Source organism: Anaerocolumna sp. AGMB13020 (assembly GCF_033100115.1).
In the GTDB taxonomy this organism is placed as follows: Bacteria; Bacillota; Clostridia; order Lachnospirales; family Lachnospiraceae; genus Anaerocolumna.
The window spans coordinates 3,692,057-3,780,000 of record NZ_CP136910.1; the positions used below are offsets into that span (position 1 = coordinate 3,692,057).

Genomic DNA, 87,944 nt, shown 5'->3' on the forward strand with positions numbered 1-87,944 from the left:
TTGTCATCGTGATAGAAGCGATTCTTGATTTCGTTTGTAATATGAGGGATTACCTGTACGGTTCCTCCGCCGAAGTCACCTCTGCGCTCTTTGGAAAGAACGGACCAATATATTTTACCGGTGGTTACATTTGATTTTTTTGTAAGACTTTCATCAATGAAGCGTTCATAATGTCCTAAATCCAAATCTGTTTCTGCACCGTCATCAGTTACAAATACTTCTCCATGCTGAATGGGGTTCATGGTTCCTGGGTCGATATTTATATAAGGATCGAATTTCTGCATTGTCACCTTATAACCCCGCTCTTTTAATAATCGTCCCAAGGAAGCAGCGGTTATACCCTTGCCTAATCCTGAAACAACACCACCGGTAACAAAAACATATTTGACACCCATTACATGAATCCTCCTTTGATCTTTCTATATGGTATAATGAAAAACGCCTTAAACATTCGATGTACCTGCTAGTCATCGTTTTAAGGCATTGTCCTAATTTTAAACAATCAACAGCTATTATACTATCTTTGATTCAAGAAATCTAGTATAAATTTTAAAAAAGTAAAAAAACTTCATAGATTTTTAATTTCCACAATAAAAATTTCATGACATATGTATTGATTTATAAGTAAACTCACATTATAATGAATTGTAGCTTTTTAAACACTTCCTTATATTATAATTGTTCTTTATTTTCTGAAAATCCTTCAGAAGACATATAAATGGAAATAGATTGGTGAAAATAAATCGGTTTTTGACACCAGGCATATAGAGACTGAGTTTAACGTGTTTTTGAAAATCTTGGGCGTAGCTGTTAAGAACTGTGGTATAAATGGTTATCCTATAAAGTAGTCTAGATAAATATTAGTTTAGAGAATAACGTGAGGGAGCAATTGAAGCTTTTGTATTCTCCATTTTCCTAAACTGATTACGCAAAACAAACAGACAGAATGTACTGTATTACCGATAATTTGAATTTGATATGATATGCCTGAAAGGCAAGGAATATTCAAGCAAGAAGCACTGAAATAGAGAAGCTTTACTAAACAGAAGTGCTTTTAATAAGGAATAAAATAGGAAGATATAGCTATATAATGAAATAAAATAGTACCATTCGTATATGCCGGGTGGTAAATTAACGGCAGGAAATGAGTTGACCTGTCGCAGAAGACCATGGGAATGAATGGTCGAAATAAAAGCATACGAAGGAGGTTGAGTATGGACAATAAAAATAGAAATAATAACAAACCCGGTAATGGGAATAATGATAACAGCAATAACAGGAAATCTCTGCTGTATATATTGATTGCAGCGGTTATTGTATTGATTTTTTTCTCCATTGTAGTGAAACAGCTACAGGATGGTACTCGTGTAGAAGTAACCTATAACAAGTTTTTAAGTATGTTAGACGAAGGTAAGCTAAAGGAAGTATTGATACAATCTGACAAGATCTTGTTTGAACCCAAGGAACAACCAAGTGATGTATATGCAATAACCTATTATACCGGAGCTATAAACGACGAGCAATTGGTTAGCAGGCTGGAAAAGGCTGTTCAAGATAAGAAGATAGAAAATTTTAAGCGGGATAATTCTGATACCAGAAGTTCCATCCTGGATATTATCTTAGCCTGGGTGCTGCCTTTCGTACTTATATATGTAGTAATGTATTTCTTGTTCCGTATGATTTCAAAGAGTAGCGGCGGTATGATGGGCGGAGTAGGTAAGAGCAATGCCAAAGTATATGTAGAAAAAGAAACCGGTGTTAACTTTAAGGATGTTGCGGGGCAGGAAGAAGCCAAGGAATCCTTGAAAGAGCTGGTTGATTTCCTTCATAATCCTGGGAAGTACACCCGCATAGGTGCCAAGCTTCCTAAAGGTGCCTTATTAGTAGGACCTCCCGGAACCGGTAAGACACTTCTTGCCAAGGCAGTCGCTGGAGAAGCCAAAGTACCCTTCTTCTCCTTATCGGGCTCTGATTTCGTTGAAATGTTCGTTGGTGTTGGTGCTTCCAGGGTTAGGGATTTATTCAAGCAGGCTCAGCAGATGGCACCCTGTATTATCTTTATCGATGAGGTGGATGCTATTGGTAAGAGCAGAGATAACCACTATGGCGGCGGCAATGATGAAAGGGAACAAACCCTGAACCAGCTCTTGTCCGAGATGGATGGTTTTGATTCCTCAAAGGGTCTGGTTATTCTGGCGGCGACGAACCGTCCGGAGGTATTGGATAAAGCACTCCTTCGTCCGGGACGTTTCGACAGACGAGTTATTGTGGATAAACCCGACTTAAAGGGAAGAGTTGATATCTTAAAAGTCCATGCAAAAGACGTACTGATGCATGATTCCGTAGATTTGGAAGCCATTGCATTGGCAACTTCCGGAGCAGTTGGTTCCGATCTTGCTAATATGATAAACGAAGCAGCCATCCTTGCCGTAAAGCAGGGAAGAAATGTAGTAACCCAGGAGGATTTATTTGAATCCGTGGAAGTGGTTATTGCAGGTAAAGAGAAGAAAGACAGAATCCTCAGCAAGGAAGAGAAAAAGATTGTTGCCTACCATGAGGTTGGTCACGCACTTGTAACGGCCCTTGAAAAAAATGCCGAACCAGTTCAGAAGATAACCATTGTTCCCAGAACCATGGGCTCCTTAGGATATGTAATGCAAGTACCCGAGGAAGAAAAATACTTAATGAGCAAAGAAGAGCTCATTGCCAGAATTGTTACGCTATACGGCGGACGTGCGGCTGAAGAACTGGTGTTTAATTCAATTACCACCGGAGCCTCCAATGATATTGAGAAAGCAACCCAGCTTGCAAGATCTATGGTAACCCAGTATGGTATGAGTGAGAAGTTCGGTCTTATGGGACTTGAATCGATAGAAAATCGTTATCTTGATGGAAGAGCCGTACTTAATTGCGGTGATGCCACAGCAGCAGAAATAGACCATGAAGTAATGGAAATATTAAAAAGATGCTACACCAAAGCGCAGGAGCTGTTAGCAGGAAACCGAATTATACTGGACAGAATTACAGAATTCCTCATTGAGAAAGAAACCATAACCGGAAAAGAATTTATGGAGATTCTGAACAAAGCGAGAGAAGAACAAGGTCTGCCTCCTCTTGGAAAGAAAGAGAGCACAGATAAAATTGCTGAAGTGACAGGTGAATCCGTTGGCAGTATCCTTATTGATGGGGATAGCTTAAAGAAAGCTGGCATTGATGACAAAGTCAACAACAATGACCAGGCTGACAAGAAAGACAACGCTGATAAAGAGGAGAAGAATACCCCCCAGGACCCTTTCAGCAGCCATGTAATTGATATTGATATAAATAAAGAAACAACCGATTAATAATAGAAGCTGGCAGTGTTCTGAAAACATTCTACCATATTGAATAACCCGGTTTTTTGAAATGCGGGAGCTGTAATTGGAGTTAGGTATTCTAGAGCCCCAATTTACAGCAGGCATTCATAAAATCAGAATATAGTTATGGTATAAAACGTCTACAGACACATGCTGAAGTAAAATTAGATTCGGTGTATGGTGCTATGTCTTACCGCAGGTATGCTTAACAGGAAGCATAGTGTTCGGATGCAGCCATACACCGAATTATTTTGCTTTAAGATAAAAGGCAGAAAGGAGCAGGTAGTATGTATTTTAACATAGAAGAAGAGTTGAAGAAACTGCCGGCAAAACCTGGCGTATATATCATGCATGATAAACATGATACGATTATATACATCGGAAAGGCTATCAGTCTTAAGAACAGAGTAAGACAGTATTTTCAAAGCAGCAGGAATCTCACATCTAAAATTCAGCAGATGGTTACAAGAATTCAGTATTTTGAATATATTATTACGGATTCGGAACTGGAAGCTCTGGTACTGGAATGTAACCTGATCAAAGAACACAGACCCAAATATAATACCATGTTAAAAGACGACAAAAGTTATCCTTATATCAAGGTAACCGTTCAAGAGGATTTTCCGAGAGTCTTGTTCGCCAGAGAAAGAGGAAAGGATAAAGCGAAATATTTTGGACCCTATACCAGTGCAAAGGCTGTAAAGGATACAATTGAGCTGATACAGAAGCTTTATCTGACAAGAACCTGTAACCGTAATCTGCCAAGGGATATCGGGAAAGAAAGACCCTGTCTCTATTACCACATAAAACAATGTAAAGCACCCTGCCAGGGATATATATCCAAAGAAGAATACAGGCTTTCGGTTAACCAGGCATTGGAGTTTCTAAATGGTAACTTTGCGCCGGTATTAAAGCAGCTGGAAGGCAAGATGCTGGAGGCCTCTGAGAAGATGGAGTTTGAAGAAGCAGCCGGCTACAGAGACCTGTTAGGCAGTGTGAAGCAGATATCTGAGAAGCAGAAGATTACCGGTCAGGAACAGGAGGACCGGGACGTGGTGGCCCTTGCTACGGCTGGAGACGAAGCGGTGGTACAGGTATTCTTTATAAGGTCCGGAAAGCTAATCGGCAGAGAGCATCATTATCTTACCAATGTGACCAATGAAACGAAGAGCAGCCTGATGTCGAGCTTTATCAAACAGTTCTATGCAGGAACACCTTATATACCAAGAGAGCTTTATGTCAGTGACAATGTGGATGAGCAGGAAATCATCGAAGAATGGCTGACAGTCAAAAGAGGGCAGAAGGTTCACATCAAGCTGCCTGTAAAGGGTGAGAAAGAAAGGCTTGTTGAGCTGGCAAGAAAGAATGCCTCCCTTGTACTGCAGCAGGATTCAGAGAAGATAAAAAGAGAAGAAGCCAAAACCACAGGAGCCTTATCGGTACTGGGAGAAATGCTTCATATACCGGGACTTAAACGTATTGAAGCCTTTGATATTTCCAATATCAGCGGCTTTGAATCAGTAGGTTCCATGGTAGTATATGAAAATGGCAAACCAAAGCGGAATGACTACCGTAAATTTAAGATAAAATCTGTTCAGGGCCCTGATGACTATGCCTCCATGTATGAGGTCTTAACCAGAAGATTTACCCACGGAATCAGGGAGAACGAAGAGCTGAAGGAAAAAATGCTGGATGCAGAGTACGGAAGCTTTAACCGTTACCCGGATCTTATTCTCATGGATGGTGGTAAAGGACAGGTACATATCGCTTTAAAAGTACTGGAGGAATTAAAGCTTGCGATTCCGGTATGCGGTATGGTAAAGGATGATAATCACCGTACCAGAGGTCTTTTGTACAAAGATGCAGAACTTCCTCTCTCTGCTTCTTCCGAAACCTTTAAACTTGTAACCAGAATTCAGGATGAAACCCATCGTTTTGCCATAGAATATCACAGAAGCTTACGAGGAAAGAAGCAGGTACACTCAATATTGGATGATATTGATGGTATTGGTGCGACCAGGCGAAGGGCTCTGATGAAGCATTATCAGTCTCTGGAGGCTGTGAAGTCAGCCACGGTTGAAGAACTGGCAGCCCTTGAAACCATGAACACAAGAGCAGCGAAGCAGGTATATGATTTCTTTCATGGAAATGACACGAAAACAGCACCGGCAGACTGACCATACGTTTATGTTTGCATGATAGCTGTGGCTGTGATAAAATAACAGGGATGAAACAGCCCTAGAGCCTGTTTGAAGAAGTATTGTGCTATTTGAAACCGTCCCATTTTGGAGGATGCTTCCAGGCACCGGCATTTTTAAACACACTCATGCGGAAGGGCGTTTGCAGAAAGGGAGAGCCATGTATACGGTACAATTATCAAAACTGATTGAAAAGATGAACCTTGAAAATCTCACCCCGGACTTAGAAATCAGACATATCAAGCTGTCACAGCCGGATGTTAACAGACCGGCCTTACAGCTGGCAGGATTTTTTGATTATTTTGATTCCGAACGGGTGCAGGTAATCGGACATGTAGAAAATGCATATCTGCAGAAGATTACTGAAGATGAAGTAGTGATACTCTCAAAGCTTATGGATTATAAGGTGCCCTGTATTGTATTTTGCAGGAATATAGAAGTAAAAGATGCTATTATAAAGCTTGCTTACGAGAAAGGTGTACCCATCTTAAGGAGTGCCAAGACCACCTCATCTTTTATGGCGGAGGTAATTCGTTGGCTGAATGTTGAACTCGCACCCCGTATATCCATCCATGGTGTATTGGTAGATGTATATGGTGAAGGAATCCTGATTACCGGTGAGAGTGGAATCGGTAAAAGTGAAGCTGCCCTGGAGCTGATCAAAAGAGGACATCGTCTTGTAACCGACGATGTTGTAGAGATCAAAAAGGTCAGTGATGACACGTTAATTGGAACAGCACCTGATATCACAAGACATTTTATTGAGCTTCGCGGTATCGGTATCATAAATGTAAAAACACTATTTGGTGTGGAAAGTGTAAAGAATACACAGTCAATCGACCTTGTAATAAAGTTGGAGGAATGGAACAGAGATAAAGAATATGACCGTTTAGGACTGGAAGAACAGTATACGGAATTCTTAGGAAACAAAGTAGTATGCCATTCCATTCCCATAAGACCGGGCCGTAATCTCGCCATTATCGTAGAATCAGCCGCAGTTAACTACAGACAGAAGAAGATGGGTTATAATGCCGCTCAAGAACTCTATAATAAGGTGACCAACAACTTAATGAAGAAACAAAGACCCGATGAGGAAGAGTATTAATCCTTCGGAGCGATTAAAGAGGTTCGAAGGCCTTTGAGATAATCAGAGCAAAATACGTTGTATTCAACATATTTTGTGTAGCCGGTTCTCCCGGAACCGTTGTGACCAGGTAGTCACTAGCATTAGAAGAAAGAAGAGGATATCGTATGGGAAGCATTTGCTTTGGTATTGACATCGGAGGAACCTCCGTAAAACTTGGTCTGTTTACACAGGAGGGAGAACTTCTGGATAACTGGGAGATACCTACCAGAAAAGAGGACAAGGGAAGTTTTATTTTACAGGATGTTGCGGCATCTGTTGAAGCTAAGATCAAAGAGAAATCTTTAAATAAAGAAGATATTGTAGGAATTGGTATTGGTGTACCGGGACCAGTTACAGAAGACGGAACTGTAGTACAATGCGTAAATTTAGGATGGGGAACTTTTAATGTTGCCAATGAAATGAAGGCATTAACCGGTTTTGAGACAAAAGTCGGAAATGATGCGAATGTTGCAGCTTTAGGTGAGATGTGGCAGGGCGGCGGAAAAGGATACAAGAATATAATAATGGTAACCCTTGGAACCGGCGTTGGCGGCGGTGTAATCCTGGACGGAAATATCCTGACAGGAAGTAACGGAGCAGCAGGAGAAATTGGGCATATCACCGTAAGTTATGATGAAACAGAAAGCTGTAACTGCACCAAACACGGCTGTTTGGAGCAGTTCGCCTCTGCAACCGGCATCGTAAAAGAAGCCAAGAGAATCCTTGAGAAGTCAGAGGAAGCTTCTGTGTTAAGAAATATTCCAGCTCTCTCTGCAAAAGCAATTTTTGATGCAGCAAAAGAAGGAGATGCTTTAGCGCTCCGTTCCGTTGACCAGTTAGGAAGATATCTGGGAATTGCACTATCCCATGTTTCGGCGGTGGTAGATCCTCAGGCCTTTGTTATCGGAGGCGGCGTTTCCAAAGCCGGTGACATGCTTACAGAAGTGATCAGGAAGCACTATGAGCAGAATGTTATGCTTGCCCTTAAGGGAAAAGAATTTAAGCTGGCGCTGCTTGGAAATGATGCCGGAATATACGGAAGTGCCAAGCTGATTCTTGGAAAATAACAGGGATAAATAGTATTGCGAAACCCTGCAGCATAAGGTATGATAAAGAAGTATGGCAGTGGCTGTCCATTTGCCGATGAAAGAATAAGGTATATCAAATGGATTAAGTACATATATTAATTCAGATGACAGCCCTTAACATGGAGTGAATATGAGTGAGGTACTTTATCAGAAATTACAGAACCTATTGAAGCGGGAGCAGATAAGGATAAATGAACCTCTTGCAAAACATACAACCTTTCAAATTGGCGGCCCGGCAGATTATCTGTTATTACCGGAGAAGGATACTCAGGTAGCAGAAGCTGTGGTGCTGTGTAAAGAAGAAGGAATTCCTTTTTTCATTCTTGGAAAAGGAAGTAATCTTTTAGTCAGCGATGAAGGTTACCGGGGAGTGATTATAAAGCTTGCGGAGAACTTCAGTCATATAGATATCAAAGGTAACAAAGTTACAGCACAATCTGGAGCTTCTCTTTATGATATGGCAGACAGTATAGCGGAGCATGGGCTCTGCGGCTTTGAATTTGCAAGCGGCATACCTGGAACCTTAGGAGGCGCTGTTACTATGAATGCAGGTGCCTATGGCGGTGAAATGAAAGATATAATAACAGATGCCGTAGTCATGGACCTTAATGGAAACAAGCATTACCTTAAGAAAGAAGAACTGCGATTAGGGTACCGCAAGAGTGTTGTACAGGAGGAACATATGGTAGTGTTAGAAGCCTCCTTTCTTCTGGAAGCCGGAAGAGAAGAAGACATTCGTGCCGGTATTGCAGAGCTTACCAGAAAAAGAGAAGAAAAGCAGCCTTTAGAGTATGCAAGTGCAGGCAGTACCTTTAAGAGACCGGAGGGTTATTTTGCCGGTAAGCTTATTATGGATTCAGAGCTAAGAGGCTATCAGGTCGGTAATGCACAGGTATCTGAAAAACACTGTGGTTTTGTAATTAACAAAGGCGGAGCCACAGCCCAGGAGGTCTATACCCTGATTCAGGATGTGATCCGTATTGTCTATGAGAAACAGGGCGTCAGACTGGAACCGGAAGTTAGGTTACTTGGAGATTTCGGTAATAAGAAAGGCAAGGCCAGCAAATGAGACTAGTTATCGTAACTGGAATGTCAGGGGCGGGTAAGAGTTCGGCCCTTAAGATGTTAGAGGATGCAGGCTATTTCTGTGTTGACAACCTGCCCATCCAATTAATATTTAAGTTCGTCCAGATTACATTTAACGGCAGTGAGAAATTCGATAAGGTTGCTCTGGGAGTTGACATTCGAAGCGGACAAGCTCTGGAAGAACTGGATGACGTATTAAATGAGATACAAAAAGCAAACTACCCTTATGAGATCCTCTTCCTGGATGCAGGGGACGAGGTTCTGGTTAAGCGTTATAAGGAGACCAGAAGAATTCATCCATTATCCGGCGGCGGAAGAGTTGAACAGGGTATTGAAACCGAGAGGAAGAAGCTTGAATTCATAAAAAAGAAAGCTGACATTATCATCGATACCAGCCAGCTCCTGATAAGAGAACTTAAGAGCCAGATTGATAAGATCTATACTCTCAATGAGCAATATCATAATTTTTATGTGACCATACTATCCTTTGGCTTTAAGTATGGAATACCAATGGATTCGGATCTGGTGTTTGATGTAAGGTTTCTGCCGAATCCCTTTTATGATGCTGTGTTGAAACCTCAGACAGGCAACGATAAACCGGTCAGGGATTATGTTATGAGTTCACCTCAGGCAATAGAATTTCTTGACAAATTAAATGATATGATTGCCTTTTTGATACCCAACTACATTATTGAAGGAAAGAACCAGCTGGTAATCAGTATAGGCTGTACAGGCGGAAAACACCGTTCAGTTACCCTGGCCAATGAACTGTATGCGAGACTGTCAGAGCTGCAATATGGTCTGAAGGTTGAGCACAGGGACATTGAGAAGGATGCAAGGAGATAAGTCATGTCATTTTCAAAAGATGTGAAGGATGAACTGTCGAGGCAGTTAAATCCTGCCAGACATTGTATGATTGCTGAGATTGCAGCAGTTATCAGCCTGTGCGGACGGGTGCTTATCAGTGATAAGGATTGCATTACACTTAAAATTCATACGGAAAACATAACCGTAGCAAGAAAATACTTTACATTAATTAAGAAAACCTTTAATATAAATACAGAAATTTCAATCAGGCAGAATGCTTATCTTAAGATGAGCAAGATGTATACCTTAAGTATTGCTGATCATAATAATGCGGTTAAGATTTTAAAGGCCACAAAATTAATGAATGATTCCCTGGAAATTTATGAGAACCTGTCTGCGGTCAGCAATCTGGTAATACAGAATGCCTGCTGTAAAAGAGCTTTTATCAGAGGGGCCTTTTTGGCAGCCGGTTCAATGAGCGATCCGGAAAAGACCTATCATTTTGAAATTGTTGCGCCAAATGAGGATAAAGCAGTACAAATTAGGGATATTATAAATACCTTTGATATAGACGCCAAAATCGTAACCCGTAAAAAGTATTATGTAGTATATGTAAAAGAAGGCTCACAAATAGTGGATCTTTTAAATATTATGGAAGCCCATGTGGCACTCATGAATCTTGAAAATGTACGTATACTAAAAGAGATGCGAAACTCAATAAACCGACAGGTCAATTGTGAGGCGGCCAATATAAACAAAACTGTTATGGCAGCGTCCAAACAGCTGGAAGATATCAGGTATCTTAAAGATACCATAGGATTAGGGGAGTTGACGGAAGGGCTGGAGGAGATAGCATTACTCCGGTTGGAATACCCGGAAGTCTCCTTAAAAGAACTGGGAGCGTTGCTTAATCCGCCTATAGGTAAGTCAGGTGTGAACCATAGATTGAGGAAACTAAGTATTTTAGCTGATAACTTAAGGGAACAAAAGGAGGAAGTAAATTATGGTATCGAAGAAAATATTGATTAAGATTCCAACAGGGTTGGAGGCTAGACCGGTTGCATTATTAGTGCAGGTAGCCAGTCAATATGAGAGCAGTATCTATGTGGAATGTGAGGAGAAAAAGGTTAATGCCAAGAGCATCATGGGGATGATGAGTCTTGGACTTGCTGCAGGGGAAGAGGTTACCGTTACAGCTGAAGGTACTGACGAAGAAGTGGCGATGGAGAATATTGAAAAATACTTAAGCAGTAAGTAAGAATGTTTATTTTCAGGTGAAAGAAGACAGCAAAAACTGTTATCTATAATGGGTAATGCAAAAAGAGGGATAACACCTTGTTTTAAATAAGGTGTTATCCCTCTTTTTGACAATACGTAAGGTTTATTGATATGTAAAAAACTAGGAAAAAACATAGTGTTGTAATATATTAACGGGAAATCGAACGAAAATGTGAGAAAAATATCATATTAACTTAATAAAACCGTAAACACTTTAAAAATATCATATGATATAATGGTAGAGATGTATGGATAATAAAGTAAAATATAGTAAGCTTGAACATTTTCAGAAAAAAACATATGGCAAATACCAATAATGATTATAACTTATACATAAAGAGAGATACTAAGATAAGAAACAAAATAAAAGACATTAGTTTTACATTTCGTTCTGAAAGGCTAAAAGCGTTAATGATAAGATTTTGTATCTGTAAGGAGATGTCTTTTAATTATAATAATAATAAATATTAGCGAAAGATAGAAAGGGAGTAATTGCAATGAAGGGGCAAAAAAGGAGATATAATAAAGCAGTCTTGCTTACGGTGGAAGCAGTATTGATTTGTATTATTGTGATTGGTTATTTTGTATTTATAAATAATCGTAACGATACCAAAAATAATACAGGCAATAACGTAAATACCGGACAGAACTCATCGGGAAACGAAAAACCCTCCGCTACAAAAGATCCAAGCCCTACTGCAGAACCTGTAAAAACAGAAGAGGAAAAACTGGAGGAACAGGCAAAGCAGATACTTGAGCAGGCTGATTTATATGCCCTGCAATATGATTATGATAAAGCTATCAAATTAATCCAGGACTTTGATAATTATAGCCAGGTGAAGATATTAACGGATGCAATTGCAGGTTATGAGAATACCAAAAGTACTCTGAAACCACTTGGAGCATACGATTCTGCTGATCAGATCAGTCATATCTTTGTTCATATCCTGGTTGCTGATACAAGCAAGGCATTTGATGGTGATTATAAGCAAAAAGGTTATAATTATTATATGACCACCATAGCAGAATTTAATGAGATGCTGCAGCAGCTGTATGACCAGGGGTATGTGCTGGTCAAGATTCATGACGTGGCTTCCAAAGTGAAAAAGGATGACGGTACAGAAACCTTTGAAGTGGGAGATATTATGCTTCCGCCGGATAAGAAGCCTATTGTCATATCCCAGGATGATGTGAACTATTACGAATACATGACCGGTGACGGTTTTGCAAGAAGGATAGTACTGGATAAAGAGAATAATCCTACTACAGAAATGGTAATGGAGGACGGCAGTGTTCGTATCGGTGATTATGATATGGTACCTCTTATTGAGAAATTCGTAAAAGAACATCCGGACTTTTCTTACAGAGGTGCAAAAGGTATCGTTGCCCTGACAGGATATGAAGGTGCCTTGGGTTATCGTACCAATGATGCTTCTTCACCAACTTATGAAGAGGATAAAGAGACTGTTAAGAATATTGTAAAGGTTATGAAGGAAAAGGGCTGGGAGTTTGCTTCCCATAGCTATGGACACAGGGATATGGGAAAAGCCACTTATAATTTTACAGTGAAAGATACCGACCGCTGGGAGAAAGAAGTTGGCAGTCTTATAGGACCGACAGATATCTATATATTCCCTTACGGCATAGACATCGAAACCACCATGGGGCATTACAGCAGTGATAAATTTGAATATCTAAAGAAATCCGGGTTCGACTATTTCTGCGGAGTATTCAAATCACCCTGGATTCAGGTTCAAAAAGATTATGTAAGAATGACCAGAAGACCTGTGGATGGGCAGGCTATGTTAGAATTTCCAGACAGGTTAAAAGATTTATTTGATTTAAGTACCATTATAGACGCAGCAAGACCTGAATGGGAAAAATAAGAATTCTGATAATATAGTGATTATATCAAACAGGCTGGGCCTATACCCAGCCTGAATTTTTTGTGACGGCAAGCGTATTGGTATGCAATTGCAGTAAAATATGTTATGATATAGGAGTTAGAAAGAAACCAGGGATGATATGTTACCAATGAAAGCATTAACGGTTTCAAGGAACATTTAATATTTTAATTCAGGCAGCATCGCTGGTGAGCTTACGATTTGCATGAATGTTATTGTACAGGTTTAGAAGGGAAGGGTATTTATGAGCTTTACCCATTTACATTTACATACAGAATACAGTCTTCTGGATGGCTCGGGCAAGATAAAAGAAATGGTTGCCAGAGTGAAGGAGCTGGGCATGGACAGTATGGCAATTACTGACCACGGTGTTATGTATGGAGTCATTGATTTTTATAAAGCCTGCCTGGCGGAAGGAATAAAGCCGATTATCGGTTGTGAGGTCTATGTAGCTCCCGGTTCCCGCTTGGACAGGGAAGCAGGTGCATCTGACGAAAGATATTATCATTTGATCCTGCTGGCAGAAAACAATACAGGTTACCAGAACCTTATGAAAATAGTATCTACCGGTTTTTTGGAAGGCTTTTATTACAGGCCCAGGGTAGATCATGAAATATTAAAACAACACAGTGAAGGACTGATTGCCCTTAGTGCCTGTTTGGCCGGAGAAGTGGCTAATTATATCCGTAAGGGTTTCTATGAAGAAGGAAAAAGGGCAGCCCTTGATTATCAGGAAATCTTTGGGGAAGGAAACTTCTTTTTGGAACTTCAGGATCATGGAATAACAGAACAGGCGGATGTGAACCAGGGTTTACTGCGTATGAACAAAGAGACCGGGATACCCCTGGTTGCTACCAACGATGTTCATTATACCATGGAAAGTGATGCCCAGGCACATGATATCCTCTTGTGTATTCAGACACAGAAGAAAGTATCTGATGAAAATCGTATGAGGTATGAAGGCGGACAATACTTTATCAAATCAGAAGATGAGATGAAACGCCTTTTTCCTTATGCACTGGAAGCTCTTGAGAACACCTACAAAATTGGACAAAGATGTAATGTAAACATAGAATTCGGTGAATACAAGCTTCCTAAATTCGATGTTCCTGCAGGCTATACGGCTCTGGAATATTTAAAGAAGCTCTGTTATGAGGGATTGGTGGAGAGATATCCAACCAATTATGAAGAACTTCTGGAAAGATTGAATTATGAGATAGACACCATTGAAAACATGGGTTTTGTGGACTACTTCCTTATCGTTGGAGATTTTATCAAATATGCAAGAGATAATGACATTAGTGTAGGACCCGGCAGAGGAAGTGCCGCCGGCAGTATTGTATCCTATTCTCTTGGTATAACCAATATCGATCCGATTAAGTACAGCCTACTTTTTGAGCGGTTCTTAAATCCTGAAAGACTTACCATGCCTGATATCGATATTGACTTCTGTTATGAACGCCGGCAGGAGGTAATCGACTATGTTGTCAGAAAATACGGTAAAGACAGGGTAGTGCAGATTGTTACCTTTGGAACCATGGCGGCCAGAGCGGTAATTCGTGATGTTGGACGTGCAATGGACCTGGGTTATGCCAGAGTAGATACCGTTGCCAAGATGATTCCTATGGAGCTTGGGATAACCATAGGAAGGGCATTGGAAATCAACAGAGAGCTTAAGAACTTATATGATTCAGATGAGGAAATCAGATATCTTCTTGATATGTCCCTGCGTTTGGAAGGACTTCCAAGACACACCTCCATGCATGCAGCAGGAGTAGTAATCAGTAAGGCTCCGGTGGTGGAATATGTTCCGGTTTCCAGAGCCTCTGATGAATCCGTAACCACGCAGTTTACCATGACGACCCTTGAGGAGCTGGGACTGCTAAAGATGGATTTCCTTGGGCTACGTACCCTTACGGTAATACAGAATGCAGTCAGGCTTATTAATAAAAAACGCAAAAACGGAGAAATCCTGGATATTGAAAAAGTAGATTACGATGATTCGGCTGTATATGCCATGATAGCTTCCGGAAAGACAGACGGAGTATTCCAGTTGGAAAGTTCGGGCATGAAGAGCTTTATGAAGGAACTTAAGCCAAGAAACATGGAGGATATCATAGCCGGAATCTCCCTTTACCGCCCGGGACCAATGGACTTCATCCCGAAATACATTAAAGGAAAGAATAATGAGGACAACATCTCCTATGAATGCTCCCAGCTGGAATCAATTCTTTCACCTACCTATGGCTGTATCGTATACCAGGAGCAGGTAATGCAGATTGTACGTGAGCTGGCAGGTTATAGCTTTGGACGAAGCGATCTGGTACGCCGAGCCATGTCTAAGAAAAAGGCCTCTGTAATGGAGAAGGAAAGGAAGAACTTCGTTTACGGTAATGAAGAAGAGGGTGTACCCGGCTGTATTAGCAATGGGATTGCAGAAGAGGTAGCAAATCATATCTTTGATGAAATGACCGACTTTGCGAAATACGCCTTTAATAAGTCACATGCAGCAGCTTATGCAGTAGTATCTTATCAGACTGCTTACCTTAAATGCTATTATCCCGTGGAATTTATGGCTGCCTTATTAACCTCCGTTATGGACAATGCGGGAAAGGTCTCCGAGTATATCTTTACCTGCAGGCAGATGGGGATAAAGATACTTCCTCCGGATATCAATGAAGGCGATGCAGCTTTTTCTGTATCAGACGGTTCCATACGATATGGTCTGTCCGCTATAAAGGGCCTTGGAAGACCCGTAATTGACAGTGTAGTTAAGATAAGGGAGCAGGGAGGAGCCTTTACCTCCTTAAAAGACTTTGCAGAGAGGTTATCAGGCAAGGAAGTGAACAAAAGAACAGTAGAAAGCTTTATCAAATCCGGTGCTTTTGACAGCCTTCCCGGAACCAGGAAGCAGCAGATGATGATGTATGTACAGATTCTGGATGAAGTAGCACAGAGTAAGAAGAGGAACCTGACCGGTCAGTTAAGCCTCTTTGATTTTGCTGATGAAGAGGATAAACAGGAAATGGAGATTAGCTTTCCTAATATTGGTGAATACTCAAAAGAACAGCTGCTTGCCTTGGAGAAAGAGGTCATGGGAATCTACGTAAGCGGTCATCCCCTCGAAAGTTATGAGGAGCTGCTTAAGAAGAATGTTACCCATAACACCCTGGATTTTGCATTGGATGAAGAAACGGGAGAGACCAAAGTAAACGATGGTGAGATGGCAGTGGTTGGTGGTATCATATCCGTTAAGACTGTAAAAACCACCAGAAATAATTCCATGATGGCTTTTATAACCTTGGAGGATATGGCAGGAGCCGTGGAAGTAATCCTGTTTCCCAAGGATTATGAGAAGTATAAAGCTTATTTGTCTGAAGACAGCAAAATCCTTGTAAAAGGAAAAATTACCGTGGAAGAGGAGAAAGCGGCAAAGATAATCTGCCAGGAAGTAATCCCTTTTGATCATAACCCCAAGGAGGTCTGGATAAAGTATAAAGATAAAGAAAGTTTTGTACAAGATGAACAAAGTCTGTATGAAATTTTAAGACAATATGATGGTAACGATCAAGTAAAGATTTATCTGGAATGTGAAAAAGCAATAAAACAGTTACCAAAATCAAAAAGTATTAAGGCAGAAAATGTGCTGCTGACAAAATTGCGGGAAATCTACGGAGAACCCAATGTTAAAGTAGTAGAAATGAGTATTGAAAAAGCCAGAAAAAAGGGTTAAAATAAGAGCGATTGAAGTTTCTTGGAGGTGAACGATAATGGCAAAAGAAATTAAAACAATAGGTATACTGACAAGTGGTGGTGATGCCCCCGGAATGAACGCAGCTATCAGAGCTGTTGTCAGAACTGCATTGGCAAATGGATTAAATGTTAAAGGAATCCGTAGAGGTTTCAGCGGTTTATTAGAAGAAGATATTATAGATATGGACGGAAGAAGTGTATCTGATATCATTCAGCGCGGCGGTACCGTTCTTTATACTGCCAGAAGTAAGGAGTTCATGACTTCTGAAGGCCAGGATAAAGGTGCAGAGATCTGCAGAAAACATGGTATTGACGGAGTAGTTGTAATCGGCGGAGACGGATCTTTCCAGGGTGCAGGCAAGCTTGCTGCAAGAGGCATTAATACCATTGGACTTCCTGGAACCATTGATCTTGATATTTCATGTACAGATTACACCATTGGTTTTGATACAGCTGTTAATACAGCGATGGAAGCAATTGATAAGGTCAGGGATACTTCCACTTCCCACGAAAGATGCAGCATTATTGAAGTAATGGGAAGAAATGCAGGTTATATCGCTTTATGGTGCGGTATTGCAAACGGAGCAGAGGATATCCTTATAACAGAGAGATATGATCATAACGAACAGCATATTATAGATAATATCATTCATAGGAAGCAGGCAGGCAAGAAGCATCATATTATTGTTAATGCTGAAGGAATCGGCGATTCTTACGGCATGGCAAAAAGAATTGAAGCAGCTACCGGAATAGAGACCAGAGCAACTATCATCGGACATATACAAAGAGGCGGAAGTCCTACATGTATGGACAGGGTATATGCATCTACTATGGGCTCTATTGCTGTTGATCTTCTTTGTCAGGGTGCAACCAACCGTGTCGTTGGATACAGAAACGGACAATACGTAAATTACGATATTGAGGAAGCACTTGCTATGACAAAGGATATTGACCAGTATATGTACGACATGGCACAAAAATTATCTCAATAAATCCTGTTTTAGGCAGAAACAAGCCTGACCAATCTTACACTTGCGATAAAACCCAAAGTGTTTCCAGCGGTCAGGCTTTTCCATTTATAAAAGCTGAACACGATTACGGGTTCGGCACAAAGTGTAATCTGTGCAAGGCTGTACTGGTTCAATTATATTAACTAAGTCTGCCATGGCAGACTTTTTTCTGTAAATAAGTAGGATAGAGAAAATTGTTCAGCGGTTAGGATCTCATAAATTGCTCAGTTAAGATTCTGGCAGCACAAGATATGAAAAGTCTGTATTTATGGCATTTTCATAGCTGGAAGAGAAAAAGAACAAAATTTAGCATTAAATACAAAGCTTTATTAAAGAGCAAAATGAATTTCAAAAAATCATATTTCATGTATAATGAGTACATAAGCTTAAACAATGAGTTTTGTAAAAGGAAAGGCACAGGTAAAAAAATGAATTCCCGATTTAAAAAATTCCTATCATATTACAAACCCTATAAAGGGTTATTCTTCTCAGATATGTTCTTTGCACTTTTAGCGGCGGCCATATCCTTGGTCTACCCTCTGATCGTACGCTACATAACCAATGACCTGCTAGGAAAATACGAGATATCCGATGTGTTCTCTACAATCATTAAACTGGCATTTCTTATGATTGGTCTTGCGATACTTGAGTTTTTTGCAAATTTCTATATCTCTTACCAGGGGCATATCATGGGAGCAAAGATGGAATACGATATGAGAAATGACATCTTTGAACATTATCAGAAATTATCCTTTAATTTTTATGATAACCAGAAGACCGGACAGCTAATGTCCAGAATAACCAATGACTTATTTGATATAACAGAATTATGTCACCATGGTCCGGAGGATATCGTAATCTCCATTATAAAATTCGTAGGTGCTTTTGTTATTCTTATTAATATCAATCTTCCCATAACCCTGATCGTCTTTGCCTTTATACCCATCATGTTTCTTTTCGCATATCAAATGAAAAATCGCATGAACAGTGCTTTTCGAAGAAACAGGGATAGAATTTCAGAAATCAATGCACAGATAGAAGATAATTTATCCGGTATCCGGGTAGTAAAATCCTTTGCAAATGAGAAACAGGAAATCGATAAGTTCCATGACGGAAACAGAAGATTTGTTGAAAGCAAAAGAAATAGTTACTGGCAGATGGCGACCTTCCATTCCGGTCTTGGAATGTTTACTACCTTTATCAACATAGCCGTAATTGTTGGAGGAGCTGTTTTTATAGCAAAAGATGTTATAGCCTTAACCGACCTGCTGACCTTCTTACTTTATATTAATAACATTATTGAACCGGTAAGAAAGCTGATTAACTTTACGGAACAGTTCCAGAACGGTATTACAGGCTTTGACCGTTTTATGGAAATCATGGAGATTCAGCCGGATATCGTAGACCGGAAAGATGCAGTTGCCCTTAAGGAAGTAAAAGGTGAGATTGAATTCAAGAACGTTTCCTTTAAGTATAACGATACCAAATCAGATGTATTTCATAATATTAACTTAAAGGTCGGAGCGGGTGAATATGTCGCCCTGGTTGGGCCTTCCGGTGTAGGAAAGACAACATTGTGCAGCCTTATTCCGAGATTCTATGAAGCTGCAGACGGCGATATTCTCTTAGACGGAAAGGATATCAGAGATATCAAGCTTCGTTCCCTGCGTAAGAACATTGGAATCGTTCAGCAGGATGTCTACCTGTTTGCAGGAAGCGTAATGGATAATATCCGTTACGGAAGACTGGAAGCAACGGATGAAGAAATTATAGAAGCTGCTAAAAATGCCAATGCCCATGAGTTTATAATGGAGCTGCCAGACGGTTACAATACTTATATCGGGCAGAGAGGTGTTAAACTATCCGGTGGTCAGAAACAGCGTATCAGTATCGCCAGAGTATTCCTTAAGAACCCTCCGGTACTAATCTTTGACGAAGCTACCTCTGCTCTTGATAATGAAAGCGAGAAGATCGTTCAGGAATCTTTGGAGAAGTTGGCAAAGAACAGAACTACCTTTGTTATTGCTCATAGACTTACGACTATACGTAATGCGGAAAATATTATTGTACTTACAGAAGACGGTATTGCTGAGCGCGGAAGTCATCATGAACTGTTAAACAATAATGGAATCTACGCAGGACTTTATAAACTGACACAGAACACAGAACAGGCATATATAAGCTGACATACGAATGTCCATGGCAGATGGGATATTCACGAAAGAGGTTATTATGAACAAAAAGATCATATTTTTTGATATTGATGGAACATTGTACGATCCTGAATTAGGGGTTACCGATCTGACGAAGCAGGCAATTAAGAACCTTTTAGAAAAGGGACATATACCCGTAATATGTACCGGAAGAACGAAAGCCATGGTACCTGACTATCTTACCGAGATGGGGTTCCTTGGAGTACTTGCAGGAGCGGGAACCTATGTGGAATATGACGGCAAGGTAATCCATAATAAAACAATGGGACCGGAAACCGGGGATTCTACCATAGCGCTGCTGAAGGAAAACGGAATCCATTATATCCTGGAAGGACCGGAGAATATTTATGTTGACGGTGAAAATAATGCAGAGGAATACCAAAGAGTAATAGAATTTGCAAAAAAATATGCCGGAGACAGATTACGTACCATACAAGAAGGGGATTATATAATAAACAAGTTCACCTGTGCACCAGGTACTGCAGGCAGTTTTGAGAAAGCAGAGAAAAAGCTAAGAGATGAATATCATTTTACGCTGCATATAGACGGTAATTTTGAAATGACGCCAAAGGGTTATGATAAATCTACCGGAATACGCCTGCTCCTGGAATATCTCAAGGCTGACAGAAAGGATACCTATGCTTTTGGTGACAGCACCAATGATCTGGAAATGCTCCAATACGTAGAGTATGGCATTGCTATGGGAAACAGTTATCCGCAGGTATTAGAAGCAGCCAGATATAAGACTTTGACCATTCAAGAAGATGGAATCTATTACGGTTTAAAGGAATTTGGATTAATATAAAAAAATATGGAACCAAAATATGATTTATTTCGTCTAATCTTTGATAGTATACGGTGACTGTCGGGATTGGACAGGGGGGAGCCATAACCTATAATGGTTCTGTATTTATACAATCGTATATTAGGGGGATACTTAAATGCACCAGGAAAATAGGGAGGTCCATGATATCGAAACCTTGATCAGAGAATATGGTAACGATGTATTACGGACCGCTTATATGTATGTAAAGGACAGTCATCTGGCAGAAGATATTTTTCAGGATGTATTCATCAAGGTAAACCAGAAACTTCATACCTTCCAGGGAGACAGCAATATAAAGACATGGATAATCCGTATAACTATCAATACGTGCAAGGACTATATGAAAAGTGCATGGAACCAGAAGGTCATGCAGTTTACAGAAGTTCACGAGAATACACTGACAGGTAAGGATGAATTCGTGGCAGTGGAACAGGAAGATGAAAACAGGCTGGTCAGAGATGCAGTAATACAGTTGCCTCAGAAATATAAGGATGTACTGCTGTGTGTTTATTTTCAGGATATGTCTGTTGCAGAGACAGCAAAGCTTTTAGGAATAGCGGAGGGGACGGCCAAAAGCCGCCTTTCCCGGGCAAAAGACAAACTAAAGCTTAGCCTTGAAGGGAGGATATAACAATGGATAAGAATAAGACTGGAAAAAATCCTTCACCTGTCAGGGATGACATGGAATTAAAAGCACTGCTGAATGCCTCCTTTGATAAGGATGATTTAACCGTATCCGAGGATCTGATACAAAGAACCCTTCTAAAAATCAAGGAAGCCGAAGCAGAAGATAAAAAGAATGCTGATAATACAGCAGCAGAAATACCGGTTGGAGGCGAAGCTGACACAGAACAGGAACGCAATGGAGATAAAAAGCCTGTTATAAAATTCCCTGTAAGACGTTTTGCAGGTGCGGCAGCGGCAGTACTGCTTTTGGTATCGGCTGTATGGCTTTATCAGAACAGTATTACCGGAACCAAACAGGATAATTCGGTGAATGAAAAGTCAGAGCAGCAGCTGCTTGGTATAGCTGACGCTGGAAAGGCAGAAAATTACACAATGACTGCACCGGAAACCTCAGCAGTACAGGGGATTGAAGAGGATGAAGCGGCAAGCACTGCAAAAGAAGCGCCGTCAGAGGGAGATGCCTCCGTTGATATCACAGCATCATCTGGTAGTGGTGTTGACACAACAGCGGCAGCGGATGCGAAAAGCAGTATGGTAACCCTGGTTGCTCCGGAGGTACTTTCAGAACTTTATCCCATAAATACAGACGAGGTAGTAACCTTTCAAGTAAATAAAGCGAAAGGAAAACAAACCGGAACAGAAGAAAAGTCACTGGAGGAACCGTCTGAGAAAGCTGCTGAACTATATGCTCTGCTGGCAGTTTATACGGTACAGGTATCAGAAACGGAAGAAACAGATCTACTTTACAGCATTGATATCACTACACAAGATAAAAATATCATTACCTACGACTTCTATCCGGAAACAGTAAAAGTAACCGATGGACGCCTGGCAGGGAAGAGTGTCATATATACAGTGAAGGAGCAGGCGGATTTATTAAAGAAGCTTGCGGAATTTAAAACGAATTAATCACAAAGAAAAAAGCAGTTGCTTAAATTAGGTTTTAGGCAGCTGCTTTCTATTTTTATTCTTCTGAAGATTATTTCTCTTCAGCTTCTTCAGAGGTTTCTTCCTCTTTGGCAGCATCCTGCGCATCAGAGGTAATATTTATAGATACATATTCTCTGGTTTCTTTTTTGTCAGAAGCGGGAGTATCTTCTTCCGTATCAAAGTCCTCAAAATCGTCTTCGAAATCATCAAAATCGTCTGCCGTGTCTTTGTTCAATACGTTCTTGTAAAGGTAATAAGCACCGCCGGCCAAGGTAGCAATGGAGATAGTACCGAATAAAAATTTTCCGAATTTCTTCATAATGAACATACTTCCTTTCGTTTAACAGTATATGCATTTTGCGATTGAAATTATACACATTAAAGGATAAATTTTGCATCGTAAGCTTGCATATTTACCGCTTTTATTATCCCGGTTCTCAGCAGGATATCTTTCGTAATACTAATTCTTCTTGGTTCATAATAGCTGATCGATAAGCTGATAAAGTCTTAGTGAGAATGACATACCATCAGCATAGCTTTCAATATTTGGGAAATACAGAAGCTTATGTCAACTATGATTATCTATTATTATAAGACAATAAAGGCTAAAAGGAAAGAAAAATTTACTGGCCGAAATTAGATATTGCTGAGAATTTACAGAAATGCTATAATGAAATGACATAACAGAATAATAAGCCCCAAAAGATACTATGCTAATTGACCGGTTGTTTGACAATGCATAGAAAAGAGGAACAAAAATGTTATACAACAGCGTTATAAAAGGTACCTTCCTATCAAGGCCAAATCGTTTTATTGCCTATGTAGAGGTAGAAGGTACAATACATAAATGTCATGTTAAGAATACAGGACGCTGTAAAGAACTTCTGATACCAGGTGCAACAGTCTACCTGGAGGAATCAGATAATAGTAAGCGCAGTACCAAATATTCATTGATTGCAGTTGAAAAAGGCACCCGTTTAATAAATATGGATTCCCAGGCACCCAATAAAGCAGTGCATGAATGGCTGGCAAATGGGAACCTTATGAAAGACACGGTTAAGATAAAGCCCGAGCAGGTATATGAGAACTCCAGATTTGATTTTTATGTGGAGACTCCTGAAAGAAAAGCATTTATTGAAGTGAAAGGAGTGACACTGGAAGAGGAAGGAACAGTACTTTTCCCTGATGCCCCTACGGAAAGGGGAGTTAAGCATATAAACGAACTGTGTAAGTGCCTGCAGGAAGGATATGAGGCATATATTCTTTTTGTGATACAGATGGAGGGAGTGGAATACTTTACACCAAATGACAGAACACACAAGGAATTTGGAGATGCCTTACGTCAGGCAAGCAGCCAGGGGGTTCAAATTTTAGCAATGGATTGTCAGGTAGAACCTAATAGCCTAAAACTGAAATCTGCCGTACCGGTTAAGCTGGTACAAGGGCGCGCCTGAACACACGGTACCCTTCTGAATGCCCCGCACAAGCAGTTTTAAAAGACTCTGGAAATTTTATAGAAAAACACTATAACTGTGATAAAGGGAGAAATCAAAATGTACGAAATGAAGGATGAATATTATACCGGTATAGAGCTTATTGATACACAGCATAAAGAACTGTTTCGCATAGCTGACGAAGCATATATGCTATTAAAAGACGAATTTGTAGTGGATAAATTCGATGATATTGTAGCAATCATACTAAGACTAAAAGATTATGCAACCAAACATTTTTCAGATGAAGAAGCGTATATGATGAGCATCGGACATAAAAAATTATTTTCTCAAAAAACAGAACATGAGGATTTTCTGGAAAAAATAAATGATGTAAACTTTGCGGACATGGATCATAATCAAACAGAGACACTATTGGATATTTTGGAATTCTTAAATGACTGGCTGGTACATCACATTCTTGAAAAGGATATGCTAATTGGAAAGCTATAAATAAAATTCTAATATAAGCTAAATTTTAAATATAAGTTAAACTTTAATTTTTTCCTTTTGTATTCGAACAAAGGTTTAAATAGGCTGTATTTTCAAAAATGCCGTAGGTTAAATAACCTAATTTAGCTTATATAATACATATGAAAAGGCAGAATGCCTTAATTTAACTGTATTTCGCATGGAGAAGTCAGCATACTAATAGTAGTACTAATATTAGTATTTTAGCTATTCATGCCGAAACCATACAGCCTCCAAATTGAAGCTTTTTTCATGTTTGTGAGCCATTGTAAGAAACTCCAATAAAAGGAGAGATGTCGTGAATATAGGATTATTTACGGAAACCTACTACCCCGAGATAAACGGGGTTGCTAATTCGGTATATATATTAAAGAAAGAACTGGAAGCTCTGGGACACACGGTATATGTGTTTACAACAACGACTCCGGGAGCACCGGAATATGAATACAATGTCTTCCGTGTTCCAAGCTTGCCCTTTATTCTGATTACGGAGAGGCGTATCGGAATGTTCTACTTGCCGAAACTAGCAGGAATCATAAAAAAATTGAATCTGGATATCATCCATACCCATACGGAATTTTCCTTAGGAATATTCGGGAGGATTATGGCAAAAGAGTTAAAGATACCAATGATTCACACCTACCACACAATATACGAAGACTACACCCATTATCTTCCCCATTTCAAAGCACTGGATGCAAGAGCCAAGGCCTTTGTACGAATATTTACAAAAGTATGCTGTAACTCAGTAGCCAGAGTAATCGTACCTACAGAAAAGGTAAAAGAACTGCTGCAAAAATACAGCGTATACAGAGAAATATCCGTCATACCAACAGGTGTAGATCTTAAAAAGTTCAATCCCGCTTTATATAAACAAGAAGATATCGATCAAATCAAGACCGAGTACGGCATTTTAAAAGAAGAAAAAGTCATACTCTATATAGGCAGGGTATCCAGAGAAAAGAATATCATAGAAACCATCAATGCCATGGAGTACTATATGAAAGACGGCAAACCGGTCAAATTCCTGATTGTAGGAAGCGGACCGGAAATGGATGAACTAAAGGACAGGGTAGCAGAACTTGACCTGCAGCAGAAAATAATATTTGCAGGCTCCAAACCTTGGGATACTATCGGTCTCTATTATCAACTAGGAGACGTATTCGTCAGTGCCTCACAAAGTGAGACACAGGGCTTAACCTATATAGAAGCCATGGCCGCAGGAATACCGGCAGTAGCCAGAGAAGACAGATGCCTGGACGGCATCCTCTTTGATGGAATAAACGGCTATAAATTCACCGATCAAAAAGGATTGATAGAAAGCCTGGATAAAGTCCTCTTTACAGACAAAGAAACACCTTACGGAGAAAATGCCAGAGAACTCATGCAGAAATTCTCAACAGAGACCTTTGGAAAAAGCGTTGAAGACGTCTATGAGGACGTTCTTGGAAATGAACGCTATTCTGAACAGACCGGCATCTCTGAAGCAAAAAAAATAAATTATCTGAAAATGCCATTTTAACCACAGCTTCCATACGGATATCATTATAAAATCCATATGGAAGCTGTATTATATTTTCGAAAATTTTTAAAAGCTAAATGAGCGATATGCTGTTATAGGATATTATTAATCCGTATATCCCAAATAATAAATACAAGAAAAGTTTAATTCAACTTCATCTTATTAATGGATTTTATTATTAAAACGCTGTATGTAAACCATCATTCTTCAGTGTTAACCTTAAAATAAACGAAAGAATCTAAAATGTGAAAATTGTGAATAGAAAAAATAAATTAAAGCTATCCTAATTTCTTAGCATAAATAAACACACCCACACAGAAATAAACACATCTATATAGTAATCATAAAAAAAGAAATACTTAATAACTATATCTGCAAAGCATGCCAGTAACGGAGAAAACCCACCTTGCTATTTGGTAGATTAGGTCTCGGAAAGGTTCCTTATGACACTTAAACTTCAGTAGTTGCGCTAAGTATTGAATAAGCCACTGTTTGAGCATATAAGAAACCAGCATAGTTCTGCTGGTTTCTTCGCGAGTTTGGCTTATTCAATACTGTCCTAAGCAATTACTGAAGTTTTAGTGGAATAAGGGTTCTTCTCCGAACCAAAACGTACAAATAGCAAGGCGGGTTTTCGTACCACTGCCACAACCTGCCTTTATACAACTGCTTAACAAGGTGCAAAATACCACTTGACAAAAATTGCTGAAATGCTATAATGAGGTTTATCAATAAGAAAACGCGTTGAAGAGACGAGTAAGATGTGAAATGACACAGAGAGGGATATGAGGTGCTGAGAATATCCCGCCAGGAAACATCCGAAAACTACCTCTGAGTGGTCCTAATCCGATCCGGTGATTCCGTTATCATCTAATGAAGTGGGAATTTAACAATCCAATGAGGGTGGAACCGCGAGATATATGCTCGTCCCTTTCGAGCTGCTATAAGGCAGGCGAAAGTGATGAGCTTTTTTGATGCCTTTTTATCAGCAGGATGTAATATAAACTGTCCCCATAACGGGAACGGCAGAAACAGGGAATATACAATCAAAGATTGGATATTCAGGAATGAAAATTCAAACAAAAAGAAGCATGTATTCAAAAGAATGCAGCTATGGGAAAGGAATGGTTACTTGTATGAAGATAACATTAAAAGACGGATCAGTAAAAGAATACGAAAATCAAATGGCAATCATAGATATTGCAAAGGATATTAGTGAAGGACTTGCCAGAAATGCCTGTGCAGCAGAGCTTAACGGAAAGGTAGTGGACCTTAGAACCGTTGTAGCAGAGGACAGCAGCTTAAGCATCCTTACCTTTGACAGCGAGGGCGGAAAAGCAGCATACAGACACACTACCTCTCATGTACTTGCAGAAGCAGTAAAAAGACTGTATCCAGCTGCAAAGCTTGCAATAGGTCCTTCCATTGATACTGGTTTTTATTATGACTTTGATGTAGAGCCATTTGACAGAGCAGCGCTGGATGAGTTAGAGAAGGAAATGAAGAAGATTATAAAGGAAGGTGCGGAGATCAAGCGCTTTACCCTTCCAAGAGAAGAAGCTATCCGCTTTATGGAAGAAAAAAATGAGCCATATAAGGTTGAACTGATTCAAGACCTGCCCGAAGGAGAAGAAATTTCCTTCTACAGTCAGGGAGAATTTACCGATCTTTGTGCAGGACCACACTTGATGAGCACAAAAGGTATTAAGGCTATCAAATTAATTTCCTCCTCCGGTGCTTACTGGAGAGGTTCTGAAAAAAACAAGATGTTAACCAGAGTGTATGGTACTGCTTATACAAAGAATGCAGACCTGGATGCTTATCTTGTTCATTTGGAAGATATCAAGAAACGTGATCACAACAAGCTAGGCCGTGAAATGGGATTATTTACAACGGTTGATGTAATCGGACAGGGACTTCCTCTTATTATGCCAAACGGTGTTAAGATCATGCAGACAATGCAGAGATGGATCGAAGACGAAGAGGAAAAAAGAGGTTATGTCAGAACAAAGACTCCATTTATGGCAAAAAGCGACCTGTATAAAATCTCCGGTCACTGGGACCATTACAAAGAGGGAATGTTTGTTTTAGGAGATGAAGAAAAAGATAAAGAAGTATATGCACTACGTCCTATGACTTGCCCCTTCCAGTATTATGTATACAAATCCGAACAGAGATCTTACCGTGATCTTCCTATCCGTTTAGGTGAGACTTCAACTCTGTTTCGTAACGAGGATTCCGGTGAGATGCACGGCTTAACCCGTGTACGCCAGTTCACTATATCAGAAGGTCATTTAGTAGTAAGACCGGATCAGATGGACGAAGAATTCAAGGGTTGTCTTGATCTTGCAAGATATTGTCTGAGCACACTCGGACTTGCGGAGGATGTAACATATCGTCTTTCCAAATGGGATCCCAACAACAAGGAGAAATACATTGGAACAGCAGATGTCTGGGAGGAAACACAGGGAAGAATCCGTAAGGTTTTAAATGACCTTGAGATACCTTTTACGGAAGAAGAAGGAGAAGCTGCTTTCTATGGTCCTAAGGTAGATATACAGGCTAAAAACGTATATGGCAAAGAAGACACTATGATTACCATTCAGTGGGATGCATTAATTGCAGAACAGTTTGATATGTACTATATCGACCAGAACGGTGAGAAGAAACGTCCTTATATCATTCACAGAACCAGCATTGGCTGCTATGAAAGAACGCTGGCATGGTTGATTGAGAAATATGCAGGTCAGTTCCCTACCTGGCTGTGTCCTGAGCAGGTGAGAGTACTTCCAATCTCCGAGAAATATCATGATTATGCCAAAAAAGTAGAGTCAGAGCTGAAAGAAAATGATATCCGCTGCAGTGTAGACGAACGCGCCGAGAAAATCGGTTACAAGATTCGTGAAGCAAGACTGGAACGTGTTCCTTATCTATTGGTGGTAGGACAGAAGGAAGAAGAGGAAGGTCTTGTATCCGTAAGAAGCCGTTACCTGGGGGACGAAGGTCAGAAAGAGCTTTCTGTGTTTGTAGATGCTATCTGCAAGGAAATCAGAAGAAAAGAAATCAGAAAAATTGAAGTAGAGCAGCAGGCTTAATTTCATATAATCCTTAAGATGTCAGGTGAACAGAAGTTTACCTGACATCTTGCTATACATTAAGCTTCATCCCCTTTGTTTTGAAACATATGATACAGAGGCAGACATGCATGCAAGACATTTTTCCTCTCCGTATTCCGGTACCGTGGAAGATCCGGTAACAGGGACAGCGTCAGGAGTTATGGGGGTATTTTATGCTACATACATAAACAAAGACTTTGATAAACCCCTTACTCTAAATATAGAACAAGGGCAGGAAATTGGAAAAGATGGCAGGGTAATTGTTCGGGTCAGGAAATCGCTTGCAGATTATGAAGTCGAGATTCTTGGCACAGCGGTGTATGTGAAAGAATTCGAGATACAGGTATAAAGTTATAATGAACTTGATATTATTCATTACTAAAACACCAGTTAAAGCTATCTGTTAAGGAATAGCGAACAGCTGGAATAGCAGAGGATATACGCATCAATAAATAAGGTTAGAATAATGGAAAAACGGATATTCTATGAAGAAAACAGTTACTAATTATTTATATATTTGATATACAAGGAAAGGATATCGTTATACGGTATGTTATGGTACTCAAATGCTTAATATCGGTACACACTTATCTGTAGCCAAAGGTTACGAACGAATGGGAAAGGATGCTCTATTAATAGGTGCCAATACCTTGCAGTTCTTTGCCAGAAATCCAAGGGGAGCCAAAGCGAAGGCGGCAGATTATAAGGACATGAATAAATTCAGAGAGCTGCTTCAGGAAAATGATTTTGCCAGGATAATGGCACATGCGCCTTATACCCTCAATGCCTGCTCCAAAGATGCCCATTTAAGAGAATTGTCAGCGCAGATGTTTGAAGAAGATGTCAACAGGATGGAATTCTTTCCGGGAAACTTTTATAATCTGCATCCGGGAAGCTGCCTGGGGCAGGAGAGCAGTATTGCTATAGAACAGATTGCACTTATGCTAAATAAGGTAATGTATGAAGGAATGCATACAACAGTTCTACTGGAAACCATGTCCGGTAAGGGCAGTGAAATGGGAAGGACCTTTGAAGAAATCAAAGCAGTGATAGAGCTTGTAGAGGTGAAGAAAAGTATTGGTGTCTGCATGGATGCCTGTCATCTATGGAATGCAGGATACGACCTGGTAAATAACCTGGAAGGGGTTCTTCAGGAATTTGACCGGATAATTGGACTTAAGTACCTGAGGGCATTCCACTTAAATGATACCATGGATGCCCTGGGAAGTCACAAGGACAGGCATGTGACCATCGGTGACGGAATTCTTGGAGTTGAAACCATTACCTCTATTATTAACCATCCAAAGCTGAGAGACTTGATATTTATCCTCGAAACACCAACAGAACTGGAAGGGCACAGAAAAGAAATAGAAATGTTAAAGAAGGCAAGAAAGGATTAGGTAATCTTTTGATGAAGCTCTTTTTCTATTCAGCTTGTCTACTGTATAAGTGAAAAGAAGTATCAGATAAAATCTGTAATTATGCAGTGGGAAGCACCGTTAATACCTCCCCATCCCATTATATAAGAAGTCCTGATTCTCTGGATATTTTGCTCATGGAATTGCACAACAGACAACTTGCTTAAATAATCAGAGAAGAGGACTTTTGGTACTTTTCAAATAAGAGCATTTATTCAATTTTTGTAAACTACCTGTACTCTGTACTAATAAATCATTTATATTTGAATCTAATCTATTATTCTATAAAGGAATTTTCCACCAGGAAATCATGAGCAACTGTGGCCGGTTCCATTTGCAGTTCATCTACTTTATAATTCAGTTCAGCCATAACAGCATCTGTAAGAACATCACCCAACTCTTCAATAACAGGTATTATTTCCGGATATTTATTAGCTATTTCTTCCCGCATTAAAGGGATGGCATAATAAGGCGGAAAGAAGTTCTTATCATCTTCTAAGGTAACCAGTTCGAATTTCTTCAGTAATCCGTCTGTTGAAAAAGCATCCACAACATCTGTTTCCTGATTCATTAAGGCTACATATCTGGGAGAACCGTCTAAGCCAACAGTATTCTTGAAGTTAAAATTATAAAACGCAGTAAGCCCAGGTATTCCGTCTATACGATTCAAGAATTCGAGGGTTGTACCGGCCCTTAAGTTTCTGCCGATCTTAGCCAGGTCGCTGATACTGTTTAAACCATAAGCAGCGGCAGTCTCTTGTGTAACGGCTAATACATAAGTGTTATTAAAGGCAAATTGCTTAAGAACGTCAATACCATATAGGTTTTTGAAATCATTTTTCACGGTAGTGTATACTTCCTCCATATCGGAGATGGGAGGATAATTAAGCGTATCTCCATAAGCAGTACCGCTGTAATCAAAGTAAAGATCGATATCACCGGATTTTAAGGCAGAGAAACAAACCTGAGTGCCACCTAAATTGATTTTTCTATCTACCGTTATATCTGTTCTGGCTTCAATCAAATCGGAAAACATATGAGCCAATATATGCTGCTCTGTAAAGTCCTTGCTGCCTATTCGAATGACTTTATCAGAGGAGATATGATTTACTATTCCGTTATAACCTAGAACCAATACCAGAATAAGACTTGTGGCAGCAATAATTCTTTTCTGGAACTTCTTTGATTTTACCTGCTTTTCCTTTGAGGCACCGGTTATTTGAAGGCTGACAGGCGTAACCAGCTTTTCTACGATACCGATAAGAAAGTCAACCAGAAGAGCCAATATACATGCGGGAACAGCACCTGCTAAGATCTGAAAATTGTTAACAGTACGTATTCCTGAGAAAACCAGAAAGCCTAAGCCTCCGGCGCCGATAAAAGCAGCCATGGTCATAAGGCCTACGGCAGTAACGGCTGAAATTCTGACACCGGTCATGATAACAGGCAGTGCAAGAGGAATCTGAATTTTAAACAGTATCTGGATCTTTGTAAGCCCTATGCCTCTGGCAGCTTCAATCGTCTGAGGATTGATGTTCTTTATACCAGTAAAGGTATTTTTAATAATAGGAAGCAGCGAATAGAGTATGACCATTACAACAGCTGGCAAGGTTCCGATTCCTAAGAAGGGAATGGCGAATCCAAGCAATGCCATACTGGGAACAGCCTGAATGATATTAGCAATTGCAAGCACCGGTTTATTGAGCTTATTCACATAGCTGATCAGAATACCCAGAGGAACGCCAAGGAGGATAGCCAGGCCTACCGCGATAGCTGTTAATTGTATATGTTCCAGAGTCAAAGAAAGAATCTGAGCTTTGTTTTGAAAAATATAATTAAAAAAATCTATCATGAGAACATCACCTCCTGGGTATCAATATATTGCTGGCTGAGAGTGGTAACAAGACTGCTCTTGGTTATAAGACCCAATAAGATGTTGTCATCACTTGTTACCGGAATACCGGATACCTGGTTTTCCTCAATGATTTTTAAGATATCGATAATGTTGTTGTCAGGAGATACTTTTAAGACATCCGTACCCATAATAGAGCGGGCTTCAAGGCTTAGATCGGAAAGGGGCTGAACCTGTTTGGCACTTATGATTCCCAGGAGCCTGCGGCTTTTATCAGTAACCATAAGGCTATCAACATTGGAAGTTCTCATTTTTTCCCTGCAACGCAGCAGTGGAAGTGTTTCAGAACAGGTAACCGGAGTTGTGATCATGATATCGGAAGCTTTTATATATTCAGGAGAAGTCCATATACGGTTCTTGCCCACAAACTCCTGGACAAAAGCATTGGCGGGATTTTTAAGTATATTTTCAGGAGTATCATATTGCAGAATAACCCCATCCTTCATGATGCAGATTTTATCGGCAATCTTAATCGCTTCATCCATATCATGGGTAACAAATACGATGGTTTTTTTAAATTGCGACTGTAAATTAAGAACCTCATCCTGAAGACCTGACCTTGTAATAGGATCCAATGCAGAAAAGGGTTCATCCATTAGAATTATCTCAGGATCTATGGCAAATGCTCGTGCAACTCCGACTCTTTGCTGCTGACCGCCGCTTAGTTCTGTTGGATAGCGGTCAGAGAATTCTTCCGGATCCAAGCCTACCATTTCCATTAATTCAAGTGTCTTCTTGTGAATTTCTTCCAGATCTCTTTTCTCAGAACGGGGAATGATTTCTATATTTTCTTCCACTGTCATATGGGGGAACAAACCGGTCTGCTGGATTACATAACCCATACTCCTTCTTAATTTTATGATATCTTTGGTTTCTATACTGTCTCCATTAATAAGGATACGTCCGCTTGTAGGCTTTACTAAACGATTGATCATCTTTAAAGTAGTAGTTTTCCCGCAGCCGCTTTCCCCGATAAAGGCAACCAGATCGCCTTTTTTGATCTGAAAGCTTATGTTGCTTAAAACCTGGTGATCTTTAAAACTTTTTGTAACATTTTCAAATACTATCACTTCTAAACCTCCCTTTTACGACAAGTGACAACACAACGATGATTACAAGTTGTTACTATAGTGACAATCCAATTATAAAGATAAGTTGTCACTTTGTCAAATTTAATCTATGCCACTCGTTAACAGAATAGTACAAAGCCTTTTCTCTCTCAGACGAAAATAACTGTCTGATATAAGAAGTTTGCAAGTACCTCAGCAGCAGGAAATACAAATTATGAGGAAGGAAAATTACTTAAAAAAAAGACTGCAATAGCAGTCTTTCAGAAATTATATAGAAAGTAAACGTTATTGCAGTTCTGGGTACATAAAAGATTTAACACGCTGCAGACTATTCTCATCGCCTACAAAATACAGGATATCTCCTTCCAGGAAAGAGACATAAGGTCCCGGGGAAAGAACAAGGGCCTCATTTCTCTTAATCGCTATAATAGTAGCGCTGGTGTTGTGCCAGAAGTTAACATCCTGTACAGACTGATTAAGATATGGTGTTTTGTCATTGATATCAATTTCAAAAGGAATAAAGGGGTTTGTGGAACGAAAGCGGTCGGTATAATCAATGAGTTTTGTCAGACATTCATTGAAATAGTTAAGTTCCGCGGATTGCCTTTGAACGCTGTCCATAATCTCATTTTTTAAGGTTTGAATGGTCTCTATTTCCGAATACTGCTTCACAAATTTTAAAGCATTTTCAAAGGACTTAATGAAAACACCGCTTCCTTTTGTAGCATCAACAATATTCAGGTCAGAGAGGATTAAAATTGCTCTTCTTGCGGTTTCGGAGGAAACGCCATATTGGCTTGCAAGAGAGGATCTTGCATATATTTTATCACCCACTTTATACTGCCCGTCTGCTATTTTAGATGCAATATCCATGGCAATCTGCTGGTATCTGGGATTGGTTATCTTTGTCTTTTTATCCATTTTCGATAAGTATACTCCTTTGAAATTAATCAAAAATTTAAAAGTATTCAAAACTAAGTATATGCTTTTATAGGAATAAATCCTTTTGTAGTACATAAACAAAAGTATATATAAGTACTGCCTTTTCTGCAGTTCACTTATTACTGAGTGCTATAATTTAAAATTAGTAATAATGCTACATTCTGTCTTTCTATTATAACAAGCTTTCCTTGTTAATAAAAGGAGAAGAAAGACTTCATCGAAAGAAGTATACCACAACAGCAATTATAATACTACTGAAAAGACAGCAATCGTATTGCAAAAGATAAGAGGTATAAAGGCTGAAAATCATGCTGGTACCGGTAAAACTATTCGGCGTTTCTCTGAATCTCACAAAGCCGACAGATTAAATTTGCCTTTTATTCCTCTAAATAGAATAACCTTGACAAGCAATGGAAAAATATTATATGATTAAGTAGTTTTGAGGCAGTTTCAGATTGGAAGCTGCCCGTTTACATGGAAAGCTGGAGGAATTGTTTTGGAAGACTATACCAAGGAAATAAACAGAAGACGGACCTTTGCCATCATATCCCATCCCGATGCCGGTAAGACCACATTGACAGAAAAACTTCTGCTCTATGGAGGTGCCATTAATCTGGCTGGTTCTGTTAAGGGAAAGAAGACGGACAGGCATGCAGTATCCGACTGGATGGAAATAGAAAAGCAGCGTGGTATCTCCGTAACATCATCGGTTATGCAGTTTAATTATGGCGATTTCTGCATTAATATTCTGGATACACCGGGACATCAGGACTTCTCGGAGGATACTTACCGTACCCTTATGGCAGCAGATTCCGCTGTCATGGTAATTGATGCTTCAAAAGGTGTTGAGAACCAGACAAAGAAGCTGTTTAAGGTTTGTGTAATGAGAGGAATCCCAATCTTTACCTTTATCAATAAAATGGATAGAGAAGCAAGGGATACCTTTGAATTGTTAGATGATATTGAAACAGTATTAGGAATTAAGACCTGCCCCATAAACTGGCCTATCGGCTCCGGCAAGAATTTCAAAGGAGTATATGACAGGGAAACCAAGCATATTATGCGCTTTTATGCCGCAAACAGCGGACAGAAGGAAGTGGATAAGGTAGAGGTGACCTTAGGTGATGAGAGCCTGGATGAATTGATTGGCAAGGAAAATCACAATGTTTTAAATGACGAAATCGAACTTTTAGAAGGTGCCGGAAGCGAATTTAATATAGAAGAGGTAAGGAACGGACAGTTAACACCAGTATTTTTTGGTTCTGCTCTTACAAACTTTGGCGTTCAGACTTTCCTGGAGCACTTTTTGAATATGACAACCACACCGCTTCCCAGAAAAGCGACAGAGGGTCTTGTAGATCCCGTTGAAAATGACTTCTCAGCATTTGTCTTTAAAATCCAGGCAAATATGAATAAAGCACACAGAGACAGAATAGCTTTTATGAGAATCTGCTCCGGCAAATTCGATGCAGGAATGGAAGTCAATCATGTGCAGGGAGGTCGAAAGATAAGACTGTCTCAGCCTCAGCAGTTAATGGCACAGGAGAGAAAAATAATTGAAGAAGCTTACGCCGGTGATATTATCGGTGTATTTGACCCCGGTATCTTTGCTATCGGTGATACCCTGTGTGCCTCTGATAAGAAATTTCAATATGAAGGCATACCGACCTTCTCACCGGAGCATTTTGCCAAGGTAAGACAGGTAGACACCATGAAGAGAAAGCAATTCTTAAAAGGTGTAACCCAGATAGCCCAGGAAGGTGCCATACAGATATTCCAGGAGTACAATACCGGTATGGAAGAAATCATTGTCGGTGTAGTAGGAGTCCTGCAGTTTGATGTATTGAAATTCCGTCTGGAATCCGAATACGGCGTGGAAATAAGACTTGAGCCGTTGGCTTATGAGCATATACGTTGGATAGAGAATAAAGGACTGGATGCAAGTAAATTAAATGTTACATCGGATACCAAGAGAGTAAAAGACCTAAAGGGTAATCCCCTGTTACTCTTCATACACAGCTGGAGTATTCAGACTGTTCTGGACCGTAACAAAGAACTCAAGCTTTCGGAATTCGGAAGAGATTAAAATAAGATATGGAGCCTGGTGCCAGTCATTAAATAAGGTATCAGGCTTCAAATATAGATATCTACAATAACTTATATTCATAATAGTAAGAATTAAATAAAAAAAAGAAGCACAAAATCATCCTATTATCTTAGAATGACTTTAATAATGCTGACTCCAGAAAGTATAGTTTGACTATCAGAAGCCTGTATCCCATCTGAGTTCAGGCAAAATGTATAAACCGGAAAGAACGAATGCGCCTATGGAAAGGTATTAGAAGTCCTTTTCTCTGGAGATTTTGTGCTATATTATAAAATAGATTGTCTGAGCGCAGCGAGTTATCTATTTTATAATATGTCCAGCACAAAATCTCCAGAGAATTAGGACTTCTTATACCTTGTAATCGAAGCATGAGTTTTTCCGGTTTATACATTTTGCCGTCCCCTTGCCAGAAACATACAAGCAGTTACTCCCCCCAGAAGCTTAAAAGTAGCTAGAAATCTTAACCTATTAATAGCTTTAAAAAGTATTAGAAGCTGAAACGCATTAAAAGTTGAAACGTTAAAAGCTAAAACGTATTAGAAGCTAAAACGTATTAGAAGCTAAAACGTATTAGAAGTTAAAAAATATTAGCAGAATGCAGTTGACATGATGCCATATATATGTTATAGTAATATAGCTTATGAATTATCTTTGTGGTAATTCAACGATAACAACAAAGCAGAGTATCCACTCTCACCTTAGCACCGGTTTGTGACTTGGGTTTATATTTTCGGTTCCGTGAATAGCGGATAAGAGGTTTGATTTGTAAAAATACAAATGTGATCTCATAGACGAATAGTATGGTGGATAGTCTTTGCTATCCATTTTTTTAATGCCTATAAACTTATTATGTAAACTAACCTATGGAGGTGCAGTACTATTAGTGAATTAATGATTAACGAGCAGATTAGAGACAAAGAAATCCGTTTAGTCGGAGAAGACGGCGAGCAGTTAGGTATAATGTCTGCCAAAGAAGCTATGCAAATGGCAAAGGATGCCAATCTTGACTTGGTAAAGATTGCTCCCACAGCAAAGCCACCTGTATGCAAGATTATCGACTATGGAAAATACAGATACGACCTTGCAAGAAAAGAAAAAGAAGCGAAGAAGAAACAGAAAGTAACCGAAGTAAAAGAAATCCGTTTATCACCCAATATCGATGATAACGATTTGAACACTAAGGCAGGCCAGGCTAGAAAGTTTATCACAAAAGGTGATAAAGTAAAGGTTGCCCTTCGTTTCCGAGGCAGAGAGATGGCTCATATTTCTTCCAGTAGACAGATTTTAGACAATTTCTACTCTAAGCTTGAGGATATTGCAATCGTTGAAAAACCGGCAAAACTTGAGGGTAGGAACATGATAATGTTCTTAACTGAGAAACGTTAGTTACACTTGGTAAATAATCGTGATGAGGGATTAGGGCTAACCCTTCGTTAGCCTGTATTTCTTAATGCTTAAAAAGGCCATGATGGGTTTGGCAGGTGTCATAATAATAAAAATAAAACAATAGGACAACCTTTTGGAAGTGTTATTGTACCATAATGAAGGAGGAAATATCATGCCTAAGATTAAAACCAACAGATCAGCAGCAAAGCGCTTTAAAAAGACAGGTACAGGAAAGTTAAAGAGAATGAAGGCATATAAGAGCCATATCTTAACAAAGAAGAGCACTAAGAGAAAGAGAAATCTTAGAAAAGCAACAATAACTGGTGCAACTAAAGTTAAAAATATGAAGAAGATTATGCCTTATCTATAAGATTAGGTGCGAAGGAGGGAAATAGAACATGGCTAGAATTAAAGGCGGCTTAAACGCTAAAAAAAGACATAAGAGAGTATTAAAACTGGCAAAGGGTTACAGAGGAGCCAGATCCAAACAATATAGAGTAGCAAAACAATCCGTAATGAGAGCTTTAACATCTTCATTTGCAGGAAGAAAGCAGAGAAAGAGACAGTTCAGACAGTTATGGATCGTAAGAATCAATGCAGCAGCTAGATTAAACGGAATTTCTTACAGCAAATTAATGCACGGATTAAAAGTTGCCGGTGTTGAAGTTAACAGAAAGATGTTATCTGACATGGCTATTAACGATCCTGCAGGCTTCACAGCTTTAACTGATCTTGCAAAGTCTAAAATTGCTTAAGTAGAAAAGTTAAACATAAAGAATGCCAAATAAATAATTTGGTGTCTGCATAGAAGTTAATCAGATAAGTTGAACAAACTTTATACCTGGTCAAGTGTAAAAGTACTTATAGTATTTTTACACTTGGGTAGGAAGAAAAGTAGATTCAACTACATATAAATTCAGCTTACTTTAAGTATCGACTGAATGGGAAAGAGCTTTTATAAACAGCTATACAGGGATTATACCTTGTGGTGCTATTTGTAGAAGCTCTTTTTGATATTTTTTTCGGGATAGTTATATTATCTTAATTATCGCTTTCTTCTGCCTCCAGCTCGCTTTCAATAACCAATTATTGTTTTTCACTAGAGAATCGCCGGTAGCGGCGGGAGTATAGTCTGGATAGGGTAATAGTCTTACTGGTAAGAAATCTCTTTAAACAAGGGTTATAGCCATAGAAATGGTAAAATAAGGTATGTTATAAATATAATTTCTAGCCATAGGGATATAAGATTCTCCATATGCTGTAAGAGAAAATACATTGTTGTAGCAGTGAAACTGTCTTAGAATCAGACTATAAGTAGAATTTCACTTTTTCTTTTTCAGATGTAAAAGGTTAATACATAGGGCAATTTTATATTTGGAATAGGTTAAAATGCTCAGTTCAGCTTATACAGAGAATGTAAGTATTTCGTTAGGATAAAACATTTTACATTCTTCACTGAAGTAAGGTAATGAATACACTGATTCAGGAACAAGAGAGGAGTAATTATGAGGTATAATAATTTTAACGCCAGTATTTATTGTCCGGTAGGAAATCTGATTTCTGTAACAGATTTTGAGGAGTTTGACAGGAAATTTCAGCTAATTGAGAAGAATATGAAAGTAGGTAAAGTATATCTGGAAACTTACCGTGGCGGCAGGATGATAAGCCATGAACAAATGACCTTGGTGAAAAATTTCTTCTTAAAGAAAGGCATTGAAGTTGCCGGAGGTATTACAACGGACGGAGAGCACGACCCGCTGGAGGGCGGCTTTAGTCCTCAATGCTACACCTCTGAAGAGGTAGCTGAAAGGATGAAGAAGGTGGTAACACTTACCAGTGAACTGTTTGATGAGTTTATACTGGATGATTTCTATTTTACCAATTGCAGATGTGATAGCTGCATAGAGGCAAAAGGAGATAGATCCTGGTCAGACTTTAGAATATCACTTCTGCAGGATTTTTCTGAAAATGTAATCTTAAAAACAGCCAGGGAGGTAAATCCCAAAGTAAAAGTTATAATAAAATTTCCCAACTGGTATGAGCATTTTCAGGATGCAGGTTACAATTTAGAAGAGGAACCAAAGGTTTTTGATTATATTTATACGGGAACAGAAACCCGTAATCCTACGTATACCCAGCAACACTTACCGAAATATTTAAGCTACTTTATTATGCGCTATTTTGAGAATGTTGCACCTGATCGCAATCTTGGCGGTTGGTTTGACCCTTATGAATGCTCTTATAACTTAACTTCGTATATAGATCAGGGATATCTCACCTTATTTGGTAAAGCAAAAGAGGCAATGCTTTTCTGTCTTGGTTCTCTGATGGATGACAAGTCTTACACAACCTTTCCGCCTGCGATCGGTCAGGTATTTCAGGATACGGACCGTTACCTGGGAGAGCTTGGTAATCCAGTGGGAGTTGCTACGTATATACCGTATCATAGCTTCGGGGAAGATTTTCTTCATAACTATATTGGGATGTGCGGCGTTCCGTTGGAACCTTATCCAGAATATCCTTACGAAGCGAAAACGGTCTTGCTCACCGCAAATGCAGCAAAGGATGATCATATAGTTGAAAAGATAAAGGAAAGCTTAAAGGCAGGTGCAGATGTTATGGTGACCTCCGGCCTTGTAAGAAAGCTAGGAGAGGCTTTTCACGAATTAGCCCATATATCCTATACAGATAATAAGGTACTGGCGAATCGTTATATGTGTTCAGAAGACGGTGGTATAACGCTTGGAGGTAATCTGGAAGCCTCCAAGGAAATCCTCTTAACACAGCCACAGTTTTTTACCAACGATGTATGGCAGATTGCAGGTGCTTACGGTGAGGATAATAACACACCCGTTATATTAAAAACGAAATATTCCAAGGGAAGATTATTTGTCCTGACAATTCCGGATGATCAGGGAAATATCTATCATTTTCCTAATTTGATATTAAATACGGTAAGAAAAATCTTAAGCAAGGATTTACCGGTGGTGTTAGAGGGGGATTCAAAAATAACCTTATTTGTATATGATAATGATACCTTCATCCTTCGTTCTTTCCTTCCGTATTATACGAAAGTATCTGTGGTTGTTAAGAAGGAGCAGGCAGTTCTGAAAGACCTGGAAAATAACAGGACATTGCCTGGAGAACCGGTAGAGGGTGGAACGAGGTTTACGCTTTCCTTATCACCTGGTGTTAATAATGTAATGAAGTATTGATATAAATTCAAGTTATCTCTTGGGATACTCAGTTTTTACAGGTGCTTAAGCTGCTTGTTGTAATTACAGTACCCGATTTTTTTAGATTCAAAAGAAGCAATTAACAGCTGTGATAACGAAACAGGTTATTTGCTAACGAGTTATGAACAGGGATGATTAGTAGAAAGGGATAAGGAGGCGCTAATCACAAATCACATATTTACTAAGAGACAAGGAAAAGGTCTGGCATCTGCAAATGAGACACCAGACCTTTAAACTTATTTTAGAAGCAGGCTGCTAACATCTTGCCGCATACTTAAAGGAGCGGATTGCTTTGGGTATCCTACTCTGAGAAGCATCTGAATAGTATCGCCGTTACCGTATTGCGAATGTATTTTTTCATAGACGGAGATCATTTCCGTATATTCTTCCAGTGCCTGGCTCAGAGGCTGCATGGCAAGCCCAAGATTATGTGCCTTCAGTATACAGGAACTATAGAGCATGCCGGCTTCTACCTGACTTATTCTGCTGTTGTCTTTGGTTGTAAGGAGTAGATATGACGGTGTATTCTCTATGGAAGTACGGGTAGAGTTCATGAAATTATCTGTCTGAGCTTTTCCACTATTCATGGAGGGGAAGAGTGTTACTGCGGCTTGCAGGAAATGTTTCATAATACCTTTGGAGCCTTGCCCTTCAACAGAGAAACCATATCTGTATTTATTCTTTTGGTATTCATTCGCTCGAAAGATTTCCTCTGTTTCCTTCATGACTCTCTTGGTATTTCCCTCGATTACAGCCGCATCCATAGCAATTTGTCCGATGGACTGAACCTGGTCAGGGGCCTGATAAAGGTAAGCGCTTATACCTGAATACTCCTGCGTATCTGTTAAGAGACTTACGGCAGCTGCAGACGGGAGAGTTGGCGAGTATATGCCCCGATTGGTATCGGGGAGAAAGATACCGTCATACAAAGGGGTATTCTTAGGAGCAGCTTTACCCAAGGTTATTGAGGCTACCGGATAGGTGTCCATACTTGCAGAAAGATTATTTTCATCATAAACTCCTTCTGGAAAAAGTGTGATAGTAACCGGGGTTCCGAGCTTTTCACCAGCAATCTTTAAGTACTCCAGAAAGCTTCCTTGTGTAATCATCATTTGTCTGGCATGAGGGTCTACTTCGGGAGTGGTTTTAGAGCTGTCAGCATACAGATAAAATACAGAGGAATTTTCTTTATCCAGTTTTATTTTCCAGGGCTGCATGTTATGGCTGTTAGCAGCCAATAATCCGTGGGCGGTCAGCTTAAGCCTGGGGTCTTCAAAGCGGTTCTGATAAGATTTCTTCCAGGGGTCCAGGTATGCAGTGTGCAGAAAGCAGCCACTGATAGCAAATACAGCTATCAGAACCGAAAGTAAAAATACAATAAGGGCTAATAAAATTACTGGAAAGGTCATACGTCCTTTCTTCATACTAACTCCGATCCATGTACTTCGGTACATATAAAAGAATGGTTGGCATTGTGGAAAATAATTCAAATCATAGCTTGAAGAAGAATCATTTTCGGGTCAAAGAGTCAAGAATCAAGGTAAAGGAATCCTGAAGCAATTCCTCTCCGGTAGTGCTGTAATAATTGCTGAGGTAATTATTTTTTTTGTTTGCAGTATTAAAAATACCCAGAGTACAGGACCACAATATTAATGCAATTTTTTCGGCAGGAATATCATTTCGAATGACGCCCTGACGGACACCTGCTTTTACATGCCTGATCAGAAACCTTATCGCGTCCTCTCCCAGCTCATAACATTCCTCCTTTGCCTGTGGTGCTTCCCCAGATAGTCTGGTGATAAAATCCTCTTCCCTGGTCTGGTATTCCATGATAGCGCGAAAATGATGCGGATAAGATAGGCTGAATTTGTGGAAGAGTAGAAAGAGCGTCTTTATACCCTCCAGGGGTGTCTGGTTACTCTTGGTTGCTCCTTCCGATTCCAGCAACTCGAGGAATAAACGATACCCTCTGGCCATTATCTCGTATTGAAGCTGGTCTTTGCTGTTAAAATACATATATAGCGTGCGTTTGCTGAATTGAGCTTCTTTTGCTACATCATCCATGGTTGTCGCATTGTACCCTTTTGCAAAGAATACGTTTTCGGCAGCGGAGATAATATCCTCACGCCGAAGTACTTTTTCTTTTGCTTTTCTTTCTAAGCTTCCCATTATGATATCTCCTTTGCATGATAGTGCAATAAAGTAAACTAATAGTATACCTAATTGTAATAGAAGAGAATGAGTTTGTCAATTATGAAAATAAGCTTTATCCCTGAGAGAAAGCAGAATTATGATGGAATATGGATAATTAAGTATTTGTGTGGTAATTAACTACAAAACAACGCTTGTTATATGAAAAAAAGTAAAAATATATTGCAAAAAGATGTTGCATTATCAAAATAAGTTTGTTATAATATAATTCGTTCGCTGGTGAAATAAGAGTGAACACTCTACGTTTATAGTTGTGCAGTCGTGGCGGAATTGGCATACGCGCTAGACTAAGGATCTAGTGAGCATTGCGCTCGTACGGGTTCAAGTCCCGTCGACTGCAGTATTTTGCGAGGAAAGCATTCGCATGGAAAAGGAATCAAACTTTCGGGTTTGGTTCCTTTTTTGTTGAGTCGATAGAAGATTTTTATTTTGATATTTTAAACTGAACCACTACCAGCTAAAATTGCTTAAAGTTGTCTGATATCTAAAGGCGAGGGTCTTAACCTCATAATAAAACAATAAATTAATATAGATGAGTTAAAAAAACATCTGGAAATTATTCTCGATAACTATATAATATAAATACAGCATATGAAATAAACTTAAATCTTAATTTATAGGGAGGAACATTATGCGTATAGATTTTGAATTGGCAAATGAAAACGATACTAATAAAATTATCAATGTTCAAAATCAGAGCTTTTATGAAGATTATGTCAAGTATGGAGAATGTCCAGCGTATAATGAATCTGAACAGGCTATGTTTAATCAAATTCAAAATGCAAGCGTTTATAAAATACTTAAGGACAAAGAAATAATAGGAGACATTGTTATTAGAAAAAGAGAGAACAACAACTTTTATCTTAGGGTTATAAGTGTTATTCCACAATATCAGAACTTGGGAGTTGGGCAAATGGCTATAAAGTTTATTGAAAATGAATTTCCAGAAGCCTCCGAGTGGGAATTAATAACTCCATTTAAAAGTTATAGAAATCATCATTTCTATGAGAAAATGGGCTATGTGAAGGTAGAAGAGTATAGGCATTCAGCTATTTTGACAATGTATAGATATAAGAAAAAGGTGTTAAGTTAAAACAGGTATACTTTAAAAGTCTTGAATATCAAAGGCTTTATTATTTCGTCCTGTATAATGAATTAAACCAATCTAGACATCTTTTATTTTCTTTGGTATAGGCTACACTGCTCCTTAAATTTTTTATAGAAATTCTTGTCTTCATGAATTTTTTCTTTTGTTATCTCCAACATCTCATCTGTTATAAAAAATACCACAAGGATCGTACAAAGAAGGTAAGATATGTTATAATATAAATATCTAAAAAAGACAAACTGGAAGGTATGGTGGTAAAGGCATGACCGTGTTGGAATTAACCGGAGTATTAGAGATTCCGGAGGAAGTAAGCGTAGAATTATCGAATTATGCGAACAATAGAAATTGTGAAGTTCCCAATTCTGTTATAAATAAAATACTGCAACGCAAGGAATGGGATGAGGGAATAAAGGAATTGCAGGAGCTTCTGGGTGAGGATTCTGATGGAATAAAAATACTATGGGAATTGTTAAATATTATTGCTAACTATTCATACCAGGAATATAGGAAGAGAGGAATAGCAGAAGATATTTTTACTGCAACAATGAAATTTTGTACGAGATTTTTAAAGGAACATTATCGAACCTTTCATACCTATAAATTTGTTTGGGCTTGGTGGTTTCCGAGACAGATTTCATTGAACGAATTTCGTATTGGTGCACTGGAATATGAGTTTGTGAATGGTGAGAACAAGGAGATTGCTGTTCACATTCCATCAGATGCTAATCTGCAAAAAGAATCTGTGACACAGTCGTTAAAGGATTTTTTTCAATTCAGAAAAGCCTATTTTTCTGAATGGGAGAATATGAAACTCACCTGCGATTCATGGATGCTGATGCCGGAATTAAAGGAGTTATTGGGGGAGTATTCAAATATAGTTGGGTTTCAGAACCTGTTTGAGATTGATACGATGGATTATGATGCAACCTGGTATATGGGGTGGATTTTTCCAGGGTATGAGAACGTGAATGAATCATTACCGGAGCGTACATCTCTTCAGCGCAGAATGAAAAAACATTTAATGGACGGAAAGCGATTTGGTATTGCGAAAGGTCATTTAAAAAATATTGAATAAGTCACCTATAAATTGAAAACATAGTTATAGGAAGGTAAATATCAGATATTGAATCAGAAATCAATGAAGGAAGTCAATCACCAAAGAGTGATTGGCTTTCTTGGCTTAAATCAGTGGATTTATCAAGGGAGATACTTTATAATAAATAAAAAAACAGTAGGAGGTTTGACTTGAAAAAAGGAATTTATTTGAACGATTCCATCCATGGAATGATTGCATTGACAGAATATGAAAGAAGAATCGTCTCAACTATTGGTTTTAACCGGCTTCATGACGTGTATCAAAATTCAACGGTATATCTTACCTTTCCAACCAATCGAACCAAACGTTTTGAACATTCTGTTGGAACTATGAAGCTTTGCTCTGACATGTTTTTTCAATCGTTATTAAATACATCGGATACAATGCTAAGAGAATTTTTTGATATCTTTGACAAAGAATATAAGGGAATTCTAGACAAAGTAGGACAACAGAAGGAGCTCTGTGCTGAGAAATTGGGCGGCAGACTTCCAAAGGAGATGCCGCGGATTGAATTGGATAAATTAAGGCATTCTCTCGTACCCAACAACATTCCGGAGCAGAATAAATTTACGCATCTTGTACTTATCCAATCCATCCGTGCAGCAGCGTTGCTGCATGATATAGGGCATCCTCCTTTTAGTCATATCGTGGAATATGCGTTGAAAGATGTTTACCTGGAATACAAGGGTAAAGCAGTCAACGACAAAGAGAATGCAAAAGAATTTGTTGAAATTATGTCCAAATACTTTGAGGGTAATAAGAAATTACACGAACAGATGGGTGATGAGATCAGCGAAGGCATATTGAGCAAGATTATTGCACCGGTTTCAGAAACTGCTGGAAAATATGAGGAGAATCTATATGAACTGCTTGTGTTAGAAAGTGTAAAAAGGATCTTTGGTGAAGAAGGAGCCTTCCGGTATATTCATAGGATTCTTGATTCCAGTTTGGACGGAGACCGTTTGGATTATGCAACGAGAGATGTAATCAATTCGGGAAAGGACTCTGGAAAAATAGAGTATAGCAGAATCATTAATGATATGCAGATGATTGTGGAGAAAGGTGAGATATTTTTCTGTGTTCCCTTAAAAGCGGTAAGTTCTGTAGAGGATTTTGTAAAACGCAGATATAACAGCTATAAAGATATTGTTTATCATCATAGAGTCATTCAATCGGATTATATTCTGGAAGGAATCGTGAAAGATCTTGTGACGAAATATCTGGAAGAAACAGCTTTGGAAAAACGTCGTGATAATGAAGTATTGATACCATTTGATATCTCAGGACTTTGGTTTCCTCTGGGAGATAAGAAATCAGCCATTAAGGCAAATGCACTTTCTCAATGGAATGACTCCTGGCTAACGACTGTATTGAGGCAGATTTATTATACGGAATATTATCATAAGGCAATTGAAGAAGGCAGCAGGGAATTTGTGTTAGCACAACGTCTGGCCGAGTTGCTGCGAAATAGCAAACGGTATCATTCGTTAATTAAGAGAAGTGAGAATTTTAAGATTATCGATGATGCTGTAAAGCTGGAGATAATGAAGCGGAAAGACGAGCTGGAAGAGTTCCTTGGGAAAGAAAAAGAGTTCTCTCGTATGGACAGATTTACGGAGTGTATTTGTCAAATGTTAGACGATACAAGGAAAAATTCTTCGGGTTTCGTTTTATCTTATATTTCGAGATATAAAAAGGATATGAAAATTGAAAGCTTTGAGCAGATAGTAAGTGGAATCGTGAAGGAGGAGACCAACGCCATCGTAACGAATCTTAAGACTTATGATACGGTAACACTATTTAAACGTATTTCCATTGGATTAGATTCGCCAATTTATTTCTATAATCACAAAGAGAAGATTTGTACTTTGAAAGATATCAGCGGGATTGCGGATATTTTACAACTCGATTCAGACTATCTGCCGGTCTTTTATATCTACATTTTAGCCAAAGATGACGAAGGGATATTAAAGGAAAAAAGAGAAGAATTGCTGGGGGCAGTTGGTAAACGAATCGGAGTTGAGATTGTAGAAAGAATTCTTCGGCAGAATGCAATGGAAACTAATCAATAATTGAATGGACCGGATAAAGTTATAAATTCCGTCAGCTTCCAACAAGATGAGCAATAAAAAACACAAAAAAAGAATCAGATTACAAAGGCTATATGCATAAAATCTGATTCTTTTTTTATGAGCTTATTTAATAATAGCAATGCTTGCTGACCTCCTTGGGAGTCCAGCCGGATTTACTCCTGAATTCTTTGTTCATGTGAGATTGATTGCAGTATCCGCTGTTTTGGGCGACTTCAAGAATGCTTTCTTTTTTTAGTCTGTGGGCAGCTCGGTAGAAGCGGCGTATAGACTGGTACTCTTTTAAAGAAAGACCGAGTACAGACAGGAAATCCCGCTGCAGCTGCCTGTAGGATATGGTAAGCTCTGCTGCAATTGCAGAGAAATCACGTTCATTATCGATTTCTTTGGTTGCAAAGGATACGCGCAGCATGGTATTGTTCAAGTAATGGTTCTGCTTTGCTAACGTATGTAAGATAAAGTTTTCTATATTAGGAATCCAGTGCTTTACAGGATGAGGAAAGAGTATCTGACCTAATCGGTAAAAAGGATTTTTAGAGTCCAGTAATATAGCATTCCTGCATATAGCCGGCTTTAAGCCCGTAATAGAATAAAATAATGTAAAATCCAAGTCTATGATAAACATTGCAATATTATAAGCTTTTAAGTAATTTGGCTGTATATTCAGGCCAAAAGCTACAACATCACCTGCTTTTACTTTGAGATTACCATAATGACCGTAACCCTCTATAACAAAAGCAATATGAACAGCAGTATCGGCAGGTGCTGTGATAAAACCGTCATTCAGTTTCCAGTATGAGTAAAGTTTAAGGCCTTTGTCCTGCAAGGCTGATTTTTTTAGTAGCAATGGTTTTTTCATTCCATTCGCCGGTATAAGTGCCGCAGTCATAGATAAACTCCTTTGCTGCCTGAGTAAATATATTATTCCTATAAGAATGAATGATAACTTATTTCTCGCGGATATTCAACAATTTTCGTGAGAAAAAGTATTTATGTAACTAATCTTAACAAAGGGAGTAGATATGTCGTAAATATATTATTTTGCAAAAAAGCGACATTCGCTGATTTCTGGTCATAAAAAAATTTTTTGCTGGAAAAATGGTGAAAAATAGCGGATAACGTGATATTATGTTTCAACATGGTATGACAATAAATTAACAATTTATTGACACTATTTGTGAATTTAAATACTATATAATAGTGCAGGTTAGTAGCCAGCTGGAAATTAAGTCAGATCATACTTGCATAAAGCTGGGCTCTGGCTTATCTTCTGGTAGTTGTTTCAAATGCGTATAATTTGAAAGGGAGTAGAATGAAGACTAAAAAATTGATAAATGTATTCAAGTATGTTTTCTTATTGGCAGTAATTCTGGTGGGTATTACTGTCAATGTCAATTATGCTAAGGCAGCAGATGGTCAGATTAAAGCTGTCACAATTAAAACGGGAAAAGAAGACGTAACAAAAAATGCTTATACCGGTAAATTATTAGCGGAGGGCGATGATGGTTATGTCAGGGGTTCAGTAGTTAAAGTCACAACAGACTGTTCTGGTTTGTTACGTTTTCATTACCAGGGGAACAATTCAGACATAGTTTCCATAAGTGTGTATACAGATGAAGCGCTTACAGACTGCATTGGTTATGCAAGTGTTGATGCTTCCTCCGATGTGGTAAAAACGTTTGGAATGGCTATCCCTAAGGCAGGTACATATTATACAACGATTCAGACCTTTGAAGAATATGATATCGATTACACAATCGCAGCCGATATCTATTCTGCTGATGACGATGTGTTAACAAGCGGTAAGAGTAAGACAGTTACACTATTGAGCAGTAACGATAGCAACTATTATACCATTACCCTAAAAAGCGCCGGAACCGTAAATATATATACAACTTTTGCAAATGGAAATGACTGCTACATAGATGTGGATATCTATCAAAAAGTAAAAGGTAAGATGAAGCTAGTATCAAAAGGAAGCTCCTTAGCCTCTGGCACTGTTGCCGGATTGGCAAAGGGAACCTATTATATTAAGTTATCTAACGGCAGTGACTCCTATTACGCGCTCAAATATAAGTTTACAGCTATTACAGACAAAAGTGGCACATCAAAAGCAAAAGCGGCTTCCCTAAAGATGGGTACTGCATCAAAAGGACTGATACTTACAACGGACAAAAAAGGAAAAGAAGACTGGTATAAGATTACTTTAACAAAAGACCAGGCGGTTGAACTTATATTAACCGGTGACGTATCAGGTGATATAAGCTTATCTTTCTATGACTCTGACAGCGAGCTTTTCGGTAAGTTATACGTTGATGAGTATACTACGGAAGACTCAGGTGTGCCATATGTAAGCACAGGTAAAAGCCAGAAATTGCCGAAGGGAACCTATTATTTAAAGGTTACAAAAGATGGCAGCAGCACTTCTGGTTCATACTCAGTTAAAATGAAGTTAGGATAAAAGAAATAAATGCTACAACATGCACAAGGACCTCGAGCAATCGAGGTCTTTTTTATGTTGCGGGAGAGGAAGGTTTTCGGACATACTGCTCTGGATATAGTGACGAATTTTGTCTAAAACATCTATGCCAATGCCTGTAAATGCTAGTTCGTAGTATGAAAAATGCACATTTTCAGAGGTTTAACGAAAACGTTTGAGTAATTAATGTATTTTTTTAAAAAATACTTGCAAATTATAGTAAAAAGGTATATGATACAAATGTAAAAATACAACAGAGGAGAAAAAAGAGAGAAGTATACATAATGTTTTGTTTATAATTACCTATAATAATTTAGTTAGAGTGTCACATTACACAAATAGAAAAGATATAACACTGATAAAATAAGCATTATTTTTTTGTCCAAGTTAAGAAAACGTTTAAGAAAATAAGGGGACTTTATAGTAAGGAGCTTAGACATTGGTTTCTATAAAAGACATTTCAACACGATGTGGGGTATCTGTAGCAACTGTCAGTAAAGCATTAAATAATCATAAGGATATATCAGCTGCTACAAAAGAAAACATAATAAGAATTGCGAAAGAAATGGATTACTTTCCGAATTCCTCTGCCAGAGCATTAAAGACAAACCGGACTTATAATCTTGGAGTTCTGTTTGTAGATGAGGCTCAGAGTGGTCTGACTCATGAGTACTTTGCCAATGTTTTGGATAGCTTTAAGCAGGAAGCTGAGAGGAAAGGCTATGACATAACGTTTATCAGCCGACACACAGGCCGTATGAATATGACCTATTATGAACATAGCAAATACCGGGGGGTTGACGGAGTAGTTATTGCATGTATCCGTTTTACCGATCCCCAGGTTGCGGAGTTGATTAACGGAGAACTTCCGGTAGTTACCATTGATCATGTATTTGATAACCGGACCGCAATCGTTTCAGACAATGTAAATGGGATGAAGGATTTAATTACATACATTTATGAAATGGGACACAGCAAGATTGCTTATATACACGGAGCCAATTCTTCTGTAACCCAGAACCGGGTGGGAAGTTTTTATAAGACCCTCGGTGAACTTGGTATAACAGTACCGGATGAATATGTTAAGAGTGGTATTTACCATGATCCGGACACGACTGCAGTATTGACCAAGGAGTTGCTGCAGCTTAAGGATAGACCGACTTGCATCGTATTTTCAGATGACTTCTCCTGTATCGGGGGAATTAATGCAATCAAAGAAGCCGGACTTCGAATACCGGAAGATATTTCAATTGCCGGTTATGATGGAATTACCTTATCCCAGGTATTGGTTCCTAAGTTAACAACCTTAAAACAGGATACCGGAGCTCTCGGAAGAATAGCAGCTGAGAAACTCATCGCACTGATAGAAAATCCTAAGGCAGCTATTATTGAACAAGTGATTATTGGAGGGAAGGTATTACCCGGTAATTCTGTAAGTAACCTTAAGGAAGGAAATGATGAAAGAAAGGAAGGAAAGGATAATTAGTAACAAGCAAGAAGGCTAAGAAAGTTTATGACAATTTAAAATTACATAAGGGGGAAAGAAAATGAAAGATTTTTTACATAATACGTGGAAGCATAAAGCTCATCTTGTTATGTGCTTACCTGCAATTCTGGTATTATTTTTATTCAGCTATATGCCGATGGTGGGTCTGGTAATGGCCTTTAAGAAGTTTGATTACAGTCTGGGAATTTGGGGCAGTCCGTGGGTTAACCTGGATAATTTTCAATTCCTGCTGGCTTCCGGAAATACCTTTACCAGGATGACCAGAAATACACTGATGTATTATGCAGTATTTACGGTAATCGGTACTACATTGAATATCGTACTGGCGATTGGAATTGATCAATTTGTATTCAAGCGTATGGGTAAGGCATTTCAGAGTATTATGATTATACCGGTATTCATTTCTTTTGCTGCAGTACAGTTTATTGTATATGCATTTTTCAGCAATAACGGAATGGTAAATAATATTATAGACTTTATGGGTAACGATACAGTTCGCTGGTATACAAGTGCCAAATACTGGCCATTTATCCTAACAACTGTTAAAATATGGAGTTCTGTAGGTTACGGCTCGGTACTTTATATGTCCGTTTTAGCAGGTATCGATCAGGAGATGTATGAGGCAGCACAGATTGATGGTGCTAATAAGTGGAAACAGATCTGGAATATAACACTGCCATCCCTTGTCCCTATGATAACAATTATGCTCTTACTAGGTGTCGGTGGAGTCATGCGTTCTGATACAGGTCTTTTCTATCAGGTGACCAGGAACAGCGGTATCCTGTATGAGACCACGCAGGTTATTGATTCCTATATCTTAAATGCTATCTTAACAACACCTGACTTTGGGTTTACGGCAGCAACAACCTTTTATCAATCCATCATCGGTCTCGTGATGATACTGGTGGCTAATGGAATTGTACGTAAGGCGGCACCGGAAAATGCATTGTTCTAGATTGAATTTGGAGGGAAGTAAATGAGTACTATAGCAGCGAAATCCAATATAGATAATAAAGTTCGCATTCAAGTTAAGAAAAAAAAGGCCGGAGCAGGACAATATATACTGGGAGTGCTATTAGGTATATACACCTTATTCTGTCTGTTGCCTATCATATTAGTATTTGTAATCGCGTTTTCAGATGAAAAGAGTATTGTTTCAAACGGTTTTAGCTATTTCCCGCAAAAATTATCCCTGGAAGGTTTCCGTTATGTATTTAAATACGGTTCCCAGTTGGCTGTTTCTTACGGAGCGACAATTTTTATTACGGTGGTAGGAACTCTTCTGGGACTGCTGGTAATGAGTCTGCTGAGTTACGGCTTGAGCAGAAGGGATTTTCGTTTAAGAAGAGCACTGTCTATTTTTGTTATGATACCTATGTTGTTCTCAGGCGGTCAGCTTGCCAGTTATATCATCTTTACTACAGTATACCATATGAAAGACAGTATCTGGCTGCTTATTCTGCCGCTAATGGTTACGACCATGAATGTTATTATTTTAAGAACCTACATACAGATGAGTATTCCTGATGAGCTTATGGAATCTGCCCGTATAGATGGTGCCAGTGAATACAGAACCTTCTTCCAGATTGTACTGCCTTTGATGAAACCGGCTCTTGCATCCGTGGGCTTTATGATGGCAACAGCTTACTGGAATGACTGGCAGAATGCATTGCTGTACATAACAAGTGAAAGCAAAACGCCGCTGCAGCTTTTATTGGTGCGTATCCAAAGAAGTATAGAGTTCTTATTAAATAATAAAAATGTCACAGGTTCTGCAATGCTTGCAATGCAGCAGAATGTTCCACAGTACTCCTGTATTATGGCTACCGTGATTACCGTAGTCGGACCTATTATGATTGTTTATCCATTCTTCCAGAAGTATTTCGTCAAGGGTCTTACAGTTGGTTCTGTAAAAGGTTGATTTTCATGATGCCAAGCATCTTGAAATATATTAATTATTAAGGGAGGAAAATATGTTAAAAATCAAGGAATTAGGGAAAAAGATTCTTGCAGTAACATTAGCAGCAGCAATGTTAACTGCAACCGGATGCGGTAGCAATAATACAAAAACCACATCCGACAGCGGTAAGAATGAGCCGACCGCAACAGCTGCAGAAACCACACCGGACAGCAGCGGTGATAATACTAGTGATACTGCTATGACTACAATCTCTGTATACAGAGACAGCTTTAATATTGGAGCACCGGATACCAAACAGGTTAAGGCTGTTCAGGATGCTATCAATGCTTACATAGGGGATAAGATCAATGTTCAGATCGAACTCAATGATATCAGTAACAGTGAATACAAAGACAGAGCGAATCTTGCACTGGCAAATAGCGAAATCGACCTTCTTTGGACCGCTAACTGGATTGAAACCATCAGAACCGATGATCTTGTAAAGCAAGGTGCTGTATATGATCTCACAGAGAAGCTTCCCAACTTTGATATCTACAAGGCAATTCCTGAATGGGTATGGGGATCCTCTGCATACAACGGAAAGAATTACTTTATACCTTGTTACAAAGAGTCAGCAGAAGGCTATAACCTGATGTTCCGTAAAGATCTGGTAACCAAATATGGTTGGGATTTATCAACTGTTAAGACTCTAAAAGATATCGAGCCCATGCTTGAGGATTTAAAAGCAGAAGGTCTGAAATATCCTTACCTTACACAGAAAACAGCTATGTTCTTCCGTTACTACCTGAACAAATTTGATTTCTTCAGCCAGGATAGCTTTATTGCTGTAGACAAAGATCAGGATGCGGTAGTAAATACACTTGCATCACCTGAGTACGCAGAATTTGCTACTTTAATGGGTGACTGGGCTGCAAAAGGATACATCAGTGAAGACGATGTAACAAAAGCCACAACAGATACTACTACACAGACACAGGATTGGGGAATTTCCTGGTGGACAGATGTTCCTAATAATGCTGAAGCCAGTACACGTTACAAACAGGACGTAGAGATGGTTAAGATTACAGATAACTGGAAACAGTCCAATACAACCTTAGGTTCCACCTATGCAATCGCTTCTACCTGTACAGATGCAGAAGTAGATGCCTGCCTTAAATTCTTAGGACTCTTATATACAGACACTACTTTAGCTGATCTTTACACCTTTGGTATTGAAGGTACAGATTATACAAGAGAAGATGGCAAAGTTAAGAAGACAGATGCTGGTTTATACAACCACAGCGCTTGGGAATCAACATCTGTAACTGCTCTTTCTCTTGAAGTAGGTGAACCGGATAATAAGGTTGAAATGTATACTACTTTCAATGATGGTGCTAAGAGCTCCATTGCCAATGGTTTCAGATTTGACAAATCAAATGTAGATGCAAAATATGTTGCTTGCCAGCAGATATTCAATGAGTTCGGCTTTACACTTGAAAATGGAGGAATTAGTCCGAAAGAAGTACCTGGTGTAATTGCTGAATACCAGAAAGCTCTTGATGGTGCCGGATTCCAGGATATCTTAAAAGAAGCTCAGGCTCAGTATGAAGAGTGGAAGAAAGTTAGATAATCTTCTGTTAACAATTCAGGTTTACAGCTGTTAACAGGATGTGCATAATGTACTTGAACCCCGGTATAATCACCGTATAGACAGGGCTTCTACACTATGACAGGTTAGTTCATCTTGTAAAGTAATAGTATTAAGGCTTATAGGGTATGATTCTTTGGAATCATACCCTATATTTTATGTACCTGGTTGATGGTAATAATATTTGGTTTCTTTGTACCTGTTAAGCTCAAAAACAATACCTATATCAGGGTAGGAACATGAAAATACATAATATATATGAACAAATAGTCAGAGAGTAAATTGAATTAAATGTAAAGAAGGAGTATAATACAGCTGTAAAATAACATGAACCAAAGTCAGATAGATTTCTGAGTGAAATTTTCAGAGATAACAGAAGTGAAGAAATAAAATGCTTTATAGATAGAAATTCATCTTTAAATACGTTACGACCCAGGAAAGGAGGTAGGAAATAGGAAATAGAAAGGATTTATAAAGGGATTAAGAGATGGAACGATATCTGCCTATATATTTTATCATTAAAAAAATCAAGTACTTAATAAGTAATTAAGTTTCTATATTATCTCATTTATATGATTAGTAATCATATTCTGAGTAATCCTACTGCTAATGGTCAAGAATGTTAAATGTATGCTTCAGACAGTATATAGATTACTTGAGATTAAACAACTGCTTGAGATAGAGGATTGCATGTGATAAACGATTGCATGTGAAAAAAACTGCTAAAATAAAGTATTGCTTAGACTGTAGACAAAGCCCATTATTAAAAGAAGCATTAAATATATGTGTAATAAATAATCAATACTATATTTTTATCCTTTCTCATGGTATCTTTTAATAAATTTGAATTTGTGGAGGAGATTTTCATTGTGAAAATAGGAGTAATACAAGCAAGTTCTCAAACATCTAAGAATAAGATTCTATATGACTTAACAAAGGAGACGGCGAATGCCAGATGAGGTAGTTAATTTTGGGTGCTTTGAAGAGGAAAAAGAAATATATTCATATGTTGAAATATCAGTAGAAATAGGGCTATTGCTGACAAGTAAAGCAGTGGATTTTATTGTAACAGGTTATCCTATTCAAGATGCGCAAAGGAAGATGGAAGATACAAAATTACTGAAATCAATTAATTCATTATCAAGAATATCAATGGTTGATATACTAAATGGACTAGATGAAAAGTTCTGTAGTAAAATTATAGAAAAACAGAATGTTGTAGATTATATTTTAAATTATGGGGTAGAAGAAGACATTGTTCAATGGTTAAAAAATAAAAGATAAGTTTCAATTTAATAACATAGATTTACGAAAGGCACACAGAAACACTCGTGCCTTTAGTCTGTATAAATAATCTGTTTTTGCATAATCCAATTCAAAAATTAATATGTATACAGTCTGAGCAATACTTAAGTATTGCTTCTTATGAAAAGAAAATAATGATTAACAGAAAAAAAGAGTTGATAAATTCATCGACTAAAATTGAGTAAAAGGACAATATTCAGCTGAACTTAAGTACATTTATTGTAGGGTTATAATTTCTATGACTGACAATAGTGTTCTCATGACAGCTCAGCTAATATAGAATGGGTTTCGTATATGAAAAAAGAAAAACCAAAGGTAATTGAGAAAGATACAGACCAAATATATGAGGAATTGATCAATCTGATGCAAAGCACTCAGTGTATGACAATAACTGCATCAAAGGTTGAAATGTATAAGAATATTGCAGAACAGTTTGCAGAGCTGAAAAATTTTCAGGAATCGGAAGCTTATGCTGAGAAAAGCAGACAGCTGGCCCAGGAGACTGAGAAGGAATTAAAAAAACTGGCATATGAAAAAGCACAGTTGAGCATGGAGAAAGCAAGGAGTGTAGCTGAGTATAAGACGGCAGCAGAGGGGTTTAAAAAAGCCAGTGGTTATATGAATGCCGATACACTGGCAGTACAATGCGAAGAATTAAGTACAAGGATTGAAAATAAAAGTATAAAGAAGAACCTGGTTCAAAAAATTAGTATAATAGCAGGTATCTTAATTTTGGTTTTGATTTCTCTTCTTCCTTTCAGCAGATATTATGCGGCAAATACTCTTATGCTTTTGAGAGCTTATCCGGCGGCAGCGAAGGTATATGATAAATTAGGCGATTATAAGGACAGCGAAGCAAAATGGAAGAAAAGTCAATATATGATTGGACAGAAACTGTATAAGGAAGAGGATTACAAAGGTGCAGCCAAAGCATTTTCTTCCGCAGATAATTATAAGGACAGTGAAGAGATGGAAGTATCCATGATCAAGCGGATACTGCGAAATGGGGAACCCGGTAATACCGTTATGATAGGTGGTTATAACTGGATTCTCTTGAATAAAGCAGAAGATAAGGCCTTGCTTATAAAGAAAGTTGCACTGGAAAAAAGAGCATACAATACAGAAGATGTTTCGATAACCTGGGAAAATTCCTCACTTCGCCAGTTCCTGAATGAGGAATTTCTGCTTCAGACCTTTTCAGAGAGTGAAAGGGATAATATACTTCAAAATAATATAGAAAACAGCAAATCGATGTATGGAACTGACGGAGGAAACAATACCCTGGATTCTATCTTTCTGCTAAGTGCCACGGAAGCTAAGGAGTATCAGGCTTTTCTAAAAGGCTTTAAAAATAGCAGCTGGCTGCGTTCCCCTGGCTATTCACAAAACAGCGCGGCGTTTATGACAGAGAAAGGGACAGTAATGGACTATGGTTATCTGGTATCTTCAGAAGAGTTCACTGTACATCCTGTGCTTTGGTTTAATATAAAATAGGAATTGTAATAAGATTATGAGATAAATAAACAATGAGAGGGACAAACAATGGGTGACAGCTTTTCTAAAAAATTTAGAGAAAAGCTATCACCTTTATGTTATAAAACGATATATTTATACAAGAATAATTTTGGGTAAAGTTATATTGAATGATATATTGAAACGTACATATCGCCAGATAGTTCTAAATTCAGCTAATCCGATATAAAGCAATGAAGTAAGAAGATTAATATCGAACCTAACTCACCAGAACCGAGGAAAATAATATAGGAATTGTAGCGGAATAGGCAGAGAGTGTATTTATTTCGTTATGTCAATGTGTTATCATTGATATGACAGGAACGTTAATTTTGCAATACAATGTCCGCAGAACCATTAACGGAGGAAGAACATTAATGAATTTAATAAAACTGGAATATTTTATTGCAGTCGCAAAAGATAAAAGCTTTACAAAAGCAGCGCAGAAATGCCATGTAGCCCAACCTGCAATCAGCCAGCAGATAAAATCGCTGGAACAGGATCTGGGGTTTGAGTTGATTGACAGGAGTACAAAGCAGTTCAGGCTTACGGAGGCAGGACAGGCACTCTATAAAGATGGTATCAAACTTCTCAATGAATTCACATATACTGTAGATAAATGCCGTGATATCTCACATAATTTTTCAGGAACCTTAAGAATTGGAGTTACCGGTTGGGATGAGACTTCCTATTTAATAGAACTAGTAGAAAAATTAAATAAAAAGTACCCCAATATAAGTGTTATTTTTAAAAGAGTTAAGGTAAGTGCAATTACTGCCGATTTATTAAATAGGGAGTATGACTGTACCCTGACAATACCGTATGAATTTATAGATCATAATGAAATCGGATATTTGAATTTTGCACAATGCAAGGCATATGCTCTGGTTCATAAAAGCAATCCGCTTTCCGGGAAAGAAATCCTTACAGGAGAAGAAATATCCTCACAGAACTGTATCGTATTAAATTTTATTGGTATGGAGAAAAGTAAGGAGCATTTGCTTGCTTTTTTTAATGAAATTGGGATCATGCCAGCTAAAATTACGAATGTAGAGGATAAGGATATCATGAACATCTATGTGGGAATGAACCAGGGAATTGCTTTAGTGCCGGAATGCTGTGAAATTAACAGCCTGGAGGTAGTCAAAATACCTATAGAAGGGCAGCTTCAATATATCGATATGAGTGTGGTATATAATAGATTTAATGAAAATCCCTGTTTAAAATATTTCTTGGAGGTGGCTGACAATGTATGGGACAACAACATAAGTAATTAATATGAGGGTATAAGAAATTTATATTAGACAGGTATCTGATACGAGATTTAGAATACATGATGAGGCTCTTTAACAATTTTCGACAAAAAAAGAATCTCAGCACATAAGAATGTTAATAAACGGAAGGTGGGCCAAGCCTAATGGAAATAACGACAATTTTAGGTATAATAATAGGATTTATAGCCGTAATAGGAGCGATGATATTTAAACATATCAACTTCGCAGTTTTATTAAATCCTGCAGCGTTCTTCGTAATTATCGTTGGTACAGTTGCTACAATATTGAATTCCTTTCCGGGGAGCAACCTTAAAAGTTTAGGAGCACTGTTTAAAATTCTCTTCACGAAGAAAAAGGGAATGACGGAAGTAGAAATCATCAAATTAATTGTAGAATTGTCCAATGTAGCTAGAAAAGAGGGACTTTTGGCCCTGGAAGGTAAAATAAGTGAGATAGAAGATCCTTTTATCAAAAAGGGTCTTAGACTGGTCATAGATGGTATGGATCAGGAATTGATCGTTGATATCCTTGATTCCGAAATAACGGCCATGGAAGCCAGACATGAGTTAAATGCAAGTATTTTCTCTTCGGCAGGTATGTATGCGCCGACCTTGGGAGTTTTAGGTGCTGTATTTGGTCTGATTGCGGCCATGTCACATATTAATGATACAGATGCAATGGCAGAAGCCATATCCGCTGCTTTTATCGCTACGATTCTTGGTATCTTTACTGGATATGTATTATGGAACCCATTTGCAAAGAAATTGAGAGTAAAGAGCCAGCAAGAAGCTTTACTCAAGAATATGGCTATTGAAGGAATCTTATCCTTACAAAAGGGTGAGTCTCCCATGATGGTACAGGAAAAATTATTATCTGTACTTCCATATAGTAAGCAGGAGAAAATTCTTGAGGAGTTAAATCTGGAATAAGGAGGCGGGCTATATGGCTAGGAAGAAAAAACATAAACACCACGGGGAAGAAGAAGGCGGAGAAGCCTGGCTCCTTCCGTATTCAGATCTGATGACGCTGTTATTGGCTGTTTTTATTGTTTTATTTGCTGTTAGTAAGATTAACCAGTCCAAAGCGGATGCATTGGCAGAAGCCTTTCAAGGTATGATGACCCAGGAACAGTCTGCCATTCCTTATAAAGGAGATTCTGTTATAAAGCCAATTGTCAACCCTGACGGAACAACCCAGGGAGGAGAATCCGGTCAGGAAAACACCGGAGTCTCAAGAGAAGAGCTGGAACAGTATCTTGGGGAAGATGAATTGGATAATATGGAAGAATTAAAAGATAATCTGGATCATGATTTTGAAGAGGCGGAGATGGAAGATTCCATATCAACCAGTATAGATCAGCGTGGTCTTGTTATTACGCTTAACAATGCTATTCTTTTTGATTCCGGCAGTGCAGAAATAAAACCTCAATATCAGGAATCCCTGATTAAGATAGGAAATTTAATCAATAAGGTGAATAATCATATACGTGTTGAGGGGCATACGGACAGCCGTCCTATTGTAACCAGCGTATATCCCTCAAACTGGGAATTATCAACAGCCAGAGCATCAAGAGTAGTACGTTTGTTTGTTTCCGAATGCGGTATATCGACTAAAAAAATAGTAGCAGTAGGATATGGTGAAAACAAACCTGTTGCCGATAACGATACAGAAGCAGGCAGGAAAAAGAACAGGCGTATTGATATTATTATTTTGGGTGAGAGATATAATCAGTTGGAAGAACAGTATCCGGTTGGGAACATAAATAATTAAGAGTTGAATCCTATACTTAAATTTACGAAGGACAGTTTTGTGGAAAGTATTTCGCAAAACTGTCCTTTAAATTAGTGAAAAGCAAGAGTGCATTCACATCATCTTTCAGGTAGGGAGATACCATTAGCATTGGTAATGTTATATTTTGTAGAAGTTCCCATACGTTCCATCATTAAACGTTTATTTACATGCAGATTTTTAGTTATAATGTTGGATCTCGTATCATCTTCAAAACGATACCTAATATTTTAGAAAGGCTTATAAAGAGATGGAATCAAAATTGACGTTTTATAATCTAAGGATAGTTAAGTATATCAATATATGGTTGGTAATCTAACTTCAATATAGTATAATGAATTCACTATAAATCAAAGGTGTAGCAGAATATTTCTATTATACTGAATGAAACTGTGCATAAAAAGTTGCCATTAAGAAATTCGATAATGTTATACTTTAATTGAAAGGAGGGGATTATATGGAATGGTTAACGAAAATGAATGAGGCTCTTAACTATATTGAAAATAATCTAACGGAGGATATTGATTTTTCGATAGTAGCCCAAAAAGCTTGTTGTTCATCATATAATTTTCAAAGAATGTTCTCTTTTATTACTGATGTGCCATTAGCCGAATATATACGAAGAAGACGCTTAACACAAGCGGCATTAGAATTACAAAATTCTAATGCTAAAGTAATAGATGTAGCTTTGAAATATGGGTATGACTCTCCGGTTTCTTTTTCCAGAGCTTTTACCAATATCCATGGCATTACACCTAGTGAAGCTAAACAATCAGGCGTCGAATTGAAAGCTTATTCCAAAATCTCCTTCCAAATTTCAATTAAAGGAGAGAAAGAAATGAATTACAGAATTGAAACGAAAGAAGCTTTTGATGTTTTTGGAATCGAAACAGTTGTATCTTTATCAGGAGAAGATGGTTTTGTAGGCCCAGCTGAATTATGGCAGCAATCACATCAAAATGGTGATTACGAAAGTTTATTTAATGCATCAGGGGATTTACCAAAATTTATTTCACCGGATTTATGTAAGATCCATGGTGTTGAAAATTACCGAAAAACAGAAGGGAATACTTTCCCATATATGTTATGTGCCTTTGTTTCGGAAAGTTCTAAAACAGATAGTTATATAATTCAACATATACCCTCACAGACATATGCTATATTTCCATCTGAAAAATTTAAGTGGGATGAAGATTTCAATGGAGTTTTGAGAAATCTTCAAAAAAGATTCTACTCAGAATGGCTACCTACTGCCAACTATGAAAGAGTTGCTGGAGCAAATTTTGAGATATATGGTGGGGATATGGAATATGGTTACATTGAATTATGGTTTCCTGTTAAGCAAATTAACGTTACGAAATGAGCAAAACACGATGCAATTTTTATAATGAAGAAGTATCCTTTTGTGTTCGCCAAGCTACTGATAGAAAGAATATGTGATATATATTACTTATCTTTTCCTCGTTGCATTCTATGTACAAAAAATCAAGGGTTCCGGAGTTTTGATAAACTCCGGAACCCTTGATTTTTTCATTAATGCAGTTGAGGGGACTTGAACCCCTACCCACGTTAAGCGGACTAGAACCTGAATCTAGCGCGTATGCCAATTCCGCCACAACTGCAAAGCCAACGTATTTATTTTACTACTTTTTGTCCAAAAGTCAAGCAAAAAATACTTCTTTTTTGAAAAAATTAAAATTATTTAAAAAACCCAGATAATATAGTGAATTTCTTTCATAAATTTTCCGTTCTATATATTGACAGAAATACATTATGATGCTATTATGATATCATATTGATATCACATTAATATTTCAAATGGAGGAACTCGTATGGATAATGAAGCTGGTTTCAAATTAAACAACATTGAAGAGAAAGAAATAAAACCTTTAGGTGGAGGACTTATACTCCTTCTTGTACTCATAGGTTTTGGCGTTTCGGTTTGGGCTATCGTTGCCGGAGCCATTTCACTTAGCAAAGATGATAACGTAATAGGTGCAGTCCTGTTAACCGGGGGCATTTTATTGGTAGTAGTACTGTCTATTATGTTAAATGGATTCCACATACTCAATCCGAATGAAGCACTGGTATTAACACTGTTTGGTAAATACTATGGTACGATTAAAAAAGAAGGCTTCTATTATACCAACCCCTTTGCAGGAGCAATTAACCCTGCGAAATCTGCAACAGCCAGTGCAGCAGTACCTGCGGCCTATGGTGCTGCAACGACTGCTGTAGCGGCACAGCAGACCGCTGGAAAGAAGATATCTACAAAGACATTAACCTTTAGTAACGAAAGACAAAAAGTAAATGATGTACTTGGTAATCCTATTATCATTGGTGCTGTTGTAATCTGGAGAGTTGCTGACCCTACAAAAGCAGTATTTAACGTTGATAACTATAATACCTTTTTAGCAATTCAATGTGATTCTACAATTCGTAATGTAGCAAGATTATATCCTTACGATACCATGGAAAATGATGCGGATGAGAAGACCCTTAGAGGCAGCAGCCAGGAAATCGCGGATAGTATGAGGGTTGAATTACAGCAGAGAGTCAGTGAAGCAGGTCTTGAAATCAAAGAAGTAAGAATTACCCACCTTTCCTATTCAGAAGAAATTGCTGCTGCCATGCTCCAGAGACAGCAGGCTGTTGCAGTTATTGCTGCAAGGCAGAAAATTGTTGAAGGTGCAGTCAGTATGGTAAAGATGGCAATCGATCAGTTGGGACAGGAAGAAATTGTTATACTGGATGATGAGAGAAAAGCTGCTATGGTAAGTAATCTGCTGGTAGTGCTTTGCGGTAACAAAGATGCACAGCCAATAGTAAACAGCGGCTCCATTTACTAATTCTTTAGAAAGGTATCAGAATGGGAGATATAAATGAGAATAACATAAGTAGGTTGGTGGGAGATAATGTAACACACAAAGAAGAGGAGCTTAAGAAGAGGCTTGAAAAAATAAAAGAAATGGAACAGGAAGTACTCCAGAAGGAAAAGGTTCTCAAGGACAAGGAAAAATCTAAAAAACAGATTTTACTAAGATTATCACCCTCGCTGTGGAATGAGCTGGCTGCCTGGGCAGAAGATGATTACCGTTCAATAAACGGCCAGATTGAATATCTTCTCGCAGAGTGTGTACGAAAACGAAAAGGCTGATATATAGAATAGATAAACTGCTGTCTTTAAAAAAGGACAGCAGTTTTTTCTATTGCAGCGAAGAAACACAAAATTTCGAAACACAGGGTATTATTTTAGCAGAAGCATAAAACCACATTAATAAAACTCTTTCATAGATATGGATGGTCCGAAAACGAAAATTGTGCAAATTACATAAAAAGAACATCTGAAATGTTGATATAAGGTACTTTGTGTGATAAAATAAATAAAAACGTTTTCAATAAGTTTATAAAGCCTAATAAAATAATATCAAATAGTAAAATAACGAAGTAAGTAAATCAGCAGAAAGATTGGAGGATTACAATGAGGAAAAATGAAGTGAAGGGATTTTTGGATACAGAGGGTACAAGAATAATAAATGAAGAGAGAGAGACGGTGATATTAAAAGGCTGGGGGCTGGGTAATTGGCTGCTTTGTGAAGGCTATATGTGGAAAGCCAGATCAAATGAGCGCTTTGACAGGCCAAGGAGAATAGAAGCTGTAATAACAGAACTTACTGGTTCGGAATACGCAGAATCCTTCTGGAAACGTTTCAGAGATAATTACATAACCGAAGCAGATATCAGCTATATGAAAGAACTGGGATACAATTCAGTTCGAATACCAATAAATTCCAGACTTTTTTTAAAAGAAGATATTGGACTCAGATGGGTGGAGGAGGGTTTTGAGCTTCTGGACAGAGTGATAAACTGGTGTGAAAAATATGAACTCTATGCCTTTATCGATCTTCACGGCGCGCCGGGAGGACAAACCGGTGCTAATATTGATGACAGTCTTGATGATATGCCAAGGCTTCTTCTGGATGATGATTGTTTTGAAAAGGGGATTCAGTTATGGAAACGCCTGGCCGAAAGATATGCTGACAGATGGATTGTGGGTGGTTATGATCTGCTAAATGAGCCCCTCCGACCAAAGAGAACAGAGAGGGATACGGAGCTGGAGTATCTGGTACCAAGATTATGCGAATTTTATGAAAAAGCAATCGAGGAAATCAGAAAAGTGGATCAAAAGCATATAATCAGTATCGAAGGACACCACTGGGCAACATCGACGGAGGTGTTCTGCAAAAAATACGATCCCAAAATGATTATCCATTTCCATCGGTATGCTTGTATGCCGGATATAGCTTGCTATAGAGATTTTATACAGCTATCCAAAAGGTGGGAGGCACCGCTCTGGCTGGGTGAGACCGGTGAAAATACCATTGAATGGTTTACTGCCATGTATCCTTTAGCAGAGGAGCTTGGAATAGGATATAATATTTGGCCTTGGAAGAAAATGGAGTGTAGCAATTCTCCTTGCTCCGTGGTGATGCCAAAGGACTGGGAGCTTTTGCTTGCTTATACAGAAGGCGGAAAACACCCGGGATATGAGAAAGCAAGAGAAATACTAGAAGAATATTTACATAACATGCTATTTGAGAACTGCAAGCTTGACAAACGAGTATCTGCAGCAGTTCAGCGGGAACCAGGCTGTATTATAAGAGGCACTGATTTTGATGAGCTGCCTGGAAAAGGAATTTCTTATTCCGGCTTAAGGGAAGAGGAGAATATCTTCCGCTACCGATTGGGTACAGGAATGCAGATAGTCGAAAAACAGAAAGACTACAAAAGGAAATTTGTTTTTGACTGTGGTTTTCAACGGTTGGTTCTCGCCTTGAAAGCGGATGAATTTGCAAACTATTCTCTGAATAATGCAAAGGAAGGAACAAAGATCGAGTTATCCTTTCATAACACAGAAGAGGTTGTCTTTGAAGTGCTGCAGGATGGAGAAAGGCTTCATCTGGTTGAGATAACCGGTACAGGTGATTATAGGTTGTCAGAAGTGATGGCTCTCAGGGAAAAAGAGCACACGGTACTAACCCTTAAGGTCTTAAAAGGGAGTATGGAGCTGGAATCGATTATAACATATGCGAATTAGAACGAAGATTATTCCATATGATTACAGTTGTATGCTTAATCGATTATAACATATGCCAATTAGAACGTGAAAAGGAATAAGGGAAAGAGGCCCTGTAGATAATAAATTTGGTTGCTGGTATAATTGTCATTGCTTTTTCAAAGCAATAGATTTATAAATAGTAATAGACAAGGGCTTTGTCCGCTATTTTACCAGAAGGAGAATAATAATTATGATGAATCCGATGAAACTTATGAAATTAAAGAAAGCCTGGGAAACCTTTACCGGTAATCATCCCAAGTTCCCGAAATTTATAGAAGCTATTCAGAATAAGGGGTTGCAGGAGGGAACAGTAATTGAAATAATCGTTACCACACCTAACGGGGAGAATATAAGCTCGAATGTTAAACTTACAGCTTCTGATATGGCATTGTTATCTGAACTGAAAGATTTATCCATGTAATAGAAACTGTTGTTGCTGTCAAAAGCTTGCTGCAAGCTGTAGTCCTATTGCTTTTACTTGTGTGAGGGTAAAGCAATGGGGCTTCTTTCGTTATTCATGATTAGCCCCTCTTTGTATTTTTTACAGTATCCCAAGAGGAAAAGCTTCCTAAAGAATCTTAGCCATTTGATGTAGAAAGTTATATCAGCTTCGGTCCTTACTGGACAAAATGCTCTTCTACCAATTATAATAAGCAAAACAGAAGGAGGTCGTTATATGAATGTACTAATAACAGGTGCGACCAGGGGACTTGGCTTCTTCCTGGCGAAAAGATATCTGGAGACCGGTAATAAGGTCTTTGCAGGAACCAGACAGGGAAATAAGGAAGAACTGCTTGCTTTAAAAGAAATATATGACGAGAATCTTGCACTCATTACACTGGAAGTAGACAGTACGGCTTCTGTAAATGAAGCAGCAGCTGCTGTAAAAAAGCTGACAGACCATGTAGACATCCTTATAAACAGTGCTGCCATTCATGCTGACAGTTCTTTTGATATTTTGGAAGAGACCGATTTGGATGATTGTCTGCCTGTCTATAATATTAACGCTGTTGGACCCTTAAGAGTTGTTAAGGCATTTCTTCCGCTCTTAAAGAAGAGCGACGGTGCTGTGATCTATAATATCTCTTCGGAAAGCGGCAGTATCGGTATGGCAAAACGTGTGAAGGAATTTGATTACTGTATGTCAAAGGCGGCCCTTAATATGGCTGTAAAGCTTTTGTCCAACTATCTGAAAGAAGATAAGATTCCAGTTTATGCTGTTCAACCCGGCTGGATGAGAACCGACATGGGAGGCCCGAATGCTGATCTGGATCCTTATGAAACAGCGGATAAGCTTATAAAACTATTTGCCTCCTTAACATCTGGCAGTGCGGGAATATTTGTGGATAATGAAGGCAATGTACTGCCCTGGTAAGGTTTTCTATCGGCAAATGGCAGATTTGCGGTAAATTTCTGCACCCCAGATGCATATAATGACATAAAGTCAAGGCATAAGGGTTGTCATGAGTAGAAAAAGTATCGTTGAAAAGCTACAGACCTTTGGATTAAAAAGAATTTTAACTTTTTTAGATTCCAATCCGGAGAAGAATATACCAAGAATTTTAAACTGGCTGATTAAAATTGATAAGGACGGCAGATATGTCGGCAGTCAGGCACGAACCATCAAAGCCTATATGGACAGAAAAGACAGCAACTGGTACACATTGGCTAAAAGCCTTTATAGCGATATTGATGATGGAGTCAGGAAAAGACTGTTTGAGAACTTTATCATACACGCTGTTTTCTTTGGAGGAAAACGCCAGAACAAAGCAAGAAAGGAACACAATTGCAATGTACCCTGGGCAATCCTTTTAGACCCGACTTCCGGCTGTAATCTAAATTGTATCGGCTGCTGGGCAGCAGAATACGGTAATAAGCTGAACATGAATTTCGAGACCCTGGACAGCATCATTAGCCAGGGAAAGGAATTGGGGATTTGTTTTTATATTTATTCCGGAGGAGAGCCGCTGGTAAGAAAAAAAGATATTATCAGACTATGTGAAAAACATCCGGATTGCGCGTTTCTGGCTTTCACCAACGGAACCCTCATTGATAATGAATTTGCAGAGGAAATGCTTCGGGTAAAGAATTTTGTCCCCGCAATCAGTGTGGAAGGTTTTGAGCAGGAAACAGATTTCAGAAGAGGAGCCGGCACTTATAATTCTGTTAAGAGGGCTATGGAAATCTTAAAAGAAAAGAAACTCCCCTTTGGAATATCCTGCTGTTACACTAGCAAGAATACGGAAGTAATTGCCAGTGAGGAATATTTTGATGATATGATAAAAAACGGAGCGAAATTTGCCTGGTTCTTTACTTATATGCCGGTAGGTGCTGATGCTGTAACTGAATTGATAGCAACAGCAGAGCAGCGGGAGTTGATGTATCATCAGATTAGAAAATTCAGAAACAGTAAGCCTATTTTTACAATGGATTTCTGGAACGACGGAGAATATGTGAAGGGATGCATTGCGGGAGGAAGAAGATATTTGCACATTAATGCCAACGGCGATATTGAACCCTGTGCTTTTATCCATTATTCGGACAGCAATGTATATCAGAAATCTCTTTTAGAAGCTTTAAAATCTCCTTTATTCATGGAATACCACAAGAACCAGCCTTTTAGTTCGAATTACCTGCGGCCATGTCCCCTGCTTGATAATCAGGGAAGACTTGCTGAAATGGTGGAGAAATCAGGAGCGAAATCCACAGATATTAAAAAGCCGGAGGAGGTAAGGAGCCTGACAGAGAAATGTATTCCTGCAGCAGATAACTGGGAACCGGTAGCAGACAGACTCTGGCAGGAAAGCCATGGCTGCAGCAATTGTCATGGATGTCCGGCGAAAGGTAGTGAATGCGGAGGAAATAATTTGCCATAGAATAAATGCAAAACGGTAAGGAGCCTCCCGGCATTCCTGTAATGCACCGGCTGAAAGACGTGGGATGTCTTTCGTCGGTGTGTGTCAGACAGCCAGGAGGCTTCTTGCCGAAACACTGTTTCAAGATAACAGGTCCTTCAATAATAATTTCTATCATATTCTAACATTGACAGAATATAGTTAATTTGGTTAAGATATAATAAACAATAAATAAATAAAAGCAATTCAATAATGGAGGTTAAACATATGAAATTTAAAGACATGCTATATAAGCGTGTAGACATGGATGAAGTGAAACAAGCCTATGGTGAGTTGATAAAGGAACAAAAAGAAGCAAAAAGCGGTGAAGAACAATTCGAGATCCATAAGAAAGCATATGATCTTATCGATAAGGTAACAACTCAGATGGTACTTTGCAGCATCAGACATTCCGGCAATACCGTTGATGAATTTTATGAAAAAGAAAATGATTATTATGATGAGAAAATGCCGGAACTGCAGGATTTATTATCCCAGTATTCAAAAGTGCTCTTTGAATCTCCTTTCAGGCCGTTTATGGAAGAGAAAATTGGCAAGGTTGCTTTTAAGAATATCGAGCTCCAGTTAAAGTCCTTCGACGAGAAGCTGATTCCTCTGATGCAGGAGGAGAATAACCTGGTAACCACTTATCAGAAGCTGATAGCAAGTGCAAAGATTGATTTTAACGGGGAAGAGTGTAACATATCTTTATTAAGAAAATATCTGACCGACTCTGATAGAAATGTAAGAAAAGAAGCCTGGAGCAAACTCTCTGCATTCTTCTCGGATAACAGCAAAGAACTGGACGAGATTTATGACAAACAGGTTAAGAACCGTACAGAGCAAGCTAAGTTAATGGGCTATAAGGATTACACAGAACTTGCTTATTACCGTATGAACAGAAACAGCTATGACAGAGATATGGTAAAGAACTTCCGTGACCAGGTAAAGGAAATCTTTGTGCCATTTGCTACAAAAGTACATGAACTGCGCAAAGAAAGACTTGGTCTTGATTCTCTAAAATATTATGATAATGAGATGTATTTCAATAACGGAAATCCGGCACCGGTTGGTACACCGGAGGAGATTCTATTAAGCGGTAAGGAGATGTACAGTGACCTCTCACCGGAAACAAAAGAATTCTTTGAATTTATGTATGAAAATGAACTATTTGATGTTTTTGGCCGTAAGAACAAACAAGCCGGCGGTTACATGACCTTCCTGCCGGATTATAAGTCTCCGTTTATATTTGCTAATTTTAACGGAACCAGCTCTGACATTGATGTTATTACCCATGAGTGCGGTCACGCTTTCCAGGGATATGTAACAAGAGATTATGAGATTGAAGAGCATAGGGATATTACCATGGAGACAGCTGAAATCCATTCCATGGCAATGGAATTCTTTACTGACAAATACATGGAAATGTTCTTTGGAGACCGAGCAGCAGATTACAGGAAAATGCATCTGGAGGATTCTATTATCTTCATCCCTTACGGATGTATGGTAGATGAATTCCAGCACATTGTCTACGAGAATCCGGATATGACTCCTGATGAAAGAAAAGCAGTATGGGCGAAGCTTGAAAAAGAGTACAGACCTCATATGGATTATGAAAATGATGCCTTCTTCTCAAAGGGCGGCTTCTGGCAGAAACAGCAGCATATCTATTCAAGTCCTTTTTATTATATTGATTACTGTCTTGCACAGACCTGTGCTCTTCAGTACCGTATCAAGATGGACCAGGATTATAACAAAGCCTGGGAAAGCTATTTGGAATTATGCAAGCTGTCTGCGAAAGACTTCTATGAGCCGATGTTAAACAAAGTCGGACTGAATTCTCCCTTCAGAGACGGTTGCATGAAGAATATTGTTGATGAGCTTACTAAGCTTTATTTTTAACAGGTCTTACTTAAGTTAAATATAGTATAAAGAGAAGCCGTAAAAGGCAGGATTTACCTGTCTTAAGCGGCTTCTTGCCCTATTATATCAGAGACCAGGTACCTTATCAGGTGTATGGCTGACGTAAGCGTTTCTTGCGGGCAGACCCAGTAAAATGCAAAGGGGGATAAAACATGATATTATCTTTGATTTACAAGAGAAATGCCTATATTAATGCAGTAGAAGATATTACCGGGGAAAAGGTGAAAATCTGTACCAATAGAGAGGAAGTCTTAAGATATCTGCCGGAGGCTGATATTATAATAACAGTTGGAGGTGGGTATAACAGCATCCCGCTGGAGCCGGACATGTTATCCCAGGCTGTTAAACTGAGATGGGTATTCAGCGTAAGTGCTGGAGTTGAGAAGCTTCCGGTGGAAGCGTTGAAAGAGCGGGGGATACTTGTAACTAATACCAGCGGTGTTCACGCAGTTACCATAGCAGAGTACGTTTTAGGAGGACTGCTCTACATGAATCACAATCTGGATAAATACCTGCCCCTTAAGCAGGAAAAGCATTGGAGAACACCCATATCCGGTGAAGATCTTGACCAGAAGACCCTATGCATTATCGGAGCCGGACATATCGGGGCGGAAATCGGCAGAAAAGCCAAAGCTTTTGATATGAAGGTACTGGGGATTAAGAGAACCGTGCAGAAATTGGAGCATTTCGATGAAATACATGATTTTGGAGACTTAAGAAGTTTATTGCCTTTGGCAGATTTTGTAGTCATGGCGGTACCGCTTAACACGGATACTTACCATCTGATGGGAGAAGAAGAATTTGCTCTTATGAAAGAAGATGCCGTTTTTGTAAATATAGCAAGGGGGGATACGGTAGATGAGGAGGCTTTGATCAGGGTGCTTCAGGAGAAAAAGATCAAAGGAGCCCTTCTTGATGTATTTCATGAAGAACCCCTTCCGGTAAGCAATCCGCTTTGGAAGCTGGAGAATGTAATACTTACACCCCACAGCTCTGCCATATCCAAGAATGTCACCAGAAAAGTCATAAAGATGTTCAAGGATAACTATGAAAGGTATCAGAAATCAGAAAGATTAATAAATGAACTCTGACAATACCACAGTAAAGCATATTGGAAACTTTATTGACCAATACACCATACCATAGCATCTGAAACCGAGGGTGCCTGGAAGGCAGTATAAGAATAAATAAGAGAAAGGAATAGCAGAATGAATAAGTTGTTTTTAAAAGGCTCAGAACTTCAGGTGTCTGAATTATGTCTTGGTACAGCGGCTTATGGCGGGGAGCTGCCGGCAGAAGCCGCCAGGGACCAGCTGGATTGCTTTTATGAGGCCGGAGGCAATTTTATTGATACAGCACATATTTATAATGACTGGATACCCGGTGAGAAATCCCGCAGTGAGAAGGTAATTGGAAGCTGGCTTAAAGACAGAGGCTTGCGAAATCAGATGATTCTTGCCACAAAAGGAGGGCATCCGGATTTTGCTTCTATGGACAAAGGAAGATTAACGCCTGCAGAACTCAGGAAAGATATGGAGGAGAGCCTTGCTTGTCTCAGAACAGAGGTAATCGATTTATATATCCTTCACAGGGATGATATCATACATCCAGTTGGTGAAATCCTTGAATATTTAGAGGAACAGGTTAAGAAAGGCTATATCCGCTATTATGGTTTTTCAAATTGGAAAAAGGAGAGGCTTGAGGCAGCCTTAGAATATGGGGAAAGCCATAAACTAAAAGGTTTCGTCACCAATCAACTGATGTGGAGTATGGCAAAGGTCAATGAAGAAAAGGTTGCCGATAAGACACTTGTTACCATGGATCGGGACACTTATCAATTCCACAGGGAAAAGAATCTGTCTGCAATGGCGTATATGTCAATGGCAAAGGGATATTTTACAAAGAGAATTCTTGATAAGGCCCTGTCGGAGGAACAAGAGCTGATGTATGCCAATGATATAAATGACAGACGATTCAGGATTTTGAAAGAGGCAGGTGTTTCAGCCCTGGAAGTTACGGCATATACCCTTAAGTTCATACTGGCAGCACCCTTTTCGGCTGTACCAATCGCATCCTTTAGCAGCCTTTCACAGCTTGAGGAGGCTGTAAAAGGCCTGGAGCTAAAGATATCCGAAGATCTCCTTAAGGCGCTTATTAATTGCGAATATTAGTTCAGGCTGCAAATGCCGTAAGAAGCCTGAAGGCTCCAAACACAGGAGGCGCTTCAACTCTTAGGGGGCTGGTTGCCGGGAACCGGCCCTGGGATTTCCCAAAAGGAGAGCCAGGTTTCGAGAGTATTAAATAATTTAATCTTCTTCGACCATACGGTAACCGACCCCTATTTCTGTTAATATATACTCCGGCTCAACCGGATTCAGTTCTAATTTTCTACGGATATTTGCCATATTAACTCTTAGTATTTTATTATCCCGTTCCGCATAAGGCCCCCAAATTTTTGTAATAATGGAATCGTAGGTAAGTACTTTTCCCGGATTCTGGGCTAACAAAGATACCAGTTTATATTCAATCTGTGTCAGATGAACCTCATTTCCATTTACCGTAACCAGATGCTTATCGAAATCAATCAGAAAATTTTTAACTTTATAGATATTTTTATTCTTACTGCTTTTGGATTCACTTTTTATATAATGTCTGAGGGCTGTTCTTATTCTGGCCAGGAGTTCACTGGTTCCAAAGGGTTTGGTTATATAATCATCACCGCCTGCATCCAGCGCTTCAACCTTGGAGTGCTCGTCGGTTCTTGCGGATACTACCAGTATGGGAAGGGAAGCCCACTCCCGAACTTCTTTTATGACCTGTAGACCATCCATATCGGGAAGCCCAAGGTCTAACAGTACCAGATCAGGGCAATGGGAGGATATTAAGGCAATACCTTCTTTGCCGGTTCTGCACAGGATTACTTTATAATGATTGGCGGAAAGAGTTGCATCAATGAATTTACAGATGGTGGGTTCATCTTCAATTACCAGTATCTTAATTTTTTTACTCAAAGGTATAGCCTCCTTCTAAGGGAAGTGTAAAAGTAAACAAAGCGCCGCCCTTTGGCTGATTTTGGGCAGATATGGTTCCGCCATGGGCATTAATGATGGTCTTGCAGATAGAAAGGCCGATGCCGATTCCCTTTACCGAATCATTTGTCTGAGACGGTGTTGGGGAGATGCCTTCAAAGATGGAATCTGTGTCGGCCAGTACCAGACCTTTGCCGTTATCAGCTACTTGAAAGATAACTTCTCTTTTGGCAGCGGATACGTTAAGGGAAATCAATGCTGACTTGCCGGCATATTTCACACCATTTTCCAGAAGATTTATGAGTACCTGCATTATGAGGGTGGCATCCATGGGTACAAAGAGTGGTTCTGCGGGAATCTTTACTGAAATATTTGCTTTGGAATAACGTTTTCTAAGGCGGCTGACAGCAGCGGTTACTACCTCCTCAACCAGTTCCGGCTGTTTGTTAACAGCAGAGACACCTTCTTTGATACGTGTTACTGACAAAAGATTTTCAACCATATGAAGCAGCCAATTAGAATCCTCATAAATATATTTTATCAGCTTATCCTGTTCCTTCTGACTTAACTGCTCTTTGTTCTTGATGATTGTCTCACTGGCTCCAATCATCCCGGTAAGTGGAGTCCTAAGGTCATGGGACACAGCCCTCAGCAAATTTGCACGCATTTTTTCCTTCTCCGTTTCAAGCTGAATATTCTGCTGGGATTCTGCCAGGTATTGTCTCTCCAATGCAATGGCAGCCTGGGAGATAATAAGCCTTAGATAATCCAGGGTACTGTTGCTTAAGGGCTTCTGACCCAGCTGAAAGATTCCGATAACGCCCAGGATTCTTTCATGGGAAATCAGAGGTAAATAAGTACAGCTGGATTCGTTGCCGAAATCCGTTTGAAAACCTGCAATGGTTTTGTTTTCAAATACCCAGTGGGCCACAAACTGCTCGTGGCTGGAGTTCATGATGTTCGTATGTTTTGTGTCCAGGCTGCGAATCAGCCCTTCCTCCCCCTGCTGAGGGGATTTGCTATAGAAGATGCAGGAGCAGCCGGTAAGGGAATATACATATTCCAGAGCCAGGCCACCAATATTTTCACCGCTGTTAAGTGAAAGGAGCTTGCGGCTGATTTCATTCAGCTGAACGGTTTTGGCTTCTCTTCGCTCGGCCTCTTTTACGTGGCTTTTCAGGTTGGCCATAGCTGCACTTATAATTACGGCAATAATGAACATACCGACCAAGGTCAGATGGTAACCAGTCTGAGACGGCAGAAACTGGATACCCGATAAGGAAAAACAATTATAAACAATGATTATCCCCAGAAAAGAAGCTGTAAAGCCATAACGATACCCTTCTGTGATTTTAGAAATGATAATTACGGATAGAATATAAAATATATATACATTACTGCTTTCCTTTGTCCATCCCAGGACCCAATAGGAAATGAAAGCAGATATAAGCAGCAATGATACGGTTTTTAAAATATCCCATAGGTTTGCTGAAAAATAGGTTTTAGTCATATAATTCTCCGATTAAGATAAGGTCATAATAATTTATCAAATTGATTATAATACAATTTTGTAATCTATACCATATAAAATTAATGTGTACTTTATAGGAAAGTGCTGTCAGAATTTGTTGATGTCCCTAAAAAACTCTCTGAATCCTCAAAATAACTAAGAATTACCATAAACCTATAGGAATTTAGTGAGTTAAGAAAGTGTTAAGAAAGTGTAAATATATTAAGATTACATTGCGTATATGTAAAGTTCATGTTAAGATTTTTTTGGCTTGGTTCGCCAGGTTTAAACAAAAAAATTATATGAAATATTAGAAAATAGCGAAATATCGCAGATGGGAGAGCATTATGACGATTTACTTTGGTGATTTCCTCCAACAGATTACTCATAACCCGGCTTTGCTTATAACGGTTATTCTTACTCTCGGAGTTATATTGGTAAATGGATGGACGGACGCACCTAATGCCATAGCAACCTGTGTATCCACCCGTTCTATGGATCCTAAGAAAGCAATAATAATGGCGGCCATATTCAATTTCCTGGGTGTGTTTGTAATGACAGCAGTGAATGCAACAGTAGCACAGACTATTTACAATATGGTGGATTTCGGTGGTGACCCCAAGAATTCCTTAATCGCCTTATGTGCAGCTTTGGTTGCAATCGTAGCATGGGCGACCGGAGCCTGGGCATTTGGTATTCCTACCAGTGAAAGCCATGCCCTGATTGCCGGACTTTCCGGTGCAGCAATTGCCCTGCAGGGAGGTTTTTCTGGTATCAATGGGAGCGAATGGATTAAAGTTCTGTATGGTCTTGTAATCTCAACGGTTTTAGGTTTTGTACTGGGATTCGTAGTAGTACGTGCGTTAGAAGCACTGTTTAAGAATAGTGACAGAAGAAAGACAAAACCGGTTTTTCAAAATGCTCAGATATTTGGCGGAGCGGCTATGGCTTTCATGCACGGTGCACAGGACGGACAGAAGTTCATGGGAGTTTTCCTTTTAGGAATGTTCTTAGCCAAAGGACAGAGTGATGTAACAAATTTTACAATTCCAATCTGGCTCATGATATTATGTTCTGTGGTAATGGCAATTGGAACCTCAATTGGTGGCTACCGTATTATTAAAACGGTAGGAATGGGAATGGTTAAACTTGATACTTATCAGGGTTTCGCAGCAGATACTGCAGCGGCAATCAGTCTTTTTGTTTCATCTGCTACCGGTATTCCGGTAAGTACTACACATACCAAGACAACTGCAATTATGGGTGTAGGCGCCTCAAAAAGGTTGTCTTCCGTTAACTGGAGTATTGTAAAAGAAATGCTTATGGCATGGGTTTTGACCTTCCCAGGCTGCGGTTTGGTTGGTTTCTTGATGGCATATATCTTTATGAGAATCTTTTAAGAGAAAGGAAATAACATGAGTAATAAAAGAGGATACGATTATTTTGAAGCACTTCATGGTTTATCTAAATTTTCTTTACAGGCAGCGGAACTGTTAAAGAAGACCATCACTGATTTCAATGTAGAAAACCTGGAGGAGAAAATCAGGGAAATGCATAATATCGAGCATTCCGCTGATATTGCAAAACATGATATGATTGAGCATCTCGTAAAAGAGTTTCTGCCTCCTATTGAAAGAGAAGATATTATCAGCGTTGCTCAGCAGATTGATGATGTAACAGATTCAGTAGAAGATGTACTGATGTGTATCGATATTTTTAATGTACAGACGATCCGTCCCGAAATACCCAAGTTTACAGATACAATCGTGGACTGCTGTAAATCAATGCATGTGGGGGTTGAAGAACTGCGTCACTTCAAAAAATCCAAGAAGCTTCATTCTGAGGTAGTAGAAGTCAATCGTCTGGAAGAAGAGGGAGATGCGCTTTATATCAACGGTGTCAGAAATCTGTACAAGAACAATACAGATGCAGTAGAATTAATGATATGGACAGAAATCTACCGTAAGCTTGAGAAATGCTGCGATGCTTGCGAAGACGTTGCAAATGAAATCGAAAGCATAGTAATGAAGAACTCCTAATTACAGCAGCTATTGACAATTATATTTACATGATGTATGCCTTGAATAACACCATAATATATGTCAATAATTCTAATATAAAAGCTTTGAATGAAAAATGAAATATTATCAACATATGAGAAAATCGGGAAGGAATACCTGTATTTGCTGTTGGCAGATACTTGTATTCCTTTTTTATATAAAGGATGAGCTTTGAGAAACAGAGCACTGCTCTGACCGGTCAGGGATAAGCAATACAGCGGATGTTTCCAGTAGTGTTGTCTTGCAAATAAATGGGAATTAGGTTATAGTAAGGAAGAAGTTTAAAGTAAAGGGGCAAATCATGTTGAATTTTGAGTTAACACAGAACATTATGAAGGAAGTGAATAAAGCGGTTGTCGGAAAAGAACATATTGTGAGGAAGGTCTTAACGGCTATCATTGCCAGAGGACATATTCTCATAGAAGATATACCAGGTGTAGGCAAGACAACGCTGGCCCTGGCATTTTCAAAAGTAATGAACTTAGAGTATAACCGTATGCAGTTTACTCCGGACGTTCTTCCTACGGATGTTATTGGCTATCATGTTATTACCAGAGAAGGCGAACTTGGAGACTATAAGCCGGGACCGGTTGTCTGTAACCTGTTTCTTGCTGATGAAATAAATAGAACCTCTTCTAAAACCCAGGCAGCACTATTGGAGGTAATGGAAGAGGGAAATGTAACGGTGGATGGTGTGACCATGCAGGTACCGAAGCCCTTTGCAGTTATAGCAACCCAAAATCCGGTGGGTTCCATCGGTACCCATATGCTGCCGGAATCTCAGCTTGACAGATTTATGATCAAATTATCCATGGGGTATCCGGATGTGGCCGGAGAGATCCGAATGTTAAAGGACAGAAGTGGCTCTAATCCTTTGTTTCAGGTACAGCCTGTAGTTACCAGAGAGGATATTACAGCCATGCAGCAGCAGGCCGAAAGAGTCTTTGTAAATGACAGTATCTATGAATATCTGGTAAAACTAATCTTAATGACCAGAAGAGATTCCTATATAGAACTTGGTGTGAGCCCGAGAGGTACCATAGCACTTCTTAATATGGCAAAGGCAAATGCTTTTATAAGCGGAAGGGACTATCTTGTTCCTGATGATATTCGCAGTGTATTTTTTGATGTGGTATCACACCGTATTATACTTAAACCGGAAGCACGTGTAAATAACGTGAACATAGAACAGGTAAGTCAGGGAATCTTAAAACAGGTACAGCCCCCGAAATTAGGGTAAGCACAGAGAGGAGTTGTTGTAACCGGTGGCAGGAAAAAGGATAGCATATATTATTTTTATATTGTTCGTTGGGCTGTTTTCCATCTTCTATAATGTGTATTTTACTATGATATTCTTTTTTGCCGTAGTATTACTTCCATTCCTGATGCTTCTTGGGGCATGGATGTCCTTGAGAAAGTTGAGCGTCAAGCTTACTGCGGACCCAGTTATCACGGAGAAGAATAAGGAGACAGAGGTTCGCTTTGAAGCGGTGAACGATTCTGCCATACCTGTAACCAGGCTTGAAATCTGTTATACCTATCGTAATGAAATCTCCGGAGCTGTAAAGAAAGACAGATTGTATCTGAGTGTGGATAAGAAGGGTTCCGCTTATTCGGTTATTATAGTAAGATCTGAACACTGCGGAAATATCAAGGTTACGATTGAACGTATCAGATGTTATGATTTTCTTGGGATTTTTCGCACCTCCAGGAAGTTAAAGAAATGGGCTACCATTTCAGTAATGCCGTCCATTCATCCTATGGCAGGAGATCTGATCAGGAAAACTGCAGATATGGAGATGGAGGAAGAAAGTAATCATTATCTTGAACACAAGCCCGGTAACGATCCATCCGAAATATTCGGAGTAAGAGAATACAAAGAAGGGGACAGGCCCAATCAAATACATTGGAAGCTAACCAGAAAGAACCAGAAGCTGATAATGAAAGAGTACAGCCAGCCTCTCAGGGACAGAGCAATACTATATCTCTCCTTCAGGAATAATGATAAAGGCGAGAAAAGGCTTCAAAGTACCGATTATTTTATGGAAGCGGTAATGTCTGTTTCGGAAGGGATACTGGGAAAAGGTCATGAACACAGGCTGGTCTGGTATGACAGAAATAGTAAGCAGTATATAGAACAGGAGATAACGAATCCTGACAGCAGCCGGGAAGCACAGATGGCTTTGCTGGGTGCTGCCTTTTATGAGACGGGATTTCCGGAGAAAGATTATGGACAGCAGGAAACGGATGGAAATGTTTTATATATTACAAATGAGATAAATGAACAAGAGATTATCAAATGGCATAGAGGCGGCAATCGTCTGCTTTATGTTGTCTATATAAACGATTTGGAAAAGGCGCCAATTGGTACAGGCATGGAGGAATTTCTGGCTGCCTCCTTCATTCCCTGTTACCGGATTGATATCACAAAGATGGAAGAAACCATCTTTAAACTGGGCATAACGGCTTGATGCAGCAGGCAATAGACGAAAGAGGTTTAAATGGGAAGAAGAAAAGAAAAATCTCATGATGGTATTTATATCAGGGGAAAAGAAACCGTACTGGCTGATGTCGGTAAGAGAAATTCCCTGTGGTACTCTCTGATGCAATTATTGTTAATTGAAGCAATTCTTTATAGTGTGGTATTTAGCTTGGCAACGGGATTGGGATTAAGCATGAATGTCCTGTGGCTTTTTAGTGCTGTTCTTTTATCGGGAGCTGTGAGCTTCGGGCTTCTTTTCATTCCTAAAATAAGTCTGGTCTTAATGCTACCTTTTGCAGCTACTTATTTGTATGCAGGATATCGTATGTGGCTTGAGCTTCAGAATGGCTTCTGGCATATAGAAAACAGATTTATTATGCTGATGAACAATTATTATGGAACAGATGCTTATCGTTTTCTGGTGGATGATTTTGAACCGGAAAAGGTTGTAACAATCTTTTTGATATTTTTCACCATACCACTTGGGCTTTTAATCACTCTGATCATTATGGATAAAATCAATCCGGTAAGTTATTATATCCTTACAATGCCCTTTATTGTAATACCTTTTGTTGTAGGTATGATACCGGATACTTTCCCCTTTGCCATTTACATAGCAGCTACTTTCAGCATGTTTGTCTTTGGCAGCCATATGAAGAAGCCTTCTGTAAAAGGGACCAAAGATGAGAAGAAGCACCTACTTCGCCGCAGCAAACAGTTTGCTAAAAATAACTATTATATTAATCTAAAAAGCAGTTTTTTGATGTTTACAGGCGTACTACTGCTGTTCTTTCTGACTTCGCGTTTCTTAACCCTGGAAACATATGAACAGAAGATGAATGTACCGGGTGTTAAGAATAAAATCCGCGTGAAGGTAGAACGCTTCCAGGTTAATGACCTGGCTGACTATTTCAGCTTTTTAAACAATGGTAAAGTGGTAATCTTCCAATACTCAAATTCCAGAGGGGGCTTAAATGAAGGAAAACTTGGAAGAGTAGGAAAGATAAAATACGATAATAAAACGGATATTATAATAAATGCATTGGAGAATGATACATCTGTGTATCTGAAAGGATTTACCGGCAGTGTTTATGACGGAGACTCCTGGAATGACCTGAGTGATGAAGCGGTAACGGATTTCGAGCACTATAAGTCCTTGTGGGAGAAGGCAGGATTTTCTGCCGGAAATCAGACCGGTCAGCTTTTAGATCTGCTGGCGAATATAGGACGAAGCTATATCCTTGAGGCTGGATTGCACAGTTATACCATGAATATACAAAACCTTGATGCTAACAGAAAATATCTGTATACACCTTATTACACTTATGTCAATGATATTAGCGGTATTGATACCAGTAATCCGGAATATATAAAGGTTACCAGGTTTGATAAGGATTATACTGTAAATTATGTCCCCAGTGAAAAAGATGGAAGCCTGATGAATCAGGACTATACAGAAATGGTAAATTATATGGGGGATATCAGTAAAAGTCTCAGCTACAGCGCTGTAAATCCGGAAGAGCTGTGGAATAAATTGGCGGAGTATTCTGATGCAGAAGAGCAGTACAGAACATTTATATATTATTATTATACACAGGTACCGGCTACAGGACTTGAAAAGCTAAAGTCAGATATGGCTGGAAAGTATGAGGAGATGGTAAATCGGTTTGGTACACAAAAGGCCCTGAATGCTTTGGCCTCTTATATTCGTACCTATATCCAGAAGGACACTGCTTATTCGCTGTCACCGGGTACCCTTCCGGGAAACAAGGATTTTGTAGAGTATTTTCTATATGAGAAGAAGAAAGGATTTTGTACCCATTATGCCAGTGCGGCAACACTTGCTTTCAGACTTGCAGGAATACCGGCAAGATATGTAGAAGGATATGTAGCAAAACCGGATGAGATTAAGAAAAGTAAGATGTCAGGTACTTATTCCGTTTTGGAGGATGATGGAAATAAGAAAAATTATAACATCAGGGAAGTCAGGATAAGTGATGCCGGTGCTCATTCCTGGGTTGAAGTATACAAAGAGGGATGGGGTTGGGTGCCGGTAGAAATGACGCCTGGATTTCAACAGGATTCAGAGGATTCAGCTAATGAGGAGCTTCAGGCGACGCCATCACCTACAGCGACTCCTTCACCAAGCAGTACCCCAACACCCACAGTAACCCCACGGGCGGAACAAGAGGATACTGCTACGGATACAACAAAGAATACAAAAGAGAAAGAAATAAAGGCAGTTGATGTGGCCTCGTTTTTTGCATTAATAGTAATATTCCTTATGGTACTGATACTTGTAGCAGGTGTTCTGCTTAAGCTATATAGGGGAATTCAGTATAGAAAAGCAGATAAAGGGAAAAAGATTATTATTTTATACCATAGGACAAAACACCTGATTAAAGCACTGGGAATCCAACTTACGGAGGAAGAGTATCGGAAGACAGCATGGCAGCTGGAAAGCAAACTTAGGAACCGCAAGAAAGAGGAATTTACCGGCTTTGTGGAGCTTGCATTAAAAGCCAGGTTCGGATATGCACCCATGACAGAAGAAGAGTTATCTGCCGCTGAGGAGTTTTACCGTAATATAAAAAGTCAGATATATGGACATATTCCAAGATTAAAGCGGCTGTATTTTGAATTGTTCCTGCTGTAAGCAGATACAGTCTGATACAGAGAACACAGATTAAATTAAGGTTAGAAGTGCAGGCTGAATGTATACAGAAACTGAACTGTATGATATAATGTGCCTTAAGAATGGCAGAAAATTGGATTACAGACTGTGTATAAGACAGAAAGGTATGGGTAATTAATGAAAATCAGTAACAAAATGAATAAACGCTATACATTGATTTCTATTTATGTGATTATAACAGCCAGCATTATTTATATTCTGAGTCTTCTGGTAAAAAATGCACCTTTTTTTCTAACAATTATATTGTATGGGCTAAACTGGATAATGGGCGTTGCAAAACCAATAGCAATTGCATTTGTATTTGCCTACCTGTTGGATCCCATCGTTAATTTTTTTGAGAATCTGTACGAAAAGGTGGAGATAAAGAAATGGAAGCTGAAGTCCTGCAGAACTCTGGCGGTTATATCAACGGTATTTATATTCCTGGCTATTATTGTATTGATTATTTCAATCTTAGTCTATAATGTTACGAATCAGCTAAGGCTTGCCAACTTGGATGATATCTTTACACTGGCACAGAATATGTGGAAGAGCTCCAATGAATTCTATACTTCTATACTGCACAGATTGGATGATCTTAATATTAAATCCGGTCCTGTAAATGATTATGTGATAGAAACAGGAACGAAAATAGTAGGTATTCTGAAAGATTTCGGTACCTCATTTGTCATGTCACTGACGAATATATCCTCCTATCTGACGACCTTGCTGTTTGCTTTGATTATTTCCATTTATTTTATGATCGATGGTAAAATGATAAAAAGCTATTTAAGAAGTGTGGGCCTTGCAATCTTCAGCAATAAAATGAACACAAGAATCAGTATTTTTATCAAAGATGCAGATTATGTATTCTCAGGTTATATCAGAGGACAGATGCTGGACGTTATTGTTATGATGTGTTCCATATCGGTATTACTGTCGCTGGTAGGTGTAAAATACGGTCTCCTTATTGGTATTATTGCCGGTCTTGGTAACCTTGTACCCTATCTTGGACCTTTTATCGCTTATGGAGCAACAGCTATCAGCTGTTTGGTTTACGGAGAATATAGAAAGTTGATCTTTGCGCTGATAGCATTGCTGATCATACAGGCGCTGGACGGTAATCTTATTCAACCCAAACTACTGAGCCAAAGTATTAAGATACACCCCGTATTGGTTATTATTTCATTAATTTTTGGTAGTGCTATCGGCGGACTGTTTGGAATGATATTTGCAGTTCCAGTAGGTGCCCTGCTGAAACTGATGTTTACAAGATTTATTGAAACAAGGCTGGAAGAAAAGCAGGAAGCAGAGAAAGAAGCAGAAGCGAAAGAAAAAGCACTGATAAAGCCAGTGAGACCTAAATCCGAGAGCATTATAAAATAAACACAGGCTGCAAGGGCTCGATAATAAGCTTTTTGCGGCCTGTTTTCTGTCAGGTTTTCTCTTTGCTCTTTAAAACTGCAGAGAGGGAAGTCCAAGAAAGAACTATTAGTAATACAAAGTATCTTAAAAAGACAGTAACAGAATCCAATAAAAGAATAGTAACGGGATTCCATTAAAAAGGATAGTAACAGAATACCAAAAAAATAATAGTTAAGGGATTGCATTAAAAAATAATAACAGGATTCCAATAAATAAGATAACGGGATTTCAATAAAGTAAGAAAATAACAGGCTTACATTAATGAGAGTAATAGCTGGTATAAGATAAGACAGCAATAGTTTAGGAGAGATTTTTCATAAAAAATGTAAGAAAAACGTAAGAAATCACCTAGAATTTATTTAAGATATATCATGTAAGATTATAGTAAGACAGGCGATGTATAAGTTGCTGATTGACTGTTTTTTATTGCCCTTCAGAAGCAGATCAAACAGTAGTTTATATAATAGGGAGGAGATCAATTAAGGTGGCAAACCAGTCTGAAAAAATAATAGAGGTTAAAAATGTCAAGAAGGTTTACCGGATGGGACAAGAGAAAATCTTTGCCGTAGACGATGTAAGTTTTGATATCTTAAAAGGTGAGTTCTGCTGCTTACTAGGTACCTCCGGTTCCGGTAAGTCAACCCTTTTAAATCTCATGGCGGGAATTGAGAAACTATCCGGTGGTCAGATTTTTATAAAAGGTAAAAAAGTACATAAAATGAATGAGAACAATCTTGCCAAGTTCAGGCAGCGGTATCTGGGGTTTGTCTTTCAATCCTACAATCTCATTGGTTCCATGACTGCGCTGGAGAATGTTGAATTTCCTCTTATTTTTAAGCGAGTAAGAACAAAGCAGAGAAAAAAGATGGCTAAAGATATGCTAAAGCAGGTAGGACTAGAGTCCAGATTAAACCACAAACCCAAGGAAATGAGCGGTGGACAGCAGCAAAGAGTTGGTATTGCCAGAGCCTTTGTTGCTAATCCGGAAATTGTGTTTGCGGATGAACCAACAGGTAACCTGGATACCAGAACCGCAATGGATGTCATGAAATTAATAAAAACCATGGCAAAACAACAAAACCAGACAATTGTAATGGTTACTCATGATAGGCGATTAGCAGATTTTGCAGATCGTGTCATACATATCCTGGACGGAAAGATTCAGGACATTGAAGTAAAGGATTCAGCTTCAATGGATATTGCTGTAACCAATGAACCAGAGACTGGTGAACTGGATATTCCGGAAGCAGAGGCTATAAAAACTGCAGAGGAAATATCTGCTATAGAAGACTCTCCGGAGAATTTAACTACGGTAGAAGTAAATAGTAAAGTAAGTATCATAGAGGAAAAGAGGGTTAAAGGATGAGAAAGGTAAAGAGAATCTTTACTGTCGTTATGATAATTTTATTAATGGCAGCTAATTTATCCGGAGGGACAATTGCAAATGCATCTGAAAGCGGCGGTAGTTTAAGTATTATATTTGCAGAAACAGTAAGTGATATACAAGGAAAACCGGGAGAGTCAGTTCATGTTAAACTGCCTGTTAAAACTTCAGGAGGGTCATATTCAATTATAGAACAACCAAGAGTAACTGTTGCAACAGAAGGAAAACCTTATTCTGTTAGTAATATTAAGATAACAGCTGATGAAAATGCTATTGTCAAAGACGGTTACATAGGCTATGTAAAAAGCTTTATTGAATTTGATCTAAAAGTAAAAGAAACTGCTAAAATCGGTACTACAAAACTTGAAGTTACAGTTGACGGTTCCTATTATAATGCTGATGCAAGTAAATATGACCCTGTGTCACTGGCTCTTCCTAAACTTAACTTCATTATTTCGGATGAAATTGAACCAGCACAGCTTACTGTTGACAATATTGATTATGGAAATGCTGTGATTGGAAAGAGTATCGATCTGACTTTCACAATCAAGAATGAAGGTAAGATTACTGCAAGAAATGCTTATTTCAGTATTGATGATAAAAGCTTTGAGGAAGCAAAGATTGCACCTGGATATTCCAAACTGGAACAGAAGATAGGAAACTCAGGAGTATTAAAGGGCGGAGACACTTACAGTGTAAGCCTGCCGTTAAAAATTCAGAAAGACGCAACAGCAGGGCTGAAGAAACTGACGGTCAACATGAAGTATAAAGATGAAGACGGTAACTCCTTTACTGGGTCCAGTCAGATTTACGTAACAGTAACAGCAAATTCCAATGCACCTGTAATTGAAATTGTAAGCACAAAATATGCAAGTGAACTGGTTGCAGGTGATAAATTCAACCTGGTAGCCACTATACATAATACCGGAAAGAGCATAGCAAATAACATAAAAGTTACAATTGAAGGCCTTGGTTCAGAAGGGTTTCTTCCCGGCTATACCGGTAAGTCCTTCCCTGTTAAGAATCTTGCAGTAAAGGGTAAATCAGATGTTAAGATACCACTTATTGTTTCTGAGATGGCCAAGGTGGGGTTAAAAGAAGTTCCTGTAACTTTTACATATGAAGACGAAAGTGGAACAGAATATACGGCTAAAACAACCCTTTACTTAGAAGTGGAAACTGCTGAAGGTGTTGATGCAGAAGGAAAACCCAACATTGTCATTACAAATGTAAGTCAGAGCCCGGATGCACCTAATGCAGGGGCCAGAGTTGATGTTAGTTTTGATATAGAGAATAAGAGTAAATTGGATATCAGCGATATTAAAATATCCTTACCTGCTGCTACAGGTACAGCTACTTTTGCTCCTCTTAGTTCCGAGCCTTATTATTATATAGACAGCATAAAAGGAGGTAAGAAGTACAAAGTCAGCATGTCCTTTATGGCGGGAGAAACGATACCGGAGGGAACGAACAGCCTGACACTGCAATACTCCTTTGTGGCTAATGGTAAAACATATACCGGTGATTCAGCGACACTTTATATATTAAATGTTCAGAATAGTGGTGTAGGTTCCAGTAAACCCAAATTAATAATTAGTAATAATACCACTACCCCTGAGGAATTAAGAGCGGGCAGTACTTTTGAGTTTGAATTTGATATCAAAAATACTCATTCCAGTATTGATGCCAGAAACATAAAAGTAGTTGTTAACCAAGCAGAGAATATTTTTTCCGTTGACACTGGCAGCAACACTTTTTATATAAGTAAAATACCAGCTGGTGAGACTGTTAAGAATAAGCTGACTCTCAGAGTCAAATCGGATGCAGTAACAAAAGCATATCCTTTAGAAATAACAATGGATTATGATTATGAGGGAGCCGAAGCAAATCCTACTACAGGACAGATAGGAGAAACTACGAAAGAAACAATTAATCTGCAAGCAGTTGAGAATTCAAGGCCTGTTGTGGATAACATTGCAGTAGGTTCCTGGGATGGAGCTTTCGTTAACCAGGCTACCACCTTAACCTTTGACTTCTATAATATGGGTAAATCACCTCTTAATAATGTTAGAGCTAGTGTATCTGGTGACTTTACACTAAGTACAGGGGATAATCTTTATATCGGTAACGTAGAAGCCGGTGGTCAGGAAATGGGAGAGATGGAAGTAATTCCTTCAATAGAAGGCCAGGCAAAAGGTGTATTAACCGTTATCTTTGAGGATAGTACCGGTCAGGAAGTTACTTTAACAAAAGATTTTGAAGGCACGATACAAGGAATATATATGCCGGATCCAGGAACGAATCCTATTCCTGACGGTGGCGTAATTGACACTGCTAAGAAACCTATACTTCCTGTATGGTTATTTGTTATCATACAATGTGTAGTACTGGCTGGTGGTATCGTTGGAACCAGAAAGATTAAAATTGGACTCTATAAAAAGAAATTAAGAAAACTGGAAGAAGCAGAATAAAACAGAAAGGAGATTAGCCATGATAATAGAAATGAATCAAGACTTGGGAGTACAGGTATTTTTAACAAATGGCGCTGCACTCATGGCAACTTCTGACATTGCGGTTGGCGGCTCTGATGG

68 protein-coding genes, 2 tRNA genes and 1 other annotated feature (2 of these 71 running past the window's edge) are annotated in these 87,944 nt (G+C 38.9%); of the genes, 59 read left to right on the plus strand and 11 right to left on the minus strand.

What is annotated here, in order from left to right; translation table 11 throughout:
- Nucleotides 1-395, minus strand: the 5' end (the start) of a protein-coding gene (locus tag R2R35_RS15325) for a CTP synthase (RefSeq protein ID WP_317730701.1). Its footprint begins 1,216 nt before the window's first position; only the first 395 of its 1,611 coding nucleotides appear in the window; it begins with the start codon at nucleotides 393-395; the stop codon falls past the left edge of the window.
- Nucleotides 396-1,214: 819 nt separating this feature from the next.
- Here R2R35_RS15325 and ftsH point away from each other — a divergent pair.
- The 15 genes from ftsH (at nucleotide 1,215) to R2R35_RS15400 (ending at nucleotide 22,241) form a co-directional block, all read left to right on the plus strand.
- On the plus strand, nucleotides 1,215-3,344 hold the full coding sequence (gene ftsH, locus R2R35_RS15330) for an ATP-dependent zinc metalloprotease FtsH (protein ID WP_317730702.1): 2,130 nt from the start codon (nucleotides 1,215-1,217) through the stop codon (nucleotides 3,342-3,344).
- Between the two features lie 299 nt (nucleotides 3,345-3,643).
- Nucleotides 3,644-5,533: an excinuclease ABC subunit UvrC gene (gene uvrC / locus R2R35_RS15335; RefSeq protein ID WP_317730703.1), complete on the plus strand. Its 1,890-nt coding sequence runs from the start codon at nucleotides 3,644-3,646 to the stop codon at nucleotides 5,531-5,533.
- Nucleotides 5,534-5,714: 181 nt separating this feature from the next.
- Complete coding sequence (gene hprK / locus R2R35_RS15340; RefSeq protein WP_317730704.1) at nucleotides 5,715-6,659, plus strand: HPr(Ser) kinase/phosphatase; 945 nt, start codon at nucleotides 5,715-5,717, stop codon at nucleotides 6,657-6,659.
- Nucleotides 6,660-6,805: 146 nt separating this feature from the next.
- Entirely contained in the window at nucleotides 6,806-7,747 is a 942-nt protein-coding gene (locus R2R35_RS15345; RefSeq protein ID WP_317730705.1) for an ROK family glucokinase, read from the plus strand.
- Nucleotides 7,748-7,898: 151 nt separating this feature from the next.
- Entirely contained in the window at nucleotides 7,899-8,837 is a 939-nt protein-coding gene (gene murB, locus R2R35_RS15350) for a UDP-N-acetylmuramate dehydrogenase (protein ID WP_317730706.1), read from the plus strand.
- Nucleotides 8,834-9,700 (plus strand): RNase adapter RapZ, encoded by an 867-nt coding sequence (gene rapZ / locus R2R35_RS15355; RefSeq protein WP_317730707.1) that lies wholly within the window; start codon nucleotides 8,834-8,836, stop codon nucleotides 9,698-9,700. Before murB ends, rapZ begins: the two co-directional genes overlap by 4 nt.
- A gap of 3 nt (nucleotides 9,701-9,703) precedes the next feature.
- Nucleotides 9,704-10,690, plus strand: a complete 987-nt coding sequence (gene whiA / locus R2R35_RS15360; RefSeq protein ID WP_317730709.1) for a DNA-binding protein WhiA — start codon at nucleotides 9,704-9,706, stop codon at nucleotides 10,688-10,690.
- Nucleotides 10,665-10,919, plus strand: a complete 255-nt coding sequence (locus tag R2R35_RS15365; RefSeq protein ID WP_317730710.1) for an HPr family phosphocarrier protein — start codon at nucleotides 10,665-10,667, stop codon at nucleotides 10,917-10,919. Before whiA ends, R2R35_RS15365 begins: the two co-directional genes overlap by 26 nt.
- 517 nt (nucleotides 10,920-11,436) lie before the next feature.
- Entirely contained in the window at nucleotides 11,437-12,825 is a 1,389-nt protein-coding gene (locus R2R35_RS15370; RefSeq protein WP_317730711.1) for a polysaccharide deacetylase family protein, read from the plus strand.
- Nucleotides 12,826-13,087: 262 nt separating this feature from the next.
- Complete coding sequence (locus tag R2R35_RS15375; RefSeq protein WP_317730713.1) at nucleotides 13,088-16,576, plus strand: DNA polymerase III subunit alpha; 3,489 nt, start codon at nucleotides 13,088-13,090, stop codon at nucleotides 16,574-16,576.
- A gap of 37 nt (nucleotides 16,577-16,613) precedes the next feature.
- Entirely contained in the window at nucleotides 16,614-17,588 is a 975-nt protein-coding gene (pfkA, locus tag R2R35_RS15380; RefSeq protein ID WP_317730714.1) for a 6-phosphofructokinase, read from the plus strand.
- Nucleotides 17,589-18,034: 446 nt separating this feature from the next.
- Complete coding sequence (locus tag R2R35_RS15385) at nucleotides 18,035-19,792, plus strand: ABC transporter ATP-binding protein (RefSeq protein ID WP_317730715.1); 1,758 nt, start codon at nucleotides 18,035-18,037, stop codon at nucleotides 19,790-19,792.
- 46 nt (nucleotides 19,793-19,838) lie between these two features.
- Nucleotides 19,839-20,624: a Cof-type HAD-IIB family hydrolase gene (locus tag R2R35_RS15390; RefSeq protein WP_317730716.1), complete on the plus strand. Its 786-nt coding sequence runs from the start codon at nucleotides 19,839-19,841 to the stop codon at nucleotides 20,622-20,624.
- A 136-nt stretch (nucleotides 20,625-20,760) separates the two neighbouring features.
- Entirely contained in the window at nucleotides 20,761-21,276 is a 516-nt protein-coding gene (locus R2R35_RS15395) for a sigma-70 family RNA polymerase sigma factor (RefSeq protein WP_317730717.1), read from the plus strand.
- Between the two features lie 2 nt (nucleotides 21,277-21,278).
- Nucleotides 21,279-22,241 (plus strand): hypothetical protein, encoded by a 963-nt coding sequence (locus R2R35_RS15400; RefSeq protein ID WP_317730718.1) that lies wholly within the window; start codon nucleotides 21,279-21,281, stop codon nucleotides 22,239-22,241.
- A 70-nt stretch (nucleotides 22,242-22,311) separates the two neighbouring features.
- Here the strand turns inward: R2R35_RS15400 and R2R35_RS15405 are convergent, their stop codons facing one another.
- Nucleotides 22,312-22,581, minus strand: coding sequence for a hypothetical protein (locus R2R35_RS15405; protein WP_317730719.1), 270 nt, complete (start codon nucleotides 22,579-22,581; stop codon nucleotides 22,312-22,314).
- A 439-nt stretch (nucleotides 22,582-23,020) separates the two neighbouring features.
- Here R2R35_RS15405 and sfsA point away from each other — a divergent pair, with 439 nt between their 5' ends.
- From sfsA to R2R35_RS15435, 6 genes are all read left to right on the plus strand, one after another.
- Nucleotides 23,021-23,716 (plus strand): DNA/RNA nuclease SfsA, encoded by a 696-nt coding sequence (gene sfsA, locus R2R35_RS15410; RefSeq protein ID WP_317730720.1) that lies wholly within the window; start codon nucleotides 23,021-23,023, stop codon nucleotides 23,714-23,716.
- Nucleotides 23,717-23,815: 99 nt separating this feature from the next.
- A complete protein-coding gene (locus tag R2R35_RS15415; protein WP_317730721.1) occupies nucleotides 23,816-24,208 on the plus strand; it encodes a bacteriohemerythrin in 393 nt (130 codons plus the stop codon).
- Between the two features lie 316 nt (nucleotides 24,209-24,524).
- Complete coding sequence (locus tag R2R35_RS15420; RefSeq protein ID WP_317730723.1) at nucleotides 24,525-25,748, plus strand: glycosyltransferase family 4 protein; 1,224 nt, start codon at nucleotides 24,525-24,527, stop codon at nucleotides 25,746-25,748.
- Between the two features lie 735 nt (nucleotides 25,749-26,483).
- Nucleotides 26,484-26,683 (plus strand) — a binding site (T-box leader).
- 201 nt (nucleotides 26,684-26,884) lie between these two features.
- Nucleotides 26,885-28,843 carry a threonine--tRNA ligase gene (thrS, locus tag R2R35_RS15425; protein ID WP_317730724.1) on the plus strand — a complete coding sequence of 653 codons (1,959 nt, stop codon included), beginning with the start codon at nucleotides 26,885-26,887 and terminating at the stop codon, nucleotides 28,841-28,843.
- A 25-nt stretch (nucleotides 28,844-28,868) separates the two neighbouring features.
- Nucleotides 28,869-29,213: a PhzF family phenazine biosynthesis isomerase gene (locus tag R2R35_RS15430; RefSeq protein WP_317730725.1), complete on the plus strand. Its 345-nt coding sequence runs from the start codon at nucleotides 28,869-28,871 to the stop codon at nucleotides 29,211-29,213.
- A gap of 265 nt (nucleotides 29,214-29,478) precedes the next feature.
- A complete protein-coding gene (locus R2R35_RS15435; RefSeq protein WP_442872251.1) occupies nucleotides 29,479-30,264 on the plus strand; it encodes a deoxyribonuclease IV in 786 nt (261 codons plus the stop codon).
- Nucleotides 30,265-30,559: 295 nt separating this feature from the next.
- On the opposite strand, the gene R2R35_RS15440 is transcribed toward R2R35_RS15435, so the two are convergent.
- The 3 genes from R2R35_RS15440 to R2R35_RS15450 form a co-directional block, all read right to left on the minus strand.
- Complete coding sequence (locus R2R35_RS15440; RefSeq protein WP_317730728.1) at nucleotides 30,560-32,134, minus strand: ABC transporter permease/substrate-binding protein; 1,575 nt, start codon at nucleotides 32,132-32,134, stop codon at nucleotides 30,560-30,562.
- Entirely contained in the window at nucleotides 32,131-33,264 is a 1,134-nt protein-coding gene (locus R2R35_RS15445) for a betaine/proline/choline family ABC transporter ATP-binding protein (protein WP_317730729.1), read from the minus strand. The genes R2R35_RS15440 and R2R35_RS15445 overlap by 4 nt, the downstream gene beginning before the upstream one ends.
- Before the next feature lie 285 nt (nucleotides 33,265-33,549).
- Nucleotides 33,550-34,185, minus strand: a complete 636-nt coding sequence (locus R2R35_RS15450; protein ID WP_317730730.1) for a TrkA C-terminal domain-containing protein — start codon at nucleotides 34,183-34,185, stop codon at nucleotides 33,550-33,552.
- Nucleotides 34,186-34,702: 517 nt separating this feature from the next.
- On the opposite strand from R2R35_RS15450, the gene R2R35_RS15455 reads away from it, so the two are divergent.
- The 5 genes from R2R35_RS15455 to R2R35_RS15475 all read left to right on the plus strand — a co-directional run bounded on the left by R2R35_RS15455 (nucleotide 34,703) and on the right by R2R35_RS15475 (nucleotide 40,914).
- On the plus strand, nucleotides 34,703-36,292 hold the full coding sequence (locus tag R2R35_RS15455) for a peptide chain release factor 3 (RefSeq protein ID WP_317730731.1): 1,590 nt from the start codon (nucleotides 34,703-34,705) through the stop codon (nucleotides 36,290-36,292).
- A gap of 912 nt (nucleotides 36,293-37,204) precedes the next feature.
- Complete coding sequence (gene infC / locus R2R35_RS15460; protein WP_033168563.1) at nucleotides 37,205-37,699, plus strand: translation initiation factor IF-3; 495 nt, start codon at nucleotides 37,205-37,207, stop codon at nucleotides 37,697-37,699.
- Between the two features lie 172 nt (nucleotides 37,700-37,871).
- Nucleotides 37,872-38,069, plus strand: a complete 198-nt coding sequence (gene rpmI / locus R2R35_RS15465; RefSeq protein ID WP_033168562.1) for a 50S ribosomal protein L35 — start codon at nucleotides 37,872-37,874, stop codon at nucleotides 38,067-38,069.
- 28 nt (nucleotides 38,070-38,097) lie between these two features.
- Nucleotides 38,098-38,454, plus strand: a complete 357-nt coding sequence (rplT, locus tag R2R35_RS15470) for a 50S ribosomal protein L20 (RefSeq protein ID WP_033168561.1) — start codon at nucleotides 38,098-38,100, stop codon at nucleotides 38,452-38,454.
- A gap of 750 nt (nucleotides 38,455-39,204) precedes the next feature.
- A complete protein-coding gene (locus R2R35_RS15475) occupies nucleotides 39,205-40,914 on the plus strand; it encodes a hypothetical protein (RefSeq protein ID WP_317730732.1) in 1,710 nt (569 codons plus the stop codon).
- Between the two features lie 257 nt (nucleotides 40,915-41,171).
- On the opposite strand, the gene R2R35_RS15480 is transcribed toward R2R35_RS15475, so the two are convergent.
- Together R2R35_RS15480 and R2R35_RS15485 are read right to left on the minus strand one after the other, a co-directional pair.
- The gene (locus tag R2R35_RS15480) at nucleotides 41,172-42,359 is read right to left on the minus strand and encodes an Acg family FMN-binding oxidoreductase (protein ID WP_317730733.1); all 1,188 of its coding nucleotides are present in this window, start codon (nucleotides 42,357-42,359) and stop codon (nucleotides 41,172-41,174) included.
- Nucleotides 42,360-42,444: 85 nt separating this feature from the next.
- A complete protein-coding gene (locus R2R35_RS15485; protein WP_317730734.1) occupies nucleotides 42,445-43,104 on the minus strand; it encodes a TetR/AcrR family transcriptional regulator in 660 nt (219 codons plus the stop codon).
- A 297-nt stretch (nucleotides 43,105-43,401) separates the two neighbouring features.
- Between R2R35_RS15485 and R2R35_RS15490 the strand changes: the two genes are divergently transcribed.
- From R2R35_RS15490 to R2R35_RS15505, 4 genes are all read left to right on the plus strand, one after another.
- Nucleotides 43,402-43,486, plus strand: a tRNA-Leu gene (locus R2R35_RS15490).
- 291 nt (nucleotides 43,487-43,777) lie between these two features.
- Nucleotides 43,778-44,239 carry a GNAT family N-acetyltransferase gene (locus R2R35_RS15495; RefSeq protein ID WP_317730735.1) on the plus strand — a complete coding sequence of 154 codons (462 nt, stop codon included), beginning with the start codon at nucleotides 43,778-43,780 and terminating at the stop codon, nucleotides 44,237-44,239.
- Between the two features lie 277 nt (nucleotides 44,240-44,516).
- A complete protein-coding gene (locus R2R35_RS15500) occupies nucleotides 44,517-45,329 on the plus strand; it encodes an acyltransferase domain-containing protein (protein WP_317730736.1) in 813 nt (270 codons plus the stop codon).
- A 170-nt stretch (nucleotides 45,330-45,499) separates the two neighbouring features.
- Nucleotides 45,500-47,422, plus strand: a complete 1,923-nt coding sequence (locus R2R35_RS15505; protein WP_317730737.1) for an HD domain-containing protein — start codon at nucleotides 45,500-45,502, stop codon at nucleotides 47,420-47,422.
- Nucleotides 47,423-47,549: 127 nt separating this feature from the next.
- Here the strand turns inward: R2R35_RS15505 and R2R35_RS15510 are convergent, their stop codons facing one another.
- Nucleotides 47,550-48,329: a helix-turn-helix domain-containing protein gene (locus tag R2R35_RS15510; protein ID WP_317730738.1), complete on the minus strand. Its 780-nt coding sequence runs from the start codon at nucleotides 48,327-48,329 to the stop codon at nucleotides 47,550-47,552.
- 423 nt (nucleotides 48,330-48,752) lie between these two features.
- Between R2R35_RS15510 and R2R35_RS15515 the strand changes: the two genes are divergently transcribed.
- The 11 genes from R2R35_RS15515 to R2R35_RS15565 all read left to right on the plus strand — a co-directional run bounded on the left by R2R35_RS15515 (nucleotide 48,753) and on the right by R2R35_RS15565 (nucleotide 62,216).
- Nucleotides 48,753-49,901 (plus strand): hypothetical protein, encoded by a 1,149-nt coding sequence (locus R2R35_RS15515; protein WP_317730739.1) that lies wholly within the window; start codon nucleotides 48,753-48,755, stop codon nucleotides 49,899-49,901.
- A 457-nt stretch (nucleotides 49,902-50,358) separates the two neighbouring features.
- The gene (locus tag R2R35_RS15520; RefSeq protein WP_317730740.1) at nucleotides 50,359-51,405 is read left to right on the plus strand and encodes a LacI family DNA-binding transcriptional regulator; all 1,047 of its coding nucleotides are present in this window, start codon (nucleotides 50,359-50,361) and stop codon (nucleotides 51,403-51,405) included.
- Nucleotides 51,406-51,466: 61 nt separating this feature from the next.
- Entirely contained in the window at nucleotides 51,467-52,381 is a 915-nt protein-coding gene (locus R2R35_RS15525; RefSeq protein ID WP_317730741.1) for an ABC transporter permease, read from the plus strand.
- Between the two features lie 21 nt (nucleotides 52,382-52,402).
- The gene (locus R2R35_RS15530; protein ID WP_317730742.1) at nucleotides 52,403-53,347 is read left to right on the plus strand and encodes a carbohydrate ABC transporter permease; all 945 of its coding nucleotides are present in this window, start codon (nucleotides 52,403-52,405) and stop codon (nucleotides 53,345-53,347) included.
- Between the two features lie 52 nt (nucleotides 53,348-53,399).
- Complete coding sequence (locus R2R35_RS15535) at nucleotides 53,400-54,956, plus strand: ABC transporter substrate-binding protein (protein ID WP_317730744.1); 1,557 nt, start codon at nucleotides 53,400-53,402, stop codon at nucleotides 54,954-54,956.
- Between the two features lie 966 nt (nucleotides 54,957-55,922).
- Nucleotides 55,923-56,258 (plus strand): hypothetical protein, encoded by a 336-nt coding sequence (locus R2R35_RS15540; protein WP_317730745.1) that lies wholly within the window; start codon nucleotides 55,923-55,925, stop codon nucleotides 56,256-56,258.
- Between the two features lie 315 nt (nucleotides 56,259-56,573).
- Nucleotides 56,574-57,773 carry a DUF6273 domain-containing protein gene (locus tag R2R35_RS15545; protein WP_317730746.1) on the plus strand — a complete coding sequence of 400 codons (1,200 nt, stop codon included), beginning with the start codon at nucleotides 56,574-56,576 and terminating at the stop codon, nucleotides 57,771-57,773.
- Between the two features lie 395 nt (nucleotides 57,774-58,168).
- Complete coding sequence (locus tag R2R35_RS15550; protein WP_317730747.1) at nucleotides 58,169-59,068, plus strand: LysR family transcriptional regulator; 900 nt, start codon at nucleotides 58,169-58,171, stop codon at nucleotides 59,066-59,068.
- A gap of 140 nt (nucleotides 59,069-59,208) precedes the next feature.
- Nucleotides 59,209-59,994 (plus strand): flagellar motor stator protein MotA, encoded by a 786-nt coding sequence (gene motA, locus R2R35_RS15555; RefSeq protein ID WP_317730748.1) that lies wholly within the window; start codon nucleotides 59,209-59,211, stop codon nucleotides 59,992-59,994.
- Nucleotides 59,995-60,007: 13 nt separating this feature from the next.
- Complete coding sequence (locus R2R35_RS15560) at nucleotides 60,008-60,835, plus strand: flagellar motor protein MotB (RefSeq protein WP_317730749.1); 828 nt, start codon at nucleotides 60,008-60,010, stop codon at nucleotides 60,833-60,835.
- A 475-nt stretch (nucleotides 60,836-61,310) separates the two neighbouring features.
- Complete coding sequence (locus R2R35_RS15565; RefSeq protein ID WP_317730750.1) at nucleotides 61,311-62,216, plus strand: AraC family transcriptional regulator; 906 nt, start codon at nucleotides 61,311-61,313, stop codon at nucleotides 62,214-62,216.
- Nucleotides 62,217-62,390: 174 nt separating this feature from the next.
- Here the strand turns inward: R2R35_RS15565 and R2R35_RS15570 are convergent.
- Nucleotides 62,391-62,475: transfer RNA gene (locus R2R35_RS15570), tRNA-Leu, on the minus strand.
- A gap of 210 nt (nucleotides 62,476-62,685) precedes the next feature.
- On the opposite strand from R2R35_RS15570, the gene R2R35_RS15575 reads away from it, so the two are divergent.
- The 9 genes from R2R35_RS15575 to R2R35_RS15615 all read left to right on the plus strand — a co-directional run bounded on the left by R2R35_RS15575 (nucleotide 62,686) and on the right by R2R35_RS15615 (nucleotide 72,960).
- Nucleotides 62,686-63,702 (plus strand): SPFH domain-containing protein, encoded by a 1,017-nt coding sequence (locus tag R2R35_RS15575; protein WP_317730751.1) that lies wholly within the window; start codon nucleotides 62,686-62,688, stop codon nucleotides 63,700-63,702.
- Nucleotides 63,703-63,821: 119 nt separating this feature from the next.
- On the plus strand, nucleotides 63,822-64,010 hold the full coding sequence (locus tag R2R35_RS15580; protein WP_317734802.1) for an Arc family DNA-binding protein: 189 nt from the start codon (nucleotides 63,822-63,824) through the stop codon (nucleotides 64,008-64,010).
- Between the two features lie 324 nt (nucleotides 64,011-64,334).
- Nucleotides 64,335-65,951, plus strand: a complete 1,617-nt coding sequence (locus R2R35_RS15585; RefSeq protein ID WP_317730752.1) for a glycoside hydrolase family 5 protein — start codon at nucleotides 64,335-64,337, stop codon at nucleotides 65,949-65,951.
- A 211-nt stretch (nucleotides 65,952-66,162) separates the two neighbouring features.
- Nucleotides 66,163-66,393 carry a hypothetical protein gene (locus tag R2R35_RS15590; RefSeq protein WP_317730754.1) on the plus strand — a complete coding sequence of 77 codons (231 nt, stop codon included), beginning with the start codon at nucleotides 66,163-66,165 and terminating at the stop codon, nucleotides 66,391-66,393.
- Between the two features lie 255 nt (nucleotides 66,394-66,648).
- Nucleotides 66,649-67,347, plus strand: coding sequence for an SDR family oxidoreductase (locus R2R35_RS15595; protein WP_317730755.1), 699 nt, complete (start codon nucleotides 66,649-66,651; stop codon nucleotides 67,345-67,347).
- Nucleotides 67,348-67,435: 88 nt separating this feature from the next.
- Nucleotides 67,436-68,848 (plus strand): radical SAM protein, encoded by a 1,413-nt coding sequence (locus tag R2R35_RS15600; protein ID WP_317730756.1) that lies wholly within the window; start codon nucleotides 67,436-67,438, stop codon nucleotides 68,846-68,848.
- Nucleotides 68,849-69,094: 246 nt separating this feature from the next.
- Nucleotides 69,095-70,768, plus strand: a complete 1,674-nt coding sequence (locus R2R35_RS15605) for a M3 family oligoendopeptidase (RefSeq protein ID WP_317730757.1) — start codon at nucleotides 69,095-69,097, stop codon at nucleotides 70,766-70,768.
- A 173-nt stretch (nucleotides 70,769-70,941) separates the two neighbouring features.
- Nucleotides 70,942-71,880 (plus strand): D-2-hydroxyacid dehydrogenase, encoded by a 939-nt coding sequence (locus R2R35_RS15610; protein WP_317730758.1) that lies wholly within the window; start codon nucleotides 70,942-70,944, stop codon nucleotides 71,878-71,880.
- Nucleotides 71,881-71,997: 117 nt separating this feature from the next.
- On the plus strand, nucleotides 71,998-72,960 hold the full coding sequence (locus R2R35_RS15615; protein ID WP_317730759.1) for an aldo/keto reductase: 963 nt from the start codon (nucleotides 71,998-72,000) through the stop codon (nucleotides 72,958-72,960).
- Between the two features lie 135 nt (nucleotides 72,961-73,095).
- On the opposite strand, the gene R2R35_RS15620 is transcribed toward R2R35_RS15615, so the two are convergent.
- On the minus strand, nucleotides 73,096-73,800 hold the full coding sequence (locus R2R35_RS15620) for a response regulator transcription factor (protein WP_317730760.1): 705 nt from the start codon (nucleotides 73,798-73,800) through the stop codon (nucleotides 73,096-73,098).
- On the minus strand, nucleotides 73,793-75,328 hold the full coding sequence (locus R2R35_RS15625; protein ID WP_317730761.1) for an ATP-binding protein: 1,536 nt from the start codon (nucleotides 75,326-75,328) through the stop codon (nucleotides 73,793-73,795). Before R2R35_RS15625 ends, R2R35_RS15620 begins: the two co-directional genes overlap by 8 nt.
- A gap of 347 nt (nucleotides 75,329-75,675) precedes the next feature.
- Between R2R35_RS15625 and R2R35_RS15630 the strand changes: the two genes are divergently transcribed.
- The 9 genes from R2R35_RS15630 to R2R35_RS15670 form a co-directional block, all read left to right on the plus strand.
- Nucleotides 75,676-76,728 (plus strand): inorganic phosphate transporter, encoded by a 1,053-nt coding sequence (locus tag R2R35_RS15630; protein WP_317730762.1) that lies wholly within the window; start codon nucleotides 75,676-75,678, stop codon nucleotides 76,726-76,728.
- Between the two features lie 15 nt (nucleotides 76,729-76,743).
- On the plus strand, nucleotides 76,744-77,367 hold the full coding sequence (locus R2R35_RS15635; protein ID WP_317730763.1) for a DUF47 domain-containing protein: 624 nt from the start codon (nucleotides 76,744-76,746) through the stop codon (nucleotides 77,365-77,367).
- Between the two features lie 322 nt (nucleotides 77,368-77,689).
- Entirely contained in the window at nucleotides 77,690-78,628 is a 939-nt protein-coding gene (locus R2R35_RS15640; protein WP_317730764.1) for an AAA family ATPase, read from the plus strand.
- A 25-nt stretch (nucleotides 78,629-78,653) separates the two neighbouring features.
- Entirely contained in the window at nucleotides 78,654-79,859 is a 1,206-nt protein-coding gene (locus tag R2R35_RS15645) for a DUF58 domain-containing protein (protein WP_317730765.1), read from the plus strand.
- 30 nt (nucleotides 79,860-79,889) lie between these two features.
- Nucleotides 79,890-82,526, plus strand: a complete 2,637-nt coding sequence (locus tag R2R35_RS15650; RefSeq protein WP_317730766.1) for a transglutaminase-like domain-containing protein — start codon at nucleotides 79,890-79,892, stop codon at nucleotides 82,524-82,526.
- Nucleotides 82,527-82,682: 156 nt separating this feature from the next.
- Nucleotides 82,683-83,930 (plus strand): AI-2E family transporter, encoded by a 1,248-nt coding sequence (locus R2R35_RS15655; protein ID WP_317730767.1) that lies wholly within the window; start codon nucleotides 82,683-82,685, stop codon nucleotides 83,928-83,930.
- Nucleotides 83,931-84,510: 580 nt separating this feature from the next.
- Nucleotides 84,511-85,335 (plus strand): ABC transporter ATP-binding protein, encoded by an 825-nt coding sequence (locus R2R35_RS15660; protein WP_442872294.1) that lies wholly within the window; start codon nucleotides 84,511-84,513, stop codon nucleotides 85,333-85,335.
- The gene (locus R2R35_RS15665) at nucleotides 85,332-87,824 is read left to right on the plus strand and encodes a COG1361 S-layer family protein (protein ID WP_317730769.1); all 2,493 of its coding nucleotides are present in this window, start codon (nucleotides 85,332-85,334) and stop codon (nucleotides 87,822-87,824) included. The genes R2R35_RS15660 and R2R35_RS15665 overlap by 4 nt, the downstream gene beginning before the upstream one ends.
- A 19-nt stretch (nucleotides 87,825-87,843) precedes the next feature.
- Nucleotides 87,844-87,944, plus strand: partial view of a hypothetical protein gene (locus tag R2R35_RS15670; RefSeq protein ID WP_317730770.1) — the start only. It continues 190 nt past the right edge of the window; the window shows 101 of its 291 coding nt (coding positions 1-101); it begins with the start codon at nucleotides 87,844-87,846; its stop codon lies off the right edge, out of view.

What these genes read in the sequence shown, in the direction of transcription:
- R2R35_RS15500 (WP_317730736.1), top strand. Translation starts at nt 44,517, where the DNA reads ATGACCGTGTTGGAATTAACCGGAGTATTAGAGATTCCGGAGGAAGTA.
- R2R35_RS15595 (WP_317730755.1), top strand. Translation starts at nt 66,649, where the DNA reads ATGAATGTACTAATAACAGGTGCGACCAGGGGACTTGGCTTCTTCCTG.
- R2R35_RS15495 (WP_317730735.1), top strand. Translation starts at nt 43,778, where the DNA reads ATGCGTATAGATTTTGAATTGGCAAATGAAAACGATACTAATAAAATT.
- R2R35_RS15510 (WP_317730738.1), bottom strand. Translation starts at nt 48,329, where the DNA reads ATGACTGCGGCACTTATACCGGCGAATGGAATGAAAAAACCATTGCTA.
- R2R35_RS15530 (WP_317730742.1), top strand. Translation starts at nt 52,403, where the DNA reads ATGAGTACTATAGCAGCGAAATCCAATATAGATAATAAAGTTCGCATT.
- R2R35_RS15635 (WP_317730763.1), top strand. Translation starts at nt 76,744, where the DNA reads ATGAGTAATAAAAGAGGATACGATTATTTTGAAGCACTTCATGGTTTA.
- uvrC (WP_317730703.1), top strand. Translation starts at nt 3,644, where the DNA reads ATGTATTTTAACATAGAAGAAGAGTTGAAGAAACTGCCGGCAAAACCT.
- rapZ (WP_317730707.1), top strand. Translation starts at nt 8,834, where the DNA reads ATGAGACTAGTTATCGTAACTGGAATGTCAGGGGCGGGTAAGAGTTCG.
- R2R35_RS15590 (WP_317730754.1), top strand. Translation starts at nt 66,163, where the DNA reads ATGATGAATCCGATGAAACTTATGAAATTAAAGAAAGCCTGGGAAACC.
- sfsA (WP_317730720.1), top strand. Translation starts at nt 23,021, where the DNA reads ATGTTATACAACAGCGTTATAAAAGGTACCTTCCTATCAAGGCCAAAT.
- pfkA (WP_317730714.1), top strand. Translation starts at nt 16,614, where the DNA reads ATGGCAAAAGAAATTAAAACAATAGGTATACTGACAAGTGGTGGTGAT.
- R2R35_RS15415 (WP_317730721.1), top strand. Translation starts at nt 23,816, where the DNA reads ATGTACGAAATGAAGGATGAATATTATACCGGTATAGAGCTTATTGAT.
- R2R35_RS15440 (WP_317730728.1), bottom strand. Translation starts at nt 32,134, where the DNA reads ATGATAGATTTTTTTAATTATATTTTTCAAAACAAAGCTCAGATTCTT.
- R2R35_RS15370 (WP_317730711.1), top strand. Translation starts at nt 11,437, where the DNA reads ATGAAGGGGCAAAAAAGGAGATATAATAAAGCAGTCTTGCTTACGGTG.
- R2R35_RS15395 (WP_317730717.1), top strand. Translation starts at nt 20,761, where the DNA reads ATGCACCAGGAAAATAGGGAGGTCCATGATATCGAAACCTTGATCAGA.
- thrS (WP_317730724.1), top strand. Translation starts at nt 26,885, where the DNA reads ATGAAGATAACATTAAAAGACGGATCAGTAAAAGAATACGAAAATCAA.
- R2R35_RS15485 (WP_317730734.1), bottom strand. Translation starts at nt 43,104, where the DNA reads ATGGGAAGCTTAGAAAGAAAAGCAAAAGAAAAAGTACTTCGGCGTGAG.
- R2R35_RS15405 (WP_317730719.1), bottom strand. Translation starts at nt 22,581, where the DNA reads ATGAAGAAATTCGGAAAATTTTTATTCGGTACTATCTCCATTGCTACC.
- R2R35_RS15655 (WP_317730767.1), top strand. Translation starts at nt 82,683, where the DNA reads ATGAAAATCAGTAACAAAATGAATAAACGCTATACATTGATTTCTATT.
- R2R35_RS15625 (WP_317730761.1), bottom strand. Translation starts at nt 75,328, where the DNA reads ATGACTAAAACCTATTTTTCAGCAAACCTATGGGATATTTTAAAAACC.
- R2R35_RS15550 (WP_317730747.1), top strand. Translation starts at nt 58,169, where the DNA reads ATGAATTTAATAAAACTGGAATATTTTATTGCAGTCGCAAAAGATAAA.
- motA (WP_317730748.1), top strand. Translation starts at nt 59,209, where the DNA reads ATGGAAATAACGACAATTTTAGGTATAATAATAGGATTTATAGCCGTA.
- R2R35_RS15565 (WP_317730750.1), top strand. Translation starts at nt 61,311, where the DNA reads ATGGAATGGTTAACGAAAATGAATGAGGCTCTTAACTATATTGAAAAT.
- infC (WP_033168563.1), top strand. Translation starts at nt 37,205, where the DNA reads ATGATTAACGAGCAGATTAGAGACAAAGAAATCCGTTTAGTCGGAGAA.
- R2R35_RS15525 (WP_317730741.1), top strand. Translation starts at nt 51,467, where the DNA reads ATGAAAGATTTTTTACATAATACGTGGAAGCATAAAGCTCATCTTGTT.
- R2R35_RS15385 (WP_317730715.1), top strand. Translation starts at nt 18,035, where the DNA reads ATGAATTCCCGATTTAAAAAATTCCTATCATATTACAAACCCTATAAA.
- R2R35_RS15630 (WP_317730762.1), top strand. Translation starts at nt 75,676, where the DNA reads ATGACGATTTACTTTGGTGATTTCCTCCAACAGATTACTCATAACCCG.
- R2R35_RS15650 (WP_317730766.1), top strand. Translation starts at nt 79,890, where the DNA reads ATGGGAAGAAGAAAAGAAAAATCTCATGATGGTATTTATATCAGGGGA.
- R2R35_RS15475 (WP_317730732.1), top strand. Translation starts at nt 39,205, where the DNA reads ATGAGGTATAATAATTTTAACGCCAGTATTTATTGTCCGGTAGGAAAT.
- R2R35_RS15585 (WP_317730752.1), top strand. Translation starts at nt 64,335, where the DNA reads ATGAGGAAAAATGAAGTGAAGGGATTTTTGGATACAGAGGGTACAAGA.
- R2R35_RS15575 (WP_317730751.1), top strand. Translation starts at nt 62,686, where the DNA reads ATGGATAATGAAGCTGGTTTCAAATTAAACAACATTGAAGAGAAAGAA.
- R2R35_RS15390 (WP_317730716.1), top strand. Translation starts at nt 19,839, where the DNA reads ATGAACAAAAAGATCATATTTTTTGATATTGATGGAACATTGTACGAT.
- R2R35_RS15450 (WP_317730730.1), bottom strand. Translation starts at nt 34,185, where the DNA reads ATGGATAAAAAGACAAAGATAACCAATCCCAGATACCAGCAGATTGCC.
- R2R35_RS15375 (WP_317730713.1), top strand. Translation starts at nt 13,088, where the DNA reads ATGAGCTTTACCCATTTACATTTACATACAGAATACAGTCTTCTGGAT.
- R2R35_RS15605 (WP_317730757.1), top strand. Translation starts at nt 69,095, where the DNA reads ATGAAATTTAAAGACATGCTATATAAGCGTGTAGACATGGATGAAGTG.
- ftsH (WP_317730702.1), top strand. Translation starts at nt 1,215, where the DNA reads ATGGACAATAAAAATAGAAATAATAACAAACCCGGTAATGGGAATAAT.
- R2R35_RS15540 (WP_317730745.1), top strand. Translation starts at nt 55,923, where the DNA reads ATGCCAGATGAGGTAGTTAATTTTGGGTGCTTTGAAGAGGAAAAAGAA.
- murB (WP_317730706.1), top strand. Translation starts at nt 7,899, where the DNA reads ATGAGTGAGGTACTTTATCAGAAATTACAGAACCTATTGAAGCGGGAG.
- R2R35_RS15365 (WP_317730710.1), top strand. Translation starts at nt 10,665, where the DNA reads ATGGTATCGAAGAAAATATTGATTAAGATTCCAACAGGGTTGGAGGCT.
- R2R35_RS15515 (WP_317730739.1), top strand. Translation starts at nt 48,753, where the DNA reads ATGAAGACTAAAAAATTGATAAATGTATTCAAGTATGTTTTCTTATTG.
- R2R35_RS15665 (WP_317730769.1), top strand. Translation starts at nt 85,332, where the DNA reads ATGAGAAAGGTAAAGAGAATCTTTACTGTCGTTATGATAATTTTATTA.
- R2R35_RS15535 (WP_317730744.1), top strand. Translation starts at nt 53,400, where the DNA reads ATGTTAAAAATCAAGGAATTAGGGAAAAAGATTCTTGCAGTAACATTA.
- R2R35_RS15580 (WP_317734802.1), top strand. Translation starts at nt 63,822, where the DNA reads ATGGAACAGGAAGTACTCCAGAAGGAAAAGGTTCTCAAGGACAAGGAA.
- R2R35_RS15600 (WP_317730756.1), top strand. Translation starts at nt 67,436, where the DNA reads ATGAGTAGAAAAAGTATCGTTGAAAAGCTACAGACCTTTGGATTAAAA.
- R2R35_RS15435 (WP_442872251.1), top strand. Translation starts at nt 29,479, where the DNA reads ATGGGAAAGGATGCTCTATTAATAGGTGCCAATACCTTGCAGTTCTTT.
- whiA (WP_317730709.1), top strand. Translation starts at nt 9,704, where the DNA reads ATGTCATTTTCAAAAGATGTGAAGGATGAACTGTCGAGGCAGTTAAAT.
- R2R35_RS15400 (WP_317730718.1), top strand. Translation starts at nt 21,279, where the DNA reads ATGGATAAGAATAAGACTGGAAAAAATCCTTCACCTGTCAGGGATGAC.
- rplT (WP_033168561.1), top strand. Translation starts at nt 38,098, where the DNA reads ATGGCTAGAATTAAAGGCGGCTTAAACGCTAAAAAAAGACATAAGAGA.
- R2R35_RS15610 (WP_317730758.1), top strand. Translation starts at nt 70,942, where the DNA reads ATGATATTATCTTTGATTTACAAGAGAAATGCCTATATTAATGCAGTA.
- R2R35_RS15615 (WP_317730759.1), top strand. Translation starts at nt 71,998, where the DNA reads ATGAATAAGTTGTTTTTAAAAGGCTCAGAACTTCAGGTGTCTGAATTA.
- R2R35_RS15660 (WP_442872294.1), top strand. Translation starts at nt 84,511, where the DNA reads ATGGGACAAGAGAAAATCTTTGCCGTAGACGATGTAAGTTTTGATATC.
- R2R35_RS15480 (WP_317730733.1), bottom strand. Translation starts at nt 42,359, where the DNA reads ATGAAGAAAGGACGTATGACCTTTCCAGTAATTTTATTAGCCCTTATT.
- R2R35_RS15560 (WP_317730749.1), top strand. Translation starts at nt 60,008, where the DNA reads ATGGCTAGGAAGAAAAAACATAAACACCACGGGGAAGAAGAAGGCGGA.
- R2R35_RS15545 (WP_317730746.1), top strand. Translation starts at nt 56,574, where the DNA reads ATGAAAAAAGAAAAACCAAAGGTAATTGAGAAAGATACAGACCAAATA.
- R2R35_RS15640 (WP_317730764.1), top strand. Translation starts at nt 77,690, where the DNA reads ATGTTGAATTTTGAGTTAACACAGAACATTATGAAGGAAGTGAATAAA.
- rpmI (WP_033168562.1), top strand. Translation starts at nt 37,872, where the DNA reads ATGCCTAAGATTAAAACCAACAGATCAGCAGCAAAGCGCTTTAAAAAG.
- R2R35_RS15345 (WP_317730705.1), top strand. Translation starts at nt 6,806, where the DNA reads ATGGGAAGCATTTGCTTTGGTATTGACATCGGAGGAACCTCCGTAAAA.
- hprK (WP_317730704.1), top strand. Translation starts at nt 5,715, where the DNA reads ATGTATACGGTACAATTATCAAAACTGATTGAAAAGATGAACCTTGAA.